Raw genomic sequence first — 102,293 nt, forward strand, 5'->3', positions numbered from 1 at the left:
TGCATCAAGTCATTGTGTGGCGTGGAGTGAACGCGTCACCGCAAGCCGGATCGCTAACCTTTCGGCACGTACCGCAGCGCCAGCGCGCCCGAGCCGAGCTCGTGCCTGCCCACCAGCTTCAGGTCGACATACTTCGACAGCCCGGCGAACAGCGTCGGCCCATGGCCCGCGATCCTGGGTTGCACGACGAACTCGTACTCATCGATCAGGCCCATCTCCGCCAGGGCGAACGGCAACGTCACACCGCCTACAAAAATTCCCTTGCCCGGCTCCTGCTTGAGCCGTTGCACGGATTCCCGCAAGTCTCCGCGCAAGAGCTCGGCATTCCAGTCGACATGGTCGAGGGTGGCAGAGACCACGTATTTCCTGGCTGCGTGGATCGTATGTACGAAAGGCATCACCCAGGGCTCCGCCCAATCGGGCACGACGCCTGTCTCCGCCGGCTCCCGCCACGCGTCTTCCATCATCTGGTAAGTCACCCGGCCGAAGAGGAGGGCATCGGCTTGTGCGAGATTGCGGGCGTGGTGCCGATGCAGTTCTTCGTCGGCCATGCCTGCACGATGATCGCAGCAGCCATCCAGCGTGATGTTGATGGAATAACGAAGGGGGCGCATTGCGTTCTCCTTGGCTCAGGCCGGGGCGACCGGATTCTCGGCTTGCCACTTGCTCCAGTAATGCATCAGCAATGCAACGCCATCGTTTCGCTTGAAGGAAGTACGGGTCACCGGAATCGATTCTTCCCAGCGCGCCTGTGCCAGTTCCTGCAGCGTGGATGCCGTCGCGTTGCAAAATCCCATGTGCCAGGCGTCGAACTGGCGGTTGGCGACAGGCGCGTTCATGAGTTCGCGGATGTCGGTGTGGCAGCGCGCCTGGTGGATTCGCTCATACACGGCGTGGACGCTATCTGGCAGTCCTTCGAAGTACTGGAAGAACTGCTCGCCATTGAAGAACAGCGCCCCGGTAACTCCGGACATCGCATTGAACCCGCGTGCGTCGAGCAGCAGCCCGTCGATTTCGGCAGGCTGAAGCGGGCGCGTGGCGGTACTGACGTACGCGATGGCGCACAACGCGTTGTTCGACTCGGTGTTCGTCATGGATCGCGATCCGCCCACGAAGGTGGGCGCCCCGGGGCGAGACTAGGCGAGCCGCCAGCCGGCCGCAACTTTGCTGGCCGTGCCGCGCCCAACAAAAAAGGGCCGCGCGCCTCACAGGGAGGCTCGCGACCCTCCGGCGAATGGCATGCTTGGAGCATGCCAACGTCGACCGATTCGGCTCGTACGGGAGATCGATGATCTGAGCTAGATGATCCTGATCTACTCTTCGTCACCGGATCGGCATGGCAAGCATAGTGGGGCTGGCGAAATTCCAGCGTGAGGAAATCGCCGAACCGGGAACACTTGGCCATAACAAATACTCACGGCGGCACATGCATCCCCGCGCAGAACACCTGATCAGCGAACTGCAACTCGCTCCGCATCCGGAAGGTGGCTACTTCCGCCGCGTGTATGCATCGGATACGAGCGTGGAAGCGGCCGGAACATCGCGGCCGGCACTGACCGCCATCCGCTTCCTGCTTGCCCGCGGGCAGGTCAGCCAATGGCACCGGATCGATGCGGACGAGTGCTGGCATTGGCAGGAGGGCGATGCGCTGGAGCTGCTGGAGTTCGACCCGGCCACCGCTGCGCTTACGACCACGCTCCTCGATCGCAGCGGGCAGGGCGCGCAGATGCATGTCGTCCCGGGCGGGCGCTGGCAGGCGGCGCGTCCGCTGGGTGAGTACGCGCTCGTGGCATGCACGGTATCGCCAGGATTCGTCTGGGAAGGGTTCGAAATGCTGGATGGGAGCAGTGAAGTGGCCGCCGTGCTTTCGCGCATGGGCAGCTACTACTTGGGATAGAGCAAGGTGAAGGTGAATCGGAGCCCCAGTCGGCGCCATTGTCCGGCGCTTGCGCGTAGTAGCGGATTCCGCCCTGATAGCTCACCAGCTGGCTGCCGATCTTGCTGACCTTGCTGTAGCCCAGGTTGATGGACACGGTCCACTGGCTTCCCTTCCAGTCATACGTCGACTCCAGGTTGGCTGCAAGTGTGCGGCCCTGGCCCAGTCCCTTCGCCAGGAGCGGCTGCAGGAATGCGACAAGGCCGCCCGCCATGGCCGGCGGCCTTGCGTCACGTCAGGGCGTCAGCGACAGCGCATTCGCCGCGGTGATCAACCCTTCGCCAGTGGCGTCAGCGCCCCAGCAGGTCTGCGCCGGTGGGCCAGAAGGCTGCGTCAACAGCGCGCAACCGGCGGGCATCGGAAGTGCGGCTGTTTCCAGGATGTCCTCGACGTCGGCCTGTAGCAGGGTCGGGTTCTTCTGCAGCATCAGCGCCGCTATGCCCGCGACATGCGGCGAGGCCATCGACGTGCCACTGAGATAGAAGTACGACGTCTTGCCGCTCTGCGTCTGGTACGGACCGACGACCCACGAGCCCGGGGCGACCACGTCCAGGTCCTGGCCGGCCAGTTCGCGGCTGGAGAAGTCCGCGATGTGGAAATCGGAAACCGACGTCGGGTCGGGCACGTTGTCGGCATTCCACCAGTTGCCGGGATTGCCGTCAGCGCCAGGCTTCCATTGCCCGTTCCAGCCCGATGCGGCCACCGAGATCACCGGTGCATAGGCGCCGGGAAATCCCATGCCGGACTCGCCCTCATTGCCGCCCGAAGCGACGATGATCACGCCCTCGTCGATCGCGAAGTCGATGGCGGCCTTCTCGAGTGCATCCAGCTCCGAGCCGCCCAGGCTCATGTTGATTACCACGGGTGCGTTGCCCAATGCGCCGCTGGCCTTGAGGTCGGCCACGTACACGATGCCGGCGGCGACCACCGACGACCACCCCGATCCGTTCTGGTTCAACACCTTTACCGGGATCACGGTCGCCAGCGGCGCCGTGCCGTTGATGGGCACCCCGTTGAGGCTGTAACCCAGGATGGTGCTGGTCACGTGCGTGCCGTGGGAGTTCTGGTCGTGTTCCCATTTGTTGGGAGGTTCGGAGATGCCGCCTTGTTCACCGCCACCGCCGTTGAAGGCCTTGGCGAACTGGGCGGCAATGCGTTCTTGCGGGAAGTACTGGCGCCACGTGTCGAGCAGGCCCGTGTCGAGCACGGCGACATAAACACCGTTGCCGTCCTGCGCAATGGTGCGGCCTTGTCCGAGGTTGGTGACGTCGACTGCGTCCTGGTCCCAGGTGCTCAAGCCGGTGACGAAACTGGTGGCACTGACCGTATCCACCGGTGCGCCCTTGCGTTCGGCATCCGGGTTTGCGGACAACACGAAATCAAGCGCGCGAATCGCCGCCAGTTGGCTTTCGGTAGTCTTGAGGGTGACCGCATCGATCTCGGTCAGCACCTTGCGCACGCTGCCGTGGGCGCCAAGCTGCGCGAGGATCGCCGGTGAAGGGGCGGTATTGAGCAGCACGTTGACGCCAATCTGGCGCGAGCCGGGGGCTGCCTGGGCCGTGATTGGAAGCAGGCATGCCAGGGTGAGAACGCTCATGACACTCTTGACCACGGTGACCTCCTCAAATGACATTGGACGATCGCGGAACTGCCTTCCCGGTAGCAGCACCGTCCAGACGGCCTCGCGGCCGGCCGCTTCCCTATGTAATCCGGCTTCCCTGATCGATGTGACGGTACCCCCGAGGCGTGGAAGATGCGCGCCCGTTCGTTCACTCTGCGTGAGCGGGACGATACGGCCGATGGCGGTCCTGCCCCTGGTTCCGCCTTCGCGGGAATGAACGGGTGGAGGTTTGATTGGCCTCCGGGTTGCGGGCACGCTGGGGCTGAACTCGCCCGGCCAGCCGTGGTCCATTTCCCGGAATCGAGTCCCCCACAAGGAGTGGAAATGCGAACTGGCCTTGCCCCCGCAATGCTCGGATTGTCGATCGCCTTCGCCGCAGTGCCGGCAGCGGCACAGGCGCCGCTACCCCCGATCCGCGACATGGACACGCTCGTCGTCAGCGGAGTGCAGCCCGGCCCCGGCATGTGGAAGATCACACGCGACGATCACACGCTCTACGTGCTCGGAACGCTGTCGCCCCTGCCCAAGCGCATGGAGTGGGAGTCGCGCGATGTCGAGAACGTGATCGCCCAGGCGCAGGAAGTGATCCAGGCGCCGAGCGTGAGCATCGATGGAAAGCTCGGCATCTTCCAGCGCCTGTTGCTCGCGCCCAAGGCGCTGAGCGCGCGCAAGAATCCCGACGGCCAGACCCTGCAACAGGTGGTGCCGGCCGACATGTACGCGCGCTGGCTGGTGCTCAAGCGCAAGTACATGGGGCGCGACGAGGGTGTGGAGCAATGGCGGCCGATGATGGCGGCGCTGGAACTTTACGATGAAGCGATGGACGACAACGACCTCAAGCAGTACGGCATGATTTCGCCGGTGGTCGAGAAGATGGCACGTCGCCACAAGGTGCCGTTGACGACCACGCGGGTCACCATCGTCATCGAGGATCCGAAGGTTGCATTGCAGGAGTTCCGCGAGTCGAAACTCGACGACGTCGATTGCTTCGGCAAGACGATGCAGCGGCTCGAGTCGGATCTGCAGATGATGCGCGAGCGCGCCAACGCCTGGGCGGTCGGTGACATCGCGACCCTGAAGGCTTTGCCTTACACCGACCAGAACGAAGCCTGCATCAAGGCGGTGTCGCAGGCGGCCGTGCTGCGCAAGCGCACCGGCGACATCGAATCGCAGGTGCGTGAGCGCTGGCTGGACGCCGCCGAGCTGGCGCTGAAAAACAACCGCGTGAGCCTGGCGGTGTTGCCGATGCGCGAGTTGCTCAAGCCCGATGGTTACGCCGCGCAGTTGCGCGCGCGCGGCTATTCCGTCGAGGAGCCCGGGGAGCCCGCTGCCGCCACAGCAGCACCGTAGGCCGTTACGCCAGCGCTTGCTCGACAGCCCCGGTGCGAACCGGGGCAGTGGGGTTCAGAGCGAAGCGCTCTGCGGCTGCGGCTTGAGCAGCAACGGCCAGCGCTTGAGCACGGCAGCGCGGATGCCGGCAACGTCCAGCCCGGCTTCGGCCAGCAGCTGTTCGCGACTGGCGTGGTGCTGGTATTCGTCCGGCAGGCCCAGGTGCAGGATCGGCATTGCGATGCCTTCGGCGGCCAGCAGTTCGGCGACGCCGGAACCGGCACCGCCGGCGACGACGTTGTCCTCGAGCGTCACGAAGCCTTCGTGGCTGCGTGCAAGCTCAAGAATCAGCGCGCGATCGAGCGGTTTGACGAAGCGCATGTTGACCACGGTCAGGCCGAGTTCCTCTGCCGCCTTCTCCGCCGCCGGCACGATCGCGCCGAAGGCGAGCAGGGCGATGCGCGAGCCTTGGCGACGCAGCTCGGCCTTGCCGATCGGCAGCGTGTCCAGGTTGGCCTGCACGGCCACGCCGGGGCCGGTGCCGCGCGGATAGCGGACCGCGGCCGGACCGTGGAAGTGGTAACCGGTGCTGAGCATCTGCCGGCACTCGTTCTCGTCCGACGGCGCCATCACCACCATGTTCGGCACGCAGCGCAGGTAGCTCAGGTCGAGGTTGCCGGCATGCGTTGCGCCGTCCGGTCCCACCACGCCGCCGCGATCGAGCGCGAACAGCACGTCCAGGTTCTGGATCGCGACGTCATGCACCAGCTGGTCGTAACCGCGTTGCAGGAACGTCGAATAGATCGCCACCACCGGCTTGGCGCCTTCGCAGGCCATGCCGGCCGCGAGCGTGACCGCGTGCTGCTCGGCGATGGCGACGTCGAAGTAACGCTGCGGGTATTCCTTGCTGAAGCGCACCAGGCCGGAGCCTTCGCGCATCGCCGGAGTGATGCCGAGCAGCTTGGGTTCGGCGGCGGCCATGTCGCAAAGCCACTCGCCGAAGACATCGGTATAGGTCGGCTTCTTTGCGCCGGGCTTGCTGACAAGGCCGGTCGACGGATCGAACGGGCCGACCGCGTGGTAACCGATCTGGTCGCCTTCGGCCAGTTCGTAGCCCTTGCCCTTGGTGGTGATGATGTGGAGCAGCTGCGGACCCTTGAGGGTCTTGAGCACCTTCAGCGCCGACATCAGCGCGGGCAGGTCGTGGCCGTCGATCGGGCCGGTGTAGTGGAAGCCCATTTCCTCGAACAGCGTGGACGGCACGAACATGCCCTTCCAGTGTTCTTCCCAGCGCTTGACGAACTTCGCCGCCGGCTTGTTCTTGTCGCCGAGCAGGCGCTTGCCGCCCTCGCGGATGGCGTTGAGCGTGCGGCTGCCGGTGAGGCGGCCAAGCATCTGGGTCAGACCGCCGACGTTCTCGGAGATCGACATCTGGTTGTCGTTGAGGATCACCAGCAGGTTCGGCTCCGGGTCCATGCCGCCGCCGTGGTTGAGCGCCTCGAAGGCCATGCCGGCCGTCATCGCGCCGTCGCCGATCACCGCCACGACCTTGCGCTCGTCGCCCATCTGCTGCAGCGCGATCGCCATGCCCAGCGCGGCCGAGATGCTGGTCGAGCTGTGGCCGACGCCGAAGGTGTCGTACTCGCTCTCCTCGCGCTTCGGGAACGGCGCCACGCCGTCCTTCTGCTTGACGGTGTGGATGATGTCGCGGCGACCGGTGAGGATCTTGTGCGGGTAGGTCTGGTGGCCGACGTCCCACACCAGGCGATCCACCGGCGTCTCGAAGAGCCAGTGCAAGGCGACGGTGAGTTCGATCACGCCCAGGCCGGCGCCGAAGTGTCCGCCGACCAGGGCGACCTGTTCGATCAGGTACGCGCGAAGCTCCTCGGCGATGGCCGGCAGCTCCTCTTCCGGGAACTGGCGCAGATCGGCGGGGACTTCGATCCGGGAAAGACGGGGATAGCGCTGCGGGTCAATCATCACGACGTTATCAGACGGCAAGTTCGCCATTGTCCCGCCCCAGTCGGGGGCGGGCAAGGCGCAGCATTCAGTTTTCGTCGTGACGGGGCCGTCAGCGGCCGCGCAGGCGGCCGAACAGGCCGCTGCCGGACTTGCCGGCTTCCAGCGGCTCCGGCTCGCGCTCGACTTCGGCGAAACCGGTGGCCAGGTTGGCATTGATGAAGTCGGCGACTTCGGCCACCGACACGCCGCTGGCATCGGCGATCTCCGGGATCAGGGCCGGGCCCTTCATCATGACCGTGGCGATGCGGAAGTGCTTGGGGTAGTCGCGCTCGGTCTGCGGCCACTTGACCATCTGGTAGCGGCGCTGCGGATCATGCTCGGGCGCCAGGGCGCCCTTGCCGGCGAGCAGGTTGCCGAACCACACCAGTCGTACCAGCGGCATCGCCGCGCCCAGGCGCGCGCTTTCGGTGTCCCAGGTGGCGGCATCGACGGAAATGAAGTCCGCCGTGGAGAGCTTGCCCTCGAACAGGGCCGACAGCGGTTTCAGCGCCGACGGGCCGTGGTAGACGCGCTGCTCCATGTCGATCAGCACGACCTCGTCGCCGCGAACGCGCATGCGACCCTTCAGGCGGTCGTTGTCGAGCCAGTCGAGCAGGGTGTCCGCGCCCGACCTGGCCGGCTGTGCGGCGGCTGCGGGAGCAGGCGCGGCGACAGGCGCTGCGGCGACGGCAGCCGGAGCGGCCTGAGGCGCCACTGCGGCGACGCTGGGGGCAGGAGCGGGTACCGGGGTCGGCGCAGCCACCGGTGCCGGCGCAGGCGCAGCCACGGGCGCCGGAGCGGCCACTGCGGCAGGCGGCGCGGCTGCGGCCGGGGCTTCGTCGAACGAAACGCCGGCCTGCATGCCGATCTCGCGCAGCAGGGCACCGACGCTGTTGGCGTCGAACGGATTGGCCAGGCGGAAGTCGGTCTGGCTGCGCTGGGAAGCGGTCAGGGCGATCACGCTCTTGCCGGCGGCATGCAGCCGCAGCCAGCTCATCGGACCGTACATGCTGTCCATGTCGACGATGACATAGTCGGCCTGGGTGTCCGGCAACATCTGCCAGCGTTCGCCGAGGCGACCGTTGGCGGCCTGGAAGGCCGCCTGCAGGGCGGACTCCGTGGCCGGATCCATGCCTGTCAGACCTAGGGTCAGGCGCATCGTCGCTTCCGTTTGAATTGCAATGGTTCGCGAGTGTTGCGGACGCCCACAAGCTCGTCAACGCGCGCTCCGCGTCGAAAGTGAGCGTTTTGTGTCAGGTGTGCATTTAGATTGTCGGAATGGGCGCGGCAAAGCGCGATACCCATCACGATCCAGGTCGGGGGGAAAGGGTCTTGGCCCCCGGCTGGAGGCCTGGAAGGGCGCAAGCCCCACGCTACAGGGATGCAGGCCGCTCAGGCCTGCAGTCGCGCGTTCTTCGGCAGCTGATTGCGCAGGAACGCCATCTGGTCGGCGAGGATGTTGCGGTTCGACAGGATCAGGTGCTCGACCCAGCTCGGCCGGTACGGCACGGCCAGCAGCGGCATGCTCGCCTGCTGCGGGGTGCGGTTGCCTTTGCGCGAGTTGCAGTGGAAGCAGGCAGCCACGACATTTTCCCAGATGTCGCGCCCGCCTTTCGATACCGGCATGACATGGTCGCGGGTCAGATGTGGCCGGCTGAAGTCGTGGCCGCAGTACATGCACAGGTAGCCATCGCGCGCGAACAGCGCGGCATTGGTCAGTGCCGGGGTCGGGTCGAGTGCATGGGCGCGGGCATGGCTGCGGGCGGCGACGATCGGATGCAGTTCGATGACGCTCTGCTCGCCGCTGATCCGGTTGATGCCGCCGTGCACCTGCAGGCAAGGATCACCGAGCGTCCAGGCAACCGCGCCGCGTACATAAAGGCAGGTCGCATCCTGCCAGCTCATCCAGTCAAGGACCCGGCCGTGCGCATCGAGTGAGAGCAGTCGCACCGAGTTGAGCCGGTCGAGTGCCGGTCGCGGAGCGAAGGAGGGAGTGTCCGGACCCAGACTGGTTCCGGTTCTGACCAAACGAAGCGGTGCTCTATCGGTCTCCATTGGGAAACCAGCTTATACGCCTTTGTTTACATTTTGTGTACCCGCAGCGAATGACTGCGGCCGTAGCGGGCCGCGGTCGAGCTTCGCCGAGCAGGTACGACCGACGTCAGGCGATGGCCACGTCGAGTTCCGGCAGGGCGGCCGAGCCGCTTTCGATCGCGGCCGCATGGGCCAGCGTGCGCGGCAGGATGCGGGCGAAATAGAAGCGGGCGGTGGCGCGCTTGTCGTCCTTGAATGCCTGCGACTGCGCCGATGCCTCGGCGGCGGCGACACTACGCGCCCACCAGTAGGCCAGCACGACATAGCCCGAGTACATCAGGTAGTCGTAGGAAGCCGCACCGATCTCGTCCGGATTGGCAGCCGCGCGCTTGCCGACCTGCATCGTGATCTGCTGCCACTGGGCCGCCTTCTCGCGCAGCGGCGCAATGAAATCGGCCAGCGCCGGATCATTGCCATGCGCATCGCAGAACGCCGCGACCTCGCCTAGGAACACCTTCAGTCCCGCGCCCTGCATCTGCATGATCTTTCGACCCAGCAGGTCGAGCGCCTGGATGCCGGTGGTGCCCTCATACAGCGTGGTGATGCGGGCATCGCGTGCGAGCTGCTCCATGCCATGTTCGGCGATGTAACCGTGGCCACCGAAGCATTGCAGTGCGTGGTAGGTGCACTCCACGCCCCACTCGGTCAGGCATGCCTTGACGATCGGCGTGATGAAGCCGACGAGGTCATCGGCCTTCTTGCGTTCGGCGTGATCGGGTGCGTGGTGGGCGATGTCGACCTGCAGCGCGGCGTCGTAACCCATCATGCGGCCGCCTTCGACCAGCGCCTTGCAGGTCAGCAGCATGCGTCGCACGTCCGGGTGGACGATGATCGGATCGGCCGGCTTGGCCGGGAATATCGGCCCGGCGGGGGCGCGCATTTGCAGGCGCTCGCGCGAATAGCGCAGCGCGTTCTGCAGGGCGCGGTCCGACAGACCCAGGCCTTGCAGGCCGACCGCGAGGCGGGCGGTATTCATCATGGTGAACATCGCTGCCAGGCCCTTGTGCGGATGGCCGATCAGGTAGCCTTGCGCGCCATCGAAATTGAGCACGCAGGTGGCCGAGGCATGGATGCCCATCTTGTGTTCAAGGCTCCCGCAGCGCACCGCGTTGGCAGCGCCGACATTGCCGTCGCGATCGACCCGGCGCTTGGGCACGACGAACAGCGAGATGCCCTTGCTGCCCGCCGGTGCATCCGGCAGGCGCGCCAGCACCAGGTGGACGATGTTGTCGGTGAAGTCGTGCTCGCCGGCGGTGATGAAGATCTTGGTGCCGGTGATGGAATAGCTGCCGTCCGCCTGCGGCTCGGCGCGCGTGCGCAACAGGCCCAGGTCGGTGCCGCAATGCGGTTCGGTCAGGCACATGGTGCCGGTCCAGCGACCTTCGACCAGCGGCTTGAGGAACGCTTCCTGCTGCCATGCCTCGCCATGGTGCAGCAGCGCCTCGGTGGCGCCGTGCGACAGCAGGGGGAAGTTGCCCCAGGCCAGGTTGGCCGCGTCGATCATTTCCTTGAGCGGCACGCCGGCGGCATGCGGCATTCCCTGGCCGCCGAACTCCGCCGGCGAGGTCAGGCCCGACCAACCGCCTTCGACAAACTGCGTGTAGGCCTGCTTGAAGCCAGGCGGCGTGGTGACCTTGCCGGTGGCCTGGTCGAGCTTGCAGCCTTCGCGATCGCCGATGCCATTGAGCGGCGCGAGCACGGTCTCGGTGAAGCGTGCTGCTTCGTCGAGAACCGCATCGAGCACATCGCGCGTGGCATCGGTGAAACCCATGCGCTGGAACTGCGCTTCTGCGCCGAGCACGTCGAACAGGACGAAGCGCATGTCGGCAAGGGGGGCGTTGTAGCTGCTCATTGGAATCTCGTCATTGAAAGCGTGGGTGATCCCGGCTACCGAGGTCCGGCATCAACGTGGGAAAAGATCAGCGCAGCACGCCCGGCAGGCCCGGCGCCGGACTCAGTGCGCTGCTGCGCTCGACTTCGAAGCTGCGCAACTTGCCCTGGTCCGGGGTCGCGTCGATATGGCCGCTGAGTTCGTAGGCGAGGCTGCGGCCCGCGGCGAGGGCATCGGCGGCGGCGAGCTTGGCCGCGGCCTGCGGGGCCAGGGTCACGGTGATCACGTCGGCCGATTCGGGGCCGATCGAAAGTCCGGGTTGCGCGCGCAGGCTGCCGGCCGCCGTGTCGGCGACCTTGAGCGCGAGGTCGACGGTGTCGAAGCGCATCGGGATGCTGCTGAAGTTCTCGATGCGAAGTTCGGCCGACCAGCTGCCGTCGGCGCGCACTGTCAGTTGCTGGATGCGTGCGGAAGGCTCGGAGACGCGGCGGACCGGGCCGCTGGAACAGCCGGCCAGCGTGAGCGCCGTCAGCAGGGACAGCAGCAGCGCCAGACCGCTCCAGCGTTTCCAGATCGCCTCGTGCCTCATGCCGCAGCTCCGCCGTGTTGGGACGGCGAGCATACTACGGCGCATGGCGACGCCAGCAGGGGTGTCAGGCGGCGGCTGGCGCCACGGCCTGCGCGATAAGGGCTAGGGCGGCAACGGCGCCCCAGACCGCCAGATAGCGAAGCACCGCGCGACGTGCGCGGGCCGCGCGCGACAGGCGCGTGGCGCTGGAGGGAATACGGATCCTGGCGAGCGCACGCTCGCTGGCATTGGTCGTAGCCATAGGGGGGACACGTTTCCGTGGTGCTGCGATGGCGAGATTGTGTACCAGCAAAGCTGAAGGAACCCCGGCCCAGCTATTCACCTGCTCAAGGTGACGGTCATCTTCCCTTGCTGAGCGGCATCCGTGCTGTCGCATAAACCGGGCTGCCGGGGCATGGACAGAATCGCGCCTGAACCTAAGGCAATGCCATCGGCATAGGGCGCGAGCAGGGGTAGGGATTTTCTGACTCAGGCGATCGCGGGCGGCTCAATTGCCACCGGCGAAGAAATTCGCCCCCTCGCCGCCGCGCAGGGGGTAGGCCCAGCCCAGCTCGATCTCGACGCCGACGAACCAGCTCAGGCGGATGCGCACCCCCACGCCGATGTCGGCATACGGCGAACCGTCGCGCAGACCTTCCCGGTCGTCGCCGCTGCCGCCTACCTCGACGAATGCGAGCAGGCGCAGCCAGTCCCACTTGACCGGGCGAAGGTACTCGAGCGAGCCGTAATAGTAATAGTTGCCCTCGAGGAAGTCGGAGTCGTAGCCGCGCATCTGCCCCGAGCCACCGAGGGAGAACTCGTTGCGGCTGCCCGTGCCGCCGGTGAGCACGCCGGCGCTGCCAAGCACATGCACGGTCTGGTGCGGCACCTCGCCGATCGCGCGTGACTGGAAGTAGCTGGCGGTGCTGCGCGTGTAGTCGTAGTCGGACGCCACGCCTTCGGCGGCCACTTCCACGCGCGCATTGAAGCGGCGCCCGGTCTCGCTGTAGACGTGGAAACGCATGTCGTCGTAATCGGCCGTCCCGACCAGCGCGAGCGCCTGGCCATCCGGCGGCGGTGCGAATTCTCCTTCGGTGTCCTGGCGCTGCCAGAACAGTGCGCCGCCGAGGATCCAGCCACTGCGCGGGCGGTTGCCGCGGAAATCGCGCGCTATACCCACTTCGAAGTGGTCGAAGGTTTCATCGAAGCTGTCGTCACTGACTTCGTTGCTGACCGGGTCGATGATCGGCGTCACCCGCTCGCGGCGTTCAAGGCGCACGCGCAACTCGTAAGGGCTGTCGAATATGTACGGCGCGCGGTAACCCAGGCGCGCGCTGGTTTCCTCCAGGCGGTCGCGTTCGTTCGGGAACTTGCCCTTCTCGACCGTCAGGTTGAGGCGGTGGTTGAGCCCCCACACGTTGCTCCAGCGCAGCTGCGCGCCATAGCTGTAGTCGTTGTCGGAGCTGGCATCGATGCGCGGCAGCACCAGCAGGTGGTACTTCTCGCGCACCGCCAGCTCCAGCACCACGCCACCGGCCACGGCATGCGTGGTTGCCTTGACCTCGCGGAACAGGCCCAGGTCGAGTACGGCCTGGCGGCCATCCTCGATCGCTGCCGGGTCAGCGACGTCACCGGGTGCAAGGTCCAGTTCGCGCAGGATGACCTTGTCGCGCGTCTTCTCGTTGCCGACGAGGCGGATTTCAACGATGCGTGGCTCGACGATGCTTGGCGAGGGCTCCTGCGCGGCCACCGAACCCGCCGTCGCACACGCGATCAACATCCAGGCGGCAAGGGAGGCTCGCATGGCGCACTTCAGTGGAGGTCCGCGCCAGACAGGGGGTCATCGCCGTCGCGCGGCGGCCGTGCGCAGCTTCGCCAGTTCGCTGAGCGCACGCAGCAACCCCATCTCGCTGGACAGGGCCAGGTCGTAGATCAACTCGCCGTCGACGCGGGCATCGCGCCGCCAGATGCGGGCGTGGCCGCCAAGGGCCAGATCGGAGGCCATCACAAGCGTCCGGTATCGCGCGCTGCGCAACGCCGACTCGTGCGCGCGCCAGTGCTCTTCGACGAAGTCGCCGCGTCCCTGCAGGATCGCCCGCGCCGGGCTGCCCGGCATCTCCTCGCCGTGGGCCAGCGCCGGCGATACCGCCAGCAGCAGGTGGGCGGTGTCCTGGGCGAGGCTGGCGCGTTCCTCGGCGGTGTAGCTCTGGTCACGGCGCAGCAGCCCGTCAGCGCGTTGCTGGCAGGCGGAGAACAGTTGCGACAAGGGCCGATCGAGGTAGGGATTGGAACCGGCGAACGGTGAAGGCCGGGGCCGGACAGCGATCGGGCCATGCAGGCCTGGGGTGGGATGGGTCATGGCGGCAGCCTCTACTTCCGCCGTCTCAGGGAACAAGACTCCAACTGGACGAACGTACGCCTTCGATTGATAGGGCCACGTCAACAGATCGTCTTCCGCCGTCGCAACCAATGAGACGGCCATCGCGTCCACTCGCGGGCGCCCAGCAGGAGAAGACGATGTCGCCGCCCACCCATGCGCTTGCCCTGAACCACGACAGCGACGAGCGTGCGATCGCGTTGCGCGAGGACGGCCCTGCCGTCATTGATAGTGGCGGGGCAGACAGTGGCCTGCTCGCGCAGGCGCTGTCGCGGCGCTATGCCGGCCGCATCACCGGCAGCTTCACGGTTCCGGGCAGCGAGGGGCGGTATGCGGACCTGCCGCCGGACCTGCCGCCGGCGCTGGCGCAGGCCTTGCGCGCACGCGGCATCGAGCGGCTCTACAGCCACCAGGCGCAGGCCTGGGAGGCGGCAGGACGAGGCGACAACGTCGCCATCGTCACGCCGACCGCATCGGGCAAATCGCTGTGCTACACGCTGCCGGTGGTGGCGGCGGCGATGACCTCGCGGGCCAAGGCGCTTTATCTGTTCCCGACCAAGGCGCTGGCGCAGGATCAGGTCGCCGAATTGCTGGAGCTGAATCGCGCCGGAGATCTGGGCGTCAAGGCGTTCACCTTCGACGGCGATACGCCGGGCGATGCGCGCCAGGCGATCCGCCTGCACGGCGACATCGTGGTGTCGAACCCGGACATGCTGCACCAGGCGATCCTGCCGCACCACACCAAGTGGGCGCAGTTCTTCGAGAACCTGCGCTACGTGGTGATCGATGAAGTGCATACCTATCGCGGCGTGTTCGGCAGCCATGTCACCAACGTGCTGCGCAGGCTCAAGCGGATCTGCGCGTTCTATGGGGCGCGGCCGCAATTCATCCTGTGCTCGGCAACAATCGGCAACCCGCAGGCGCATGCCGAAGCCTTGATCGAGGACCGCGTGCATGCCATCACCGAATCCGGCGCGCCGACCGGCGACAAGCACGTGCTGTTGTGGAACCCGCCGGTGGTCAATGCCGACCTCGGCCTGCGTGCCTCGGCGCGTTCGCAGAGCAATCGCATCGCCCGCATCGCGATCAAGTCCGGGCTCAAGACGCTGGTGTTCGCGCAATCGCGGCTGATGGTCGAGGTGCTGACCAAGTACCTCAAGGACGTGTTCGACCACGACCCGCGCAAACCACCACGCATCCGCGCCTACCGCGGTGGCTACCTGCCAAGCGAGCGGCGCGATGCCGAACGGGCGATGCGCGATGGCCGCATCGACGGAATCATCTCGACATCGGCGCTCGAACTGGGTGTCGACATCGGCAGCCTCGACGTGGTCGTCCTCAACGGTTACCCGGGCACCGTCGCCGCGACCTGGCAGCGCTTCGGCCGCGCTGGCCGCAGGCAACAGCCCAGCCTGGGAATCCTGGTCGCCAACTCGCAGCCGCTGGACCAGTACATGGTGCGGCATCCGGACTTCTTCGCCGACAGCCCGCCCGAGCATGCGCGCACCGCGCCGGACCAGCCGCTGATCCTGTTCGACCACATCCGCTGCGCGGCCTTCGAGCTGCCTTTCCACGTGCGCGAGATGTTCGGTCCGATCGAGCCGGAGGTGTATCTGGAAGCGCTCGCCGAGTCTGCCGTGGTCCATCGCGAAGGCGAGCGCTGGGAGTGGATTGCCGACAGCTACCCGGCCAACGCTGTGTCGCTGCGTTCGGTCGCCGACGGCAACTTCGTCGTGGTCGATCGCACCGACGGTCGCCAGACGATCATTGCCGAGGTCGATTACTCGGCGGCGGCACTGACGCTGTACGAGGGCGCGATCCACATGGTCCAGTCCACGCCGTACCAGGTCGAGCGGCTGGACTGGGAAGGGCGCAAGGCCTACGTGCAGCGCACCAACGTCGACTACTACACCGACTCCATCGACTACACCAAGCTCAAGGTGCTGGAGCGCTTCGATGGCTGCGCCGCGGGACAGGGCGACGCCAGCCATGGCGAAGTGCACGTGGTCAGGCGGGTGTCCGGCTACAAGAAGATCCGCTACTACACCCACGAGAACATCGGCTACGGTCCGGTCAATCTTCCCGACCAGGAACTGCACTCCACCTCGGTGTGGTGGCAGCTGCCGCAGGCGACGCTGTTGTCGTGGTTCGCCAGCCGTCAGGACGCGCTCGATGGCTTCCTCGGCGCCGCCTATGCGTTGCACATCGTTGCGACCGTGGCGGTGATGGCCGACGCGCGCGACCTGCAGAAGGCCGTCGGCAACGGCGACGGCGCCTGGTTCGCCAGCAGCGACCAGGGCGGCCGCGGCACGCTGCGTGGCGTGGAAGGCAGCATCGAGCTGGCGGACGTGCAGCAGTTCGTGCCGACGGTGTACCTGTACGACAACTTCCCCGGCGGTGTCGGCCTCAGCGAACCGCTGTGGCGACGCCAGGAAGAGCTGGTGCTGCGCGCGATGGAGCTGGTCGAGCGATGCGATTGCCGCAGTGGCTGTCCGGCCTGCGTCGGTCCGATCCTGGCCGCGAGCGAGGAAGGCGAGGGCGCCACGCCGAAGGCGCTGGCGCGGCGGGTGCTGTCGTTGTTGGTCGAAGCCCGTGAGCTGGAGCCCGGCGGCAGTGGCAACGTGGTGGCCATATGACGGTCACCCTCGACAAGCTGCGCGCGCTGCGCAGGCAGGCCGGTGAAACGACAAGCGGCAATCGTGCAGGCGAGGGCGGCATTCCGCAGGCGCTGTTTGCAGCACCCGTTGCCGGCGCGCCACGGCCTGATCCGGGCGCGCAGCTGGATGCGTTGCGACGCATGCTCGGCGTACGCCAGCGCCATTCGCCCGCTCCGTTGGCTTCCCGCGATCGCAGCATCCCCGGCATCGAGATCGAACCCGGGCTGTTCCTGGCAGAGTCCTCTCGACCCATGCAGGCACCGCCGTCGGTGCCACTGGCGTTCGCCAAACGCGAAGACTCCGTGGACACCGATGCGCTGCTGTTCTTCGACACCGAGACCACCGGGCTGGCCGGCGGCACCGGCACCCGCGCTTTCATGATCGGTGCCGCCGACTGGTGCGCCGGCACGTTGCGCATCCGCCAGTTGACCATCACCACGCTGGCAGCCGAGCCGGCGATGCTGCGCACGTTCGCGCAGTGGCTGTCACCACGGACCGTGCTGTGCAGCTACAACGGACGGTGCTACGACGCGCCGCTGCTGAAGACACGCTTCCGCCTGGCGCGCATGGGCGATCCGATCAGCCCGCTCGACCATGTCGACCTGTTGTTCCCGACCCGGCGCCGTTACCGCGGCGTGTGGGAGAACTGCCGCCTGGCCACGATCGAACGCGAGGCGCTGCGCATCGTGCGCGAAGACGACCTGCCAGGCTCGGAAGCACCGGCGGCATGGCTGTCGTTCCTGCGCGGCGGCTCATCGCACAACCTGCGCCGCGTGGCCGAGCACAACCTGCAGGACGTGGTGACGCTGGGGCGGCTGTTCGTGCACCTGGCCGAGGCAGCGTAGTGCCTTCGCTCAGGCGGTGATGAATGCCTTCGGGATCGGCCCGGTCAGCCACACGCCGTTGTCGGCCAGGTAGAACTCGTAACCCTGCTGGTGCATTTGCCTGGATTGGATCGTCAGCACGACCGGAGTGCCATGGCGCTGGCCAACCTGGGCGGCGGTGGCGATGTCTTCGGAAAGATGCACGTGGTGGCGGATGCCGGGACGCAGTCCTTCGGTGAGGATCGAGTCGAGGAAACGCGTGGCCGTGCCATGGAACAGGCGTTCGGGCGGCAGCACCGGCTCGCGCTGGATGGCGACGGTGTCGGTCGAATGCCCCTGCACCGCGCGGATGCGCCGGCCGCAGCCGGACAGGGCGAAGCGCTGCTTGTCGTTGCCTTCGACGACGGCGCGGATCACGCGCGGGTCGAGCACATGTCCGGCCTGTCGCGCGCTTGCGATCAGGTCGTCGATGTCCGCCCATCCTTCGCGATCCAGCGTCAGTCCGATCGCGCCGGGTGCATGGCGCAGTACGTAGCTGAGGTATCTGCTGGTGTCGGTGAGTCTTCTACGCATGGATGCTGCCGCCGTGCTCGTGCGCGGTTTCCCGGCCCGGCGCTGTCAGCAGCGCGAGCAAGGAGAAAACGAGAGGTCGCATACAGTCCCCCAACTGTAATGTGACAGGGGACCGAATCTAGCAGCCCTTCGAGCCGCACCGAACCACCATGTGTGCGAGAAAAAGTCGCGGTCGAAACCGGGGCCGCTATTCAGCTTGCAATGAACGCCGACAGCGTCGCCGGACCGAAATGGACGGATCTCATGGCCGGACAATGACCTGCGGACCGTTGAAGCGCTAAGGCCCAGCAACGGAGCATCGCGATGAGGTCGTATGTCCGGCTCGGCCTGGCGCACTTGCTCGCACTGGCGCTGGCAAGTTGCTCCGCGGGCGACCCCGCATCCCTGGCGCACACGCCCAAGCCCATCGTGCAGCTCGCCCCGATCCCGGGCCTGAAGGTTCGACCCCTTACCGACCGCATGTTCGAACGAACCCAGGCGCGGCGGGCCCGTGGCGAGTACTTGGCCGAAGGCATCCTTGCTTGCGCCGCCTGCCATTCCGAGCGCGACTGGCAAAAGCCGGGCGGACCCATCGTCGCCGGCCGCGCGTATGCCGGTCGGGTCTGGAAGACCGATGGCAAGACCTGGCTGGTCGCGCCGAACATCACGCCCGAGCCACATACCGGTGCAGGCCGATGGAGCGACGACATGATCGCCCGCGCGATACGCGAGGGCATCGGTCATGACGGTCGCCTGCTGCATCCGCAGATGTGGTATCGGTCGTTCCGGCTGCTTTCCGACGAGGACCTGGCATCGGTGGTCGTGTACCTGCGCTCGCTGCCCGCCGTGCGCAATACGCTGCCGCAGACGGTGCTCTCGGACGAGCAGGTAAAGCGCTTTGTCGGCGAGCCCCGGCCGATCACCGCACCAGTGCCCGAACCCCCGCACACCACACCCGAAGAGCGCGGGCGCTACCTCGCCGGACTTGCCGACTGCGGCGGCTGCCACACGCTGTGGGATGGCAAGCGCCTGCCTGGCGCCTTTGCCGGAGGCAACGAGGTCGGGCGGGATGGACGCACGGTGTTCAGCGCCAACATCACCCCCGACCCGACCGGCATGTCGTACGACGCGGCGGGCTTCATCCAGGTGATCCGCACCGGCAAGGCAGGCCTGCTCGCACCGGAAATGCCGTGGCTCTTCTATCGGCGCCTCAACGATGCCGACCTCAGCGCCCTGCATGCATTCCTCAAGACGCGTCACCCTGTCTCGCATCGCATCAGCAATCTCGGTCCGGCCACCGCCTGCGCGGTGTGTGGAGGGGAGCATCCTCTGGGAAGTGCCAACCGTCTCCTGCCAGTGCGCGGGATAGCAGTGCCCGAGCGCCTGCTGCGTGACTACGTCGGTAGCTATCGGATAGACGAGTACGACTGGACCCTGCGGATCGAGTTGCAGCACGGCAAATTGCACGTAGTCGATGGCCAGGCTCCGCCAAAGGAACTGGTGCCGTTGACGCAGTCCAGGTTTGCCATGGACGGTGGCCTTGGGCCGCTGCGATTCGAGCGCGATGGCGAAGGTCGAGTCGCGCGCGTGGTTTCGGAGGACGTTGAAGACGTCCCGCTGGAGCGCATCGCCGAGGCTGCGGCGAAGGCCGGTGGCTCGCCGTAGCGCTTGGGCGCCGCGTTCCGGTTCGCCAGACCGGAAGATTGTTGCGCCGCGGACAACACACAGGGTCCGTCGCGAGGGCTACCCAGGGTGCGGGCGGGACTCTAATCTTGCGCCAGTCTTCCGGATCGAGGACTGCGTGGAGTTCGTTGAACCTCCGTTCCCGTCGCAGGCATGCGGGACCGGGCAGGGGTCAATGGAGCGACAAATGCTTTTTGTCCGCCGTAACGAAGACGACGGGTGTCAGGTCGTCGAGGCTGCTGTAAAGGGCGTGCACTTTCCACCCGTTCGTGCACGGGACAACCTACGTCGGCGCGGTGTCTCCGCGAATTACCGATCAGCGACACGACGATACGGCGGACCAGAAGCGCCAACCCAATGCCCGTACCGGTCAAGCCCGATGGCGCGCCCCGGGGCTTGATAGCAGGAAAACATGCGTTCCCAGTTCATTGGCAAGTGGCTGCTGGCAGCCACTGCGATCTCGTTTTGCTCCACAGGCACCGCCCAGGCGCACGGACGCGAGGACTGCACCAGCGGCCGCACGCGGCTTCCGCCCATCGTCAACCTGCGCGTCGACAACGACGTGATCGGCGGCCAGGACCAGGGCTACAGCAACGGCGTGCAGCTGACGCTGGTTTCGCCCAACCTGCGCGACTACACCAACGATCCCTGCATCCCGCGGCTCGCCCAATGGGTCAACAGCTACCTGGGCGCGCTGCAGCCGGAGACGTTCGAGCAGCAGAACATGATCGCCACGTTCTCGCAGGGGATCTTCACCCCGACCGATTTCAGTCGCAGTGACCTGATCGAGGACGATCGGCCGTACGCCGCCGCGCTGCTGGTCGGCCTTGGCTACAACGCACGCGAAGGCGACACGCTGCGCACCACGCAGCTGCAGGTCGGCATTGTCGGCCCGGCCGCGCTGGGCAAGCAGGCGCAGGATGCCGTGCACCAGATCACTGGCAGCGAGAAGTTCCGCGGCTGGGACAACCAGCTCGAGAACGAGCCGGTCTTCCGCATCGTCCACGAGCGCATGCGTCGCTTCTCCTCCAGCGACGGCGCGCACGGATGGGGTTGGGACACGATCGCCCACTACGGCGGCAGCTTCGGCAATCTGGCGACCTACCTCAACACCGGCGCGGAGTTCCGCTTCGGCGTGAATCTTCCCGACGACTTCGGCAGCACGCCGCTGCGCCCGGCCGGCGAGAACACGGCCCCGACGCGCGAGCCACAGGGCCAGTACGTGCCCGGCGCGCACCTGTTCGTGACCTTCGATACGCGCTGGGTGTTGTATGACATCACGCTCGACGGCAACACTTTCCGCGACAGCCATAGCGTCGACAAGCGGCAGGCCGTGGCCAACATCGGTTACGGCGTGGCGCTGATGCGGCATCGCTGGAAGTTCGCGCTGGCGCGCTACCACGGCACGCGCGAGTTCGACGGCCAGCGCGAGACGCCGGTGTTCGGGAGCTTCACCATCAGCCGGGCATTCTGATCTCCGAGGCCAGCATCGGAGGTCAGATGGCAGCCCAGACGGCGGCACCGTGCCCGTCTGGGCTGGCTGGTCAGTAGGGGGCTGAATGGGGACTTGAAGATGGCGTAAAGCGCCATATACCTCGTTTCAGGTCGCCCGAGTTTCGCCGTCATGCTTACCGTAGGTTTTGTCCTTCCGCCCGGGTTCCAGATCATGGGCCTGGCCGCGGCGTCCGCGTTCGAACTGGCCAACGTGGTTGCCAAGGAACAGCTCTACCGCGTGCTTCTGCTGTCGGAACGCGGTGGTCCCGTGCCGAACTCCTTCGGTATCCCGGTCGAAACCCGGCCGTTGGCCCGCAACCGGGTCGATACGCTGATTGTGACTGGCCTGCTGGTGCCGGCGCCGTCCACGCCCGAGCTGCTCCGGCAGGTTCGCAGGGCCACCGAGACCGCGCGTCGCACGGCGTCGGTGTGCACGGGTGCGTTCATCCTCGGTGAAACCGGCCTGCTCGATGGCCTTCGCGTCACCACGCACTGGTTCCATGCGCGCGACCTCCAGAAGCAGTTCCCGCAGGCGCACGTCGAGGACGATCGGATCTACATCATCGACGGAAGCATCTGGACGTCGGCGGGGATGAGCGCCAGCGTCGATCTTGCCCTGGGCATGATCGAGAAGGACTTCGGCGCGGACCTGTCACGCAAGGTGGCGCAGAACCTTGTCGTCTACCACCGGCGTGCCGGAGGTCAGTCGCAGCACTCCGCGTTGCTGGAGCTCGATGCCAAGTCCGACCGGATCCAAAGCGCGCTCGCGTACGCGCGGCAGAACCTGCGCGCGCCGCTGACCGTCGATGAACTGGCCGAGGCGGCCCACTTGAGCCCGCGCCAGTTCACCCGTGCCTTTCGTGCGGAAACCGGCCAGTCGCCTGCGAAAGCGGTCGAACACCTGCGCGTCGAGGCGGCGCGCGTGATGGTCGAGCAGAGCCGGCATTCGATGGACGAAGTCGCCACCGAAACCGGCTTTGCCGACACCGAGCGCATGCGGCGCGCGTTTCTGCGTGCGTTCGGACAACCGCCCCAGGTGCTGCGCCGCAATGCCCGCATGGGCGAGGCGCTGGCGTGACAGCACGCCAGCGCTTCGGCGCGGCTTTGGGGCGCTAGAGAATCTCTACACCAGTGCGGGCTTCGACGGCAGGGAAACCCTGTCGCTCGTGGAAGTTGGTCGCGGGGGTGCGATCGATCAGGAGCGACAGCAGCTCGGGCCGGTTGTAGTGGCCGCGGGAGTCCATCAGCATCTTGCGGCGGTCGACCAGCGAGAAGTCCAGGTCGGCAATGACGACACCTTCGCCGGAGCGCAAAGGCTCGCCGATCAGCATTCCATCCGGCGCCACGATCGCCGTGAAGCATCCGCCCGAAATCGGCTCGATCGCGCATCCAGTGTCCTGCATGATCCGTGCTTGCTGATCGGCATCGAGCCACGCAGTGGCGTTGACAACGAAGCAGCCCGATTCGAGCGCATGCTGGCGGATATTGATCTCCATCCGCTGTGCGAACCCTTCGCCGAATGCCGAACCCGGGTACATCGCCGAATGGATCTGCTCACCGTCGGCCATCAGCGCATAGCGCGCCAAGGGGTTGTTGTGTTCGAAACACGCCAGCTGGCCGATGCGACCGACGCTGGTGTCGACGGCACGCAGGCCCGAGCCATCGCCCTGGCCCCAGATCATCCGTTCGAAATGCGTTGGCGTGATCTTGCGGCGACGCTGGACCAGGGTGCCATCGGCGTCGAACAACAACTGGGTGTTGTACAAGGTGCCGCCGTCGCGTTCATTGACGCCGATGGAGACCACCATGCCGGCCTTGCGCGCGGCCTGGCCGATCGCATCGGTCGCGGCCGACGGCACGGTGACGGCCTGGTCGAGCAGACGCAGGTGTTCCTTGCCGGCCAGCAGTTCGAGTGGCGTCTGCACCGCCGAGAAATAGGGGTAGTACGGCACCACGGTTTCCGGGAACGTGGCGAACTGCACGCCCAGTTCGCCCAGTTCGAGGATCTTGCGCACGACTTTGTCGACGGTCGCCTCGCGGCTGTAGAGCACCGGGCTGAACTGCACGGCGGCGGCTTTGAAGATGGTCACGATTCAAATACTCATGAAAGTACTGCGAGATGCAGTACAAACGAACAGAGTGGCGGTGTGTGGATTACGTGTTCGCAGTGGAAGCGGCGCGGTAACGCGGCGCCGGAGCGGAACTCGACAGCTGCGGCGCCAGCGCCTTGCGTGCGCTCTCCAGCGTGTTCCAGTCCCTGAGCTCGGCCAGCGCGGGAATGGTCACCAGCTCGCCCTGCGCGAGGCCGGCAAGCGCGGCATCGACCATCGCTTCCACCGACATCACGATCTCTTGCGGAAGGTTGTCGACCGGCAGTCCCGCCACGTCCCAGAAATCGGTCGCGGTGGCGCCGGGAAGCACGGCCTGGACGCGAACGCCCTTGTCGGCAAGTTCGTGCTGCAGCGACTGCGAGAACGCCAGCACGTACGCCTTGCTGCCACCGTAGACGCCGTTGAGCAGTTCCGGTGCCAGGGCAACGATGGATGCGATGTTGATGATCGTGCCGTTACCGCGGGCGACGAATGCAGGTGCGACGGCGTAGGCCAGTCGGGTCAGCACGTTCACGTTCAGCGTGATCATGCGGTCCATGTCGTCGATGCCTGACTGCAACAGCGGTGCGGTTGCGCCAATGCCGGCGTTGTTGACGAGCATCGTGATGCTGGCGTCCGTGCGCAGTACTTCCTGCACACGGGCCACGCCGTCGGCATCGGTGAGGTCGGTGGCGATGGTTTCGACCGAGCGACCTGTACGAGTGGTCAGCTCTCGCGCCAGGTCGCGAAGCTTGTCGGCCCGGCGGGCGACAAGGATCAGATCGTAGCCGTCGCGGGCGAGGCGGTCGGCGTAGACGGCACCAATGCCGGACGAGGCACCGGTGATCAAGGCGGTGCCCTTGTGAATGCGAGAGTTCATGACGTTTCCTGTGGCCCGGTTCCCGGGGTTCGGACGCAAATCTACGCCGCTTCCAGGGCGGCCTAAACGACGTAGATCCCTCGTTTTGAGCCACAGGGTCGTTGCCGTCCGTGGCGCGATCCCGGCCAAGGTGCGGGGCCAGTGTTGCGGTGCGCATGCGCGAGGCGTAGAACAGGGATGGCGAGTAGTAGAAGTTGCCTCGCGGCCGGCACAGCCGGTATCAACTCAAGGCAGTAGTCCGCGGTTCCACCCGGTCTATCCACGCCGTGGCGCTTACGGAGTAGGCGCTCTTCGACGAACCCCCAACCGTTTGCTGCGGGCATTTCGCCCCGGCCAATCGACGTTCGTGCTTGCTCCGCTCCACGCAGTGAATCCAATCGACCAATGCCCCACGTCGGCATCGCCACGTGGCTGGGAATCGCTGCGCCCGCCTGCTGGTCCGGTCTCGAACGCATTGCCACCAGAACACGTTCCCAATGGATACGAAGATGGACACCTTGCTAAGGGCAGTTCTCGATGCACATGGCGACCTCGAAAAGTGGGCCGCCCTCAGACAAATAACAGCAGAAATGACACTCGGAGGCCCGTTCTGGGCTGCCAGGGGATGGCCCGACGTCTACGCCGGCCAAACCGTCACCCTTGATCCACACCATCAGCACATCCGGTTCGCCCCATTCGCGGGAGCCGGCCGCACTTCGGTTCTGGATGTCGATCCCGAACGTATCGCCTTGACCAGCGAAGGTGAGGTCGTCGAGGAGCGCCTGAATCCACGCGGGTCGTTCCCACACCCATTCGATCCCATGACAACTCCATGGGATGCGGTCCAGGTGGCCTACTTCACCAGCGCGGCGGTCTGGAACTACCTGACCGCTCCTTTCGTGTTCGCGCGACCCGGTGTTGAAGCGAGGGAAATCGAACCATGGATCGAGGGCGAAGACAGCTGGCGGCGATTGGCCGTGACGTTCCCGGAATCGAATGCAAACCATAACGCCGAGCAGGTCTTCTACTTCGACGATGCGTTCATGCAAAGGCGCATGGACTACTCGCCGGACGTCACCGGCAGCCCTCCGGTAGCGCATTACAGCGACGATCACCGGACCTTCGACGGCTTCGTTTTCCCCACAAGCCGACGTGTCTACCTGCATGACGCGCATGGCGTCGCCGACAAGAGCTTCGCGCCCATCACGATGGACGTGAAGTCGATCTTCCTCGAAAGCGCCTAGGGCACGGAGAAGGGAATGAACGCATTCAACAAGGCGCTCGCGACGACTGCGGGCGGACTGCTGCTCGCGGCGAACTGCTTCGCACAGAGCCCGACGTCACTGGTGGTGCCCGTCGAGAATGAGCCCGCCGCCAGGCTGATCGTGGGGCAACCACTGCCGGGGCCACTCGCGACTGGCGTCGCCTATATCCCGTACCGCGTGGAGAACCTGCGCATCCTGCCGATCGGTGGACCTCACTCAAAGACCGTCTCGCCTCGGGTAGGGCACCTGCACATCACCGTCGACGACCTGCCATGGGCGTGGGCGGACTATGGCCGCAGCGACACCATCATCCTGGTCAACCTGCCTCGAGGCGAACACAAAGTTCTGATCGAGGCGGTCGATCCTGAGGGTGGGCTGCTGACCTCGCAGACCGTGAAGTTCAATTCGCCGGGAAAGCCGGCCGGACGCTGATCGCAAAGGAACCACCATGAACCGCAAGACCAGAATCTGGATCGCCTCGGCAGCGGCTGCGCTTGCCGTCATCGCAGGCGCCGCTATCGGTGCGCAGGACAAGTACGCACTCGTATCGCCGAGCGGGGTCGCATTCGCCGACTTCAAGGGCTACGAGGACTGGGCGGTGGTCTCTTCCGCCAAGACTGATGTATTGAAAGTCATCGTTGCCAATCCGATCATGATCAAGGCGTACAAGTCCGGAATTCCAGGCAACGGCCAGCCGTTCCCCGATGGCGCCAAGATCGCGAAACTGCAGTGGAAGCCGAAGAAGAGCACGGACGCCCCATTCGATGTCGACGTCCCGGAAGTCTTCACGCAGGCCTTCTTGATGGAGAAGGACAGCAAGCGGTTTCCGAAGAGCGGTGGCTGGGGGTACGCGCTGTTCAACTACAGCGCTGCCAATGACACGATGACGGTCGATCCCACGGGCGTCTCGGATTGCGGACATGCCTGCCACGTGAAAGTGGCGGACAAGAACTACATATTCCATCCTTATCAGAAGCGTTGATCACCCTCGCGATGCCAAGGTTCACGATCATTCGACGCTGAATTGACGACGGTTTAACCGGGCCGGAGGCACGTTTTCCATCCCCAGGGGTGAGAACGGCGATGTCCACGCTGCACGAAGAAGATCTGCAAGCCCTAGAGGCGATGGTTCCTGTGATCATGGAAGTGGTGCCACAGGAGGATGTCCTTACCGCATTTACCTGCTACGCGGAGCCGGTGCTCGAGCGTGCAGTAGACAGCCTGCAGGCGCAGGCGCAGGTCGAGGACATCCTTCATCGCCACGGAGTGGCGACACCGGGCCTTTGATCCGGCCCGGCTGCCTAAGGAAATCGTAACGGCTCTCTCACCGCGCCTCCGCGGGCGGGTCGCTAGCGTCGTGTCCCCGACCCGATCGAGACGCGACAATGAGCGACAGCACCACCAACCGCGGCGAGCCCGACCGCTCCCGCATCAACGTCAACCAGGACCACGAGTTGCGTTACTGGATGGCGTCGCTGGATGTCACCGAGGACGAGCTGCGCGCTGCGGTACGTGCCGTGGGCACCTCGACCAACGAGGTGCGCGAGTACCTGCGCAGCAGCTGATCTACGGCCGCTGCGCGTCCACGGTCTTCTCGGCCGGCCCGATCTCGACGGCGCCGTCCTTCCAGATCGCGTCTTCGACCGCCCAGTACCGTTCCGGATCCAGTCGCCAGCTGGCGTACATCGCGTTCATCTCGTAGCTGGCGTTGTCCCACAGATCGGCAGCGCCTGCCGGAGGTGAGCGCACCTGGACCTTGCTGGTTATCTGACCGGTGCGACTGCCGGTGATCTGGGTGTTCTGCCGCAGGATCGCCGCGGCCAGGCGCGGCTTGGCCACTTTGTCGCCGTACTTGGCATAGAGTTCTTCGCCCTCGCTCAAGGCCCGGTCTTTCTCCACCGGGCTCAGCGACATCCAGATCTTCTCGCGCAACACGAGGAAGTTCGGATAGGCGCGTTCGGCAGCAAGGTCCGCCCATGCGTAAGCCAGCGCCGGATCGCGCGCCACGCCTGCGCCATGCCAGTACATCAGGCTGATGCGGTGCTGGGAGTACTTGTCGGCGTAGTGCGCGGCCTTGGTGAAATTGCGCAGCGCGTCTTTCCAATGGCCTTTGCCTGCGGCCTCGCTTCCGTAAAGGCGGTACAGCTCGTTGGGGAAGTTGGCCACGAAGCGAACCCGCTCGTCGAGATCGCCGGCGCTTATCGCGTCGGTGGGGGCTACGGCGTCATCCAGGTATTGCGGAACCGGCGCGGCCGGTCCAGCGGCGAGTGCGGCAGCGAGTACGACTGAAGTCAGCAATTCCATGTTGCCTCCGGGTCGAGGGGTTCTTTTTCACTTCCAGGTCACTTCCACGAATTCCAAGCGTAGCTGATCAAGGTTTGCCAGGATTGGCGACTCGATAGGAAGTCCTTGCCATCGGGACGCAAGGATCGGCTGCGTGAAGGGGCCGTGCGCGGACAGCGTGACAGCGGTTTCACGGGTCCGGGCATAGAAAACCGGTAGGCCCTGCAGGAGACGCCACCGTGGCTCGACCCATCTGGAGCGGTTCGATTTCATTCGGGCTGCTCAACATTCCGGTCTCACTGATGTCCGGTGAACGCAAGACCGACCTGAGTTTCCGCATGCTCGACTCGCGCGACAAGAAGCCCATCCGCTTCGAGCGGGTGAACGCGGATACCGGCGAGGAGGTGCCCTGGAAGGACATCGTCAAGGCATACGAGTACGCCAAGGGCAGCTACGTGGTGATCGAGAAGGAGGACATCGCCGCTGCCGCTCCGGAAACGCACGAGACGGTGGAAGTCGAGACGTTCGTGGATGCCGACAGCATCAACCTGCGCTACTTCGAGAAGCCCTACGTGCTGACGCCTGGAAAGCGCGCGGAGAAGGGCTACGTGCTGTTGCGCGACACGCTGAAGAAGACCGGGAAGGTTGGCATAGCGCGGGTGGTCATCCGCACGCGCGAGTACCTGTGTGCGGTGATGCCCGAAGACAATGCACTGGTCCTGATCCTGCTGCGCTACCCGCAGGAGCTCATCGAGCCGGACGAGTACAAGCTGCCGACCGGAAAGGCCGCCGACCATCGCGTCACGCCGAAGGAAGCGGCGATGGCGGAGCAGCTGATCGAGTCGATGAGCTCGCAATGGATGCCGCAGGGTTATCAAGACGAGTTCCGTACGCGCTTGTCGGCCACCATCAAAAAGCGCATCAAGTCCGCCGGTGCCACCACGAAGTTCGAAGAGCCCGAACCGAGGGAGGACGCCGCGACCAACGTCGTGGACTTCATGTCACTGCTGCAGCAAAGCCTCAAGACGAAGAAGCGCACGCCGGCGAAGTCCGCGGCTGCGAAGAAAACCCGGCAGCCGGCCAAGAAGGCACGCAAGGCCACGAAGAAGACAGCGCGCAAGAAGGCCGCCAGCGCATGAGCCTGGTGGACTACCGTCGCAAGCGCAGCTTCGACAAGACGCGCGAACCGGAGCCAGGCAAGGCCGTGCCGAAGGGGCAGCGGCCGATCTTCGTGGTCCAGCTGCATCACGCCAGTCGTCGCCACTACGATTTCCGGCTGCAGGTGGGCGGGGCACTCAAGAGCTGGGCGGTTCCCAAGGGGCCGAGCTATGACCCGGCGGTCAAGCGCATGGCCGTCGAGGTGGAGGACCATCCCCTCGATTACGCCACGTTCGAGGGCCAGATTCCGAAGGACCAGTACGGTGGAGGGCACGTGGCGCAGTTCGACCAGGGCATCTGGTCGACCGACGGCGACCCGGAGGAGCAACTCGCCAAGGGGCACCTGCGCTTCGAACTGTTCGGCAGCAAGCTCAAGGGCGGCTGGCACCTGGTGCGATCAGGCAAGGCGGCCAGGCAGCCACAGTGGTTGCTCTTCAAGGACAAGGACGCCTTCGCCGGCACGCTGGAAGCCGATGACCTGCTGGCGGACGTGGCGGCACCGCCCCCGGCCGATGTGAAGCGTGCAGGCGCAGGCAAGGCTGCGAAGAAGAAGCTCGCTGCCGTGCCTGTGCGCAAGGGGCGGCGCAAGGAATGGGCGAAGAAGGCGCTCGCACTGGGCGAGGCGCGAAAGGCCAAGGCGCCGAGCGGACCGTTCGAACCGCAACTGGCCAAGCTGGGCGAGTCACCGCCACAGGGAGAGCAGTGGCTGCACGAACTCAAGTGGGACGGGTACCGCATCCTGGTGACGATCGAGGACGGCAACGTCCGCCTCTGGTCGCGCAACGCCCTGGAATGGACGGAAAAGGTTCCCGACATCCGCGCCGCTGTCGAAGCACTGGGGCTGAAGTCCGGTGCGCTGGACGGTGAGCTCATCGCCGGTACGGGCACGAAGGAGGATTTCAATCTCCTGCAGTCGACCCTGTCCGGCGAGGGGCAAGGCTCGCTCGTGCTGGCGCTGTTCGATTTGCTGCACGTCGATGGTGTCGATGTGAGCGGCGCGCCACTGCTGGAGCGCAAGGCGTTGCTCCAGGAACTGTTGAAGGACCCGCCGCCGCACCTGGCCTTCAGTTCCCACATCGAGGGCGATGGCGAAGCTGCCTTCCAGCTGGCGGGCGAGCGTCACTACGAAGGCATCATCTCCAAGCGCATTGACCGGCCGTACCACGGCGGGCGCAGTGACGGTTGGCGCAAGACCAAGCAACTGGCCAGCGACGAGTTCGCGGTAGTCGGTTACACCGCACCCAAGGGCGGAAGACAGGGCTTTGGCTCGCTGTTGTTAGCCAGGCCGGATGCGCGTCATGGCTGGCGCTACGTGGGTCGAGTCGGTACGGGATTCAACGACGCCTCGATGCGCGAAGTCACCAGGAAGCTGGGCAAGGCAGGCGGCAAGAAGCCCACCGCGTTCGTAGGCACCACCGATACGGACTTGCGTGCCGCAACCTGGTTCGCGCCGAAGTTCGTGGTGGAAGTGTTCTACCGCGGGATGGGCCGGCAACAGCTCCTGCGACAGCCTTCACTCAAGGCGGTTCGCTGGGACAAGGACGTCGACGATCTCGCCGATTCCGATCGCGCCGACGCGCCTCCAGAGGCCACCAGGGCGGTGGGCACGAAGAAGGCGCCGGCGAAGCGGGCCATGCCGAAGCTCTCGAGCCCGACCAAGGTCATATTCCCTGACGTCCCCGCGACGAAGCAGGATGTCTGGGACTACTACACGGCGGTACTGGACCACCTGCTGCCGGAAATCGAAGGTCGGCCGCTGTCCGTCATACGCTGCCCGGGCGGTACGGAAAAACCCTGCTTTTTCCAGAAGCACCACACCGCCGGACTGGAGCTGGTCTCATCGGTGCGCCTGAAGGAGGAGGGCGGCGCCAACGCTTACTACCTGGTCGTGGAGGATGCCGCGGCGCTGATGGAACTGGTCCAGTTCAACGCGCTTGAATTCCATCCGTGGGGCTCGCACGCCGACAACCCCGACCAGGCGGACCGGGTGGTGTTCGACCTCGATCCTGGGGCAGGTGTGTCGTTTGCGGAAGTGAAGAGGGCTGCCGTCGACATTCGCAATCACCTGGCCCATCTGGAACTGGAATCGTTCCTGCGTGTCTCGGGTGGCAAGGGCCTCCACGTTGTCGTTCCACTCAATCCCGGATGCGACTGGGACCTGACCAAGCGTTTTGCGCGCGGCTTCGCCGACGCGCTGGCGCGCACGGAACCCCTGCGCTTCCTGGCCACCGCCACGAAGAGCCTGCGCGACAAGCGCATCTTCGTGGACTACCTGCGCAATGGTCGCGGCGCCACCGCGGTGGCTTCGTACTCGCTTCGCGCACGAGCCGGTGCGCCGGTGGCAATGCCGCTGGCATGGACAGAACTTTCCAAACTGACCAAGCCAGATGCATTCAACCTGAAGAATGTGCCCGCCAAGCTCAGGCGGCGACGAAAGGATCCGTGGGAGGGCATCGAGCGGATCAAGCAGAACCTGGCGCGCTGGGCGCAGGAAGAGTGATCAGTCAGCAGGGGTCGCGTAGCTGAACGCAATCGCTCCTGCTTTCACCGACTCTTGATGGCCAGGGGCGAATCCTGCGGCCACGATCGCCGCGCAGGCGGCGCAGGGCGGGGGACCGAACATGTTCGGTTCGACGGCATTACGAATCATCTTCCTTGGCATTGCCGGCACCGCGCTTGCCATGGCCGCCCTACATCCTGTCGATGCCCGGGCGGCCACGCTCATCGTGAGCAATTGCGAAGACATCGGAGCGGGTAGCCTGCGCGATGCAGTCGCTGCGGCGGCGGATGGGGACACCATTGACCTGAGTGCATTGGAATGCAACCCGGTCTCCCTGACGTCAGGTCAGATCCATGTGCCGCAGGACAATCTCGCGTTTGTCGGACGACAGGGCATCACGATCGACGCAAACCGCACGGGGCGCGTGATCCTGCATACCGGCTCGGGCACCGTGCGCTTCGAACGGTTGCTGCTGAGCAACGGACTCCTCGTCGCCAACTTCGCAACCGGCGGCTGCCTGCATTCGGATGGCAACGTGAAACTGGTGAGTTCGGCAGTCGCCAGTTGCCAGGCGCTCGGCGAAGGCACGGATTCGATGGCGCTCGGTGGCGGCGTGTACGCCAACACGGCGCTGCTGCGGCACAGCTCGCTATCGGTCAACAAGGCCACGGCCGATACGGGACACGGTGGCGGGATCAGCACGGAGGGTCGGGTCACGATCTTCCGCTCGTCCGTCCTGAACAATGAAGCCGGCGCCGGCGGCGGCGTCTCGACCCTTGGTGGCGCCACCGTTACCTACTCGAACATCTCCGGCAACCTGGCCCGCAACAACGGAGGGATGGAGGCGGCCGGCGGCAGCGTCACGATCAACAAGTCCGCGTTCGTGGCCAACGAAGCGCAGCTTCGATGCGGCGGGCTCTGCATCGTCGGAACCGGCCGCACCAGCATCCTCGACAGCACGTTTACCCGCAACCTCGCCACCTTCCTGAGCGCCGGAGAGTTGTCGGATGACGCGACCATCAGCAACAGCACCATCGCCTACAACGTCGAGCAATCGGCAAACGAATGCACCGGCACGATTCGTGCGCGTCATCTGAAGTTGCAGAGCACAATCGCCGCCAGCAACGGCTGCGTCGCCAGCATTCAGCCCTACGACATCGGCGGACGGTCGTGGGAGGGCTATACGCTCACCGGCGCCAACAACCTGATCGGCAGATCATTGGTGAGAGTGCCCGCCGACACGATTTCCGGCGATCCGCTGCTTGAACGGACTCCCATGCCCAACGGCGGGGTGACGGACAATCTCTTGCTGATGCCAGGCAGCCCTGCGATCGATCATGGCAACAATGTCCTTGGCCGCCTGTACGACCAGCGGGGGCCGGGCTTCCCGCGGGAGAAGGGCGTGCGGGCGGATATTGGCGCGGTGGAGTTCTGAGATTGTTAGGGTCAGGTGGTGCTTTCGCGGCGCAACCATCACGCTGGGATTTCGCAATCCGCGCTAGTTTTTCCGTGTCGATCCGGAAACGAGGAGCAGGCACTTCCGCCGACCTCCTGGACGAGCCGAATCGGCCGACGCAAGCGCGTTAACGCGCCAGGCGCCGGAGGGCCGCCCGTCTCCTGAATGGAGCCCGCGGCCCTCTTCATTTGGCGCTACTGGTCTCTCACAGTGGAGACAGATTTCGCGAATGCGGACATTGCGCTTCAGGGGGCTGAACGCGTCTTTCCTTTGCTCCGCAACGACAGGCAGTAGCCGATTGTCACCAGTATTCCCAGGATGACGGCAGCAGATCCTCCTGCTACTGCGACCTGCGTCGGGGCGAACACCCAGAGCGAGGCATAGACGAGTCCACTGAGTGCCATCGACCAGCCCCCGACGCGTGCGGCCCGGCGCGCCAAGTCGTTGGGGACGAACTTCTTGGGCATCCGGTTGCCGAACCAGACAACCATCAAGCCTATGGAGCACATGACGATTCGCGTGACCGTCTCGGCTTCGATGTATCCCAGCTTGCGTGCGTAACTCGAGGCAAGCGCGAGCACCACGATGCCGACACCCCAGGCGAGGTCTGAAACCAGCTCTTTGTTCATCGTGCTTTCTCCTTCCGGGCCTTCGGTTTCTCGGTGCCAACGCCGAAGGAATGAACGAAGCCGAGCAATGCTTCCTCCAGCACCGACAGCTTCAGGTGGTAGATGACGGACTTCCCGGCCTTCTCCGCGTGGACCAGGTCGGCCTCCTTCAGCACCGCGAAGTGGGCGGACATGGTCGGCTTGGAGACGTCGAAGTGATCGCTCAGCTCTCCCGCGGTGAGTGGGCCTTTGCGCAGGAGTTGCAGCACCTGCCGTCGGGTCGGGTCGGATAGGGCTTTGAAGACCTGGCTCATATTGCGATAGTTAGCTAACTATCGAAATGTGTCAAGTTGCTTTGATGATGGGCCGACGGAAGGCGTGCTCTGTACTCGCGGTCCTGTTGTTGCTCGACGTCGATGAGCGTCGGCTTCTGCGATAACGGCCATGCGACATTCGTCTCCGCATGCAACGAGTATCCCGCGCACAGGTGGTGAGCGCGGGCGGCCGGGCTCGCAGACTGTCATGCGCCTGCTAAGGAGTTTCGTGGCGCTAGAAACGAAAAACCCCGCAAAGCGCTGAAAGCCTTGCAGGGTCTACGTTTGAATAATGGTGGCCGGGGAGGGAATCGAACCCCCGACACGGGGATTTTCAATCCGGGCGCCCGGTCATCGGCCAGATACGGAGACTTACGGTTACCCCTTGTTAAACAGCATGTTACGGCGCATCATCGTCGGTAGATTGCTGGGGATTACGGCTCCGCCTGTTACCCCGGTGTTACCCCGAGACAGGAGCGCCCATGGATGTTGTCAGGTTCAGCGAAGCTCGCGTAGCCAAGATCCGGGCAGATACGAAGTCCGGTCGGCACGAGTACCAGGATGAAGAGGTGGGTGCCCTGAGGCTTCGCGTCAGCCCGACAGCCGCCTCCTGGTATGTCCTCAAGCGGGCACCCAGTGGTGAGCTGCTTCGCATCTTGCTTGGGCGCGCTGATGAACTGTCCGTGGAGCTCGCCCGCAAGCGCGCCATCAAGACGGTTGCCTCGATCCTGGACGGCAAGAATCCCGGCGCCGAGAAACGCCAGCGGCGCGGAGAGGCAGCGCGGGAGCAACTGACCCTGGCGGATGGCCTGTCGATCTACCTCGCCGAGAAGGACAACCTTAGGCCCGCCACTCGTCTGACCTATGAGCGGGACATCCGCACCACGTTCGGTGACTACCTCGACCGCCCTTTGATGGAGCTGACGGCTGACAAGGTGAGGGACCGTCACCGGGACCGGAAGAATCGTCCTATACGGGCGCAGGCGAGGGTGGCGACGGCGCAGGCCCGCCAGAGGATCAAGGCGAGTCCGAGCCGCGCAGACGGCGCTGTACGCGCTCTGCGGGCCGTCGTGAACTTCCTGCGGGTAACGCGGGACATGGAGCTGTCAGACGTCGCCAGCAAAATCACGGCGACGCGCGGGTGGGGCAACGCACCTCGGCGTAAGCGGGCGCTCCTGGGGGAGACGCTCAGTGAGTTTGTAGTGGCCCTCCGTGCGCTGCCTGATGACCTCCCGCCGGACCTCACGGGCACCCAGCGCGACCTAACCCTGCTGCTGCTATGCACTGGATTGCGCTGGTCCAGTGCAGCCGGGCTGGAGTGGTCGGAGGTCGATTTTCGGAACAAGACCATTACGGTTCCGGCGGACCGCATGAAAGGCAAGGCCGAGCATTCGCTGCCGCTGGGGCCCGAAATGATGGGGATCCTGAAGGCACGAAAGCACCATCCCCGCTCGGAGCGCTATGTGTTTCCAGGGCTGGAGAAGGTCGTGAAAGGGAAGCCCGTGCTGGCGCCTCTTGGAAGGCTGTCCAAGCGGTTCCTGGAGAAGGTCAAGGACAGTGAGGGTGTCGTCATTACCTGGTCGCCACACGACCTCAGGCGGACCGCTCTGACGCTCTTGGAGGCCATGGACGTATCGGCCTATGCGCTCAAGCGGATTGCAGCTCACAGCCAGGAGGGTGACGTAACGGCTGGGTACCTGACGGACGACGTGAACCGCCTGCGAGGACCCATGGAGCGGCTGGAGCGCACGGCGCTATCAAGTGAGGGCTCTGTCGATAACGTGGTCGCCATGCGGCCCAAGGGGCGCTAACCATGGCCATCAACGCCAAGCGCCTCACCGCGATCATCCGCCTGTACGACGATACGCCCGAGCCTCTGAGGTCAATCTCGATTGTCAAAGACATTGAGCAACTGATCGCCAATCCTAAGAGCAAGGGCGGAGCCATTCGATCTGCAAAGGTTGCTATCGATGCCGAGCTGATCGAGGCCATGTATCCGGGCCTATCAAAGGAACAGCAAGCGCGGAGGTTAGTAGAGATGGCGCCAACTCATGGGCTGGGAGAGGGGCTGAATCCGTACCTCAGCGACACGGGCTTGGCAGCCGAAGTGCGACGTCATTCCCGCCAAGCAAAGACCCGGCGCGCAGACGGGAAGAAATAGGCCTACTACTTCCCGAGACTGAGGAACCCCGTAGTTCCACCATGAGCCCTGCCCACTACGGCAACTCATGGTGAGATATGGACGCAACTCAAAGCTCTACGCCCCCGCGCCGCCTCAGCGAACGTGAGGCATCCGAATACTTGGGGGCGGTAGCGGTTCGCACGCTCCAAGACTGGCGAATCCGTGGCGTTGGTCCGGCCTATTCCAAGCTAGGCAGGCGTGTCGTTTACGACGTTGCCGACCTTGATGCCTTCCTTGCCGCAGGTCGTGTTGAACCGAAGGCCGCTGCATGAAGGCCGGCTCGGTCCCCGCGAACGTGACTCCGATTGCCCGTGCTCCCCAGGAGTCGCGGAAGGTCGTCACCTTTGAGCGGATCGACCAAATCAAGAGAGCACCTCTCAAGCCTCTAATCGATGGCTTCTTGTACGAGGACACCCTGGGCAGCGTTGTCGGTCGCTCAGGCTGCTGCAAATCGTTCCTCGTGCAGGGAATGTGCGCCGCAATCGCCACGGGCACCCCGTGGATGGGTCGAAGCGTCCAGCAGGGAGCCGTCTTCTACTTGGGTGGCGAGGGCCGCTCAGGCATCCGAAAGCGGTTTGACGGGTGGTCAACCCATGCCGACACCCCGCTCCAGGATGCACCCCTCTACATCGCCAGTTCGCTGCCGTCACTTGCCGATGAGATGAACGTCGCAGCCGTCATATCCGAGGTGGGCGAGGTCGCGGAGCAACTGTACTTCGCCGCGGGATCCTTCGAACCCAAGCTCTTGGTCATCGACACCTTTGCCAGAGCGATGGCAGGTAGGGACGAGAACAGCGCTGCTGACGTGGGTCGCTTGATCAGTGGACTGGACTGGATCCGGGAGCGCTGGGGCTGCTGCGTGCTTGTGATCCACCACACGGGCCACGGTGAGAACACCAAGGAGCGCGGCCGAGGCTCAAGCGCCTATTACGCCGCCCTGGACAGCGAACTACTGGTCAGCAGCGACGGCGGCAGGGTCACGGTCCGAAGTACCAAAGAGAAGGACTGGCCGAAGCCTCCCGAACTACTGCTGGATCGCCACGTCGTGGACGTGCCTGTGGAGGACGCCATGGAGACGACCTTGGTCCTCAACCTTGCAGACGCAGACGACGCGCACAGCCGAGCCCGCGAGCTACGGCAGGAGATTCAGAAGCTCAGGGCCGAGGGCTGGAGCATTCGGAAGATTGCCGACCACTTGGGGGTTACCAAAGCCAAGGTCGAACACGAGCTGTCCGTACTCCAACGGCAGGCAGACGAATACCGGAGGGCTTCGGGTGGTGAGTGACGTGTCCGGGGCTGTCTGTCCTGTGGGTGTCTATAGACACCCCCCAACAGGACGACAGCAGTCCTGCAAGACGAAGGACAACAAGACAGCACAGGACAAGCAAGACAGTTGGATTGGGCGCGCTGAATTTTCTAGACCGGAACAGGAGCAATGACATGTTGGAACTACTGAAGAAGCTGTACTCAACAAGGAACGACCAGGCGAACCTCTCGGTTGAGCTGCACGACCTGGATGCTCGCTGCGAGGAGGCTAGCCGTCAGTTGATGGCTGCGCAGCAGAGCTACGGTGACCGCGTTTCCGCGAGCACCAAGCCAGCAGACCTCGATTCTCTGGATGCCGAGCTTGCGAGACTTGAGCGAGACCTCCGCCGTCTCCAAGGGCTGCGCGCATCGACGCAGAAGCGCCTCAAAGCCCTGCAGGACGCCGAGACGGCTAGGGAGGCGCAGAAGCGTTGGGATGCCTGCGAAGCGGCACTCAAGGTGCGAGAGGAGGCATTTGCACGCATGGCGCAAGCGCTCAAGGAAGCGGGCGTGTCCGTACGGGAGGCCGAAGACGCTGCGCGCCAAGCGTGGGTGGAGTTGCCGATTCGCTACGCACCACGTAACGGTCACTCGCTGGACGCGGAGTTCATCAACCTGCACGCAACCGCCGTCCGCTTGCTCGCAGTTGCCAGCGCTCGCGATGACGAAAGCGGCAATGGCCTCCTCTGGGAGATGCAGCAGCATCCGTCGCTGATGGAACAGCACGCCAGCGCTGCTGCCTATTGGCTGAGCTTCCGACCGGAGACCCGCCATGGAGACTGAAGCGCAGGCTGCCATCCCATCGGAGGCAACTGGCCCGCAAACGGAAGCGCCAGCACCCGCTCCTGCCTCGGAGGCTCCTTCGACATGGCCCGCTTGGGCGCCTCCCATGCCCGAACTGGGCCCGGATGAGCGCATAGAGCGCGATCCCCGGTCCGAAACGTTCGAGGAGCTGACTACATCGATCGACTCCCCAGCCGAGCGCCCCGGCGACTACCGGATGCCGGCACTGACTGACGAGCCGACTCCTGAGCTGCTTAGGGAAGTCCAGGCCGCCCAGTCACTGCTCTGGCACGCCAACTTCCCGCAGCAGGAGGGCAATGCGTTCCTCAAGATCCTGGTGGATGAAGCGAGGCGCGTAGGCGAGGACATGCCCGATGCCGAGTTTGAGCAACTGGCCCGGCGCACGGAGAGCACCCTCATCGGTCTGCTCGGAGAGGCTGAGTTCCGCCAGCAGCAGGCAGCGCTGACTCGCTTGCTTGATGACCTCAATGCGAAGTCTAGCGGGCAGCTTGATGAGTACCTGGACGAGTACGCGCACATCATCCTGCAGCCCCGCGTCTACCAGCGTCTGCTGGCCCACGCAGGCCGACTTGAGCACCGGAGGCGCTGATGGCTCGATTCCGTCCAGGTCAAAGCGGCAACCCCATGGGTAAGCCCAAGGGCACCCGCAACCGCAACACACGAGCGTTGGATGCCTTACTGCCCGAGGCAGAGAGGCAGGCGATTGTCAGCTCGCTGATCGAGAAGGCGAAGACGGGCGACGTCTCGGCGGCCAGTGCGCTCCTAGATCGCGTGTGGCCAAAGCTCCGTGCCAGCGCGCCTGAGGTTCGGTTCCCTTTGCCTCAGGGGACCTTGGCCGAGCAGGCCGAAGCGGTCGTGGCCGCCATCAGCCAAGGAGATATCAGCTCGGACGCGGGCGCCGAGTTTTTGCAAGCCCTCAGCGCGGTTGCTCGCTTGCGGGAAATGACCGAGCTGGAAGCGCGGCTGAGCGCTCTGGAAAACCGCTTAGGAGAGAAACGATGAAGTCCCCCCTAGAGAGCCGCGTTAGCCGCCTAGAAGCCCGTAGCCCGACCCGTCAGGCCTTCCTGATTCGGACGTTCCATACACCGGAAGAGAAGGCGGCCTTCGAGGATGAGTACGCCCGGATGGCCGAGCATGAGCGGCCCGAGCACCTGTTGCTGATTCATCGGTTCACCAAATCCGACTGAGGCGCTGAAGGTCCGACGATTCCGCTAGGATTGCACCAACTTACGACTTTCGCCCTAGAGGGAGAGTGCAATGATTCAGCCGCCAACTGGTCCAAAGACCGAAGCAACAGCAGCAATTCTGAAGGGTGCTGTGTCCGCAATACCGATCGTTGGCGGTGTGGTCGCGGAGGTCGGTAACCTCTATTTGAATCCACTCGAAAAGAGGAAGCAGGCTTGGATGGAAGACGTCTCATCTGCTCTCTCCGAGATCGAGGAGCGCTTCAATCTTCTCCCTGAACACTTGGAGCGGGATGAGAGGTTTATCTCTTTCCTCTTTCAAGCGACAGTTCTTGCATTGAAGAATCATCAGTTCAAGAAGCGAGTCGCCCTTCGAAACGCAATTGTGGCCTCAACGGGGATATCGTCTGCCGATGAGGATGTTGCTTTTCAGTTCCTGCGACTCATTGACGAACTGACTGTCACGCACTTGTCCATGTTGGGTCTGCTGCATAGGCACGCGGGGCAGTTTGCTCGCTTTGAGAAGCTTGAGCAGGTCTATGGGAAGTTGAACGAATTGATGCCGGGCGGGCTGGATCGCGCAGTCTTTAGGACGTTCCTGCATGATCTTGATTCAAGGTTTCTAGTAAGAGCCAGTGACCTGGAAGAGTTGCCCGAATACGAATCCAAGCAGCACAGCTTCGTGACTGAAGATTCATCCGTCCGCCCATTGGGTGTCACTTCCTTGGGTAGGAAGTTCTTGGAGTTCGTAGGCACTAATGACATCTAATCCCGCGCGACCGCATTTGAGGGGAGCGGTGAAAGAAGTTGTTATTGCAAGCTCGCTGTGACGGGCTTGAGGAGCCGGTTGGCGAGGTCGAGTAGTCTGGCGCCTGACTGACGGCCCGCCAAAAGGGGAAGCGGATGACTCCAGAGTCTATTCAAGTAATCCGGGAGCGTTGCCAGGTTTCCCGAGGGCACAACGACCGCATGAAGGCGCTGATGCCAAGTGGCGAAGCTCCATCTCTTCGTGCAAATTTTGCGAGATGTGCCATAGACCTGGCACTTGAGCACCACTCTGCACTAATTCGGGTGGTGGAGGCTGGAGAGTATGGAACCGGAGGAGCGCTACTGAGGCCGGTACTTGAGGCGTCAACAGCGGCCTCTTGGTTCGTCTATGTCGCTAGCTGCCGCGAGATCCAAGCGCTGCCAACGACATCCGAGGATAACCCTGTGACCGATATCCCTGGATTGGCGGAAATGATCAAGGCTCTCATCCCAGCCTTTCCGGGAATACAGAAGATGTCTGATGGTCTTAAGGCGGGCGGAACTGCCAAGTGGCTCCACAAGTACACACACGGCGGAACGCCGCAGCTAACGAGGCGAGTAAACGGTGGCTGGACGGAGCCGGAAGTCCTTATGACGCTGCTCCGGGGAGACATGTTTTCAGTCTTGGCTGCTTGTCTGGAAACCGTCATTGCCCCCAATCCACCGCTAGTGCGGTATGCATTCGGCACCCGGGATGAACTTGGGTTTGAGTTACAGATGCGGTTTGGAGCGGGCCCCATCCCGCAACAACCGCACAGTTTTCCGGACGCGCCGCTGCTCAAGGACGGATGCGGTCCGGCCTTTGCATGAGCGTGCCGAAGCCGTCTTAGGGTTGTGTGTTCGAGCTTCACTGGTATCCCCAGATGCCTGCATAGCGCTCCTGCTGATGTGAGGTTTTCCACTTGCTCTAGGGCTGTGTTGTACTGGCTTTGAGCTTTGCCTCTTCTGCTCGAATACGGTTAACCAACTCGTCTCTGACGTATTCCATCAAGGCAAGGATTGGCTTGAGGTGCAGATGCAGCGGTTTGGAGTCGACTGGTGTGAAACCAATTGGAAACTCAGCCAGCGGCGAGTCCTTCCAATACGTCAACCTCGGACGGCGTTGATCGAGGTCTGTATGGGCGTAGGCAGAGTCCCGATAGCGAGTCAGTTCGTCATGGATCGTTGTCATTCCGCTGGGAACGATTTCATCTCTCAGTAGCTTGATCTTCATGGCGGGCTTGCCCTTGGGCTGCGGATGCTCAAAGACACTGCGCGCCGGAGTGAAGGGCCGCATGTACGAAATGACAGCCATCTGGAGGAGGGCGTATCCGGCTCGAAGTGGAAGATTCTCGCTGTACTCGGCAATGCTGCTGATCGCGGAATCAATGTCCGCGTGCGCGAAACGAAGAAACACATAGTGTTCCTCTTGGGCCGAATGCATGCCACTCCCCTTAAGTTAGGTGCTGGACAATCCTGCCTAGGTGTTACCCCGTGGCGCGAACAGCAGATCGGCGACGGTGTGCAGCCCTTTCAGAAACTCATCGCGAACTGCGGGGCTGAGGTCACTCTGGCGATAGCGCTCATCGTGCACGGCCACTCCCCGAAGTGCCGTCGCGCAGATGGCCTCGCGGGAAGGGGAGGCTTCAATCAATGCCAATAGAGCCCATTGCATGGCCGTTAGCTGGCCTTCGAGGAAAGCGTCTTTCTCGTCCATCTTCTAATCCTTGAATGATCTATCGGTCACCACTTGGGTGAATTGCTTCGACTTTTGGCGGGTCAACGTTGGGAAGCCCGCAACAGTGCTTGAATCGCTTCTTGCTGCCGCATGGGCATGATTCGTTCCTGTTGGGAAGTACCCTTCCCGATTCGTCATTAAACAAGAGCCGTCTGCCGAGGATCTCCTGGATCACATGTGGGCGCCAAACTCGACCGATCTCAGAATTCTCATGGATGCGCCCGGCGTACACCCCGAGAAACTTGGTAGCCATTCCTCCTGCCATGATCTGGGATCCAGTTCGCGTGGTGTAGCCACCATTCAACCTTAGGACCACGGGCGCCCCCGACATGCCTGAGCGCGTTGTTGCGTCGATGAGGAATGCGGGTCGGCCAAGTTGAAAGTCCACATCGGGATCCGAGGCAACGTGGCCTGTCTTCCATATGGGCCAGTTTTCTCCTGCTCGAAGCCCGAGCGGAAAGCCAATTACCGATACCGGCATTGCCGGCCTTACCACCATGTCTTCCTCCGCCAATGCGAGATCGAGCGGGTACATCGCTATGTGCAATGGAAGTTCTAGCGGTATGGCAACGACGTCCACAGTTGACCCGAGTGGGTGTTCCAACCACAAAGGATCTCCCTCCCCGGAAAGGAGGGGAATTTCTAGGGGGGACCACTTGCCGAGATCGCCGGACGTGTGGAAGGCGACCACGAGGCGGTCGGGGGTCGCAGCGTTTCGGTCGAGGCACACGCCCGAATCTGGGTCGCGGCCAGATACAACGTGCCAGTTCGTAATCAGGTAGGGCTGCCCACCGAACGTGACAGTGAAGCCAGTTGCCGTCGCAAGGGGGGTCAGTCCGAAGAATGGCTCGATTCGCAACGAGCTTCCAGACAGTGGGTCAATGAGGACTTTGCGAGGCATGCTCGGTTCGCCAATGCGAGACAGTGGGGGCGATGCAACTAGTCGCCTGACGGGTCCAGTTTGATCTCGGTAACGATGCCGTTAGTGAAGCGCACGGTGGTAACCAGGTGCTCCGCGTAGTTGGTCAGGTAGCCCCAGCTCTCAGTGTTGGCTCTGGCCTCGCGGCGCTCGGGCTCCTTGCCCATGGCGTCCCGGACCTCCGCGACGGTCTGCCCGATCTTGACCTTGCCGATGGCAACTGAGTTGTCGTGGGACCTTAAGCACGCGGCGTTGTCGGTATGCCAGCCCTCGCACGGGCCGGAACGGGCGTAGTGGCCACCATAGGTGCAGGCGGAAAGTGAAAGCAGCAGCGATCCCGCGACAATTGCCGTCCTCATCTCTTCTCCAAGTGGTTTGCGTTAGAGCCCCGTCACAGGGGGTGCTTCATGAAGGCCTCAGCAAACCAGTAGCTGGCAGCTACCATCCCGGCGGTTGCGCACAGGCTCAATAGCATGGTCGCCATCCGGGCTTTGGATAGAAGCTGTTCCTTAGGGACCCATTCCGGCGCGCTGGAGGACACAAAGTCCATGAAGTATCCCCAAAGGAATAAGCCAAGAAGCCACTTCAAGGCGGTAAGTGGCCAAAGACCAGTTTTGATTTCCACGTAGCGAATCAGCGCGAGCAGGGCACACCACCCCAGCCAAGTGAACGCCAGTGGAGCCGCGTTGCGCGCAAATCGCGACGTGCCATCGACGGTCGCCTTGTATCGCTCCCACTCGACCCCCTCTGGCTTCTCCCAAGCGCTCTTCATCGCAGCCCCCCTTCTCTCGAAAGATGTTCAACAACCCAACACGTTGCGTCTAGGGGGTGCATTGGCAGCCGAAGTTACCCCCGCGTTACCCCGGTCCATAGAGCTGCCCACAGCAAAAGGGCCTGCATCTCTGCAAGCCCTTGATTTGACGCTGTATTTGAATGGTGGCCGGGGAGGGAATCGAACCCCCGACACGGGGATTTTCAATCCCCTGCTCTACCAACTGAGCTACCCGGCCATTCCGCGACGGTCAGGCCGTGCGAGGAGCGGAATGATACGGATCACGGGCGGGCATGGCAAGCCGGATGTGCGCTGAACGGGTTCGCGGCCGGCTGCAGCGCCGGCGCCGGGGCGGTGCAAGATTGGGGCGTGTTCTTCCACAGGCGGCCCGTGGCTGCAGGAGAGCGTCATGAAAGCCCTCGTCTTCGCTTGCCTGGCCGCGTTGCTCGCCAGCGGCTGCGCCAGCCAGTCGCGCATCAGCGATGCCGACAAGCTGCAGTTGTACCGCGCCCATGCAGGTGCGCCGGTTCCGAACTTCCAGTACTACGGCCGCCTCGACGGCTGGACGCCCCTGGGCGAGACGGCGCTGGCGGTGTGGACCAAGCCCAGCGAGGTCTACCTGCTCGAGCTCAAGGGCACCTGCCAGGACCTGGACTTCGCCCAGGCCATCACCGTGACCAACCAGTTCGGGCGGGTGTACCAGAACTTCGACAAGGTCATCGTGCTGGGCCAGGGGGCCAACCAGATCCCGTGCTGGATCAAGGAAATCCGTCCGGTCGATGCCAAGGCGTTGAAGCAGGCCGAAAGCGAGAAGCGCGCCGCGCAGGTCGCCGAGCGCGAGAAAGCCTGACTCAGGCCCGGTATCAGTTTTCGGGCGCGACGTAGCCGGCGGGTTTGGCCGCGTCGCCGCCGAACAGGAACTTCTCCATCTCGCCTTCGAGGAAGGCGCGGTGCTTGGGATCGAGCGGCGACAGCCGGTTCTCGTTGATCAGCATGGTCTGGTGCGCCAGCCACGCCGCCCAGGCGGGTTTGCCGATGTGGGCGAAGATGCGCTTGCCCAGCTCACCCGGCCACGGCACGTAGTCGAGGCCTTCGGTTTCGCGCTTTTCGTATTCGCAGTAGACGGTGCGGGGCATGGTTCACGGTTCCCGGGCGCTGGCTTCCAGCAGTTTGCGGATCGGTGCTGGAATGCCGATCGCGCCGAGTTCCTCGCGTGCGACCCAGCGCAGGTCGTCATTGTCGCCGATCCGGCCGCGCAGTGCGGTGCCGCGCCAGCGCAGTGGCTGCAGTTGCAGCTTGTAGTGGCTGAAGGCGTGGTCGATGGCGGGCAACTTCTGCGCGTGCGCGAACTCGCCCGTGAGGTGCTGCTGGAACCAGTCCTGCGCCAGCGTGTCGTCCTCGGCCTGCGGCAGGGTCCACAGCGATGCCCAGATGCCGCTCGGCGGTCGCCGCTGCAACAGGATGCGGCCGTCGCTGTCTTCGGCCCACAGCACATGCGCGTACTTCTGCGGCGGTGTCTTGCCGGGCTTGGGCGTTGGCAGGTCGGCGACGCGGCCTTCGCGGCGGGCGACGCAATCGTCCTGCATCGGGCACAACACGCAGGCCGGGTCGGCGCGAGTGCACAGAGTGGCGCCGAGGTCCATCTGCGCCTGGGTGTAGTCGGCCATCCGCAGTGGTGGCAATTTCGCGCGGGCGACGTGGTCCTCGGCCAGCGACCAGAGTTTCTTCTCGACCGCCGGCAGGCCGGGGTAGCCGTCGATGCCGTGGTAGCGGGTGAGCACGCGCTTGACGTTGCCGTCGAGGATCGCGCAACGCTCGCCCCACGCCTGCGAGGCGATCGCCGCGGCGGTGCTGCGGCCGATGCCGGGCAGGGCGGTGAGTGCATCCAGATCGCGTGGCAGGTCGCCATCGTGCAGTTCGACGCAGCGTTTGGCTGCGGCGTGCAGGTTGCGTGCGCGGGCGTAGTAGCCCAGGCCCGACCACAGCGCGAGCACGTCGTCGAGCGGTGCGGCGGCGAGGTCGCGCAAGGTCGGCAACGCGGCGACGAAACGCTCGAAGTAGGGCGCGGCGGTCTTGACCTGGGTCTGCTGCAGCATGATCTCCGACAGCCACACGCGGTACGGCGAGCGCGGGTGCTGCCAGGGCAGGTCATGGCGGCCGCTGACGTCGAACCAGGCAAGCAGGCGCGTGGCGAACGGGTCCATCGGCATCGTCGTGCTCACGGCGTCATCGCCTCGCCGGGCGACGGGGCGAAATCGACTTCGACGCCTTCCAGCGTACCGCCGGCAATCTCCAGCTTCGGCGTCGACAGATGCCCGGCCAAGGGTGGCAGCGGCGTTCCCTGGTCGATGCCATCGATCCACGTCAGCATTTCAGGCACGCGGAAGTGTCCGTCGAAGCGGGTGGCGTCGCGCTGCAGCTGCAGCGCGCTGGTGTCGGACAAGTCGGTGCGGCCTCGATATTCGTACTTGAAAGGAAGTGCCGACACCGATGACTCCATCGGTTCCGGCAATGCCGGCCAGGCCTTCGGCCAGTCGGCGATCATGCCGTCGAGGCGCAACGCCAACGCGTCGCCAAATGCGAAACCGCCACGCGCATGAAAGCTCGGCATGGCGTCGCGCCCGCGCAGGGCAACGCCGAGCGGTGTCATCGTCACTTCACCCGAACGCAGGCGCAGCGGGCCAGCCAGTCCGAACACGAATGGCAGTTCGGTCTCGCCGTTGCGGTAGCGCGCGACCGCGCCAAGACGGATCACGTCGACGCCCATGCCATCGTCGCCATCGCGCACGCGCCCGGACAACGTCAGCCGCATCGGCAGCGACCACGGAGGTGATTCGACGCCGACATCGCCGCTAAGGCCAAGGCCGGCGTTGGCGGCGAAGCGGGTCAGCGCTGCATCGAGGTCGAAGGGCGCGGCGAGCGTGCCGCTGATGAAACGTCCGCGCAGGTGAGCGCTCAGTGCGCGGTCGGGATATAGCGCGGGCAGGTCGATGTCGAGCGCATCGACCGACCAGCCGTCGCCGATGACGCGGCCACGCTGCAGGCGCATGCCGTCGGTGAGGGTGGGGATGCGCGTCTTCGATGGAGGACGCGTGGCCTGCCAGCGCTGCAGTGCCGCGAGGTCCAGTTGCGGCGCGTCCAGCTCGATGCGGCGGACCGTCAGGTCGTCACCGGCGGCGCGGATGGTGGCCCAGGGTAATTCGAGCTGGATGCGCTCGGCGCGCAGCAGTGGCGTGGGCGCGCCGGGCTGGCGGGCGACGACATCACGTAGCAGCAGCATCGGCGTGCCGCGCAGGCGGTACTCGCTGGCGCCGGCGGCGGTGATCTCCAGGCCGAGGGCATCGCCTGCCTGGGAGAGGATCAATCCGGCGACACGGCTGGGTTGCCCGACCCAGCGCAATGCGAGCACGAGCAGCGCGAACGCGACAACCAGCGCGATCAGGAAGACATTGCGGCGGCGCAAAAGGCGACGCGGGATGGCGGGTTCCGGCGTGGCCATGGGTGGCGTCGGCCGCGTCAGGCGCCGAGCGACCCGGGCAGCAGGGCGTCGACGAAGGCTTCGGCGTCGAACACGCGCAGGTCCTCGGGACGCTCACCGATTCCGGCGAAGCGGATCGGAATGCCGAACTCGCGTGCGAGCGCGAACACCACGCCACCCTTGGCGGTGCCGTCGAGCTTGGTCACGACCAGTCCCGTCACGCCGACCGCGGCATGGAACTGGCGCAGCTGCGAGAGGGCGTTCTGTCCGGTGGTGCCATCGATCACCATCAGGACCTCGTGCGGTGCGTTGACGTCGATCTTCTGGATCACACGCTTGATCTTGCCCAATTCGGCCATCAGGCCCTGCTGGGTGTGCAGGCGGCCGGCAGTGTCTGCGATCAGCACCTGCGTGCCGCGCGCCTTGGCCGCCTGCAGGGCATCGAAGGCGACCGACGCGGCGTCGGCGTTCTGGCCCTGGGCGACCACCGGCACGCCGTTGCGATCGCCCCAGGCTTGCAGCTGGGCGACGGCGGCGGCGCGGAAGGTGTCGCCGGCGGCCAGCATCAGCGGGCGGTTCTCGTCCTTGAAGCGCTTGGCGAGCTTGCCGATCGTGGTGGTCTTGCCGACGCCGTTGACGCCGACGGTGAGCAGCACGAAGGGCTTGGCATTGGTGTCGATCTGCAGCGGCTGCGCGACGGGTTGCAGCATCGCCAGCAGGTCAGCGCGCAACGCCGCCAGCAATGCGCGGGCATCGGCGAACTCGCGCGCCTTCATGCGCTTGCGCAGCGACTCGATCAGCTCGGTGGTCGCGCCGACGCCGACGTCGGCGGTGATCAGCGCGGTTTCGATCTCGTCGAGCAGGTCGTCGTCGAGCTTGGGATTGCGCGAGAACAGGCCGCTGAAGCTGCGCGCGAAGCTGCTGCCGCGCAGGCGCTCGCGCCAGCCGGTCTTGCCCGGCGCGGCAGGGGCGACGATGGGATGGGTAGCCAGGGCGGCTTCGGGCGGAAGCGAAGGCTGCGGTTCCGGCTCGACGGCCCGGGTCTGGACTGGCTCGACGTCCAGTGCGGCGGCGATGATCTCGGCCGGTACGGGCTCGGGTTCGCGGCGCTCGGGCTGCGGCGGCTCGACGACCGGTTCGGCCTCAGTCGCCTCGGCTTCGAGCGGCGCCGGGAATGCCGCGGCGAGTTCCTCGATGCTGTAGGCGCCCTCGCTGGCGCCCGGCTTTGCCGCTTCGGCTGGAGTCTGGGGTTTCTTGCGGCGGAAAAAACTGAGCATCGAGGGCAATGGGGGAATGCGCGAGAATGCACACATGCTAGCACCGGCCCCCTCCCGACCCCGATGAACAAACCGCCCCGACGCCTTCCCGGCACCGCCACGATGCCTGCCGCCACGGCCGCGGGGAAGGTGCGCCTGATCGGTGGACGCTGGCGCGGTACGCGGCTGACCGTGCCGGCCGTCGACGGCCTGCGGCCGACTTCGGACCGCGTCCGCGAGACCCTGTTCAACTGGTTGATGCCGATGCTGCCCGGCGCCCGCGTCCTTGATGTGTTTGCCGGCAGCGGCGCGCTGGGCATGGAGGCGCTTTCGCGCGGTGCCGCCAGTGCGGTGCTGGTCGAGCGCGACGCCGGCCTGGCCAATGCCTTGCGCGATCTGGCGGCACGCCTGCCCGGCGGGGAGGCGGCGACCGTCGTCCAGGGCGACTCGCTTTCCTGGCTGGCAGGGCAGGCGGGAGCGGGTTTCGACCTGGCGTTCCTCGATCCGCCCTTCGCCGCCGGCCTGTGGGACAAGGCACTGCCGCTGGTGGTGGCCACGCTCGGGCCCGATGCCTGGCTGTACATCGAGGCGCCGCATGACGCAGCGCCGCAATTGCCGCCGGACTGGCGCCTGCACCGGGAAGGACGGACGCGCGAGGTGCGTTTTGCCCTCTACAGGCGGATATAGGCGGACCTCGTCGCAGGGGTAGGGGCGACGGAATGCTGTGTCGCAGGCGGGCCGGGGCTGCCGGCGCCACCCGGTTTTGAGCCGCTGTTACACTTCGGCCACCTGTCGACGACCGAATGACCGTGGCCCGAAACCGAATCGCCGTATACCCCGGCACCTTCGACCCGATCACCAACGGCCATATCGACCTGGTCGACCGCGCAGCGCCGCTGTTCGAGCGGCTGATCATCGGTGTCGCCGAAAGCCCGGGCAAGAGCCCGGCGCTGCCGCTGGACCTGCGGGTCGAGCTGGCGCGCAAGGCGGTCGCCCACCACGCCAATGTCGAGGTCCGCGGCTTCGACAGCCTGCTCGCGCACTTCGTCGACCAGGTCGGCGGGGGCGTGCTGCTGCGCGGTCTGCGCGCGGTGTCGGACTTCGAGTACGAGTTCCAGCTGGCCAGCATGAACCGCCATCTGATCCCGGAAGTCGAGACGCTGTTCCTGACACCTGCCGAGCAGTACGGCTTCATTTCCTCTTCGCTGGTGCGCGAGATCTCCCGCCTGGGCGGCGATGTCTCGGGTTTCGTGCCGCCGGCGGTAGCCGCAGCGTTGCAGGCGCAATGGCAACGCAACCACCGTTGATCCGCGACGGCGTCCGCGCGGACGCGCTCAAAGCATCCAGAACCTCCACCAGTTCCACCGTTACTCAACACACCAATAGTCACCGAAGGGGACCCCGATGAAGACCACCACCCGCCTGCTGCTGCTTGCCTGCCTGTCGATGCCGCTGCTGGTTGCCTGCAACAAGGGCGAAGACAAGCCCGCCGTCGTCGAAGCGCCGCTGGTCGCGCCGACCACCAACGAAGGCGCTGCCTGGGACACCTATCTGACCGAAGTGGTCAAGCGCAACATAGAAGGCGCCACCAACGTTTACCTGTACACCCTGCCGGACCCGACCGGTGCCGACTTCGAGGGCGAGTACGCACGCCAGCTCGAGAAGGCGCAGGGCGACGTCGCCCGCGGTGGCGTCGAGGGCACGCTGCTGGCTTTCGGCTCGCAGAACTCGGCCAAGTCGGCTGACCTGGCGATCGCCTCGTTCGCCCAGGCCCAGGCAGGCACGATGAAGGGCGTGCGCGTGATGTTCATCGGCGCCAGCGCCGACAGCGAGCGCGTCAAGGCTGCCGTCGAGCCGTCGGGCGCCAAGTACGAGTTCATCGAAGCCAAGTGACGTTCCGGCGCGTGGCCGCATTAGCGGCCACGCCTTTGCCGGAACGTCATCCCCGCGAAGGCGGGGATCCAAGGACGTTGCTTTTGCCGTCAACGGCACGCATATCAAGAGCCAGCGTCCTTGGGTTCCCGCCTTCGCGGGAACGACGAGAAATCAATGGCCTGATGGAATGAGTTTCCCCCCGCCGTCGGCCTGAGTCCCCCATGTCCCTCAAGATCAACGAGCTCTGCGTCAACTGCGATGTCTGCGAACCGGCCTGTCCGAACCAGGCGATTTCGCAGGGCGAGACCATCTACGTGATCGATCCGGCGCGCTGCACCGAATGCGTCGGCCATTTCGACGAACCCCAGTGCGTGGTCGTCTGTCCCGTCGAGTGCATCGACCCCGATGCGGACCACCCGGAAACCAACGAACAGTTGCTGGCCAAGCTCGCGCGCCTGCAGCAGGAGCTGAAATGATGCGTCAAGCGTTGCGTGCGCTGGTGAGCGCCAGTGTGTTGTCCGCCGGTCTCCTGCTCACCGCGACGCTGCCGCTTCATGCAGCGCAGAAAGCCGCCAGGCCTGCCGGCCATCCGCCGGGTGTCGCGATCGCCAGTGCCCACGCGCTGGCCACCGATGCCGGCATGGAGATGATCCGCGCCGGCGGCAATGCCTTCGACGCCGCGGTCGCGGTGTCGGCCACGCTGGCCGTGGTCGAGCCGATCAGCTCGGGCATCGGCGGCGGCGGTTTCTTCCTGTTGCACGATGCGAAGAGCGGCAAGGATGTCTTCGTCGATGCACGCGAGACCGCGGTGGCCGCGGCGACGCCAGCCGCTTACCTCGACGACAAGGGCGAACTCAACCGCGACCGCGCCACCAACGGCCCGTGGTCGGCCGGAATCCCGGGCCTGCCTGCAGCGCTGGTGCATGTCTCGGGCAAGTACGGCCGCTTGCCGCTGAAGACGACGCTGGCGCCTGCGATCCGCATCGCGCGCGAAGGCTTCGAGGTGTACCCGCGACTGGAACGTGGTTATGGCAGCCGTCGCGAAGTCATGGAACGTTACCGCGGCACGCGCGAGGTGTTCCTGGCCGACGGCAGCCCGGTCAAGGCCGGCGAAATCCTCAAGCAACCCGACTTGGCGCGCACGCTGGAGTTGCTGGCCGACAAGGGGTTCGATGGCTTCTATCGCGGTGAAGTGGCCGCCAAGTTGCTGGCTGCGGTGAAGGAAGAAGGCGGGCAATGGCGCGCTGACGAACTGGCGGGCTATCGCGTCAAGGAACGCGAGCCGCTGCACTTCCAGTACCGCGACTGGACCGTCACCACCGCACCGCCGCCGTCGTCGGGTGGCGTGGCGCTGGCGGAGATGCTGCAGATGCTGTCGGGCTGGGATCTGTCCAAGCTCGACCAGGCGCACCGCACCCACCTGATCACCGAGGTCATGCGTCGCGCCTTCCGCGACCGCACGATCTACCTGGGCGATCCGGACTTCGTGAAGATGCCGCTGTCGCGACTGACCAGCGCCGACTACGCCGCCGGGCTGCGCGCGACGATCCACCCGGAGAAGGCCACGCCCAGCGATCTGCTGCCGGGCCAGCCGGCACCGCTGGAAGACGACGAAACCACGCACTTCTCGATCATCGATGCCGCCGGCAACCGCGTCTCGACCACGCAGACCGTGAACCTGCTGTATGGCTCGGGCATGGTCGCGCCGGGTACCGGCGTGCTGCTCAACAACGAGATGGACGACTTCGCCCTGCGTCCGGGCACGCCGAATGCGTTCGGTGTGATGGGCTTCGCCGCCAACGCGCCGGCAGCGGGCAAGCGCATGCTCAGCTCGATGACGCCGAGCTTCATCGAATCCAAGGACAAGCTGGCCGTGATCGGCGCGCCCGGTGGCAGCCGCATCATCACCGAAGTGCTGCTGGGCATCCTCGGCTACGACGCCGGCCTGGGCGCGCAGGAAGTTGCCGCATTGCCGCGCATCCACCACCAGTGGATGCCGGACGTGATTTCCGCCGAGAAGGGCACGCTGGACGCGCAGACGGTGACCGCGCTGGAAGCGATGGGGCACAAGGTCAATGCCGGCGAAAACACCTGGGGCAACCTGCAGACGGTGTCCTGGGACAAGCGAAGCAACGTGCTGGAAGCCGGCACGGATCCGCGCAACCCGGTGGGCAAGGGCGCCGTCGAGGGGCGCTGAGCCCATGCATCGCCAGATTGCGATATCGCGAACCTAACGCGAGGGGAGTTACCCTAGTCCCATGAAACTCTGGTCAATACTCGGCAACAGCCAGAAGCTCGATGGCGGCGCGATGTTCGGCAACGCGCCGCGCGCGATGTGGGCCAAGTGGTCCGCGCCCGACGAGCAAAACCGTATCGAACTGGCCTGCCGGGCGCTGCTCGCCAGCCCGCTTGCCGGCAAGACCGTGCTGTTCGAAACCGGCATCGGTGCGTTCTTCGAGCCGAAGCTGCGCGAGCGCTACGGCGTGGTCGAAGACCAGCACGTGCTGGTGCAGTCGCTGGCAGCGGCAGGCTTCGCCCCGGAGGATGTCGACGTGGTGGTGCTGTCGCACCTGCACTTCGATCATGCCGGCGGACTGCTCGCGCCGTGGAAGGAAGGCGAGGCGCCCAAGCTGCTGTTCCCGAACGCGACCTATGTCGTCGGTCGCGAGCATTACGAGCGCGCGCTGCATCCGCATCCGCGCGACCGCGCCAGCTTCATTCCGGAACTGCCCGGACTGCTCGAAGCTACCGGTCGCCTCGAACTGGTCGATGGCGAGTACTCGCGCACGCTCGGCAAGACGGTGCGTTTCCACTACAGCGACGGCCATACGCCGGGACTGATGCTGGCCGAGATCGTCGGCCCCGACCAGGTCGACGGCGAGACGCACGGTGGCGTGGTGTTCTGCGCCGACCTGATCCCGGGACGCCCCTGGGTGCACGTGCCGATCACGATGGGTTACGACCGCAACGCCGAGTTGCTGATCGACGAGAAGAAGGCCTTCCTCGCCGACAAGCTGCGCCGTAACGTGCATCTGTTCTTTACCCACGATCCGCAGTGCGCGCTGGCGCAGGTCACCCAGGACGACAAGGGCAAATTCGGCACGACCCACGAGGTGGCCGAACTGCAGGCGAGGGCGCTGGGCGCATGACGCGGCCCGGAGCGACGGCCTGGCTGTCGCTGGCCTGCACGCTCGCCATGGCCGCGGCGTGCTGCAGCAAGGCATGGGCGCAGCCTGCGGTTGTCGATGATTCGCTCGATCCGCCGCAAGCCGGCAAGGCGTTGCGCGACCGGGATTTCGGCGTTGGTACGCGCAGCTTCGGCCTGGATCGAAAGGTCGAGATGTACCAGTGGCGTGCCAACCGAGACGCCTACGCGCGCGTCTGGAACACGGCTGCGATCGACTCGTCGCACTTCGCGCCCGGGCACGCCAATCCGAAGAGGTTGCCGTTGGAAAACCGACGCTGGTGGTCCGACGACGCGACGCTGGAAGGCAAGCCGATCGACCTTGCGGTGCTGCAGACGCTGGGCCAATGGCGCGTGTTCCGACCCAACTTCTCGCGCTTGCCGGCGAACCTGGCGGCGTCGTTCCAACCCGAAGGCGACGGCCTGGGCAGCGCCGAGAATCCGCTCGATCCGCAGATCGGCGACATCCGCATCACCTGGCGCGAGCTGAGCCTGCCGCCGCTGGAAGGAAAGGTGGAACTTCGCGGTGAACGCTGGGTGCTGTCGCCGGAAGCGGCCGCGCAGGCATTGAGTGCGGAGCGTGCATCCACGGTCGTTGAGTTGCCGCCGGGAACGGACCAGAGGCTGTTGCCGTGGTTGCTGGGCGCGGCGGCGATGCTGCTCGGCGCTGCGCTGGTGTGGCGGCGCGTGCGACGCAGGCGCGGCTAGTACACCGTCATCCCCACCTTCGCGGGGAAGACGGGCATCGTCAGCCGTTGTGCCGCGTGCCGAAGATCTTGTCGCCGGCGTCGCCCAGGCCCGGCAGGATGTAGCCGACGTCGTTGAGGCGGTCGTCGATCGAGGCGGTATACACCTCGACATCCGGGTGGCGACTCTCGAGCACGCGCAGCCCTTCCGGCGCCGCGACCAGGAACAGTCCCTTGATGCGCTTGCAGCCCGCCGCCTTGAGCATGTCGACGGTGGCGACCAGCGTGCCGCCGGTGGCCAGCATCGGATCGAGGATCAGCGCAGTACGCTCGTCCATGCGACCGGTGAGTTTTTCGTAGTAGCCGACCGGCTCCAGCGTGCGCTCATCGCGCTGCAGGCCGACCACGCCAACCTTGGCGGCGGGAATCAGCTCGAGCACGCCCGGCAGCATGCCCAGGCCGGCGCGCAGGATCGGCACCAGGGTCACCTTCGCGCCCTTGATGCGGCGCGTCTTCACCGGCCCGGCCCAGCCCTCGACCATGACTTCCTCGGTCTCCAGGTCGGCGGTGGCCTCGTAGGTGAGCAGCGTGGCCACCTCGGAGGCGAGTTCGCGGAATTCCTTGGTGCTGATGCCGGCCAGGCGCATCAGGCCAAGCTTGTGCTGCACCAGCGGGTGGCGGACTTCGATGATTTTCATCGCGCAAGCCTAGCGCAGCCGGGCGCGCCTGGCATGCCAGGCCGGAGCCCGGGCGCCTACACGTTCCCGTCCGCATGGACGGCCGAATATCGAGGCGTCCGGCAAGGAGCGCCGAAGGAGCCCCATGAGCAATCCTGCCGTCACCTACGAACGCGAGATGGTCCCGGTGCTGTTCCGGCCCTGGGTCGGCGCGCTGCTCGACCTGGCGCAACCGGCGCCGGGTGAGCACCTGCTCGACTTGGCCTGCGGCACCGGCATCGTCGCGCGCCTGGCCGCGCCGCGGGTGGCACCGGACGGGCGAGTGGTCGGCGTCGACCTCAACCCCGACATGCTCGGCGTGGCGCAGGTCCAGGGTGCGCTGGAAGGGCTCGACATCGAATGGAAGCAGGGGCGGCTGGAAGTGCTGCCGTTCGCCGAGGCCGAATTCGACCTGGCGCTGTGCCAGCACGGCCTGCAATTCGTCCCCGATCGCGCCGCGGCACTGGGCGAGGCGCGACGCGTGCTGCGCGACGACGGCCGCCTCGCGCTGGCGGTGTGGCGAGGGCTCGATCACCACCCGTTCTGGTCGCGGTTCAACGACGTGCTGATGGAGCTGATGGGCATACCTGCGCTGGCTGCGCCCTTCGAACTTGGCGACGGCGCGGAGATCGAACACCTGCTGCGCGACGCGGGTTTCCGCGACATCTCCATCCAGGCGCGGGCCATGCCGGCGGTGTTCCCCGATCCGGCCAGCTTCGTGGCGATGGAAGTGGATGTCATCGCCGCGGCGAACCCGGCCACCCAGCACCTGGATGACCGGGCCCGCGCGGACCTGACCCGAGCGGCTGAAGTACGCATGGCCGACGCACTCCGCGATCAGATCCGCGACGGCCAGGTCGTGGTGCCCATGCATTCGCACCTGGTGCTGGCGCGAATGTAGGCGGCGTCAGAACGAGAAGCGCGCGATCAGCTGGAACACCGGGCCGGCTTTCTCGCGCTCCAGTTCGTACTCGTCGAAGTCGCGATCGACCTGGTCGGCGGCGTTGTCGAACTTGTTGAAGGCTTCGTCCTTGGAGGCATCGAGCAGGTTCGAGCCGGTCAGGCGCACCGACATGCGATCGCCGAAGCGCTTCTCGACGAACACCTCCAGGTCGCCGTCGTAGCTCGTGGTGACTTCCTCGCTGACGATGCGCGAGTAGGCATCGCCCTGGCGGCGGTAGCTGGCACCGAACGAGACGCCCCAGTCGGGGAGGTTCTGGATGAAGCCGACGTTGTAGACGTACCTGGCCTGGTTGTTGAAACGGCGCTCGCCGAACTCGTCGTCGACCGAGCTGTCCAGCCACGAGTAGTTCACGAACACGCCGGTGTCGGGCAGGCCGAGCACGGTCAGCGGCGTCGACAGGTCGAACTCGATGCCGTAGACGTAACCGTCGCCGACGTTGCGCGCGGTGTAGACGAAGCTGTCCGGATCGAACGGCGGATAGCCCGGCGTGTTCTCGTTGGCGCCGGGATTCTCGTCGAGGAACTCCTCGACCTCGTCCTCGAAGTCGCCCAGCGCGGTCGAGCTCGGTTCGCCGGTGTTGACCGTCTCGATCAGGTCCTGGATGTCGCGGTAGAACGCGTTGACGCCGAACACGCCGCGCTGGCCCAGGCGACGCTCGTAGCCCAGGTCCAGGCCCCAGGCGCGCTCGGGTTCGAGCAGCGGGTTGCCGACGAAGTCGTTGTCGCCGAACTCCTCTTCCAGCGTCAGCGGCAGGATCTGGTCGAAGTTGGGGCGACGCACGGTGCGCGCCAGCGACAGGCTGATGCGGTCGTCGGCGGTCAGGTCCCACTTCAGGTGCGCGGACGGCAGCAGGGTCGAGTAGTCGTTGGAGGCGGCGGTGTCATCGGCACGGACGTCCACGTCGGTCGTCTCGTAACGCAGGCCGGCTTCCCAGGCGAGTGCACCGGAGGCGCCCGAGAACATCAGGTACGGGTCGATGCGGGTCTCGTCGATCCGACTGGCCATGCCATCGAAGTCTTCATAGGCCGGCAGGGCGACGTCCTCGTCGTCGGATTCGACCTCGGCGATCTGCAGGCCCGTGTCGCGCTGCTTGTCGAGGTAGTCGACGCCGAACTCGACCCTGGCGTTGCCGAACCCGCGCTTGTGCGCGGCCTTGAAGCCGAGCTCGTCGTCGCGGATGTCGCTTAGCGTGCGTGTGCCTTCGCGGTCGTCGAACGACGGCGGCGTGTCCTCGTCGTCGTAGCCGGTCTCTTCTTCGGTCGACACGGTGTCGTCGTCGAAGCGGGCGTAGTCGAGGTCGAGCTCGGTGCGGCCACCGAGCATGTCGAACTCGTAGTTGGCACCGAACGACCAGTTGTCCTGCTTGATGTTCTCGAACTGGTCGTTGACCGACAGCCGGTTGCCGCGGCTGGTGCTGGTCGGGTCGTTGTACTCCAGCGAATGCTCGGTCTCGTCGCGGTCGGTGCGCACGTAGAAGCCGTCCAGCGACAGGCGGCCGCTTCCGATGTCGTGGGTGTAGGACGCGTTGGCCGAGTAGTCGGTGCCGTCGCGGGTGTCGGCCTGGTCCTCGCGGTCGACGAAATCGCCGCCCGGCTCCTCGAAGCGGTCGCTGCGCTTGACCTTCGGGTTGTAGCGTCCCTGCACATTGAAGCCGCCGAGCAGGCGGCCACCGCCGACTTCGACGCTGCTGACCGCGCCGTAGGTGTTCTTGTACTTGCCGTCGTCGAAGTGCATGACGCCGCCGCGGACGTAGTTGCCGTCGAACTCGTAGGCATCGCGCAGGACGATGTTGAGCGCGCCGGCCACGGCGTCGCCGGAGCGGTTGGCGCTGGCGCTGCGGACGATCTCGATGCGCTCGACCAGTTCGGCCGGGATGCGGTCGACGAAGAAGGAGCGGTCGTTGCCGGCACCGGGTACCTTCTTGCCGTTGATCAGGATCTGCGTATAGCCCGGATCCAGGCCGCGCAGCTGTGCACCGTCGTACTCCAGCACGTCGGAGACGAAGGCGACGCTGGGCACGCGCTTGAGCATGTCGCCCACGGTGAGCGGCTCGAAGCGCTGGAAGTATTCCAGGTCGTAGGACAGCACCGGCGCAATGGCGTCGGTGCGGTTGCGGTAGGCGATGTCGGCCTGGACGACGACGGCGTCGAGCTGCTTCGGATCCGGTGCCGGATCGCCACCGTCATCGGCGGAGGCGGCGAAGCTGGCAGGCGCCAGCACGGCAACAAGCAATGCACGCGACAGGGCGCGCGACAGGAGGTTTCGTTTCATTCGATCTGCATCCCCATGCAAGACGGCGGCAAACAAACCGCGATTTGTACGTGGCGGGGATGGCGGAAACGTGACAGCGAAACTGCACTTCGGCCAAACGAGGTATTGGTGCGAGGTGCAACGACACCGTCACAATGACCCCGTAGAAAGTCGAGGTTTGCATTCCATCTTCCGGGGGATCCGTGACATCACGCCTGACCACGTTCGCACTCGTCCTCGCGCTCACCGCGTGCGCGACCACCGCGCCGGCGCCGCCGCGCAATGGCCACGAGCCAGAACCCGATGAGAAGACCGCGGAAGTCGATCCGCTGCTGAGCCAGGCGGGCGTGCCGCACAAGGTGGTGGCCGAAGCGTTCGTCACCGCCGCCACGCCGGCCGACAACATCGACTCGCCGGCCAGCTGGCGATCGGCGGACGGCAAGCGCTGGCTGGTCGCCACCGGCAAGGCCACCGACAAGCTGGTGGTCTATGACGGCGACAGCGGCAAGTCGGTCCGCAGCGTCGGCGGCCCCGGCACTGCGCTGGGACAGATGCAGCGTCCCAATGGCATCGCCGTGATCGACAGCTATGCACTGGTGGTAGAGCGCGACAACCACCGCGTGCAGATGTTCCAGTTGCCCGACCTCAAGCCGCTGCTGGTGTTCGGCGGCGACGACCTCAAACAGCCGTACGGCCTGTGGGTGCGGGCGCAGAAGGACAGCTATGAGGTGATCGTCAGCGACAACTACATGTCGCCGCAGAACGAGGACCTGCCGCCGCCGCTGGCGCAGCTGGGCGAACGCTTCAAGCGCTACCAGCTACGGCGCGTGCCGGGTGGCTGGCAGGCGCGGCTGATGGGTGTGTTCGGCGACACCGGTGAGGCCGGGGCGATCCGCATCGCCGAATCGGTGTTCGGCGATGTCGGCAACGATCGCCTGCTCGTGGCCGAAGAGGATGTCGCCATCGGCACGCGTATCCGCGAGTACGGCCTCGATGGCCAGTACCGTGGCCGCGACATCGGTGTCGGGCTGTTCAAGGCGCAGGCCGAGGGCATGGCGCTGGCGCGCTGCGCCGATGGCAGCGGTTACTGGATTGCCACCGACCAGTTCAAGGATCGCAGCCTGTTCCATGTGTTCGATCGCGACACGCTGGAGCATGTGGGTGCGTTTGCCGGTGGCAGGACCGCCAACACCGATGGCGTGTGGCTGGACCAGAGTGCGAGCACGCGCTTCCCGCAGGGCGTGTTCTACGCGGTCGATGACGACCAGGCGGTGGCGGCGTTTGATTGGCGGGATATTGCGCGGGCGTTGTCGCTGCGGGATTGCAAAGCCCCCTCTCCCTGACCGCGTTCCCCCTCTCCCTGACCGCGTTCGCGGTCGTCCCTCTCCCACAAGGGGAGAGGGTAACGCGGATGCTTCAAGCTCTACCGTTGTTTGGGGGAGGGCAGGTAGCGTTCGAAGGATCCGCGTTGCCCTCTCCCCTCGTGGGAGAGGGACAGGCGCGCAGCGCCAGGGAGAGGGGGGGCGGCGCCAGGGAGAGGTAGTTACGCCGCCACGGCCTGCTCGGCCCGCGGCCCTTCCTTCAGCGCCTTCGCCACCATCGCCACCAGCAGATCGATTTCCTCGCTGGTGATGGTGAACGTCGGGGTGAAGCGCAGCGAATTGGCGCCGCCGTGGATCACGCCGATGCCACGCTCGCGCAGCCACTCTTCGGTCGAGCGCGTGCCATAGCACTTGAACTGCGGTGCCAGCTCGCACGAGAACAGCAGTCCGGTGCCCTGGACCTTGGTGATCATTCCACCGAGCTCGCCCTTGAGCTTCTCGAGCTTCTCCAGCGCCTCGGCGCCACGGGCGCGGATGTTCTCCTGCAGGGCAGGGGTCACCTGCTCCAGCACGGCGCAGGCGACATCGAGCGCGCGCGGGTTGCTGGTCATCGTGTTGCCGTACAGGCCCTTCTTGTAGAGTTCGGCCGCGCGCTTGCCGACGGCAAGCACCGACAGCGGGTACTGGCCGGCGTTGAGCGCCTTGGAGTAGGTCTCCATGTCCGGCGGATCCATCTGCTCGAAGCCCGGGTAGTCGATGACCGACAGCACGCCGTGCGCGCGCAGGCCGGCCTGGATCGAGTCGACCAGCAGCAGTGAGCCGTGGGCGCGGGTGAGCTCGCGCGCGGCGGCGTAGAACGCCGGCGGCACGCCGCGACCCGGGTCGCCTTCGCCCATCACCGGCTCGAGGAACATCGCCTCGATGAACCAGCCATTGGCGTCGGCGTCGGCGAAGATCTTCTTGAGCGCGTCGACGTCATACGGCTCGACGGTCAGCAGGGTGTCCTCGCCGCGGAAGCTGGCCAGGTGCTGCATGTAGGTCTTGCGCGAGGAGTCCGAGTACAGCGCCGGGCGCTCGGTGCGGCCATGGAAGCTGCCCTTGACCACGACGCGCTTGATCGCGCGGCCGGCGTGGCGACCACCCGGGTCGGTCATCAGCTTGGTGTTGACGTCGGCGATGCGCGAGGCCAGCGAGACCGACTCCGAACCGGAGTTCAGGCACAGGAACTTCTCGTACGGACAGCCACCGCGGCCGGCGCCAATGGCGGCGCGCAGCGCGCGGTCGAAGCGCAGCTGCGACAGCGACGGCGTCATGATGTTGGCCATCGCCTGCGGCTTGGCCATCGCCGCGATCACCGACTTGGGCGCGTGGCCGAAACCGAGCATGCCGTAGCCGCCGGAGTCGTGCAGCACGGCGCCCTTGAGCGTGACCACCCACGGGCCGCGCGCGGCCAGGGCGACGTACGGATTGACCGCGTCGTCCGGGTAGAAATTGATGTAGCCGGCCAGCACGGCCTGGATCTGCGCGTCCTCGTCGAGGTCGAGCAGCTCGGCGAAGTCGTCCTTCAGGCGCTGGTACTCCTGGTCGGCCGCTTCGATCGCTTCGATCAGCTCGGCGTGGCTGGCGGCGAAGCGGGTGATCGTGGCGTCGTCCAGGCCCTGGGTGCGACGAAGGCCCTTGTGGGCGCGCAAGGGGGCGAGGCGGTCGAGGACGGCCATGGTCTTTCTCCTGTCGGTACGCAATCTCCCTATTATCTGGAATAATTCGTCGGTAGACAGTGCTGATTTGTACGAATTACTGGACAATATCGTCGATACGACGAACAATTTGGGCGACATGAAGATTACCGACGCCGACCAGCAGCTGCTCTCGGTCCTGCGCGAGAACGCGCGGGCCTCCACGGCCGACATCGCCCGCCGCCTGAAGCTGTCGCGGACCACGGTCCACAGCCGCATCGAGCGCCTGGAACGGCAGGGCGTGATCGACGGCTACACCGTCCGCGTCCACGACGAGGCCGAGCGCGGCCATATCCGCGCCCACATCATGGTGACCGTGCTGCCCAAGCAGATGGCCTCGGTGGTGACGGTCCTGCACGGGATGCCGGAGGTGCGCGCGCTGCATTCGGTCAGCGGGCCGTTCGACCTGATCGCGCTGGGCGTGGTGCCGACGGTGGAGGCGATGGACGAGCTGACCGACCGGATCGGCGCGATCGACGGGGTCGAGCGGACCACCTCGGCGATCATCCTGTCGGCCAAGTTCGAGCGGTAATGACCGTCATCCCGGCGAAGGCCGGGATCCAGGCCCTCAACCCCGGCAGTACCCGGTGTCTAGCGCGCCGTCCAGCGTGACGGCGCTGGATCCCGGCTTCCGCCGGGATGACGTGGGGGGGATTGTGCGGATGGCCGGCCTGCGCACCGGAACCTCTTACAATGCCCCGTCCTGCGGCCAGTCAAGCCGCCAGCCAGCCCCCCGCCTTGAAGAAATCCGATTTCCATTACGACCTGCCGCCCGAACTGATCGCGCAGGCGCCCTTGCCCGAGCGCTCGGCCAGCCGCCTGCTGGTGGTGCCACCGACGGCCACCTTCGAGTTCCAGGACCGCATCTTCCGCGACCTGCCTGACCTGCTGGCCCCTGGCGACCTGCTGGTGTTCAACGACACCCGCGTGATCCCGGCGCGCCTGTATGGCCAGAAGACCAGCGGCGGACGCGTCGAGATCCTGATCGAGCGCCTGCTGGGCGGCCACGAAGTGCGTGCGCAATTGGGCGTGAGCAAGTCGCCCAAGGCCGGCGCGAAGATCGTGCTCGATGCCGGCGGCGAAGCCGAGGTGCTCGGCCGCGACGGCGAGTTCTATCGCCTGCGCTTCGATGTGCCCGAATCGCTCGAGCAGTGGCTGCTGCACGCCGGCCGCCTGCCGTTGCCGCCGTACATCCAGCGCGAAGCCGGCAGCGACGACGACACCCGCTACCAGACCGTGTTCGCGCGCGAGGTCGGCGCGGTTGCCGCGCCCACCGCCGGCCTGCACTTCGATGAGGCGTTGCTGCAACATCTGAGCGAGCGTGGCGTGCAGTTCGGCCATGTCACCCTGCATGTCGGCGCCGGCACGTTCCAGCCGGTGCGCGTGGATGACCTGGGCCAGCATGTGATGCACAGCGAATGGCTCAACGTCGGTGCCGCGCTGATCGAGCAGATCCAGCGCACGCGCGCCGGCGGCGGTCGCGTGATCGCGGTCGGCACGACGGTGGTGCGCGCGCTGGAAAGCGCGATGCGCAGCAACGACGCCGGCGAGCGCGAACTGCAGCCGTACGCCGGCGAAACCCGCTTGTTCATCCTGCCGGGCTACCGGATCCGTTCGGTCGACGCGCTGATCACCAACTTCCACTTGCCCGAGAGCACCCTGCTGATGCTGGTATCCGCCTTCGCCGGCAAGGCGCGCATGTTCGCCGCCTACGACCACGCGATCGCCTCGCGCTACCGCTTCTTCTCTTACGGCGACGCGATGCTGCTTTATCCGGAGCAGACCGCAACGGAGCACTCCGCATGAGCCGCATGTCGTTCGACCTGCTCGCCACCGACGGCGCTGCACGCCGCGGCCGCCTGACCTTCCCGCGTGGCACGGTGGAGACGCCGGCGTTCATGCCGGTCGGCACCTACGGTTCGGTCAAGGGCGTGATGCCCGAGCAGATCCGTGAGCTGGGCGCCGAGATCATCCTGGGCAACACCTTCCATCTGTATCTGCGCCCGGGCCTGGACGTGATCGGCGACCACGGCGGCCTGCACGGCTTCGGCCGCTGGAGCGGGCCGATCCTGACCGACTCCGGCGGCTTCCAGGTGTTCTCGCTGGCGCACAAGCGCAAGATCACCGAGCAGGGCGTGACCTTCGCCGCGCCGACCGACGGCAGCAAGGTCTTCCTTGGTCCCGAAGAGAGCATGCACATCCAGAAGGTGCTCGACTCGGACGTGGTGATGATCTTCGACGAGTGCACGCCGTACCCGGCTACCGAAGAAGTCGCGCGCAAGTCGATGGAGCTGAGCCTGCGCTGGGCCGAGCGCTCGAAGAAGGCGCACGAGGGCAACGACGCGGCGCTGTTCGGCATCGTCCAGGGCGGCGTCCACCCGGCGCTGCGCGACCGTTCGGCCGAAGGGCTCAAGGCGATCGGATTCGACGGCTACGCGATCGGCGGCCTCGCCGTCGGCGAGCCGGAGGCCGAGCGCAACCACATGCTCGAGCACACCTGCCCGCAGCTGCCGGCCGACCGCCCGCGCTACCTGATGGGGGTGGGGCGGCCGGAGGACCTGGTCGAGGGTGTCGCCCGCGGCATCGACATGTTCGATTGCGTCATGCCGACCCGCAACGCCCGCAACGGCCACTACTTCACCAGTTTCGGCACAGTCCGCGTGCGCAACGCCAAGTACGAGCGCGACCTGCGCCCGATCGAGGAAGGCTGCGACTGCTACGCCTGCCGCAACGGTTTCAGCCGCAGTTACCTGCGCCACCTGGACCGCTGCAACGAGATGCTGGCGCCGATGCTGGGCACCCTGCACAACCTGCGCTACTACCAGCGCCTGATGGCGCAGATGCGCGATGCGATCGCCCAGGGAACCTTTTCGGCCTTCCGCGAGTCTTTCTACGCCGCAAGGGCTGCCGAGCCGGTTTAGGGGCAAGGCAGAGCAAGAGCACCCCTCATCCGCCCCTTCGGGGCACCTTCTCCCACAAGGGGAGAAGGGGCAGCGCTTCACCCTCTCCCCTTGTGGGAGAGGGACGGCCGCCGCAGGCGGCCAGGGAGGGGGGGAGGGGTCGCGGGGCAGGGCCCCGCCCCGTGGCATAATCCCCCGCTATTTTTCGATCCAGGACAATCGTCATGAACCTGCTTGATCTCGTGGTATCCCCCGCCTACGCCCAGGCGGCCGCTCCGGCCGGCGGTAGCGGCTTCGGCATGTCGCTGCTGTTCCCGATCCTGCTGATCGGCGTCATGTACTTCCTGATGATCCGTCCGCAGATGAAGCGCCAGAAGGAGCATCGCGCGATGCTCGAGAAGCTGACCAAGGGCGACGAAGTCATCACCAACGGCGGCATCGCCGGCACGGTGAGCGATATCGGCGAGAACTTCATCACGGTCGAGATCGCCGACAACGTGCGCATCCGCGTGCAGAAGGGCGCCATCGCCAACGTGCTGCCGAAGGGCACCTTGAAGTCGGCGTAAGCCGTCTCCAGAAGAATTTGACATACGGCGGCCGGGGTGGCCGCCGCAGGGGCTCTAGATGCTGACTTACGCGCGCTGGAAATACTTCGTCATCCTGATTGTTCTGTTGCTCAGCGCTCTGTATGCGTTGCCGAACATCTATCCGCAGGATCCCTCCGTGCAGGTCACGGCCAGCCGCGGCGCCAAGATCGATCCGGCGCTTAGTGCACAGGTCAGCACCATGCTCAAGCAAGGCGGGGTCGCGCCCAAGTCGGTCGAACTCGACAACGGCAACCTGCTAGTGCGCCTGAGCAACCCCGACCAGCAGATCAAGGCCAACGACGTCCTGCGCGAGAAGCTCGGCAGCAACTACGTGGTTGCGCTGAACCTTGCCTCGACCGTGCCGAACTGGCTCGAGAAGATCGGCGCAAAACCCATGCTGCTGGGCCTGGATCTCCAGGGTGGCGTGCACTTCCTGATGCAGGTCGACCAGAAGGCCGCCCTCGACAAGCGCATGGACGCCACTGCCGAAGACGTGCGCGTGAGCCTGCGCGATGGTCGAGTCCTGTACGAGTCGGTCGAGCGTCGCGGCGCCAATTCAATCGTCGCCACGCTGGCCAGCCCCGCCGATGCCGAGAAGGCACGCGTCGAGATCGCCAAGAGCCAGCCGAACCTGCTGCTCGACGTGCAGGGCAACACCCTGACGGTGCAGATCTCGGAAGCCGAGATGCAGCGCATGGCGGTGGAGGCGATCGAACAGAACGTCGGCACGCTGCGCAACCGCATCAACGCGCTGGGCGTGTCGGAACCGATCATCCAGCGCCAGGGCAGCGACCGCATCGTCGTGCAGCTGCCGGGCGTGCAGGACACGGCGCAGGCCAAGCGCATCCTCGGTGCCACCGCCACGCTGGAATATCGCGGCGTGGTCGAGGGCAATCCGTATGACGCCGTCTCCACCGGCACCGTGCCGGCCGGCGCGCGCGTGTACTACCGCCGCGAGCTGGGCCCGGACGGCAAGCCGATGCCGGTGCTGCTCAACAAGCGCGTGATCGCCTCCGGTGACCAGCTGGTCGGCGCGACCTCGATGATGGACCCGCAGACCGGCACCCCGGCGGTCTCGGTGCGCCTGAACGGCGTCGGCGGCCAGCGCATGTTCGACTACACCACCGAGCACGTCGGCAAGCCGATGGCCGTGGTCTACATCGAGCGCATCCCCGAGGTGCGCATGGTCGACGGCAAGGAAGTGCGCACGACCAAGATCAACGAGGAAGTGATCTCGGTGGCCAACATCAACGGCGTGTTCGGCAAGGAGTTCCAGACCACCGGCCTGGACAGCTCCAAGGAAGCCGCCGACCTGGCCCTGCTGCTGCGTTCGGGTTCGCTGGCCGCGCCGATGGACTTCATCGAAGAGCGCATCGTCGGCCCGAGCCTGGGTCGCGAGAACATCGAGCGCGGCCTGACCGCGGTGATGTATTCGTTCGCCTTTGCGCTGGCGTTCTTCCTGTTCTACTACCGCGTGTTCGGCATCATCACCTGCCTGGCGCTGCTGCTGAACATGCTGATGCTGATCGCGGTGATGTCGCTGTTCAACGCCACCCTGACCTTGCCTGGCCTGGCCGGCATCGCGCTGACGGTGGGCATGTCGGTCGACGCCAACGTGCTGATCAACGAACGCATACGCGAGGAGCTCAGGTTGGGGCTGCCTCCGCAGACTGCCATCGCCGAAGGCTACGCGCGCGCATCGGGCACCATCGCCGACGCCAACCTCACCGCCATCCTCGCCGGTGTCGCCCTGTTCGCGTTCGGCACCGGCCCGGTCAAGGGCTTCGCCGTGTCGCTGATCGTCGGTATCGCGACTTCGATGTACACCGCGGTGGGCGTCTCGCGCGCCATTGCCACCCTGATCTACGGCGGTCGCCGCAAGATCAAGTCGATCTGGATCTGACGGGAAGATCACGAAAATGAAACCGTTCAACGTCTTCCCCTACGACAGCAACATCAACTTCATCCGCTTGCGCTGGCTGTCGCTGGGCGTCGCCCTGGCGATGCTGCTGGTCGCCGTCGGCGGCATGTTCGTCAAGGGCTTCAACTTCGCCCTCGACTTCACTGGCGGCGCCGTCACCGAGATGCGTTTCGAGAAGCCCGTCGACGTCGATGACGTCCGCGAGCGCCTCGACCGCGCCGGCTATGAAGGCGCCCAGGTGCAGTCCTTCGGCAGCGGCAACGATCTGCTGATCCGCCTGCAGCCCAAGCAGGCTGCGGCCGGTGCCGAGGACAAGGGCAACACGACCGCCAGCGACGTGCAGAACGCGCTGGCGTTCGAGGACAACCCGGGCAAGGTGCTGCGCAGCGAGGTGGTCGGTCCGCAGGTCGGCAAGGACCTGGCGATCAATGGTCTGTGGGCGCTGATCTTCGTGGTCGTCGGCTTCCTGATCTACATTTCGTTCCGCTTCGAGAAGAAGTTCGCGATCGCGGCCGTGCTGACCACGCTGCACGACGTGGTGGTGGTGACGGGCTGGTTTGCGCTCAGTGGCCACGAGTTCGACCTGACGGTGCTCGCCGGCGTGCTGTCGGTGATGGGCTTCTCGATCAACGACACGATCGTGGTGTTCGACCGCGTCCGCGAGAACTTCCGTTCGATGCGCGCTTCGCCGGAGGAGATCCTCAACAAGTCGATCAACCAGACGCTGTCGCGTACGGTGATCACGTCGTTCGTGGCATTCCTGACCGTGTTCGCGCTGTACCTCTACGGTGGCGGTTCGCTGGAAGGCATGGCCGAGTCGCAGATGATCGGCATCATCATCGGCACGCTGTCGTCGATCTTCGTGGCCTGCCCGCTGTTGACCATCGGCTTCCTGAAGGTCACCAAGCAAGACCTGATGCCGAAGGCCAAGGACGAGGCGGCACTGGCTCGCCGCCCGTAACGGCTGCTGTGGTTTGACGGAAAAGGCCGCGCATTGCGCGGCCTTTTTCTTTGCCCGTCATCCCGGCGACTGCCGTGATCCATCTTGACGTTGCTGTCAGGGCTTTCTGCCTTCGGAGCGGCGTCGTCCGCCGCGCCGGGGATTGCTCCGCCCCTCCAGACGCCATCCTGGCTTTAGTCGGGGCGCGGGACATCCATGTCCCGCTGCTCCGCAATCCCCGACCCGGCGGACGACGCTTCGGCATTTCATTGCCCGGTCTTTGCCGATCGTCGTTCCCGCGAAGGCGGGAACCCAGCGACGTTGCTCCTTCGATCGCTGCCGCCGCTCCGCAGACGATAGGCCCTGGCAACCAGGTCAAGATGGATCCCGGCGTTCGCCGGGATGACGGTGAGGGAGCTCGTGCGGTGCAGGCCTGGATCCCGGCGTTCGCCGGGATGACGGAAAGGGCACAAAAAAAGCCGCGCAATGCGCGGCTCTCCTGGCGTCAGTGCTGGCTGAATCAGTCGAACGCCGACGCATACCCCGTGTTGACGATCTTGCTCTGCAGCGCGTCGCAGATCTTCAGGTTGCCGGCGACCAGCTGGCGCGGCATCTGGCCCCGGGTGTCCATCGGCCCGGTGCTGCGGCCGCGGAAATCGACGACCTTGCCGCCTGCCTCGCGCACCAGCAGCGCGCCTGCGGCGATGTCCCACGGCTTCACGCCGGCCTCGAAGTAAGCATCGGCGCGACCGCAAGCGACGTAGGCCAGGTCGAGCGCGGCCGAACCCGTGCGGCGGATGTCCTCGGCCTCGGTCAGCAGCGTGTCGATGCACTTGAGGTGGGCGCTGGTGCGGGCGCGCTCACGCGGCGGGAAGCCGGTGATCAGCATCGCACCGTTGAGGTCCTTGCGGTCGGCGACGCGGATCTTGCGGTCGTTGAGCGTGGCGCCACTGCCGCGGCTGGTGGTGAACAGCTCGTTGCGCAGCGGATCGAAGATCACGCCGTGGACCGGCTCGCCGTTCTCGACCAGGGCGATCGACACGCAGAAATGCGGGATGCCGTGCAGGTAGTTGCTGGTGCCGTCGAGCGGATCGATGACCCACGTGAAACGGCTGTTGCCGATCGGACCGCTTTCCTCGCCCAGGATGGCGTAGTCGGGGGTCGCGCGGCGGAATTCCTTGATGATCTCTTTCTCGGCCAGGCTGTCGACTTCACTGGCATAGTCCATCCGGTCCTTCTCGACCACGTTGAGCGCATCGAGCTTGTTCATGTGCCGCAGCAGCACGTTGCCGGCGGCGCGGGCGGCCTTGACCATGAGGGTGACGGCGGGTTTCTGCATGGCAAGCGGCCTCGTAGGGGGAGGTGGGGGACGGACTGGCGGCGGCAAAGAGCGGACCGGCTCGGGGCCGGGGCGCGGAGTTTACCATTGCAGGCCGTGACTTCCGAAACGAAAACCGTGTCCGACCCTGTCCCCTCACCGTCCAACCACGTTCCCGGCCCCGCCGATCGCCTGCGCATCGTGCTCGTCGGCACCCAGCACCCCGGCAACATCGGCTCGGCGGCGCGCGCGATGAAGACGATGGGGCTGACGCGACTGGTGCTGGTGGCGCCGGAGAAGGCGCCCAGCGTCGAGTCCTACGCCCTGGCCGCCGGCGCCGACGACGTCCTGGCCGGCGCCACCACCTGCGCGACCCTGGCCGAGGCCGTGGCCGATTGCCGGCTGGTGCTGGGCTGCACGGCGCGCAGCCGGCGCGTCGCGCTGGAAGAGCTGCTGCCGCGCGATGCCGCCGCCCGCGCGGTCGGCGAGGCGGCGGCCGGCGCCGAAGTCGCGCTGGTGTTCGGTCGCGAGCGCACTGGCCTGAGCAATGACGAGCTGCAGCTGTGCCACGCCTCGGTCCATATCCCGGCCAATCCGGACTACAGCTCCCTCAACCTGGCCGCCGCCGTGCAGGTGCTCAGCTACGAGCTGCGCCTGGCCGTGCTGGCCGCGGCTGCCCCGGTCGCGGCAGACGGCGAAGGTCCGGAACGGCGCGAACCGCCGGCATCGCATGCCGAGATGGAAGGCTTTTTCGCCCAGCTAGGCGACACCCTCGACGCGATCGACTTCCACAAGGGCCGGGCCCCGGAGTCGGCCATGCGCAAGCTGCGCCGGCTGTACCTGCGGGCGGCGCTGGACTCGCGCGAGGTGCGGATCCTGCGCGGGATCCTGGCCGATGCCCAGCGCATGGCGTCCCTCGCCCGAAAAGGGGACTGACGGCCGGCCAGACCCCGGTTCCGGACCAGACGCCTGAACTGCGGTCCGGCCGTGGGTTTGCAGTATCGGCCCGCCGGCGTTTCGTATTAGGCTGGCCCCGGCACTTTGACGGGTTGTCCGTACTTGATCGCTAGCCTGAGTCGTATTGCCCTGTTGTCCGTACTCGCGCTGGCATCGGCGGCCGTGTCGTTTCCGACAATGGCCGGCAATGACTCCGGCGTGCTGGTGCTCGGGCGCATCAGTGACGACCCCAAGACCCACTACGAGCAGCTCAAGCCGCTGCTCGACTACGTGGTGCCGCGCATGGCCGACGTCGGCATCCGCGAGGGCCGCATCCTGATGGCCAAGGACACGCAGCAGATGGCCAGCTATCTGCGCCGCGGCCGGGTCGACTGGGTCACCGAAACCACGGGCACCGCGATGCTGCTGCGCCAGCGCGCCACGGCCAAGCCCCTGCTGCTGACCGAGCGTGACGGCACCAGCCACTACCACAGCCTGTTCTTCGCCCGTCGCGACAGCGGCCTGCGTTCGATCGCCGACCTGCGCGGTCACAGTGTCGCCTTCCAGCGGCCGACCTCGACCAGTGCCTACTTCGTACCGGCGATCGAACTGCTCGATCGCGGGCTGTCGCTGGAGATCCTGCTGTCGCCGGATGACCGCATCGAAAGCGGCGCGGTCGGCTACATGTTCGCCTGGTCCGAACTCAACATCTCGACCTGGGTGCACAAGGGCCTGGCCGATGTCGGCGTGATGAGCAACCTCGACTGGGGCAATCCGCGACGGATGCCGCCGGCGTTCCGCAACGACCTGGTCGTGATCGGCGAGAGCGAGGAATACCCTCGCGCCATAGAAATGGTGCGCGGCGACCTCGACCCGCGCGTCGAAGCGCGCCTGCGCGAAGTCCTCATCGACGCCGCCGGTGACCCCGAAGCCGGCGACGCCCTGCTGCGGTTCTTCGGCACCACGCGGTTCATGCCGATTGATCCCGAGTCCAAGCGCGCGCTGGACCACATCGCCAACGGCGTGACGCGGGTCCGGGCGGAGGTCGAATGAACCTTCGATTCGGCCTGCAAGCCAAGTTCATGCTGTTGATGGGCATCGCCTTGCTGGTGGTGCTGGCGCTGGTCGCGCTGCTGTTCAACCGGCAAGAGCGCATGCGCATGGAAGTCGAGGGCGTCAGCCGCCAGACCATGCGCACGATGATGGGCGAAAGCCTGCGCCGGCAGGGCGAGGGTGCCGTCTCGCAGCTGGCGGCCACGCTGACCAATCCGATGTACTACTCCGACCTGGACGCGATCGGCGTGCTCAGCCGGGCCACGCTGCGCAACCGCGACGTGCGCTACGTGATCGTCTATGACGACGCCGGCCAGGTCCTGCACGACGGCAGCGAGGCAATCGTCAATTACGGCAAGCGCATGGACGATGCGATGTCCGGCAAGGTCATCGCCTCCAGGGCGCTGCTGACGCAATGCAATGAAAAGGTGATGGACGTGTCGGCGCCGATCATGATCGGCCAGCAGCGCATCGGCGGCGTTCGCATCGGTTACGACCTTGGTGCGATGCGGCGCTACCAGGAGCAGGCCGTGGGCCAGCTGCGCGGCCGCCTCGACGCGCTCAGCCAACGCTACGTGATCTGGATCGGCCTGTTGGGCGCGGGCATGCTCGCCTTCGGCGCGCTCTCGTTGTGGCTGATCCAGCGCCTGCTGGTGCGCCCGATCCGCGAGCTGGCCGAGTCGGCGCGCGCAATCGAGGCCGGTCGCTTCGATACCGCCACGCCGATCGACAACCGCAACGACGAAGTCGGCGATCTGATGCTGGCCTTCGACCGGATGAGCCGCAGCCTGGCGCGTCACGATCGCGAGATCCGGCGCATGGCCTACACCGACGCGCTGACCGGGCTCGCCAATCGACTGGCGTTCCGCGAATCGCTCGACCAGCGCCTGCTGCAGTTGCACGGCGCCGGCTGCCAACTGGCGCTGCTGTTTGCCGACATCGACGACTTCAAGCGCGTCAACGACACCCTCGGCCACGATGCCGGCGACGACGTGCTTCTGCAGTGCGCGCGCCGCATCGAGCACACCGTGCAGCGAATCGGTGGCGACGAGGCGATGCTGGCGCGCTTCGGCGGCGACGAATTCGTCATCCTCGTCCAGGCCAACCACGACCCCAACGCCGACGTGCGCAAGATAGCCACGCACCTGGCCGAGACGCTGGTGACCGAACTGGGTGAACCGATCATGGTGCAGGACCGCCAGGTGTTCCTCGGCACCTCGATCGGCATCACCCTGTTCCCGGAAGATGCCTCCGGCGCGACCTCGCTGATGAAGAACGGCGACATCGCGATGTACCAGGCCAAGGTCGCCGGCAAGAACTGCTTCCGCTTCTACAGCCGCGCGATGGACCAGGCGGTCGAGCGTCGCGTCCACCTGGAGCACGAACTGCGCGGTGCCTGGGACCGCGGCGAACTGAGCCTTGCCTACCAGCCGGTGTTCCGCCTGGTCGACGGCGCGATGATCGGCGCCGAGGCGCTGCTGCGCTGGAAACATCCGGAGCTGGGCGTGGTTGCGCCTTCGGTGTTCATCGACGTCGCCGAACAGAGCGGCCTGATCGAAGTGCTGGGCCCGCAGGTGCTGCGCCAGGCCTGTGCTGATGCCGTGCGCTGGCAGGAATCGCGTTCGGGCGAAGAACCGCTATTCCTCGCGGTCAACGTGTCACCGCGCCAGCTGCGCAACGGCGACCTGCCGGATGTGGTGGAAGCGTCGCTGCGCGAAACCGGATTGCCGGCCGACCTGCTGCACCTGGAGCTGACCGAGACCGCGGTGATCGGCGATGAGCGCCACGCCAGCAGCCTGCTCTCGCAGCTGCGCGGCATGGGCGTGAAGGTGTGGCTGGACGACTTCGGCACCGGTTTCTCGGGGCTGAGCCATCTGCGCCGCGTGCCGGTGGACGGCGTCAAGATCGACCGCAGCTTCGTCGCCGACGTGCTGCGCGATCCCGATGACCTGGCGCTGACGACGGCCATCATCGCCATGGCGCACTCGCTGGGAATCCTGGTCGTGGCCGAGGGCGTCGAGAAGGAAGGGCAGTACGCGATCCTGCGCGAGCGCGGCTGCGATTTCGCCCAGGGCTACTGGCTGGGACATCCGGTGACGGCGGAAGAGTTCATGGCGGTCGCTTGCTGATGCGCGTTCCCCTCTCCCTGGCCGCCTAGGGCGGCCTGTCCCTCTCCCACAAGGGGAGAGGGAATCGTCCTTCTCCCCTTGTGGGAGAAGGTGCCCGAAGGGCGGAAGAGGGGGAGAGGCGCGCAGCGCCTCACATCAACATGTCTATCCAGCGCGCCGCAGCGGCCGCCAGGCTCCCGGACAGGATTCCGAACACCGCGATCGCTATCACGCCGGCAACCCAGGCGATCGCCATCAGGTAGCCGTCGCGCTCGAGCAGCGCCAGCGCGAACACCACAAACAATCCGCCGAACAGGAAGTTGGTGAACGGGATCGGCAGTGACAGCAGCAGGCCCAGCAGCACCAGCAGCAACCCGGTGAAGAAGTCGGCGAGGCGGTGATCGAGCATCCCGGTGGCGCGCGGACGTACCAGTTTCTCCAGCCGCGACAGCCACGGCGCCAGCAGGTCGCGGAAGCGCGCCATCGCGCTGCGGTGCGGACCGCGACGTGCCAGGAATCCGGGCAGCCACGGTTCGCGCATGCCGAACAATTGCTGCAGGCCGATCAGGATCACCAGCGGGCCGCTGATCGCGCCGCCCAGTCCCGGTATCGGGATGAAGGCCGGAATCGTGGATACGAACAGCAGCATGCCGAACGAGCGGTCGCCCAGGCCGTGCAGCACGTCGCTCATGCGCAACTGCTCGTTCGGGTCGCCTTCCGCGAAGCCGTCGAGCAGTGCGCGCGTACCGGCTTCGGGCCCAGCTTCGTGGCGCCGCTCGTGGCTAGCCCGCTGTGTCATCCGGAATCGGTTCCTGTTCGATGCGTTGCAGCAGCAACTTGTCGATGCGTGGGCCGTCGAGGTCGACCACTTCGATGCGCCACTGGTTCCAGTCGAAGTGCTCGCCGACGTAGGGGATGCGGCCGAAGTGGGCGATCACCATGCCTGCGGCGGTGTGGAAATCGTGCTCGTCTTCGTCAGGCAGGCGGCCGCCGCCGATCAGCTCGCGCAGGTCCTCGATGGCCAGGGACCCGTCGAGCAGGTACGAGCCGTCGGCGCGTTCCACCACCGGTGAACTGTCCTCTTCGGCTTCGCCGGAATGGACGGTGCTGGAATGGATGCGACCGACCACCGCGTCCATCAGGTCACCGACAGTGACCATGCCGCTGATGTCGCCGTACTCGTCGACCACCAGGGCCAGCGACTGCTGCTCCTCGCGGAAGATCTCCAGCAGCTTCATCGCATGCGTGGACTCGGAAACGAACAGCGGTTCGCGCAAATGCTTGAACAGATCCGGCGCCTTCTCGTCCAGGCGGTCGAGGAGCGCCTTCACCTCCAGGGTGCCGAGCACTTCGCTGTCGTTGCCGCGATAGACCGGGTAGCGCGAGAACGGTGTCTCGCGCATTGCCGCCAGGTTCTCGGCGAATTCCGCGGCGGCGTCCAGCCAGGCGATGCGCGTGCGCGGCGTCATCAGGCTCTCGGCGGTGCGGTCGCCCAGGCTCAGCACGCGGTTCATCATCTTGCGCTCGTCGGCATCGATGACGCCCTGCTCGTGGCTTTCGCTGACCAGCAGGCGGATTTCCTCTTCGCTGATGGCGCTGCGGGCGTCGTCCTTGATGCCGAGCATGCGCAGCACGAGGCGATTGATCGCACCCAGCGTGGCCACCACCGGCCGGGCCGCGCGCGAAAGGCCATACAGCGGCAACGCGATCGCGCTGGCGATGCGTTCGGGGTTGGTCAGGGCCAGGCGCTTGGGGATCAGCTCACCGAAGATCACCTGCGCGGCGGTGATCAGGCTGACCGCGGTGCCTATGCCAATGGCGCGGCTGTACTTGGCCGCGGCCGGCCACAGGTCGTGCATCCAGCCGGCGATGGCCAGGCCGATCGCCTCGCCGCCGAAGACGCCGGTCAGCACGCCGATCAGGGTGATGCCGACCTGCACGGTCGAGAGCAGGTTGTCGGGGTGCTCGGCCAGGAGCAGGGCGGTGCGGGCGCCGCGGCTGGGATGGACCGGGTCTTCGGCCATCTGCTTCAGGCGCAATTTGCGCGAGGTCATCAGCGCCATCTCCGACAGTGCGAAGAAGGCGTTGAGGATGATCAGGGCGATGACGGTCAGCAGTTCCAGCATGCGGTCCCTACCTCAGGATGGCAGGCCGGAGTGCACACGCCGTGATGGGGGAGAGGGGGGCAGGCGTGCGCGGAGGGCTGTTTTGGGTCGTCGTCCATGGGGCCGGGGGCAGGGAAAAGGGGGGCGCAAGCAGCAGGGATGGTAGCAGGGCCGCCGAATTCAACCCGTCAGGCAAGCGCGGCTGTCCCCGAACCGTCATAATTCCGCCCGCAGAACCCCACCGAGCCGCCAGTCCGGCACCTAGAAGGCACCTCCCGCATGTTCTCCCTGCAAACGATCTTCGGCCAAGGCAACCAGTTCTATACCCTGCTGGAAGAGGCCGCAGTCGCCGCCCACGACAGCACCAAGGCGCTGCACGCCATGCTCAAGGCGGCCGACCGCCAACCGGCCCTGGACGCCTTCAAGCTGGCCCGCCAGCGCGAGCGTGACGCCTCGGACAAGATCAGCCAGGAGCTGGTCAACAGCTTCATCACCCCGATCGAGCGCGAAGACATCGAGGCGCTGGGCACTGCGCTGTACAAGATCCCCAAGCAGGTCGAGAAGTTCGCCGACCGCTATTCGCTGGCGACGCGCCACCTGGAGCACATCGACTTCGCGCCGCGCGCGGCGATGCTGGAGCAGGCGTCGGGGGTCGTGGTGCAGATGGTCCACCAGCTGCGCCACCTGAAGCTGGAGCCGATGAAGGCGCTCAACGACCAGCTGCGTTCGATCGAGAACGAGGCCGACCGGCTGATGCTGGAGCTGTACCGCGACATCTATTCCGGTCGCCTGGACAACCTGCAGATGTTCCTGCTCAAGGAGTTCTTCGAGATCCTCGAGAAAGCCATCGACCGCTGCCGCGAGGCGGGCGTGGTGGCCTACGAAATCGTGCTGAAGAATTCCTGAGGGCCGGGCCGATGTTGACCCTGGTCCTGGTCGTGGTATTCGCGGCACTCGCCTTCGAATACATCAACGGCTTCCATGACACCGCCAACTCGATCGCGACCGTGGTCGCGACCAAAGTGCTGTCGCCGATGCAGGCGGTGGCGATGGCGGCGACGACCAACCTGCTCGGCGCGCTGTGGGGCACGGCGGTGGCCAAGACCATCGCGTCGGGCCTGCTCGACAACGGCGTCGTCCAGGTCACCTCGCAGCTGATCCTGTGCGCGCTGCTGGGCGCGATCGTGTGGAACCTGATCACCTGGTGGAAGGGCCTTCCGTCCTCGTCCTCGCACGCGCTGATCGGCGGACTGTGCGGCGCGGCAGTTGCGGCGGCCAGCAACAACTTCCACGCGGTGATCTGGTCGCAGCCTGCCGACCCCTGGTACAAGAGCGCCGGCGTGCTGTGGAAGGTGGTCGTGCCGATGTTCAGCTCGCCGCTGCTCGGCTTCGCCTCCGGCTTCCTGGTGATGGGCGTGCTGTTCGCGATCATCTCGGCGATGGCCAGCAGCGGCGGTTTCCTCGCGCGCATGGCGCGGCCGCGCTGGGTCAATGCGTTCTTCGGCAAGGCGCAGCTGGTCAGCGCCGCCGGCATGGGCTTTGCCCACGGCATGAACGATGCGCAGAAGACGATGGGCATCATCGCCCTGGCGCTGGTCGGCGCGCAGTCGGCCGGCACGCTCGACAACCTGCCGTCGTGGCTCGCCTTCCTGCATCCCTCGCGCGAGGCGCTGGAAAACAACGACATCGACACGTGGATCAAGTTCACCTGCGCCATCGTGATGGCCGCCGGTACCGCCGCGGGCGGCTGGCGCATCATCAAGACGCTGGGTCACAAGCTGGTGAAGCTGCACCCGATCAATGGCTTCGCTGCCGAGACCAGCGCCGCCGCGGTGATCATGGCGGCGTCGTCGCTGGGCATCCCGGTGTCGACCACGCACAACATCTCGTCTGCGATCATGGGCGTGGGCACGGCCAAGCGCTTCAACGCGATCAAGTGGACCGTGGTGGAGAAGATGATCTGGGCGTGGATCCTGACGATCCCGGCCGCAGGTGGTATCGCCTACATGTTCTTCGAGTTGTTCCGGGCGATGGGCTGGGCGTAAGCCAGCCCCACGAGGTAGTCACCGTTCGTCCTGAGCGTAGGCCGCAGGCCGAAGTCGAAGGATCCCGCGCGCTGTACCCCGTCCATCCTTCGACTTCGGCGCTTTGCGCCTACGCTCAGGACGAACGGTGACAGGGTTTTTCAGAACAGATCCCCACCCGCCGACAGCGACCGCTCCATGCGGTCGCCCAGTCCGCCGATCTCCAGCACCAGGCGGTCGATCTCGGCCGCATCGAGGCCTTCGTACGGACGGTTCTCGCACAGCTGCAGATGCGGCACGCCGTCGAGATCGCCGATGGCGAGATAGCCGACGCGGCTTTGCCAGTTGAAGATCAGTGCGCGCCTGGCATCCAGGCCGGTGATCGGCGAGACCGCAGTGCTGACCCGCAGGTAGGGACGGCCGTCGTCGTCGTCCAGTTCGGACAGGAAGATCGCCTGGTGACGCGTTCCCTGCTCGAGAGACAGCTCGATGCAGATCAGATCGGCGCCATGTTCGGTGGTGTTGAAATCGGCCGCTTTGAGATGGCGACGGATGGATTCGAAGTTGCGCACGTGGCGGCTCCTTCCGGGGGATGATCGGTATGCTACCGCGATGAGCAAGCCCACTGCCGCAAAGGACGCCGCCGCAACGCGCATCCTGGCCGCGATCCGTGCGATCCCGGCGGGCGAAGTCGCAGGCTATGGCGAGGTCGCACGTCGCGCCGGCTTGCCGGGCAGGGCGCGCCTGGTGGCGCGGATCCTCGGGCAGAACGAAGACCCGGGCCTGCCGTGGCACCGCGTGCTGCGCTCCGACGGCCGCATCGCCTTCCCCGAAGGGTCCAAGGGCTTTCGTGAGCAGGGCCAGCGGCTGCGCGCCGAGGGCGTGCGGGTCGAGGCCGGGCGCGTGCGCGGCCAGCGCGCGGCCGCCACGCTCGACGAGCAGGTGTGGGGCATGCCCATGGCGGCCCCCGGGTCATTGAAGCCGCGACGCGCGCGGACAACCCCTGCAAAGCAGTCGGCCGCGCCCGGCAAGGCACCCGCACGCGCCAAGCGCCCGGGCTGAGGCTGCAGGCTCAGCGAATCATTCCTCCGGCCCGATCGTGCCGGTCAGCGGCTACCATGTAGCGCAGCCTCAGGAGTCGCAATGTTTTCCAACCTTCCCCCCGTCACCAAGGCCCTGCTGATCGCCAACGGGCTGGTGTTCCTGTTGCAATGGGCGCTCGGCGACATCGCGCTCGCGCAGTTCATGCTGTGGCCGCCCGGTGGCGGCGAGCTGGACGGCGTCGGCTTCATGCCATGGCAGTTGCTCACCTACGGCTTCATGCATGGCAACTTCGCCCACCTGCTGTTCAACATGCTGGCGCTGGCGATGTTCGGCGCGCCGCTGGAACACGTGTGGGGCGATCGCCGTTACCTGACCTACTACCTGGTGTGCGTGGCCGGTGCGGCGCTGTGCCAGATCGGCGTGGGCATGTGGACCATGTCGCAGGGTGGCGAAGCCTATCCGACCGTGGGCGCGTCCGGCGGCATCTTCGGCCTGTTGCTCGCCTACGGCCTGTTGTTCCCGAACCAGCGGGTGATGCTGTTGATCCCGCCGATTCCGATGAAGGCGCGCACGCTGGTGCTGGTCTATGGCGCGATCGAGTTGCTGCTCGGCGTGACCAATGCGATGCCGGGCGTTGCGCATTTCGCGCACCTGGGCGGCATGTTGTTCGGCTGGTTGCTGATCCGCTACTGGCGCGGGCAGCCTCCCTTCGGCAAGAAGAAGGGCCCGCCAAAAATGCGGGTAGTGCGCTAACCCGTCACCGTCGTCCCGGCGAACGCCGGGAACAGTGTCACCGTCGTCCCGGCGAACGCCGGGACCCAGGCCCGCAAGTCAACAGCCCAGTCACGTCATCCCGGCGCAAGCCGGGATCCATCGTGACGTTGCCGTTGCTCCTTACGGGAACAGCTTGATCTGTTGATCCGCCGCCAGCTGCATGCCACTGCCGGCCTTGCACCCGAACGCCTCACCAAAGGCGGCCTGGTTGAGCAGTGGCCCATTCGCACGCCAGCGCCCCGGTGCATGCACGCTGGTGGCCGCGCGCTGTCTCGCCGCCTCGGTGGTCATGTGCTGCGGCCACAACGCGGCCCAGCCCTTGTAGAAATCCTGGCTCGCCGGTTTCGCGGCAGCCGGTTCGGATGCACGCCAGGCCGCCAACGCCAGTTCGACACCGGCGATGTCGGCAATGTCTTCGCCCGCGGTCTGCATGCCATTGACCCGCGTGCCGCCCAGTTCCGGATACTCGAAGCCGCCGTACTGCACGGCCACGCGCTTGCTCAACGCATCCCACGCCGAGGTTTCCGCCGGCGTCCACCAGTCGCGCAGTTCCTGTTTGGCATCGACGAAGCGGCCGCGGTTGTCGAAGCCGTGGCTGAGTTCGTGTCCGACCAGCGCGCCATACGATCCGTACAGCCAGGCCGCCGACTTGCCGGTGTCGAACACCGGCGGCTGCAGCATCGCCGCGGTCACGATCAGGCGGTTCTGGGTGATGTCGTAGGCCAGCGAAGGTTCCTGCGGCAACACATCCCAGCGACGATCGGCATTGCCCCGACCAATCCGCTTCATCTCTTCGCGATGGCGCCAGGTCGATGCGATCAGCATGTTGCTGCCGAAGCTGCCGCGTCCCATCGGCTGCACGGTGTAGTCGAGGTCGCGATTGGGCGTGCCGACTTCGATCTTCAGCGCGTCAAGCTTGGCCTTGGCTTCGGCCTTGGCGGCCGCGCTGAAACGCGTGTCGCGATCGAGTGCCTGGCCGAGGGCATCGCGCACTTTCGCCGCGATCTCTTCGGCGCGCTTGTCGGTGGCGGCGGGCAGGTAGCGCGCGGCGTACTCGTGTCCGACCATCGGGCCGGCGGCAAGCGTGATCGCATCGAGCACCGCCTGCGGCCGTGACGGTGGCGCGGCCAGGCCCTGCAGCACCTGGCCGCGGAACTCGAAGCTGGCATCGCGGAATTGCTTGGCCAGGTACGGTGCCATCGCATCGCCGATGCGCCAGCGCAGGTACGCCTTCCACTGCGCCGGCTTGAGGCTGCCAACCAGGTTGTCGAGCTGCGCGAACAGCGCCGGGTTGGCCATCGACACGGTGTCGTCGTTGACGCCCTGTACCTTGAGGAACTGGTCCAGCTGCAGGCGCTTGTACTTCTTGCCCAACGTGTTGGTCGCCACCGGTCCGAAGTTGCCGCGCGGGTCACGCAGGTCGAGGAGCGGCCTGGATGCGGAGGCGATCCGTGTTTCCAGATCGATCACACCCTGCGCGTCGGCCGCCAGCTGTGCCTGCGGCGTGCCGGTCAGGGCCAGGATCTTCTGCACGTAGTTGCTGTAACGCCCCATCAGCGCACGCGTGTCGGCATCGGTGCGGGTGTAGTAGGCCGGATCGGGCAGGCCGAGCCCGCCCTGGGCGAAGTAACCGATGTGGCGATTGAAGTCGTTGAGATCGATGTCGGCGCCGAAGTTGAACAGCACCGGGATGCCGACCTGATGCAATGCCGCGATCGCCGGCGGGATGTCCTTGGCACTCTTGATCGCATCGATGCGACCGATCAGCGGCGCGATCGGCTGGGCTCCGTCGCGTTCGACCGCGGCCTCGTCCAGGCCGCTGGCCCAGAAGTCGCCGAGCAGTCGCTGCACGTTGCCCTGCGGCGCCTTGGACGCGGCATCGAGCAGGTCCAGCTGCTGCTGGCGCGAGCGTGCGCCCAGTTGCTCCAGCGCAGAGACCGAGCCGACGTTGGGCAGCAACGTGTTGCCCTTGAGCCAGTCGGCGTTGGCGTTGGCGTAGAAGTCGCTGCACGCGCTTGCCGCGGCGGCGGCCTTGGGTTTGGCAGCGCGCTTCTTCTGCGCATCGGCGGGCGGCGAGGCGAGTCCGGCGATCAGGCTCAGGGCCAGGGCACAGGCAAGCGGGCGTAGGTTCATGGCGGAATCCGTTCGGGGGAGACGGGGTGGCCCGGAGTCTAGCAGCGGCCATGTGATGCCCATCTGGGCATCACGAACGCTGCCTGGGGGGCTTCGGACCGGGCCGGGCGGACACTGGCGGCAGCCGCGGATCGTGCGACCATCCGTCGCAACTTGGTCCCCGCAGGTAAACGCGCATGGTCACCAGTCCCGATGATGACGACCTCGACCGGCCGCCGGAATCGTCCCTCGTGTCACGACTGTTTGCCGTTGCTGGCACGCTGCTGCGCAAGGGCGCTGTGCTCGTGGCGCTGCTGGTGCTCGTGGCCGTCTGCGTGCGCGCGTGCCAGTCGACGCAGGGGCCGTCGCTGCAACCGTGGCACACGATCATTCCCGAGGAGCCTGGCGCCAGCGAGATTGCCGCCGGCAACTGGCAAGGCTACGTAGCCGCCGAGCAGCGCATGTACGCGCAACTGCGTCGCAAGCTAGACAGCGCCATGAAGCCAGGCGACCGCACGCTGCTCAATCGCTATTACGTCGCCAGCCTGACCTCACCCGAGGCATTCGGCCGCGACTGGAACCGCTCGTACGTGCTCGAGCCCGAGGCCCCGGCGAAAGGTGTTGTCGTGCTGGTGCACGGCCTCACGGACTCGCCGTACAGCATGCGCAGCGTGGCCGAGCTGTATCGACGGCACGGCTTCATTGCCATCGCGCCGCGAATGCCGGGACATGGCACCGTGCCGGCTGGACTGACGAAGGCCGGACGCAAGGAGTGGCATGCGACGGTGGAAATGGCGATGGCCGAAGCCCGGCACCGTGCTGGCGGGCGCCTGCCGGTTCACCTGGTCGGCTACTCCAACGGCGCGGCGCTGGCGATGCATTACGTGCTGGCGCGGATCGAACGCGGCGACAAGCGCGACGTCGACCGCATCGTGCTGATGTCGCCGATGATCGAGGTGAACCGCTTTGCCCGCTTCGCCGGCATCGCCGGCTGGCCGGCGTTGTTCAGTCGCTACGCCAAGTCTGCCTGGCTGGACGTGCTGCCGGAGTTCAACGCATTCAAGTACAACTCCTTCCCGGTGCGCGCGGCGCGCGAGTCGTACCTGGTCACCGACGAGCTGCGCGTGGTGATGGAGGAAGTGACCGCGCAAAGGCGCCTGGACCAGGTGCCACCGATCCTGGCGTTCCAGTCGGTGGTCGACGACACGGTCGGTGCACATGCCGTCATGACGCAGCTGTTCGATCGGCTTGCGGCCAATGGCAGCGAGCTGGTGCTGTTCGACGTCAACCGCAGCCGTGTGATCGCGCCGGTCCTGCGTACTGCGCCGACCGACTGGGTGGGCGATGTGCTGCAGGATCCGGCGCGGCGCTACACGCTCACGGTGGTGGGGGCGGCCTCGTCCGAGGATGCAGCGGTGGTGGCGCGCACGCGCGACGTGGGGGCGGGCGTAGTTCAGCAGCAACCAGTCGGGATGCGCTATCCGCCCGATGTGTATTCGTTGTCGCACATTGGTTTGCCGTTCGCGCAGGACGATGCGCTTTACGGCAACGTGCCGTCCGGAAAGCCGATCGTGCAGCTTGGAGCGTTGGCGGTGCGTGGCGAGCGCAATGTGCTGGTGGTTTCGCAGGAGAGCCTCAGTCGGCTCAGCTACAACCCGTTCCATGCGTACATGCTGGCGCGCATCGCGGAGAAGATTCCGGCGAAGTAGGCAACGTCAACAGCTTCCGCCACTAAAGCGGCGGGTCACTTTTTCTTTGCTGGGCCAAAGGAGAAGTAACCAAAAAGAAAAGGCCGAAGGCCGGTCCAAAGCCAACGTCCCTGGATCCCCGCCTTCGCGGGGATGACGGTGAGGTATGCCCGTCATTCCCGCGAAGGCGGGAACCCAGTGTCGTTGCTTCTGCTTCTTCGCTTACCGAAGACCGTGCAGCCAATCGCCAGAGCGTTGGCCGCAGGGGTGGGGAGTGCACCGCAGCGGGACATGGATGTCCCGCGTCCCGCATCAGACAGGATGTCTGACTAAGGGACGGGGCACTCCCCGCCCCTGCGGACGACGCCGCTCCGAAGGCGGAAGCCGCTCCGACGTAGAAGCTCGCGGCCAACCGCAACGTCAAGATGGATCCCGGCGTGCGCCGGGATGACGTGACCGCGGGCGGGCCAAACATTACCGATTGTTCATGCTCCGGAAAGATCGTGGAGAAGCGGCCGCGCGCAATCTGTACCTGCGATGGGGAGTGACCCCACCGACAAGAGAGATTCCCCCACGTACCTCGTCAACGTACCCAGTCCCGGAGTCACACCGCCATGAACATCCGCAAGCCCCTGATCGCCCTCGCCCTGACCGCACTCGCCGGATCCGCACTCGCCGCCACCCCGGCCACCACCCCGATGGCCCCGGCCAAGAGCAGCGTCAGCAAGCACAAGCACGCCAAGGCCGACAGCAAGACCGACAAGAAGGCCCCGAAGGCCAGCGACGGCAAGGAGAGCTGATCCGCAGCTAAAACCCCTCCACTGAACCATTGCACTGAACCACCGCACTAATTCCACGATCCCCCCGGAGCCCGTGTGCAAGCGGGCGGATACCCCGTCGAGGTGCTTCGGCGGGGTATCCTTTTTCGCGTTGCCGGAGCCGAGCCGAATGCGAGTCCTGCTGGTCGAAGACGATCCCCACACCGCCGCCTTCATCGCCAAGGGGCTGCGCGAGGACGGACACGCCATCGACCACGCCAACGACGGACGCCAGGGATTGTTCCTGGCCACCACCGAGAAGTACGACGCGATCGTCCTCGATCGCATGCTGCCGCTGGTCGACGGCCTGGTGCTGCTGCAGACACTGCGCGGCGCCGGCAATCCCACCCCACTGCTTCTGCTCACCGCACTGGGTGAAGTCGAGCATCGCGTCGAAGGCCTGCGCGCCGGCGCCGACGACTACCTGGTCAAACCGTTTGCCTATTCCGAACTGAGCGCACGCCTGGACAGCATCGTCCGCCGCGGTCGCGACGGACAGGAGCGCGAACCCACCCGCCTGCGCGTGGCCGACCTGGAACTGGACCTGCTCGGACGCGGCGCACAGCGCGGCGGCAAGCACATCGAACTGCAGCCGCGCGAATTCCGCCTGCTCGAATACCTGATGCGCCAGGCCGGGCGCGTCGTCACCCGCACGATGCTGCTCGAAGCGGTGTGGGACTACCATTTCGATCCGCAGACCAACGTCATCGACGTGCACATCAGCCGGCTGCGGCAGAAGATCGACCACGGCTTCGATTCGCCGTTGCTGCATACGGTGCGTGGTGCCGGCTACCGGCTAGGCGAGTGACGCGAATGACGATGCCGTGGCCGCGATCCAAGAGCGCGCAGCTGGCGCTGGCGGTCATGGCTTCGTTCCTGGTTGCATTCGTTCTGCTCGGCGCAGGCGTGTATCTGGCCGTGTCGACACTGCTGCTGCAGGATGCACGCGAACTGGCGCGCACCGATGCCTCCGGCCTGGCCGAGATCCATCGCGACAGCGGGCGTGCCGCACTCATCGCCGAACTGCGTAATCGGCTCGTATCGCCAGAGGATCCCGATGCGGTCTACGAGCTGGTCGATCGCGATGGACTCACGGTAGTCGCGACTTCGGGCCTGCAGGCGCATGCGGCGCCCCGAGCTCGCTGGATCACCTTCGAAGCCGCCGATGTCGGCGACGCCGATGGGCCACGCCGGGTCATCGCGTATCTGCAGCCGCTTGATGACGGCAGCACGCTGCTGGTCGGACTACGCCTGCATTCGCAGGACCGTTTTCTCGAACTGATGCTGCGTGCCGCTTTGGCGGCATTGCTGGTCGCGGCGACCCTGGGCGCACTGGTCGGCTGGCTGACCTCGCGCTGGGTGTCCGGGCGCCTGCGCAGCCTGGATGCGACCGCCGAGCGGGTCGGTGGCGGCGAACTCGCGCTGCGCGTGCCGCTCGATGGCAGCGATGACGCGTTCGATCGGCTGGCGCGACGCTTCAACGGCATGCTCGACCGCATCGAGGATCTGCTCAGCGGCGTGCGCCATGCCACCGATCACATCGCCCACGATCTGCGCACGCCGCTGACACGGTTGCGCAATGGCCTGGAGGACTTGCGCCGGCAGCCCGGCGACCTCGGGCGCGATGCGGCGCTGGACGCGGCGGTGGCCGAAACCGACCAGCTGCTGCGCACCTTCGCCTCGTTGCTGTGGCTGGCCCGCATCGAGGCACAGGCACCGGCGCAGGACGAACCGCAGCTGGAACTGGCGGCCCTGGTGGCCGACGCGGTCGAGCTCTATACGCCCAGCGCCGGCGAGCGTGGCATCCGCCTGCAGGCGGACCTGCAGCCGGTGCAGGTGCGCGGCGATCGCGACCAGTTGTTCCAGCTGCTGGTCAACCTGCTCGACAACGCACTCAAGTACGCACCTGCCGACAGCGCGGTCGATGTCCGCCTGCACGCGACGCCGCAGGGCGCGCTGCTGCAGATCGACGACCAGGGTCCCGGCATTCCCGCGGCGGAACGCGAACGCGTGTTCGATCGCTTCCAGCGCCTGGAGAGCCACCGCGGTTCGCCCGGCAGCGGCCTCGGCCTGAGTCTCGTGCGGGCGATCGTGCATCGTCACGGCGGTCGGGTCCTTCTGCTCGATCAGACACCCGGGCTGCGCGTGCAGGTGCTGCTGCCGCCCATTCACACTGGCTCGGCCTAGCAGCGACGGTCTGCGCGCGTGACCCCTCTGGCCGCCACGCTAGAGTGGCTGCGTTGAATCCAGTGAACTGCCTGGAATTTCGCCAACACGCCTGCGGCGTGGGCGAAGACGCGTGCCCGCTTTGCGATCCCCCAGCAAAGGACTGCCGTCGTGCCCGATCGTGCAGACATTCGATGGTTCAAGACGCGCTTCGCGACGCGCATCGGGCGCGCGATCGCGGACACGCCTTTCAGCCTCGATTTCATGGTGGCGCTGGCCTGCCAGGAGACCGGCGAGATCTGGCCGCTGCTGCGTCGCCAGGGCCTGGGCGAAGCCGAAGTGCTGCGACTGTGTGTCGGCGACACCATCGACGGGCGTCCCGATGGTCGCGGCCGCCGCGCCTTTCCGCGCGACAAGGCGCAGCTGCTGTCGGTCGGAGGCGGCGCGGCGATGCTCGCCATAGCCCGGCAGGCGCTGGTCGAGATGGCCGTGCACGTTCCCGCCTATCGCGGCGCGGCGCGGCAACCGCAGAAGTTCTGCCGCGGCTTCGGCCTGTTCCAGCGCGACCTGCAATTCTTCCGCGTCGATGCGCCGTACTTCCTCGAGCAGCGCTATGCCAGGTTCGACCAGACGCTTGCACATGCGTTGGGCGAGCTGCATTCGAAGCAACAAAGGATCGGCTTCGGCGGTCGTGGCACGCTGAGCATCCTCGAACAGGTTGCCGTGGCGATCGCCTACAACACCGGCAACTTCGATCCGCGGCGCGGTCTGCGCCAGGGATTCCGTCCCGAAGGCGGAAAGTTCTATGGCGAAGCGGTGCTCGACTTCCTGCGACTGTCCGAGACGGTCGCCGTCGCCGGCGAGGAGCCATTGATCGAACCGCCGCGGCGCGGCGAGGCGATCGTGCCGCCGCCCAGTCCGGTCGAGGCGACGGGTCCGGCGATGCGCGTCGATACGCGGGTGTCGACGCTGTTCCTGCGCAGCCAGCCGCGCAAGTCCAGGCCGTTGCGCGCCAACGTGATCGGCGAGCTGCCTGATGGCCAGCGCGTGCGCGCCATCACCGGCCGGCCGACCAACGGCTTCATGGCGGTGGAGACCAGCTTGTCGGGCGCGCTGCTGCGCGGCTTCGCATCGACGCAGTTCCTGCGCCCCGACAGCGGCACCGACGGGGCACCGGTCGCGACCACCGAGGCGGTTGCTGCGCTGCCAAAAGCCGTCATGCCGCGCCGTCGTGGCCTGGTCACGCGACGCGCCGATCCCGCCGGTGCGCACTCGCTCAACGAAGACGGACAACCGGGGCGACATGGCACCGACGTCGATACGCTGCGGCTGGAACTGGCGGCCATCATCGACTGGCTCGGCGTCGACAAGGACGCGCACCGGCGCTACCGTCCGCGCGACGGCCTGACGTTCTGCAACATCTATTGCCACGACTACTGCCACCTGGCCGGCGTCTACCTGCCGCGCGTGTGGTGGTCGACGCCGGCCTTGCTGGCGCTGCAGCGCGGCGAGGACGTGGCTTCGCTGATCGGCGACACCCTGCGCGAAATGCGCGCCAACGACCTGTTCCGCTGGCTGCGCGATTTCGGGCCGATGTTCGGCTGGCGCCGCACCGGTACGCTGACCAAGCTGCAGCTTGCCGCCAACCAGGGCGCCGTGGCGCTGATCGTCGCGCGGCGCCGCGACGACGGCCGCTCCGGCCACATCGTCATGGTCGTGCCCGAACGAGACGACCACGTCGCAAAGCGCGATGCCGCCGGCGAGGTGACCTCGCCCCTGCAAAGCCAGGCCGGCGTGGTCAATTTCCGCTACGGCACCGCGCAACCGGGGTGGTGGAACCGCGAAACGTTCGCCGAGAACGCGTTCTGGATCCACCCCTGAGCGCGGACGATCAGACGCCATGGCCGCCCAGTACAGCGAACTCGAACTGCGCATCCAGTGGCTGGATCGAGGTGTCTACTTCGTCGGCGGCAAGTACATCGACACCGAACAGGACCGCGAGAACGACATCCTCGATCCGGTGCGCGTGGCAATCGACCTGCCGAAGCTGCGCGATCTCGCCCTGGATCCCGACGCCTACGGTGCCGCGCTGTCGCAGATGCTGTTCGGCAATCCCGGCGACCCGATCCACGAGGCGTTCCTGCGCGCGCGGGTGGCCTCGGCTGCGCGCGACGGCCTGCGCATCCGCCTGCACGTGCAGGCCAGCGCGCCGGAGCTGCATGCGCTGCACTGGGAACTGATCCACGAGCCCGGCACCGGCAAGCCGCTGCTGGCGAGTCCGACGATCTGGTTCTCGCGCTTCCTCAGCACCGGCGACCTGCGCCTGCATCCGTTGCAGGATCCCGACAGCGTGCAGGTGCTGGTGGTGGTCGCCAATCCCAGCGACCTGTCGACGAAGTGGAACCAGCCGGCGCTCGATGCCGACCATGAATTCGAAGCGGCCTCGCAAGCGATCCGCTCCCAGCTGGTGCCCGGTGTCCGCCGCATCGCCATCCGCCGGCTGGAGAAGCACGCCACCGTCTACAACCTCGTCAGCGACATGCGCGAGAGCTATTCCGATGTCGTCTACCTGGCCTGCCACGGCACGTTGACCGCCGACGGCGAACCGCGCCTGCTGCTGGAAGACGAAGACGGCCTGGGCGAGATGGTCAAGGGCGAGCAGCTGGTCGAGCGCATCGCCGCCGCGAACGAGCGGCCGCGGCTGGTGATCCTGGCCTCGTGCCAGAGCGCGGGCAGCAAGAACGGCGAGGGACTGGGCGCGCTGGCGCCGAGGCTGGCACAGGCCGGCGTGCCGAACGTGCTGGCGATGCGCGGCGATGTCACCCTGGCCTCGGTTGCCCGCTTCATGCCGCGGCTGTTCCGCGAGCTGGTCGATGACGGCCAGATCGACCGCGCCGTCGCCGCCGCGCGCGCCGATATCGGCGACCAGCGCGACTGGTGGATGCCGGCGCTTTACACGCATTCGCGCAGCGGCGCACTGTGGCCTGCGCGCAACGTCGACGCCGAATCCTTCGACCGTTGGGATGCGGTAGTGGGCGATCTCCAGGACGGCCGCTGCGTGCCGGTGCTCGGGCCGGGACTGGTCGAGAGCGTGTTCGGGTCGACCCGCGCCATGGCGCGCGAGTGGGCCGAGCGCTACGAGTTCCCGCTGGCGCCGCGCAATCGCGACGACCTGGCCCAGGTGGCGCAGTACCTGGCGTACCAGCAGAGCCGTGCCTACGTGCTGCGTCAGTTGCGTGGCTACCTCACGCGTTACCTGCGCCGCGAGTTTCCCGACCGCCTTCCGCCGGACCTCAAGCAGGGACCGGTGCGCGAGGGCCTGGTCGACGAACTGATCTCGCACATCGGTGCCGCCGAGCGCGTCGGCAATCCCAGCGAAGTGCACAAGCTGCTGGCGAAGCTGCCCGTGGCCATCTACGTCAACGCCAACCGCGACAACATGCTGCACGACGCGCTGGTCGAGGCCGGACGCAAGCCACACGTGCAGCTATGCACCTGGCGCAGCCTCGGCGACCGCACGCTGCCGCAGGGCCCGGTGCCGGAGCCGAAGTACAAGCCCAGTGCCGCCGAGCCGCTGATCTTCCACGTCTTCGGCAACTTCCAGTACCCCGAAAGCCTGGTGATGACCGAGGACGACTACTTCGACTTCCTTACCGCGGTGACGCGCAACGAGGCGCGCAACCTCAGTATTCCGCTGGAAGTCAGTCGCGCATTGGCCAGTTCCGGCCTGATGCTGCTCGGCTTCCAGATGGATGCCTGGGACTTCCGCGTGCTGTTCAGCAGCATCGTGCGCCAGCCCGGCATCGACCTGTCGCGCATGCGCACGCGCGTGGCGATCCAGATGAGCCCGGACGAGGCGCAGTCGGCCGATCCGTCCAAGACCTACCAGTACCTGCGTAACTACTTCCGCGAGAACGCGCGCATCAACCTGTTCTGGGGCTCGCCGGAGGAATTCATGGTCAAGCTGATCGAACGCTTCGAGGACGAGACCGACTAGGCCATGACGATCGACGCGCCCCTGCCACCAGGACCGGACGCCAACGTGCGCGGCGAGAATCCGTACGTCGGACCGGTGCCGCTGTCGGACGGGCAGAAGCTGTACGGACGCGAGCGCGAGACCGACGAACTGGTCGACCTGATCGTCAGCAAGCGCGTGGTCCTGCTGTTGTCGCCGTCGGGCGCGGGCAAGACCTCGCTGATCCAGGCCGCACTGGCGCCGGCGCTGCGCGAGCTCTACGAGCTGCAACCGTTGCCGATCATCCGTTTGGGCTACTTCTGCCCTGACTGGGGAACGGCCGCCGTCACCAACCGTTACCGCCTGGCGATGCTGCGCGCACTGGAGCGGCGCCTGCCGCAGGCCGAGCAGCTGACGGACCAGGCCTTGGCCGAGTATTCGCTGGCGCGTTATTTCCAGCAGCGCCTCGGGCCGACGCCACCGGGCGAGGTGTCGCGTTACTGGCTGCTGATCATCGATCAGTTCGAGGAACTGCTCACGGTCAATCCGCTCGACGAGGAGGACAAGCGCGCATTCCTCGACGAACTCGGCGCGCTGCTGGCCGGGCTGGATGCCGACGACGGCACGCAGGTGCCGATCTGGGCGCTGTTCGCGATGCGCGAGGACCGCGTCGCCGAGCTCGAGCCCTACCTGGACCTCATTCCGACTTCGCTGGCGTTCCGCTATCGAATGGACGCGCTGGCACTGGATGCCGCCCGCGAGGCGATCGCCGAACCCGCCGGCGACCGCATGTCGGCCGATGCCGCGCAGCAGCTGGTGCGGGACCTGTGCACGGTGGTGGTTCGCGATGCCGAGGGCGTCGAGACACCGCGCCAGGGACGTTTCGTCGAGCCGGTGCAGTTGCAGGTGGTCTGCCGCGATTTGTGGGAGCGCATCGTCGTCGGCGAGAAGCGCAGCATCCAGGCCGACGACGTCGCCACCTGCGAGGCCAGCGAGGTCGATCTCGCACTGCGCTCCTACTTCGACCGCGAAGTGGACGCGGCGGCCGCGGGCGCCGGCGTCTCCGAACGCAGGCTGCGCGAATGGATCAGCACGCAGCTGGTCACCGCCGGCGGCGTGCGCACCCAGGCGTTGCGCGATGCGACTGCGCTGGGCGATATCGACGCGGCCATTGGACGCCTGATCGACGCCCACCTGCTGCGCTCGGACGTGCGCAACGACCGCGAATGGGTGGAGCTATCGCACGATCGCCTGCTGGCGCCGATCCACGCGGCCAACGAAGCGTGGGAGCGCACGCACCTCACGCCGTTCCAGATGCGCGCCAAGCGCTGGCAGATGGCCGACGCGCACAACGACCGCAACTGGCTGATCACCGGTCGCGAGCTGGAGGAGGCGCGCGAGTTCGCCCGCCAGCATCCGGACTACCTCAACAGCAACGAAGAGCAGTTCCTGCAGGCATGCGAACAGGAACACAAACGCGCCACCCGTGAGCGGCGTCGCTACCTCGCCCTTGGCGGCACCGCCGTACTGGCGGTGGTGGCGCTGCTTGGCTACTGGTTCTTCGACCTGAAGAAGGAACAGCAGGAACTGGAGGCAAGCGAAAAGCGCTCGGAGATCTCGCGCGAAGTGCGCAGCACCGGCGACTACCCGCCGGTGCAGGCGCTGGACATGCTGGTCGGCCTGCGCGAGCGCGCCGATGCCTTGCCCGAAGGGCAGTCGTTGTCGCAGCGGATCGGTCGCGCCATGCGCGAACGCCTCGGCGGCATGCCGGCGGCGGTGGTTCGCGGGCTCAATCCACACGGACACGTGGTGTGGTCGCTGGTGTTCACCGGCGACGGCCGGCAACTGCTGGCGGGGTCCTGGGACGGTCGCATTTCGTTGCAGGAACCGCAGACGACGGGCCCGGCCTACATGACGCCCGACCAGGGCGCCGAGACGTACCAGGTGGTGATGTACGAGCCAACGAAACTGGTGGCATCCACCTACATCGACGGTCGCGTCGTGCTCTGGCGCCTGCAGGGTGGCGGATTGCAACGCATCGGCCTGCTCGATCCGACGCCAGGACGACAGCGAAGGCAGATGACCACGGTGGCCTTCAGTGCCGATGGGCGCATGCTGGCGGTTGCGGGCTGGGACAAGATGGTGGAGTTGTGGGATGTCTCCAATCCGGCCGCGCCGCGCGCGCTGACGGCGTTCGGCGAATCGGCCGCGCCGATCCAGAAGATCCTGTTCCTGCCACCACCGGCCGGTGGCGGCGACGAGCGCCTGGCGTCGACCGACCTGGAAGGCAACGTGCGCATCTGGACCATTGCGCCGGGACAGAGCGGACGACCGGCGCTGTGGCGCAGGTTCAGCATCCGCGACCACCTGGCCCGCGAAGTCGGCATCTTCAGTGCCGCTGCCGATCCGTCGGGGCGCTACTTCGTCGCCGGCGACTCGGAAGGATTCCTGCACGTCTGGGACCTGGCCGCGGCAAACGCAGCGACCAGCGGCACGCGCCTGACGGTCGCCTTCCACGGCCGTGGCCAGCTGGATGCGCAGGTTCGCGGCATCGCGTTCGCGCCGGGCTCGCTCGATTTCGTCAGCGTCGGCCTCGATGGCTATGTGATCCGCTGGCGCTTGCCGGCCAATGCCACCGGGCCAGACGACATCGACAGTCGCACCGTCGCCAAGCGCTACGGCGAAGTCGGCGAGCGTCTGTACAGCACCACCTACCAGCCCGGCAGCGATGACGTGATCGCCGTCGGTGGCACGCGTTCGATCTGGCTGGTCGACCTCAAGCGCGGCAACGGCTCGGTACTGGCGAAGCCGTTGCCGTTCACCGGAATAGAACCTGCGGCATGGCGGGCACTGTCGCTGGATCGCAACTCATCCGTGCTCGCAGCGGCTGGCCCGGACGACCGCATCCACTTCTGGAAGAAGTTCGGCAACGGCTTGCAGCAACAACCGCAATGGAGTCTGTCCACCGGCCGCCGTGCTGCTTTCGTGCTCGAACCCGGTGGCACGCACCTGATCAGCGCCGACTGCGACGGCAAGGTGCTGCGCTGGGCATTGCGCGAAGGCGCGGCTGCGCAACGCGCGGTGCTGTCGGGCGGCGATGGCGAAGGACACGGCGATGCCAAGTGCGTGCCGGCGACACCGGCTGTCAGCAACGACGGACAGTTCCTGGCTACCAGCGTCGGCGCCAAGCTGAGCCTGTGGCGTCGTGGCAGCGATGACAGCTGGCGGATGCAATCCACCCAGCTGCTCACGCGCCCGGTGGTGGATCCGTCGCTGGGCAAGAACGAGGATCCCATCGCCAGCCTCGCGTTCGGGCCCGGTTCCGACCGTCTCGCGGTCGGTTCGGAAGCCGGACTGATCCGGCTGTGGCTGAAGGCGCGCGACAACCCCACCTTCAGCACCGACCGGCGCTGGGTCGACGCCGGCAAGAACGTGCTGGCGCTGGCGTTCCGACCCGATGGCAACGTGGTGGTATCCGGCGGTGAAGACGGCTGGCTGGCGCAATGGAACGTGCCGGAGCTGACCCGCATCAAGAATCCCGTGCCGCACCACGAGCGCGCCGTCACCGCGCTGGCGTACTCCGCGCCGGCGCGCGGTGCCGACGCCGTGCTGGTGTCGGCCGACCGCGACGGCAACGTCGTGGAATGGTCGAAGGGATCAATCACCGGCTCCACGATCGACATCGCGCCGCGCTCGGGCAAGCCAGTCAATGCCATCGCCCTGGGCGCGGACGGAACGTTCCTGGTGACGGCCGGCGAGGAACTGCTGGCATGGGACTACTCGCCGGCGAACGTCGAAGCCACCGCGCGTGCATTGACGGGCCGCCCGGCCAGGGCCGTGGCCACCGCCAAGGCGCGCGGCAAGTGAGCCTGCGAGGACCTGCATGAACGCCGTGATCGATCGCGACGACGTACCCGTATTGAACGGCATCAATGGCGCCACCGGTTCCTACCTGTCGGCGTTGAGCCTGGACCAGATCGCGAGGATCGCGCGGGGCGAACCGGTGGAGGCGATCGTTAGCGGCGAGCTGCGCGTCCGCCACGAGGCGACCGATCTCACCTTCGGTGCACCGCTCGGCATCGATCCGCAGGATCTGGCGCAGGTGGGGTGGGGCGTGGTGTTCGCCCACGATGTCGCCGCGGACGTGGTGCTGGCGCTCAAGCCGCTGCTGGATCTGCGCCGCGCGCAAAGCGGCGACCTCTTCAAGACGTTCGCCGATGCCAGCGCCTACCGCCCCGGCGAGAAGGCACGCGCCTGGCTCGGACGCAATGGTGCCGAACTCGGCCAGGCGCAGGTCAAACGCGTGCCGTACTACCTGTTGATCGTCGGCGGCCCCGAATCGATTCCGTTCCGCTTCCAGTACGAGCTTGGCGTGAACTACGCGGTGGGTCGCATCGCCTTCGACAGCGCGCAGGAGTACGGGCATTACGCGCAAAACGTGATCGCCGCCGAGCAACGCCGTCCGGCCATGCGCCGCGCCTGCTTCTTCGCCGTGCGCAACGACGATGACCGCGCCACCCAGATGAGCTGCGACCTGCTGATGACGCCACTGGCGGCATCGCTGCAGGCCGGTCCGGCGACAACGCGCGCGTGGCAGGTGCAGACACTGATGGCGGCCGAGGCGACCAAGGCCGCGCTTGCCAGTCAGCTCAACGGCGACGATGCGCCGGCACTGCTGGTCACCGCCAGCCATGGCATGGGATTTCCCAAGGACGATCCGCTGCAGCTGCGGCACCAGGGCGCGCTGCTGTGCCAGGACTGGCCCGGGCCGCGCGCGCACCGCGGCGCGATTCCGGGCGAGCATTATTTCTCGGCGGACGATGTCGCCGACGGTGCATCGACGTCACCGGCGATCGCGTTCCATTTCGCCTGCTACGGCGCCGGCACGCCGCAACTCGACGACTACGCCCATGCCGACGGCGTGCGCGCCGAGATCGCTGCCGCGCCGTTCCTGGCGAGCCTGCCGCGTCGCCTGCTCGGGCGCGAACAGGGCGGCACGCTGGCCGTGGTCGGGCACGTCGAGCGCGCCTGGACCTACTCGTTCACCTGGCCCGGTCTTGGCGCGCAGACGCACACCTTCGAGAGCTGCCTGGGCGAGTTGATGAAGGGCGCGCGCGTCGGCGCGGCGATGGACGCGTTCTCGATGAAGCACGCCGACCTGGCCGTCAGCCTCAATGGCGAGCTGGAAGACCTCAAGTTCGGCGCCCGCCCCGACGACCGCAGCCTGGCCGGGCTGTGGACTGCCAACAACGACGCGCGCAGCTATGTCGTGATCGGCGACCCGGCCGTCCAGATCCCCTGATCCCAACTGATGCCCTGCACGGAGTTGCCGCCATGACCATCGAAACCGTCCCCGGGACCACCATTCCCTATTACCTGGTCACCTTCGACGCCAAGGGCCGCGAGCGCGACGACGACTCCGACGGACGCATGAGCGAGCGCGTGCTGCAGGCGCTGCGCGACGAACAACCCAGCGATGTCTTCGTCTTCATCCACGGCTGGAAGGGCGACATCCCGGCCGCGCGCAAGCAATACGGCGCGTGGATGGGCGCGATGATGGCGCTCGACGCCGACCTGCAACGGGCCAGGCAGCAGCGGCCGGGCTTCAAGCCGCTGCTGGTGGGGCTGCACTGGCCGAGCCTGCCGTTCGGCGAGGAGTCGTTCGAGCCGGGAACCTCGTTCGCTCCCGGCGCGGCCGATGGCCTGGAAGCGGAGATCGAGCGCTGCGCCGGGCAGATCGCCGACACACCGGCCGCGCGCGCGGCACTGCGCACGATCTTCGAAGCCGCGCAGATGCAGTTCGCCCCGGCGACGCTGCCCGACGACGTGCGCGAAGCCTACGCTGCGCTCGATCGCGAATCGGGCATGGGTGCCGAAGGTGTCGGCGGCGATCCCGGCGGCGACCGTGAACGGTTCGACGCCGAAGCCGCGTACGCCGATGCCCTCGACGATGCCGCCAGCTTCGGCGGTGGTGGCGTGCGCAACGCCTTGCTCTCGCCGCTGGTGCAACTGTCGTTCTGGAAGATGAAGGACCGCGCCCGGGAGTTCGGCGAGCGCGGAGGCTTCGCCTTCCTGACCGCGTTGATGCGCGCCAGCGAAGGGCGCGACGTCCGCGTGCATCTGATGGGGCACAGCTTTGGCTGCATCGCCGCTTCGGCCAGCGTCGCCGGTCCAGCAGGCAGCCGGCTACCGCGGCCGGTGCATTCGATGGTGCTGGTGCAGGGGGCGCTGTCGTTGTGGTCGTACTGCGATGCCATCCCGTCGGCACCCGGAAAGCCGGGTTATTTCCGCAAACTGGTCTCCGGGAACGCGGTGGCGGGACCGATCGTCACCACCCAGTCCAGCCGCGACATGGCCGTAGGCAGCCTGTATCCGGCCGCGGCCGGCGTCGCCCGGCAGGTGGCGTTCGCACCCGGTGAGCTGCCCAGGTACGGCGGCGTGGGCACGTTCGGCCTGCGCGGCGGTGGCCTCGATATCGCCGACCTCACCGTACAGGGCAAGGACGCCGCCTACGGCTTCCAGCCCCGGCGCATCTACAACGTCGAATGCAGCACGGTGATCCGCGAAGGCAGTCCGCCCTCGGGCGCGCACAGCGACATCGCCCGGCCCGAAGTCGCTCACCTGGTCTGGGCGGCCGCCCAGTAGGGCAAACAGGACGTCCATGGTCCGGCCAGCAGTCCGGGCCGGAATCCCCGCGCGCGCCGGATCCTGCCCGGTGCCAGCCTCGCGGCGCCGCTGCCGCTATCATTCAGGGCTGGGTGCTCGGAACCAAGGCGGAAAGCGCGTCATGCTGCTGATGATCGACAACTACGACAGCTTCACCTACAACCTCGTGCAGTACCTGCAGACGCTCGGGGCTGAAGTGAAGGTGGTCCGCAACGACGAGCTCAGCGTCGCCCAGATCGAGGCGCTGCAGCCGGAGCGGATCGTGGTGTCGCCGGGGCCGTGCACGCCCAACGAGGCCGGCGTGTCGGTGGACGTGATCCGCCAGCTCGGCCCGCGCATCCCCGTCTTCGGCGTCTGCCTGGGCCACCAGAGCCTCGGCCAGGCCTATGGCGGCGACGTCATCCGCGCCAAGCGCATCATGCACGGCAAGACCTCGCGCATCCGCCACGAGGGCAAGGGCGTGTTCGCCGGCCTTCCTGATGGTTACGAGGCCACCCGCTACCACTCGCTGGTGGTGTCGCGCGAGACGCTGCCCGAGTGCCTGGAGATCACCGCCTGGAGCGAGACCGCGGACGACGCCACCGGCGCGGTGGAGTTCGACGAGATCATGGGTCTGCGCCATCGCGAGTTCCCGGTCGAAGGCGTGCAGTTCCACCCCGAATCGATCCTGACCGAGCACGGCCACGCGCTGCTCAAGCATTTCCTGGACCGTTGACGGCCGGGCAACCGGTCTTTCGTCCACCACTTCCCGTCGCATCCGAGCACCTGGCAGCCCCCCATGCCCATCACCCCGCAAGAAGCCCTGCAGCGCACCATCGAGCATCGCGAGATCTTCCACGACGAGATGGTCGAGCTGATGCGCATGATCATGCGCGGCGAAGTGTCGCCGACCATGACCGCGGCGATCCTCACCGGCCTGCGGGTGAAGAAGGAGACGGTGGGCGAGATCGCCGGGGCCGCCACCGTGCTGCGCGAGTTCGCGCGGCCGGTCGAGGTCGCCGACCGCACCGGGCTGGTCGACATCGTCGGCACCGGCGGCGATGGCGCGCACACCTTCAACATCTCCACCGCCAGCATGTTCGTCGTCGCCGCGGCCGGGGCCAAGGTGGCCAAGCACGGCAACCGCAGCGTCTCGTCCAAGTCCGGCAGCGCCGACGTGCTCGAGGCGCTGGGCGCGGCGATCGAGCTGCAGCCCGAGCAGGTCGCCCGGTGCATCGACCGCTGCGGCATCGGCTTCATGTTCGCCCCGGTCCACCACCCGGCGATGAAGGTGGTGGCGCCGGTGCGCCGTGAAATGGCCGTACGCACGATCTTCAACATCCTCGGCCCGCTGACCAATCCGGCCGGCGCGCCGAGCATCCTGATGGGCGTGTTCCATCCCGACTTGGTCGGCATCCAGGTGCGCGTGCTGCAGGAACTCGGTGCCCGCCGCGCCCTGGTTGTGTGGGGCCGCGACGGCATGGACGAACTCTCGCTCGGCGCCGGCAGCCTGGTCGGCGAACTGCGCGACGGCGTGGTGCGCGAATACGAAGTGCATCCGGAGGACTTCGGCATTGCCATGGCCGCCAGCCGCAACCTGCGCGTGAATGACGCCAACGAGTCGCGCGCGCTGCTGTTGCAGGCGCTGCGCAATGAAAGCGGCCTGCCGCGCGAGATCGTCGCGCTCAACGCCGGCGCGGCGATCTACGCCGCCGGCGTCGCCGACAGCATTGCCGAGGGCATCGATCGCGCACGCGCGGCGCTGGCCTCCGGTGCGGCGCACGCCAAGCTGGAGGAATTCGTCGCCGCGACGCGCGAGCTGGCCGAACAGTCCCAGCCTGCAGTGGGGGCGTGAGATGGACGACGCCTTCGCCCGCCTGCCGCAACCGCCGTACTACGCGGTGATCTTCTCGTCCCGTCGCAATGGCGACGACGATGCCGGTTACGCGCAGGCGGCGCAGCGCATGGTCGAGCTGGCCGCGCAGCAGCCGGGCTACCTCGGCGTGGAGTCCACGCGTGGTGGCGATGGCTTCGGCATCACCGTGTCGTACTGGGAAAGCGAGGCCGCGATCGTTGCCTGGCGCCAGCAGGCCGAACATGCGGCGACCCGCGCCTACGGGCGCCAGCACTGGTACGAGCATTACGAACTGCGCGTGGCGAAAGTCGAGCGCGCCTACGGCAAGGCGATGGCGAAAGAACGGGTGGACAGCAGCGAGTAACAGTCCAGGTCGCGTCCATCCCGCTTTCCCTTTCCGCACATTTCACTGGTCCACAGCCCATGAGCGACATCCTCAACACCATCCTCGCCCGCAAGGCGGAGGAGATCCAGCAACGCAGCCGGGTGCGAACGCTCGCGGAGATGCGCGACCGCGCCCTGCAGCAGCCGCCGACGCGCGGCTTCGTCGAGGCGATCCGCAAGCGCCACCTTGCCGGCGAGTCGGCGGTGATCGCCGAGGTGAAGAAGGCCAGCCCGTCGAAGGGGCTGATCCGCAAGGACTTCCATCCTGCCGACATCGCCCGCAGTTACGAAGCAGGCGGCGCCGCATGCCTGTCGGTGCTGACCGACGTCGATTTCTTCCAGGGCAGCAACCTGTTCCTGGGCGAAGCACGCGGTGCCTGCTCGCTGCCGGTGCTGCGCAAGGACTTCACGATCGACCCGTACCAGGTCTACGAAGCCCGCGCGATCGGCGCCGACTGCATCCTGCTGATCGTCGCCGCCCTCGAGGACGGTCCGCTGGTGGAGATGGCCAACCTGGCGATGGAGCTGGGCATGGACGTGCTGGTCGAGGTGCACGACATCGACGAGCTCGAGCGCGCGCTGCAGACCGATTGCGAGCTGATCGGCGTGAACAATCGCAACCTGCGCACGTTCGAGGTCTCGCTCGACACCACGCTGGCGCTGCGCACCGCCGTGCCGCCCGACCGCACCCTGGTGACCGAAAGCGGCATCGCGACCCGCACTGACGTGGCGATGTTGCGCGAGGCCGGCGTGCAGACGTTCCTGATCGGCGAGTCGTTCATGCGCGAAACCGACCCGGGCGCCGCGCTCCACAGGCTGTTCGCGGCATGAGCACGGAGACGGATCCCGGGCGTCCGTACTCGCCGCTGGTCGTGTTCGACTTCGACCACACGCTGTACGACGGCGATTCCGGCAGCCACCTGGTGCTGTGGCTGATCCAGCGTCACTGGGCGCGGATCACCGCGGCGCTGATGCTGTCACCGCTGCTCCTGCCGATGATCGCGTGGCTGCCGACCCGGCGGCGGGCGATCTCGGTCTACCTGTGGATCGGCACCGTCGGCACGCACCGCCGGGGCGACATGGACCATCTGATCGACGAGTACGTGCGCATCCACATGCGGCAGATCCGCGCGCGGCTGCTGCCGGTGGCGCTCAAGGTGCTGCAGCGCCACCGCGATGCCGGCGACCGCGTGATCATCGCCACCGGCGCCTCGCCGGAACTGGCGCGCGCGATCCTCGATTTCGTCGCGCACGAGGACCTGCCGGTGATCGGCAGCATCAGCGGTCCGTTCCTGGGCGGCATGATCACGGTCGAACACTGCCATCACCGCAACAAGATGCGGATGATCTGGGACGCCGGTTACGACCAGATCGCGGTGGCCTATTCCGACAGCAGCGCCGACCTGCCGTTGCTGCAGGCGGCGCGCAAGCCGGTGGTGGTCAACCCCAAGCACAGCCGGGTGGCGATGTTCCGCCGCGTGCTGCCGCCGGGGACGCCGATCCTCAACTGGGGCTGCAAGCAGCGCGGCGGCGACCGGGTTTCGTGATCGCTCGCCAGACGGGCTAGACGCGCTCGGGCGCGTCCATGTCCTGGAAGAACTCCAGCAGCGTGCGCTCGGCGAAGTCGCGGAACTCGCCGGCGTCGTAGAAGCGTCCGAAGCAGAAGCTGCAGCTTTCGAACCAGATGTGCGGCTGCTGCGGGTCGACCATGCGCACCAGTTGGCTGTCGACGCAGTTCGGGCACTTGATGCGGTCGACGTGGTTGTACTGCGCGCCCACCGCGGCATCGCCGGTGTCCACGACCTCGGCCTGGGCCTTGAGCAGGCGCTCCTCGCCCATGAAGAACCACAGCCCGCTGCAATGGGTGCAGCGCTGCGAGCGCGAAGAAAGAAGGTCGATGGTTTCCATCGGCGAACTGCACTTCGGGCACTGCATCGGCGGTCCTTGCTGAAATAGTTGAAAAATGGAACTGGCGGAGGCGGGAGTTTAGTCGCCGAGCGCCTTGATGAAGCGCAGCGAGCCGTCAGCGTAGCCGCAATGGCGATAGAAGGCGTGGGCTTCGGCGCGGCGGGCGTTGCTGGTGACTTCGATGCGGCGCACGCCGAGGCGGCGGGAGATCAGTTCGACTTCGCGCAACAGGCGCCGGCCGATGCCCTGGCCCTGGCAGCCGGCCTGCACCACCAGTCCGGTGATGCGCGCCAGTTCGTCGCCGTGGACGACCGAGTAGAGGGTGTACAGCGACACCAGGCCGCAGGTTTCGCCGTCGATTTCGGCCAGCAGCAGGTGCTGGCGCGGGTCATGGCGGACGACCGCGATGCGTTCGGCGGCCTCGTCACGCTTGCACGGGTAGCCCAGCTCGCCCAGCAGCCTCGCGACGTCGCTGGCGTCGCCGAGTTCCGCGGCCCGCACCCGGATCGAGGTGTCGGCGGAACCGGCGACGCGTCCCACTAGCGGGTGCCGAAGAGGACGACAGTCTTGCCGCGGGCGTGGAGCTTCTCGTCAGCCTGCAGCTTCTTGAGCACGCGGCCCGCCATCTCGCGCGAGCAACCCACCAGGCGCGACAGCTCCTGGCGCGAGACGCGGATCTGGGTGCCCTGCGGATGGCTCATCGCCTCCGGTTCCTTGGCAAGGTCGTGCAGGGCACGGACGATGCGGTCGGTCACGTCGAGGAAGGCCAGGCGACCGGCCTTCCTGCTGGTGTCGAGCAGGCGCCGCGAGATCTGCGCGCCGATGGCGTAGAGCAGCTTCGGGGCGTCCAGCGACAGGCGCGTCAGGAACAGGTCGTAGAGGCGCTCGTGGCCGATTTCGGCCAGCTCGCAGGTGCTGCGCGTGCGCAGGATCACCTCGCGCTGGTCGCTGGCGATGAACAAGCCCAGCTCACCGACGAACTCGCCGGGGCCGAAGTAGCCCAGCACCAGTTCGCGACCGTCCTCTTCCTCGGTGATGATGCTGACCGAGCCTGAGACGATGTAATAGAGCGTGCTGGCCGGGTCACCGGGCCGGAACACGTCGGTGCGCGACGGGTAACGACGACGGTGGCAATGAGCAAGGAATCGCTCAATGGTCGCGCCGTCCGGCAGCAGTGGGCTGTTGGTTCGGCGCAGGGCAGGCGAGGGAACAACCGGATTGGCGGACATGGGCGTGAAGGTTTTGTGATGCGTCGAGCTTAGGCCGAACTAACGCTTTGGGCAAATATCCGCCGTAGAGCGTCACCCGGCGGAGGCCGAACCTGTGACGGCAGTGCCGGTTCAGGTTCGGCGGGGCTCGGTGGACCCGTCGGTACACGCGCGTTCCCCCGTAACGACAATTGCCTCATAATCTCGCCCCTCACCGCCGTACCGGGACCCCCCACCGTGGTCAAGCCGTTGCCTCGCCTGAGGTTGCAGGGTTTCAACAACCTCACCAAGGCTCTCTCGTTCAATATCTACGATGTCTGCTTCGCGGCATCCGAGGACGAGCGCCGTCGCTACATCGAGTACATCGACGAGGCCTACAACGCCGACCGGTTGACCCAGATCCTGACGGATGTGGCGGAGATCATTGGCGCCAACATCCTCAACATCGCGCGCCAGGATTACGATCCGCAGGGCGCGTCGGTGACCATCCTCATTTCCGAGGAGCCGGTGATCGACAAGAAGGATGCGGGCAAGGAGATCATTTCCGACGCCGTCGTCGCGCACATGGACAAGTCGCACATCACCGTGCACACCTATCCGGAGACGCATCCGGACAACGGCATCGCGACCTTCCGCGCCGACATCGACGTGGCCACCTGCGGCGTGATTTCGCCGCTGAAGGCGTTGAACTACCTGATCGAGAGCCTCGAGTCCGACATCGTCATCATGGACTACCGGGTGCGCGGCTTCACGCGCGACATCAAGGGCCGCAAGCACTACATCGACCACAAGATCAATTCGATCCAGGATTACCTGGCCAAGAACATCAAGTCGCGCTACGAGATGCTCGACGTGAATGTCTACCAGGAAAACATCTTCCACACGAAGATGCACCTGAAGGAGTTCGACCTCGACAACTATCTGTTCGAGGAGAAGGCCAAGAACCTGTCGTTCAAGGAGCGCATGAAGATCGAAGCGCGCCTCAAGCGCGAGATCGAAGAGCTCTACCACGGCCGCAACCTGGCCGACTGAGGTCAGCGGTTGCGCATGAAAAAGGCCGGCATTGCCGGCCTTTTACTTTTTCCGGGGCGCAGCTGCGTGCGTGCGGCCGGCTTGCGTCTGCGGAGCGGCGTCGTCCGCCGGGCCGGGGATTGCTCCGCCCCTTAGTCAGACATCCTGTCTGATGC

General features: G+C 66.2%; 99 protein-coding genes, 1 tRNA gene and 1 pseudogene. 63 read left to right on the forward strand and 38 right to left on the reverse strand.

Annotation, left to right across the window (positions count from 1 at the left end; all coding sequences use genetic code 11):
• Positions 1-53 precede the first annotated feature (53 nt).
• The gene (locus tag AC3A3Q_RS12060) at positions 54-614 is read right to left on the reverse strand and encodes a dihydrofolate reductase family protein (protein ID WP_487586479.1); all 561 of its coding nucleotides are present in this window, start codon (positions 612-614) and stop codon (positions 54-56) included.
• A 15-nt stretch (positions 615-629) separates the two neighbouring features.
• On the reverse strand, positions 630-1,094 hold the full coding sequence (locus tag AC3A3Q_RS12065; RefSeq protein ID WP_487586480.1) for a BLUF domain-containing protein: 465 nt from the start codon (positions 1,092-1,094) through the stop codon (positions 630-632).
• 332 nt (positions 1,095-1,426) lie between these two features.
• Between AC3A3Q_RS12065 and AC3A3Q_RS12070 the strand changes: the two genes are divergently transcribed.
• On the forward strand, positions 1,427-1,897 hold the full coding sequence (locus AC3A3Q_RS12070) for a cupin domain-containing protein (protein ID WP_487586481.1): 471 nt from the start codon (positions 1,427-1,429) through the stop codon (positions 1,895-1,897).
• Between the two features lie 274 nt (positions 1,898-2,171).
• Here the strand turns inward: AC3A3Q_RS12070 and AC3A3Q_RS12075 are convergent, their stop codons facing one another.
• A complete protein-coding gene (locus AC3A3Q_RS12075) occupies positions 2,172-3,533 on the reverse strand; it encodes a S8 family peptidase (RefSeq protein WP_487586482.1) in 1,362 nt (453 codons plus the stop codon).
• A gap of 348 nt (positions 3,534-3,881) precedes the next feature.
• On the opposite strand from AC3A3Q_RS12075, the gene AC3A3Q_RS12080 reads away from it, so the two are divergent.
• Positions 3,882-4,907 (forward strand): TraB/GumN family protein, encoded by a 1,026-nt coding sequence (locus AC3A3Q_RS12080; RefSeq protein WP_487586483.1) that lies wholly within the window; start codon positions 3,882-3,884, stop codon positions 4,905-4,907.
• 54 nt (positions 4,908-4,961) lie between these two features.
• On the opposite strand, the gene dxs is transcribed toward AC3A3Q_RS12080, so the two are convergent.
• The 8 genes from dxs to AC3A3Q_RS12120 form a co-directional block, all read right to left on the reverse strand.
• A complete protein-coding gene (gene dxs, locus AC3A3Q_RS12085; RefSeq protein ID WP_487586484.1) occupies positions 4,962-6,866 on the reverse strand; it encodes a 1-deoxy-D-xylulose-5-phosphate synthase in 1,905 nt (634 codons plus the stop codon).
• Between the two features lie 91 nt (positions 6,867-6,957).
• Positions 6,958-8,046: a hypothetical protein gene (locus tag AC3A3Q_RS12090; protein WP_487586485.1), complete on the reverse strand. Its 1,089-nt coding sequence runs from the start codon at positions 8,044-8,046 to the stop codon at positions 6,958-6,960.
• 233 nt (positions 8,047-8,279) lie between these two features.
• A complete protein-coding gene (locus AC3A3Q_RS12095) occupies positions 8,280-8,942 on the reverse strand; it encodes an HNH endonuclease (protein WP_487586486.1) in 663 nt (220 codons plus the stop codon).
• Positions 8,943-9,048: 106 nt separating this feature from the next.
• Positions 9,049-10,833 (reverse strand): acyl-CoA dehydrogenase C-terminal domain-containing protein, encoded by a 1,785-nt coding sequence (locus AC3A3Q_RS12100; protein WP_487586487.1) that lies wholly within the window; start codon positions 10,831-10,833, stop codon positions 9,049-9,051.
• 67 nt (positions 10,834-10,900) lie between these two features.
• Entirely contained in the window at positions 10,901-11,401 is a 501-nt protein-coding gene (locus AC3A3Q_RS12105) for an LEA type 2 family protein (RefSeq protein WP_487586488.1), read from the reverse strand.
• Positions 11,402-11,465: 64 nt separating this feature from the next.
• The gene (locus AC3A3Q_RS12110; protein ID WP_487586489.1) at positions 11,466-11,642 is read right to left on the reverse strand and encodes a hypothetical protein; all 177 of its coding nucleotides are present in this window, start codon (positions 11,640-11,642) and stop codon (positions 11,466-11,468) included.
• A gap of 246 nt (positions 11,643-11,888) precedes the next feature.
• Positions 11,889-13,184: a BamA/TamA family outer membrane protein gene (locus AC3A3Q_RS12115; protein ID WP_487586490.1), complete on the reverse strand. Its 1,296-nt coding sequence runs from the start codon at positions 13,182-13,184 to the stop codon at positions 11,889-11,891.
• A gap of 36 nt (positions 13,185-13,220) precedes the next feature.
• Positions 13,221-13,739: a hypothetical protein gene (locus AC3A3Q_RS12120; RefSeq protein ID WP_487586491.1), complete on the reverse strand. Its 519-nt coding sequence runs from the start codon at positions 13,737-13,739 to the stop codon at positions 13,221-13,223.
• Positions 13,740-13,897: 158 nt separating this feature from the next.
• Between AC3A3Q_RS12120 and AC3A3Q_RS12125 the strand changes: the two genes are divergently transcribed.
• The gene (locus AC3A3Q_RS12125; RefSeq protein ID WP_487586492.1) at positions 13,898-16,393 is read left to right on the forward strand and encodes a DEAD/DEAH box helicase; all 2,496 of its coding nucleotides are present in this window, start codon (positions 13,898-13,900) and stop codon (positions 16,391-16,393) included.
• Positions 16,390-17,259, forward strand: a complete 870-nt coding sequence (locus AC3A3Q_RS12130; RefSeq protein ID WP_487586493.1) for a ribonuclease H-like domain-containing protein — start codon at positions 16,390-16,392, stop codon at positions 17,257-17,259. Before AC3A3Q_RS12125 ends, AC3A3Q_RS12130 begins: the two co-directional genes overlap by 4 nt.
• A gap of 9 nt (positions 17,260-17,268) precedes the next feature.
• Here AC3A3Q_RS12130 and AC3A3Q_RS12135 read toward each other — a convergent pair whose 3' ends face one another.
• Positions 17,269-17,811, reverse strand: a complete 543-nt coding sequence (locus tag AC3A3Q_RS12135; RefSeq protein ID WP_487586494.1) for an RNA 2'-phosphotransferase — start codon at positions 17,809-17,811, stop codon at positions 17,269-17,271.
• A gap of 303 nt (positions 17,812-18,114) precedes the next feature.
• Here AC3A3Q_RS12135 and AC3A3Q_RS12140 point away from each other — a divergent pair, with 303 nt between their 5' ends.
• From AC3A3Q_RS12140 to AC3A3Q_RS12150, 3 genes are all read left to right on the forward strand, one after another.
• Complete coding sequence (locus AC3A3Q_RS12140) at positions 18,115-19,455, forward strand: c-type cytochrome (RefSeq protein ID WP_487586495.1); 1,341 nt, start codon at positions 18,115-18,117, stop codon at positions 19,453-19,455.
• Between the two features lie 430 nt (positions 19,456-19,885).
• Positions 19,886-20,947, forward strand: coding sequence for a lipid A deacylase LpxR family protein (locus AC3A3Q_RS12145; protein ID WP_487586496.1), 1,062 nt, complete (start codon positions 19,886-19,888; stop codon positions 20,945-20,947).
• Between the two features lie 150 nt (positions 20,948-21,097).
• A complete protein-coding gene (locus AC3A3Q_RS12150; protein WP_487586497.1) occupies positions 21,098-22,045 on the forward strand; it encodes a GlxA family transcriptional regulator in 948 nt (315 codons plus the stop codon).
• 34 nt (positions 22,046-22,079) lie between these two features.
• On the opposite strand, the gene AC3A3Q_RS12155 is transcribed toward AC3A3Q_RS12150, so the two are convergent.
• Positions 22,080-23,057 (reverse strand): carbon-nitrogen hydrolase family protein, encoded by a 978-nt coding sequence (locus AC3A3Q_RS12155; RefSeq protein WP_487586498.1) that lies wholly within the window; start codon positions 23,055-23,057, stop codon positions 22,080-22,082.
• A 64-nt stretch (positions 23,058-23,121) separates the two neighbouring features.
• On the reverse strand, positions 23,122-23,937 hold the full coding sequence (locus AC3A3Q_RS12160; RefSeq protein ID WP_487586499.1) for an SDR family NAD(P)-dependent oxidoreductase: 816 nt from the start codon (positions 23,935-23,937) through the stop codon (positions 23,122-23,124).
• A gap of 476 nt (positions 23,938-24,413) precedes the next feature.
• On the opposite strand from AC3A3Q_RS12160, the gene AC3A3Q_RS12165 reads away from it, so the two are divergent.
• The 5 genes from AC3A3Q_RS12165 to AC3A3Q_RS12185 all read left to right on the forward strand — a co-directional run bounded on the left by AC3A3Q_RS12165 (position 24,414) and on the right by AC3A3Q_RS12185 (position 26,746).
• Positions 24,414-25,160 carry a hypothetical protein gene (locus tag AC3A3Q_RS12165; RefSeq protein WP_487586500.1) on the forward strand — a complete coding sequence of 249 codons (747 nt, stop codon included), beginning with the start codon at positions 24,414-24,416 and terminating at the stop codon, positions 25,158-25,160.
• 15 nt (positions 25,161-25,175) lie between these two features.
• Entirely contained in the window at positions 25,176-25,613 is a 438-nt protein-coding gene (locus AC3A3Q_RS12170; RefSeq protein WP_487586501.1) for a DUF6130 family protein, read from the forward strand.
• A 16-nt stretch (positions 25,614-25,629) separates the two neighbouring features.
• Positions 25,630-26,163: a cytochrome P460 family protein gene (locus AC3A3Q_RS12175; protein ID WP_487586502.1), complete on the forward strand. Its 534-nt coding sequence runs from the start codon at positions 25,630-25,632 to the stop codon at positions 26,161-26,163.
• A gap of 101 nt (positions 26,164-26,264) precedes the next feature.
• Positions 26,265-26,468 carry a hypothetical protein gene (locus AC3A3Q_RS12180; protein WP_487586503.1) on the forward strand — a complete coding sequence of 68 codons (204 nt, stop codon included), beginning with the start codon at positions 26,265-26,267 and terminating at the stop codon, positions 26,466-26,468.
• Between the two features lie 98 nt (positions 26,469-26,566).
• Entirely contained in the window at positions 26,567-26,746 is a 180-nt protein-coding gene (locus tag AC3A3Q_RS12185; protein WP_487586504.1) for a DUF3606 domain-containing protein, read from the forward strand.
• Between the two features lies 1 nt (position 26,747).
• On the opposite strand, the gene AC3A3Q_RS12190 is transcribed toward AC3A3Q_RS12185, so the two are convergent.
• On the reverse strand, positions 26,748-27,485 hold the full coding sequence (locus AC3A3Q_RS12190) for an SEL1-like repeat protein (RefSeq protein ID WP_487586505.1): 738 nt from the start codon (positions 27,483-27,485) through the stop codon (positions 26,748-26,750).
• Positions 27,486-27,703: 218 nt separating this feature from the next.
• Between AC3A3Q_RS12190 and ku the strand changes: the two genes are divergently transcribed.
• The 3 genes from ku (at position 27,704) to AC3A3Q_RS12205 (ending at position 32,557) form a co-directional block, all read left to right on the forward strand.
• Positions 27,704-28,603 carry a non-homologous end joining protein Ku gene (gene ku, locus AC3A3Q_RS12195; RefSeq protein WP_487586506.1) on the forward strand — a complete coding sequence of 300 codons (900 nt, stop codon included), beginning with the start codon at positions 27,704-27,706 and terminating at the stop codon, positions 28,601-28,603.
• Positions 28,600-31,122, forward strand: a complete 2,523-nt coding sequence (ligD, locus tag AC3A3Q_RS12200) for a DNA ligase D (protein ID WP_487586507.1) — start codon at positions 28,600-28,602, stop codon at positions 31,120-31,122. The genes ku and ligD overlap by 4 nt, the downstream gene beginning before the upstream one ends.
• A gap of 121 nt (positions 31,123-31,243) precedes the next feature.
• Positions 31,244-32,557 carry a choice-of-anchor Q domain-containing protein gene (locus AC3A3Q_RS12205; RefSeq protein WP_487586508.1) on the forward strand — a complete coding sequence of 438 codons (1,314 nt, stop codon included), beginning with the start codon at positions 31,244-31,246 and terminating at the stop codon, positions 32,555-32,557.
• Positions 32,558-32,823: 266 nt separating this feature from the next.
• Here AC3A3Q_RS12205 and AC3A3Q_RS12210 read toward each other — a convergent pair whose 3' ends face one another.
• Together AC3A3Q_RS12210 and AC3A3Q_RS12215 are read right to left on the reverse strand one after the other, a co-directional pair.
• Positions 32,824-33,207: an SdpI family protein gene (locus AC3A3Q_RS12210; RefSeq protein ID WP_487586509.1), complete on the reverse strand. Its 384-nt coding sequence runs from the start codon at positions 33,205-33,207 to the stop codon at positions 32,824-32,826.
• Complete coding sequence (locus AC3A3Q_RS12215) at positions 33,204-33,500, reverse strand: autorepressor SdpR family transcription factor (protein WP_487586510.1); 297 nt, start codon at positions 33,498-33,500, stop codon at positions 33,204-33,206. Before AC3A3Q_RS12215 ends, AC3A3Q_RS12210 begins: the two co-directional genes overlap by 4 nt.
• A gap of 482 nt (positions 33,501-33,982) precedes the next feature.
• On the opposite strand from AC3A3Q_RS12215, the gene AC3A3Q_RS12220 reads away from it, so the two are divergent.
• From AC3A3Q_RS12220 to AC3A3Q_RS12265, 10 genes are all read left to right on the forward strand, one after another.
• Positions 33,983-35,311 (forward strand): tyrosine-type recombinase/integrase, encoded by a 1,329-nt coding sequence (locus tag AC3A3Q_RS12220; protein WP_487586511.1) that lies wholly within the window; start codon positions 33,983-33,985, stop codon positions 35,309-35,311.
• Between the two features lie 2 nt (positions 35,312-35,313).
• Positions 35,314-35,661, forward strand: coding sequence for a hypothetical protein (locus AC3A3Q_RS12225; protein WP_487586512.1), 348 nt, complete (start codon positions 35,314-35,316; stop codon positions 35,659-35,661).
• 77 nt (positions 35,662-35,738) lie between these two features.
• Positions 35,739-35,954 carry a helix-turn-helix domain-containing protein gene (locus AC3A3Q_RS12230; RefSeq protein WP_487586513.1) on the forward strand — a complete coding sequence of 72 codons (216 nt, stop codon included), beginning with the start codon at positions 35,739-35,741 and terminating at the stop codon, positions 35,952-35,954.
• A complete protein-coding gene (locus tag AC3A3Q_RS12235; RefSeq protein WP_487586514.1) occupies positions 35,951-36,967 on the forward strand; it encodes an AAA family ATPase in 1,017 nt (338 codons plus the stop codon). The genes AC3A3Q_RS12230 and AC3A3Q_RS12235 overlap by 4 nt, the downstream gene beginning before the upstream one ends.
• A gap of 155 nt (positions 36,968-37,122) precedes the next feature.
• Entirely contained in the window at positions 37,123-37,770 is a 648-nt protein-coding gene (locus AC3A3Q_RS12240) for a hypothetical protein (RefSeq protein ID WP_487586515.1), read from the forward strand.
• 106 nt (positions 37,771-37,876) lie between these two features.
• Positions 37,877-38,380: a hypothetical protein gene (locus AC3A3Q_RS12245; RefSeq protein WP_487586516.1), complete on the forward strand. Its 504-nt coding sequence runs from the start codon at positions 37,877-37,879 to the stop codon at positions 38,378-38,380.
• Positions 38,380-38,793 (forward strand): DUF5681 domain-containing protein, encoded by a 414-nt coding sequence (locus tag AC3A3Q_RS12250; RefSeq protein WP_487586517.1) that lies wholly within the window; start codon positions 38,380-38,382, stop codon positions 38,791-38,793. Before AC3A3Q_RS12245 ends, AC3A3Q_RS12250 begins: the two co-directional genes overlap by 1 nt.
• Positions 38,790-38,978 (forward strand): hypothetical protein, encoded by a 189-nt coding sequence (locus tag AC3A3Q_RS12255; protein WP_487586518.1) that lies wholly within the window; start codon positions 38,790-38,792, stop codon positions 38,976-38,978. The genes AC3A3Q_RS12250 and AC3A3Q_RS12255 overlap by 4 nt, the downstream gene beginning before the upstream one ends.
• A gap of 70 nt (positions 38,979-39,048) precedes the next feature.
• The gene (locus AC3A3Q_RS12260; RefSeq protein WP_487586519.1) at positions 39,049-39,744 is read left to right on the forward strand and encodes a hypothetical protein; all 696 of its coding nucleotides are present in this window, start codon (positions 39,049-39,051) and stop codon (positions 39,742-39,744) included.
• 200 nt (positions 39,745-39,944) lie between these two features.
• Complete coding sequence (locus AC3A3Q_RS12265) at positions 39,945-40,592, forward strand: DUF6988 family protein (RefSeq protein ID WP_487586520.1); 648 nt, start codon at positions 39,945-39,947, stop codon at positions 40,590-40,592.
• A 97-nt stretch (positions 40,593-40,689) separates the two neighbouring features.
• Here the strand turns inward: AC3A3Q_RS12265 and AC3A3Q_RS12270 are convergent, their stop codons facing one another.
• The 6 genes from AC3A3Q_RS12270 to AC3A3Q_RS12295 all read right to left on the reverse strand — a co-directional run bounded on the left by AC3A3Q_RS12270 (position 40,690) and on the right by AC3A3Q_RS12295 (position 43,428).
• Positions 40,690-41,205, reverse strand: coding sequence for a hypothetical protein (locus tag AC3A3Q_RS12270; protein WP_487586521.1), 516 nt, complete (start codon positions 41,203-41,205; stop codon positions 40,690-40,692).
• A 36-nt stretch (positions 41,206-41,241) separates the two neighbouring features.
• A complete protein-coding gene (locus AC3A3Q_RS12275; RefSeq protein WP_487586522.1) occupies positions 41,242-41,478 on the reverse strand; it encodes a hypothetical protein in 237 nt (78 codons plus the stop codon).
• A 19-nt stretch (positions 41,479-41,497) separates the two neighbouring features.
• Complete coding sequence (locus AC3A3Q_RS12280; protein ID WP_487586523.1) at positions 41,498-42,400, reverse strand: trypsin-like peptidase domain-containing protein; 903 nt, start codon at positions 42,398-42,400, stop codon at positions 41,498-41,500.
• A gap of 38 nt (positions 42,401-42,438) precedes the next feature.
• The gene (locus AC3A3Q_RS12285; protein ID WP_487586524.1) at positions 42,439-42,777 is read right to left on the reverse strand and encodes a hypothetical protein; all 339 of its coding nucleotides are present in this window, start codon (positions 42,775-42,777) and stop codon (positions 42,439-42,441) included.
• Positions 42,778-42,809: 32 nt separating this feature from the next.
• Complete coding sequence (locus AC3A3Q_RS12290) at positions 42,810-43,190, reverse strand: hypothetical protein (protein WP_487586525.1); 381 nt, start codon at positions 43,188-43,190, stop codon at positions 42,810-42,812.
• Positions 43,191-43,352: 162 nt separating this feature from the next.
• A tRNA-Phe gene (locus AC3A3Q_RS12295) sits at positions 43,353-43,428 on the reverse strand.
• A gap of 171 nt (positions 43,429-43,599) precedes the next feature.
• Here AC3A3Q_RS12295 and AC3A3Q_RS12300 point away from each other — a divergent pair.
• Positions 43,600-44,040, forward strand: coding sequence for a DUF6491 family protein (locus AC3A3Q_RS12300; protein ID WP_487586526.1), 441 nt, complete (start codon positions 43,600-43,602; stop codon positions 44,038-44,040).
• Between the two features lie 13 nt (positions 44,041-44,053).
• Here AC3A3Q_RS12300 and AC3A3Q_RS12305 read toward each other — a convergent pair whose 3' ends face one another.
• The 4 genes from AC3A3Q_RS12305 to ftsY are packed head-to-tail and all read right to left on the reverse strand — an operon-like array spanning position 44,054 to position 47,945.
• Complete coding sequence (locus tag AC3A3Q_RS12305; RefSeq protein ID WP_487586527.1) at positions 44,054-44,326, reverse strand: oxidative damage protection protein; 273 nt, start codon at positions 44,324-44,326, stop codon at positions 44,054-44,056.
• A gap of 3 nt (positions 44,327-44,329) precedes the next feature.
• Complete coding sequence (gene mutY, locus AC3A3Q_RS12310; RefSeq protein WP_487586572.1) at positions 44,330-45,400, reverse strand: A/G-specific adenine glycosylase; 1,071 nt, start codon at positions 45,398-45,400, stop codon at positions 44,330-44,332.
• A gap of 8 nt (positions 45,401-45,408) precedes the next feature.
• The gene (locus tag AC3A3Q_RS12315) at positions 45,409-46,689 is read right to left on the reverse strand and encodes an AsmA family protein (RefSeq protein ID WP_487586528.1); all 1,281 of its coding nucleotides are present in this window, start codon (positions 46,687-46,689) and stop codon (positions 45,409-45,411) included.
• A 17-nt stretch (positions 46,690-46,706) separates the two neighbouring features.
• Positions 46,707-47,945: a signal recognition particle-docking protein FtsY gene (ftsY, locus tag AC3A3Q_RS12320; protein ID WP_487586529.1), complete on the reverse strand. Its 1,239-nt coding sequence runs from the start codon at positions 47,943-47,945 to the stop codon at positions 46,707-46,709.
• Between the two features lie 63 nt (positions 47,946-48,008).
• Between ftsY and rsmD the strand changes: the two genes are divergently transcribed.
• The 7 genes from rsmD (at position 48,009) to AC3A3Q_RS12355 (ending at position 53,691) form a co-directional block, all read left to right on the forward strand.
• Entirely contained in the window at positions 48,009-48,611 is a 603-nt protein-coding gene (gene rsmD, locus AC3A3Q_RS12325; protein WP_487586530.1) for a 16S rRNA (guanine(966)-N(2))-methyltransferase RsmD, read from the forward strand.
• 116 nt (positions 48,612-48,727) lie between these two features.
• Complete coding sequence (gene coaD, locus AC3A3Q_RS12330) at positions 48,728-49,231, forward strand: pantetheine-phosphate adenylyltransferase (RefSeq protein WP_158733222.1); 504 nt, start codon at positions 48,728-48,730, stop codon at positions 49,229-49,231.
• A 97-nt stretch (positions 49,232-49,328) separates the two neighbouring features.
• On the forward strand, positions 49,329-49,817 hold the full coding sequence (locus tag AC3A3Q_RS12335; RefSeq protein ID WP_487586531.1) for a hypothetical protein: 489 nt from the start codon (positions 49,329-49,331) through the stop codon (positions 49,815-49,817).
• Positions 49,818-50,020: 203 nt separating this feature from the next.
• The gene (locus AC3A3Q_RS12340) at positions 50,021-50,275 is read left to right on the forward strand and encodes a YfhL family 4Fe-4S dicluster ferredoxin (RefSeq protein WP_200604469.1); all 255 of its coding nucleotides are present in this window, start codon (positions 50,021-50,023) and stop codon (positions 50,273-50,275) included.
• Positions 50,275-51,996: a gamma-glutamyltransferase gene (gene ggt, locus AC3A3Q_RS12345; RefSeq protein WP_487586532.1), complete on the forward strand. Its 1,722-nt coding sequence runs from the start codon at positions 50,275-50,277 to the stop codon at positions 51,994-51,996. The genes AC3A3Q_RS12340 and ggt overlap by 1 nt, the downstream gene beginning before the upstream one ends.
• 61 nt (positions 51,997-52,057) lie before the next feature.
• On the forward strand, positions 52,058-52,948 hold the full coding sequence (locus AC3A3Q_RS12350) for an MBL fold metallo-hydrolase (RefSeq protein WP_487586533.1): 891 nt from the start codon (positions 52,058-52,060) through the stop codon (positions 52,946-52,948).
• Complete coding sequence (locus AC3A3Q_RS12355; protein ID WP_487586534.1) at positions 52,945-53,691, forward strand: TMEM43 family protein; 747 nt, start codon at positions 52,945-52,947, stop codon at positions 53,689-53,691. The genes AC3A3Q_RS12350 and AC3A3Q_RS12355 overlap by 4 nt, the downstream gene beginning before the upstream one ends.
• A gap of 40 nt (positions 53,692-53,731) precedes the next feature.
• Here AC3A3Q_RS12355 and upp read toward each other — a convergent pair whose 3' ends face one another.
• Positions 53,732-54,367, reverse strand: a complete 636-nt coding sequence (gene upp, locus AC3A3Q_RS12360) for a uracil phosphoribosyltransferase (protein ID WP_200604473.1) — start codon at positions 54,365-54,367, stop codon at positions 53,732-53,734.
• 124 nt (positions 54,368-54,491) lie between these two features.
• Here upp and AC3A3Q_RS12365 point away from each other — a divergent pair, with 124 nt between their 5' ends.
• Entirely contained in the window at positions 54,492-55,286 is a 795-nt protein-coding gene (locus AC3A3Q_RS12365; RefSeq protein WP_487586535.1) for a class I SAM-dependent methyltransferase, read from the forward strand.
• Positions 55,287-55,292: 6 nt separating this feature from the next.
• Here AC3A3Q_RS12365 and AC3A3Q_RS12370 read toward each other — a convergent pair whose 3' ends face one another.
• A complete protein-coding gene (locus tag AC3A3Q_RS12370) occupies positions 55,293-57,620 on the reverse strand; it encodes a TonB-dependent receptor plug domain-containing protein (protein WP_487586536.1) in 2,328 nt (775 codons plus the stop codon).
• Between the two features lie 182 nt (positions 57,621-57,802).
• Here AC3A3Q_RS12370 and AC3A3Q_RS12375 point away from each other — a divergent pair, with 182 nt between their 5' ends.
• Entirely contained in the window at positions 57,803-58,942 is a 1,140-nt protein-coding gene (locus AC3A3Q_RS12375; RefSeq protein ID WP_487586537.1) for a phytase, read from the forward strand.
• 200 nt (positions 58,943-59,142) lie between these two features.
• Here AC3A3Q_RS12375 and AC3A3Q_RS12380 read toward each other — a convergent pair whose 3' ends face one another.
• Entirely contained in the window at positions 59,143-60,639 is a 1,497-nt protein-coding gene (locus tag AC3A3Q_RS12380) for an aminotransferase class III-fold pyridoxal phosphate-dependent enzyme (RefSeq protein WP_487586538.1), read from the reverse strand.
• Positions 60,640-60,757: 118 nt separating this feature from the next.
• Between AC3A3Q_RS12380 and AC3A3Q_RS12385 the strand changes: the two genes are divergently transcribed.
• The 6 genes from AC3A3Q_RS12385 (at position 60,758) to secF (ending at position 67,026) form a co-directional block, all read left to right on the forward strand.
• Positions 60,758-61,189, forward strand: a complete 432-nt coding sequence (locus AC3A3Q_RS12385) for an Lrp/AsnC family transcriptional regulator (protein WP_200606279.1) — start codon at positions 60,758-60,760, stop codon at positions 61,187-61,189.
• 206 nt (positions 61,190-61,395) lie between these two features.
• On the forward strand, positions 61,396-62,463 hold the full coding sequence (gene queA / locus AC3A3Q_RS12390) for a tRNA preQ1(34) S-adenosylmethionine ribosyltransferase-isomerase QueA (RefSeq protein ID WP_487586539.1): 1,068 nt from the start codon (positions 61,396-61,398) through the stop codon (positions 62,461-62,463).
• On the forward strand, positions 62,460-63,578 hold the full coding sequence (gene tgt, locus AC3A3Q_RS12395) for a tRNA guanosine(34) transglycosylase Tgt (RefSeq protein WP_487586540.1): 1,119 nt from the start codon (positions 62,460-62,462) through the stop codon (positions 63,576-63,578). Before queA ends, tgt begins: the two co-directional genes overlap by 4 nt.
• Before the next feature lie 203 nt (positions 63,579-63,781).
• Complete coding sequence (yajC, locus tag AC3A3Q_RS12400; RefSeq protein WP_487586541.1) at positions 63,782-64,123, forward strand: preprotein translocase subunit YajC; 342 nt, start codon at positions 63,782-63,784, stop codon at positions 64,121-64,123.
• A gap of 58 nt (positions 64,124-64,181) precedes the next feature.
• Positions 64,182-66,047 (forward strand): protein translocase subunit SecD, encoded by a 1,866-nt coding sequence (secD, locus tag AC3A3Q_RS12405; RefSeq protein ID WP_487586542.1) that lies wholly within the window; start codon positions 64,182-64,184, stop codon positions 66,045-66,047.
• A 16-nt stretch (positions 66,048-66,063) separates the two neighbouring features.
• Positions 66,064-67,026 carry a protein translocase subunit SecF gene (gene secF, locus AC3A3Q_RS12410; RefSeq protein ID WP_487586543.1) on the forward strand — a complete coding sequence of 321 codons (963 nt, stop codon included), beginning with the start codon at positions 66,064-66,066 and terminating at the stop codon, positions 67,024-67,026.
• 499 nt (positions 67,027-67,525) lie between these two features.
• On the opposite strand, the gene AC3A3Q_RS12415 is transcribed toward secF, so the two are convergent.
• Positions 67,526-68,344 (reverse strand): inositol monophosphatase family protein, encoded by an 819-nt coding sequence (locus tag AC3A3Q_RS12415; RefSeq protein WP_200604482.1) that lies wholly within the window; start codon positions 68,342-68,344, stop codon positions 67,526-67,528.
• A 117-nt stretch (positions 68,345-68,461) separates the two neighbouring features.
• Between AC3A3Q_RS12415 and AC3A3Q_RS12420 the strand changes: the two genes are divergently transcribed.
• The 3 genes from AC3A3Q_RS12420 (at position 68,462) to AC3A3Q_RS12430 (ending at position 72,441) form a co-directional block, all read left to right on the forward strand.
• A complete protein-coding gene (locus AC3A3Q_RS12420) occupies positions 68,462-69,259 on the forward strand; it encodes an RNA methyltransferase (protein ID WP_487586544.1) in 798 nt (265 codons plus the stop codon).
• Positions 69,260-69,457: 198 nt separating this feature from the next.
• A complete protein-coding gene (locus AC3A3Q_RS12425; protein ID WP_200606281.1) occupies positions 69,458-70,312 on the forward strand; it encodes a phosphate/phosphite/phosphonate ABC transporter substrate-binding protein in 855 nt (284 codons plus the stop codon).
• Positions 70,309-72,441, forward strand: coding sequence for a putative bifunctional diguanylate cyclase/phosphodiesterase (locus AC3A3Q_RS12430; RefSeq protein ID WP_487586545.1), 2,133 nt, complete (start codon positions 70,309-70,311; stop codon positions 72,439-72,441). The genes AC3A3Q_RS12425 and AC3A3Q_RS12430 overlap by 4 nt, the downstream gene beginning before the upstream one ends.
• Before the next feature lie 130 nt (positions 72,442-72,571).
• Here AC3A3Q_RS12430 and AC3A3Q_RS12435 read toward each other — a convergent pair whose 3' ends face one another.
• Positions 72,572-73,219 (reverse strand): exopolysaccharide biosynthesis protein, encoded by a 648-nt coding sequence (locus tag AC3A3Q_RS12435; protein WP_487586546.1) that lies wholly within the window; start codon positions 73,217-73,219, stop codon positions 72,572-72,574.
• Positions 73,203-74,546 (reverse strand): hemolysin family protein, encoded by a 1,344-nt coding sequence (locus AC3A3Q_RS12440; RefSeq protein ID WP_487586547.1) that lies wholly within the window; start codon positions 74,544-74,546, stop codon positions 73,203-73,205. Before AC3A3Q_RS12440 ends, AC3A3Q_RS12435 begins: the two co-directional genes overlap by 17 nt.
• Positions 74,547-74,804: 258 nt before the next feature.
• Here AC3A3Q_RS12440 and AC3A3Q_RS12445 point away from each other — a divergent pair, with 258 nt between their 5' ends.
• Together AC3A3Q_RS12445 and AC3A3Q_RS12450 are read left to right on the forward strand one after the other, a co-directional pair.
• Entirely contained in the window at positions 74,805-75,431 is a 627-nt protein-coding gene (locus AC3A3Q_RS12445) for a DUF47 domain-containing protein (protein WP_487586548.1), read from the forward strand.
• Between the two features lie 11 nt (positions 75,432-75,442).
• On the forward strand, positions 75,443-76,570 hold the full coding sequence (locus AC3A3Q_RS12450) for an anion permease (RefSeq protein ID WP_487586549.1): 1,128 nt from the start codon (positions 75,443-75,445) through the stop codon (positions 76,568-76,570).
• Positions 76,571-76,710: 140 nt separating this feature from the next.
• On the opposite strand, the gene AC3A3Q_RS12455 is transcribed toward AC3A3Q_RS12450, so the two are convergent.
• Entirely contained in the window at positions 76,711-77,121 is a 411-nt protein-coding gene (locus AC3A3Q_RS12455) for a hypothetical protein (RefSeq protein WP_200604489.1), read from the reverse strand.
• Positions 77,122-77,161: 40 nt separating this feature from the next.
• Here AC3A3Q_RS12455 and AC3A3Q_RS12460 point away from each other — a divergent pair.
• Positions 77,162-77,500 (forward strand): annotated as a pseudogene (locus AC3A3Q_RS12460) (MGMT family protein); the annotation flags it as partial.
• A gap of 192 nt (positions 77,501-77,692) precedes the next feature.
• Complete coding sequence (locus AC3A3Q_RS12465) at positions 77,693-78,346, forward strand: rhomboid family intramembrane serine protease (protein ID WP_487586550.1); 654 nt, start codon at positions 77,693-77,695, stop codon at positions 78,344-78,346.
• A gap of 141 nt (positions 78,347-78,487) precedes the next feature.
• Here AC3A3Q_RS12465 and AC3A3Q_RS12470 read toward each other — a convergent pair whose 3' ends face one another.
• Positions 78,488-80,500, reverse strand: coding sequence for a M13 family metallopeptidase (locus AC3A3Q_RS12470; protein WP_487586551.1), 2,013 nt, complete (start codon positions 80,498-80,500; stop codon positions 78,488-78,490).
• Between the two features lie 176 nt (positions 80,501-80,676).
• Between AC3A3Q_RS12470 and AC3A3Q_RS12475 the strand changes: the two genes are divergently transcribed.
• The 14 genes from AC3A3Q_RS12475 (at position 80,677) to AC3A3Q_RS12540 (ending at position 99,537) form a co-directional block, all read left to right on the forward strand.
• Positions 80,677-82,188: an alpha/beta hydrolase gene (locus AC3A3Q_RS12475; protein WP_487586552.1), complete on the forward strand. Its 1,512-nt coding sequence runs from the start codon at positions 80,677-80,679 to the stop codon at positions 82,186-82,188.
• Positions 82,189-82,781: 593 nt separating this feature from the next.
• Entirely contained in the window at positions 82,782-82,967 is a 186-nt protein-coding gene (locus tag AC3A3Q_RS12480) for a hypothetical protein (RefSeq protein WP_487586553.1), read from the forward strand.
• A gap of 148 nt (positions 82,968-83,115) precedes the next feature.
• Complete coding sequence (locus AC3A3Q_RS12485; RefSeq protein ID WP_487586554.1) at positions 83,116-83,793, forward strand: winged helix-turn-helix domain-containing protein; 678 nt, start codon at positions 83,116-83,118, stop codon at positions 83,791-83,793.
• Between the two features lie 5 nt (positions 83,794-83,798).
• Positions 83,799-85,172 carry a sensor histidine kinase gene (locus tag AC3A3Q_RS12490; RefSeq protein WP_487586555.1) on the forward strand — a complete coding sequence of 458 codons (1,374 nt, stop codon included), beginning with the start codon at positions 83,799-83,801 and terminating at the stop codon, positions 85,170-85,172.
• A gap of 150 nt (positions 85,173-85,322) precedes the next feature.
• Entirely contained in the window at positions 85,323-87,032 is a 1,710-nt protein-coding gene (locus AC3A3Q_RS12495) for a hypothetical protein (protein WP_487586556.1), read from the forward strand.
• A gap of 19 nt (positions 87,033-87,051) precedes the next feature.
• Positions 87,052-89,148, forward strand: coding sequence for a CHAT domain-containing protein (locus AC3A3Q_RS12500; RefSeq protein ID WP_487586557.1), 2,097 nt, complete (start codon positions 87,052-87,054; stop codon positions 89,146-89,148).
• Positions 89,149-89,151: 3 nt separating this feature from the next.
• Positions 89,152-92,973 (forward strand): nSTAND1 domain-containing NTPase, encoded by a 3,822-nt coding sequence (locus AC3A3Q_RS12505; RefSeq protein WP_487586558.1) that lies wholly within the window; start codon positions 89,152-89,154, stop codon positions 92,971-92,973.
• A gap of 16 nt (positions 92,974-92,989) precedes the next feature.
• Positions 92,990-94,408, forward strand: a complete 1,419-nt coding sequence (locus AC3A3Q_RS12510; RefSeq protein ID WP_487586559.1) for a hypothetical protein — start codon at positions 92,990-92,992, stop codon at positions 94,406-94,408.
• Positions 94,409-94,440: 32 nt separating this feature from the next.
• Positions 94,441-95,751 carry a hypothetical protein gene (locus AC3A3Q_RS12515; protein WP_487586560.1) on the forward strand — a complete coding sequence of 437 codons (1,311 nt, stop codon included), beginning with the start codon at positions 94,441-94,443 and terminating at the stop codon, positions 95,749-95,751.
• Positions 95,752-95,893: 142 nt separating this feature from the next.
• Positions 95,894-96,487 (forward strand): anthranilate synthase component II, encoded by a 594-nt coding sequence (locus AC3A3Q_RS12520; protein WP_487586561.1) that lies wholly within the window; start codon positions 95,894-95,896, stop codon positions 96,485-96,487.
• 63 nt (positions 96,488-96,550) lie between these two features.
• A complete protein-coding gene (gene trpD / locus AC3A3Q_RS12525; protein ID WP_487586562.1) occupies positions 96,551-97,606 on the forward strand; it encodes an anthranilate phosphoribosyltransferase in 1,056 nt (351 codons plus the stop codon).
• 1 nt (position 97,607) lies between these two features.
• Positions 97,608-97,970 (forward strand): antibiotic biosynthesis monooxygenase family protein, encoded by a 363-nt coding sequence (locus AC3A3Q_RS12530; RefSeq protein WP_487586563.1) that lies wholly within the window; start codon positions 97,608-97,610, stop codon positions 97,968-97,970.
• Between the two features lie 59 nt (positions 97,971-98,029).
• Positions 98,030-98,821: an indole-3-glycerol phosphate synthase TrpC gene (trpC, locus tag AC3A3Q_RS12535; protein WP_487586564.1), complete on the forward strand. Its 792-nt coding sequence runs from the start codon at positions 98,030-98,032 to the stop codon at positions 98,819-98,821.
• Positions 98,818-99,537 (forward strand): haloacid dehalogenase-like hydrolase, encoded by a 720-nt coding sequence (locus AC3A3Q_RS12540; RefSeq protein ID WP_487586565.1) that lies wholly within the window; start codon positions 98,818-98,820, stop codon positions 99,535-99,537. The genes trpC and AC3A3Q_RS12540 overlap by 4 nt, the downstream gene beginning before the upstream one ends.
• A 16-nt stretch (positions 99,538-99,553) precedes the next feature.
• On the opposite strand, the gene AC3A3Q_RS12545 is transcribed toward AC3A3Q_RS12540, so the two are convergent.
• Genes AC3A3Q_RS12545 through crp form a run of 3 tightly spaced genes read right to left on the reverse strand, consistent with a single transcriptional unit; the run spans position 99,554 to position 101,127 of the window.
• On the reverse strand, positions 99,554-99,925 hold the full coding sequence (locus AC3A3Q_RS12545; protein ID WP_487586566.1) for a TFIIB-type zinc ribbon-containing protein: 372 nt from the start codon (positions 99,923-99,925) through the stop codon (positions 99,554-99,556).
• A gap of 51 nt (positions 99,926-99,976) precedes the next feature.
• On the reverse strand, positions 99,977-100,438 hold the full coding sequence (locus tag AC3A3Q_RS12550) for a GNAT family N-acetyltransferase (RefSeq protein WP_487586567.1): 462 nt from the start codon (positions 100,436-100,438) through the stop codon (positions 99,977-99,979).
• On the reverse strand, positions 100,438-101,127 hold the full coding sequence (gene crp / locus AC3A3Q_RS12555; RefSeq protein ID WP_441816861.1) for a cAMP-activated global transcriptional regulator CRP: 690 nt from the start codon (positions 101,125-101,127) through the stop codon (positions 100,438-100,440). The genes AC3A3Q_RS12550 and crp overlap by 1 nt, the downstream gene beginning before the upstream one ends.
• 216 nt (positions 101,128-101,343) lie before the next feature.
• On the opposite strand from crp, the gene speD reads away from it, so the two are divergent.
• Entirely contained in the window at positions 101,344-102,138 is a 795-nt protein-coding gene (speD, locus tag AC3A3Q_RS12560) for an adenosylmethionine decarboxylase (RefSeq protein ID WP_200606931.1), read from the forward strand.
• The last annotated feature ends 155 nt before the right edge of the window (positions 102,139-102,293 follow it).

It is taken from the genome of Lysobacter sp. Soil_C_59 (assembly GCF_057656415.1).

Excerpts from the sequence above, each read along its gene's own strand:
- AC3A3Q_RS12060 (WP_487586479.1), bottom strand. The coding sequence starts at position 614 with ATGCGCCCCCTTCGTTATTCCATCAACATCACGCTGGATGGCTGCTGC.
- AC3A3Q_RS12065 (WP_487586480.1), bottom strand. The coding sequence starts at position 1,094 with ATGACGAACACCGAGTCGAACAACGCGTTGTGCGCCATCGCGTACGTC.
- AC3A3Q_RS12070 (WP_487586481.1), top strand. The coding sequence starts at position 1,427 with ATGCATCCCCGCGCAGAACACCTGATCAGCGAACTGCAACTCGCTCCG.
- AC3A3Q_RS12075 (WP_487586482.1), bottom strand. The coding sequence starts at position 3,533 with ATGAGCGTTCTCACCCTGGCATGCCTGCTTCCAATCACGGCCCAGGCA.
- AC3A3Q_RS12080 (WP_487586483.1), top strand. The coding sequence starts at position 3,882 with ATGCGAACTGGCCTTGCCCCCGCAATGCTCGGATTGTCGATCGCCTTC.
- dxs (WP_487586484.1), bottom strand. The coding sequence starts at position 6,866 with ATGATTGACCCGCAGCGCTATCCCCGTCTTTCCCGGATCGAAGTCCCC.
- AC3A3Q_RS12090 (WP_487586485.1), bottom strand. The coding sequence starts at position 8,046 with ATGCGCCTGACCCTAGGTCTGACAGGCATGGATCCGGCCACGGAGTCC.
- AC3A3Q_RS12095 (WP_487586486.1), bottom strand. The coding sequence starts at position 8,942 with ATGGAGACCGATAGAGCACCGCTTCGTTTGGTCAGAACCGGAACCAGT.
- AC3A3Q_RS12100 (WP_487586487.1), bottom strand. The coding sequence starts at position 10,833 with ATGAGCAGCTACAACGCCCCCCTTGCCGACATGCGCTTCGTCCTGTTC.
- AC3A3Q_RS12105 (WP_487586488.1), bottom strand. The coding sequence starts at position 11,401 with ATGAGGCACGAGGCGATCTGGAAACGCTGGAGCGGTCTGGCGCTGCTG.
- AC3A3Q_RS12110 (WP_487586489.1), bottom strand. The coding sequence starts at position 11,642 with ATGGCTACGACCAATGCCAGCGAGCGTGCGCTCGCCAGGATCCGTATT.
- AC3A3Q_RS12115 (WP_487586490.1), bottom strand. The coding sequence starts at position 13,184 with ATGCGAGCCTCCCTTGCCGCCTGGATGTTGATCGCGTGTGCGACGGCG.
- AC3A3Q_RS12120 (WP_487586491.1), bottom strand. The coding sequence starts at position 13,739 with ATGACCCATCCCACCCCAGGCCTGCATGGCCCGATCGCTGTCCGGCCC.
- AC3A3Q_RS12125 (WP_487586492.1), top strand. The coding sequence starts at position 13,898 with ATGTCGCCGCCCACCCATGCGCTTGCCCTGAACCACGACAGCGACGAG.
- AC3A3Q_RS12130 (WP_487586493.1), top strand. The coding sequence starts at position 16,390 with ATGACGGTCACCCTCGACAAGCTGCGCGCGCTGCGCAGGCAGGCCGGT.
- AC3A3Q_RS12135 (WP_487586494.1), bottom strand. The coding sequence starts at position 17,811 with ATGCGTAGAAGACTCACCGACACCAGCAGATACCTCAGCTACGTACTG.
- AC3A3Q_RS12140 (WP_487586495.1), top strand. The coding sequence starts at position 18,115 with ATGAGGTCGTATGTCCGGCTCGGCCTGGCGCACTTGCTCGCACTGGCG.
- AC3A3Q_RS12145 (WP_487586496.1), top strand. The coding sequence starts at position 19,886 with ATGCGTTCCCAGTTCATTGGCAAGTGGCTGCTGGCAGCCACTGCGATC.
- AC3A3Q_RS12150 (WP_487586497.1), top strand. The coding sequence starts at position 21,098 with ATGCTTACCGTAGGTTTTGTCCTTCCGCCCGGGTTCCAGATCATGGGC.
- AC3A3Q_RS12160 (WP_487586499.1), bottom strand. The coding sequence starts at position 23,937 with ATGAACTCTCGCATTCACAAGGGCACCGCCTTGATCACCGGTGCCTCG.
- AC3A3Q_RS12165 (WP_487586500.1), top strand. The coding sequence starts at position 24,414 with ATGGATACGAAGATGGACACCTTGCTAAGGGCAGTTCTCGATGCACAT.
- AC3A3Q_RS12170 (WP_487586501.1), top strand. The coding sequence starts at position 25,176 with ATGAACGCATTCAACAAGGCGCTCGCGACGACTGCGGGCGGACTGCTG.
- AC3A3Q_RS12175 (WP_487586502.1), top strand. The coding sequence starts at position 25,630 with ATGAACCGCAAGACCAGAATCTGGATCGCCTCGGCAGCGGCTGCGCTT.
- AC3A3Q_RS12180 (WP_487586503.1), top strand. The coding sequence starts at position 26,265 with ATGTCCACGCTGCACGAAGAAGATCTGCAAGCCCTAGAGGCGATGGTT.
- AC3A3Q_RS12185 (WP_487586504.1), top strand. The coding sequence starts at position 26,567 with ATGAGCGACAGCACCACCAACCGCGGCGAGCCCGACCGCTCCCGCATC.
- AC3A3Q_RS12190 (WP_487586505.1), bottom strand. The coding sequence starts at position 27,485 with ATGGAATTGCTGACTTCAGTCGTACTCGCTGCCGCACTCGCCGCTGGA.
- ligD (WP_487586507.1), top strand. The coding sequence starts at position 28,600 with ATGAGCCTGGTGGACTACCGTCGCAAGCGCAGCTTCGACAAGACGCGC.
- AC3A3Q_RS12205 (WP_487586508.1), top strand. The coding sequence starts at position 31,244 with ATGTTCGGTTCGACGGCATTACGAATCATCTTCCTTGGCATTGCCGGC.
- AC3A3Q_RS12210 (WP_487586509.1), bottom strand. The coding sequence starts at position 33,207 with ATGAACAAAGAGCTGGTTTCAGACCTCGCCTGGGGTGTCGGCATCGTG.
- AC3A3Q_RS12215 (WP_487586510.1), bottom strand. The coding sequence starts at position 33,500 with ATGAGCCAGGTCTTCAAAGCCCTATCCGACCCGACCCGACGGCAGGTG.
- AC3A3Q_RS12220 (WP_487586511.1), top strand. The coding sequence starts at position 33,983 with ATGGATGTTGTCAGGTTCAGCGAAGCTCGCGTAGCCAAGATCCGGGCA.
- AC3A3Q_RS12225 (WP_487586512.1), top strand. The coding sequence starts at position 35,314 with ATGGCCATCAACGCCAAGCGCCTCACCGCGATCATCCGCCTGTACGAC.
- AC3A3Q_RS12230 (WP_487586513.1), top strand. The coding sequence starts at position 35,739 with ATGGACGCAACTCAAAGCTCTACGCCCCCGCGCCGCCTCAGCGAACGT.
- AC3A3Q_RS12235 (WP_487586514.1), top strand. The coding sequence starts at position 35,951 with ATGAAGGCCGGCTCGGTCCCCGCGAACGTGACTCCGATTGCCCGTGCT.
- AC3A3Q_RS12240 (WP_487586515.1), top strand. The coding sequence starts at position 37,123 with ATGTTGGAACTACTGAAGAAGCTGTACTCAACAAGGAACGACCAGGCG.
- AC3A3Q_RS12245 (WP_487586516.1), top strand. The coding sequence starts at position 37,877 with ATGCCCGAACTGGGCCCGGATGAGCGCATAGAGCGCGATCCCCGGTCC.
- AC3A3Q_RS12250 (WP_487586517.1), top strand. The coding sequence starts at position 38,380 with ATGGCTCGATTCCGTCCAGGTCAAAGCGGCAACCCCATGGGTAAGCCC.
- AC3A3Q_RS12255 (WP_487586518.1), top strand. The coding sequence starts at position 38,790 with ATGAAGTCCCCCCTAGAGAGCCGCGTTAGCCGCCTAGAAGCCCGTAGC.
- AC3A3Q_RS12260 (WP_487586519.1), top strand. The coding sequence starts at position 39,049 with ATGATTCAGCCGCCAACTGGTCCAAAGACCGAAGCAACAGCAGCAATT.
- AC3A3Q_RS12265 (WP_487586520.1), top strand. The coding sequence starts at position 39,945 with ATGAAGGCGCTGATGCCAAGTGGCGAAGCTCCATCTCTTCGTGCAAAT.
- AC3A3Q_RS12270 (WP_487586521.1), bottom strand. The coding sequence starts at position 41,205 with ATGCATTCGGCCCAAGAGGAACACTATGTGTTTCTTCGTTTCGCGCAC.
- AC3A3Q_RS12275 (WP_487586522.1), bottom strand. The coding sequence starts at position 41,478 with ATGGACGAGAAAGACGCTTTCCTCGAAGGCCAGCTAACGGCCATGCAA.
- AC3A3Q_RS12280 (WP_487586523.1), bottom strand. The coding sequence starts at position 42,400 with ATGCCTCGCAAAGTCCTCATTGACCCACTGTCTGGAAGCTCGTTGCGA.
- AC3A3Q_RS12285 (WP_487586524.1), bottom strand. The coding sequence starts at position 42,777 with ATGAGGACGGCAATTGTCGCGGGATCGCTGCTGCTTTCACTTTCCGCC.
- AC3A3Q_RS12290 (WP_487586525.1), bottom strand. The coding sequence starts at position 43,190 with ATGAAGAGCGCTTGGGAGAAGCCAGAGGGGGTCGAGTGGGAGCGATAC.
- AC3A3Q_RS12300 (WP_487586526.1), top strand. The coding sequence starts at position 43,600 with ATGAAAGCCCTCGTCTTCGCTTGCCTGGCCGCGTTGCTCGCCAGCGGC.
- AC3A3Q_RS12305 (WP_487586527.1), bottom strand. The coding sequence starts at position 44,326 with ATGCCCCGCACCGTCTACTGCGAATACGAAAAGCGCGAAACCGAAGGC.
- mutY (WP_487586572.1), bottom strand. The coding sequence starts at position 45,400 with ATGCCGATGGACCCGTTCGCCACGCGCCTGCTTGCCTGGTTCGACGTC.
- AC3A3Q_RS12315 (WP_487586528.1), bottom strand. The coding sequence starts at position 46,689 with ATGGCCACGCCGGAACCCGCCATCCCGCGTCGCCTTTTGCGCCGCCGC.
- ftsY (WP_487586529.1), bottom strand. The coding sequence starts at position 47,945 with ATGCTCAGTTTTTTCCGCCGCAAGAAACCCCAGACTCCAGCCGAAGCG.
- rsmD (WP_487586530.1), top strand. The coding sequence starts at position 48,009 with ATGAACAAACCGCCCCGACGCCTTCCCGGCACCGCCACGATGCCTGCC.
- coaD (WP_158733222.1), top strand. The coding sequence starts at position 48,728 with ATGACCGTGGCCCGAAACCGAATCGCCGTATACCCCGGCACCTTCGAC.
- AC3A3Q_RS12335 (WP_487586531.1), top strand. The coding sequence starts at position 49,329 with ATGAAGACCACCACCCGCCTGCTGCTGCTTGCCTGCCTGTCGATGCCG.
- AC3A3Q_RS12340 (WP_200604469.1), top strand. The coding sequence starts at position 50,021 with ATGTCCCTCAAGATCAACGAGCTCTGCGTCAACTGCGATGTCTGCGAA.
- ggt (WP_487586532.1), top strand. The coding sequence starts at position 50,275 with ATGCGTCAAGCGTTGCGTGCGCTGGTGAGCGCCAGTGTGTTGTCCGCC.
- AC3A3Q_RS12350 (WP_487586533.1), top strand. The coding sequence starts at position 52,058 with ATGAAACTCTGGTCAATACTCGGCAACAGCCAGAAGCTCGATGGCGGC.
- AC3A3Q_RS12355 (WP_487586534.1), top strand. The coding sequence starts at position 52,945 with ATGACGCGGCCCGGAGCGACGGCCTGGCTGTCGCTGGCCTGCACGCTC.
- upp (WP_200604473.1), bottom strand. The coding sequence starts at position 54,367 with ATGAAAATCATCGAAGTCCGCCACCCGCTGGTGCAGCACAAGCTTGGC.
- AC3A3Q_RS12365 (WP_487586535.1), top strand. The coding sequence starts at position 54,492 with ATGAGCAATCCTGCCGTCACCTACGAACGCGAGATGGTCCCGGTGCTG.
- AC3A3Q_RS12370 (WP_487586536.1), bottom strand. The coding sequence starts at position 57,620 with ATGAAACGAAACCTCCTGTCGCGCGCCCTGTCGCGTGCATTGCTTGTT.
- AC3A3Q_RS12380 (WP_487586538.1), bottom strand. The coding sequence starts at position 60,639 with ATGGCCGTCCTCGACCGCCTCGCCCCCTTGCGCGCCCACAAGGGCCTT.
- AC3A3Q_RS12385 (WP_200606279.1), top strand. The coding sequence starts at position 60,758 with ATGAAGATTACCGACGCCGACCAGCAGCTGCTCTCGGTCCTGCGCGAG.
- tgt (WP_487586540.1), top strand. The coding sequence starts at position 62,460 with ATGAGCCGCATGTCGTTCGACCTGCTCGCCACCGACGGCGCTGCACGC.
- yajC (WP_487586541.1), top strand. The coding sequence starts at position 63,782 with ATGAACCTGCTTGATCTCGTGGTATCCCCCGCCTACGCCCAGGCGGCC.
- secD (WP_487586542.1), top strand. The coding sequence starts at position 64,182 with ATGCTGACTTACGCGCGCTGGAAATACTTCGTCATCCTGATTGTTCTG.
- secF (WP_487586543.1), top strand. The coding sequence starts at position 66,064 with ATGAAACCGTTCAACGTCTTCCCCTACGACAGCAACATCAACTTCATC.
- AC3A3Q_RS12415 (WP_200604482.1), bottom strand. The coding sequence starts at position 68,344 with ATGCAGAAACCCGCCGTCACCCTCATGGTCAAGGCCGCCCGCGCCGCC.
- AC3A3Q_RS12425 (WP_200606281.1), top strand. The coding sequence starts at position 69,458 with ATGGCCGGCAATGACTCCGGCGTGCTGGTGCTCGGGCGCATCAGTGAC.
- AC3A3Q_RS12430 (WP_487586545.1), top strand. The coding sequence starts at position 70,309 with ATGAACCTTCGATTCGGCCTGCAAGCCAAGTTCATGCTGTTGATGGGC.
- AC3A3Q_RS12435 (WP_487586546.1), bottom strand. The coding sequence starts at position 73,219 with ATGACACAGCGGGCTAGCCACGAGCGGCGCCACGAAGCTGGGCCCGAA.
- AC3A3Q_RS12440 (WP_487586547.1), bottom strand. The coding sequence starts at position 74,546 with ATGCTGGAACTGCTGACCGTCATCGCCCTGATCATCCTCAACGCCTTC.
- AC3A3Q_RS12445 (WP_487586548.1), top strand. The coding sequence starts at position 74,805 with ATGTTCTCCCTGCAAACGATCTTCGGCCAAGGCAACCAGTTCTATACC.
- AC3A3Q_RS12450 (WP_487586549.1), top strand. The coding sequence starts at position 75,443 with ATGTTGACCCTGGTCCTGGTCGTGGTATTCGCGGCACTCGCCTTCGAA.
- AC3A3Q_RS12465 (WP_487586550.1), top strand. The coding sequence starts at position 77,693 with ATGTTTTCCAACCTTCCCCCCGTCACCAAGGCCCTGCTGATCGCCAAC.
- AC3A3Q_RS12470 (WP_487586551.1), bottom strand. The coding sequence starts at position 80,500 with ATGAACCTACGCCCGCTTGCCTGTGCCCTGGCCCTGAGCCTGATCGCC.
- AC3A3Q_RS12475 (WP_487586552.1), top strand. The coding sequence starts at position 80,677 with ATGGTCACCAGTCCCGATGATGACGACCTCGACCGGCCGCCGGAATCG.
- AC3A3Q_RS12480 (WP_487586553.1), top strand. The coding sequence starts at position 82,782 with ATGAACATCCGCAAGCCCCTGATCGCCCTCGCCCTGACCGCACTCGCC.
- AC3A3Q_RS12485 (WP_487586554.1), top strand. The coding sequence starts at position 83,116 with ATGCGAGTCCTGCTGGTCGAAGACGATCCCCACACCGCCGCCTTCATC.
- AC3A3Q_RS12490 (WP_487586555.1), top strand. The coding sequence starts at position 83,799 with ATGACGATGCCGTGGCCGCGATCCAAGAGCGCGCAGCTGGCGCTGGCG.
- AC3A3Q_RS12500 (WP_487586557.1), top strand. The coding sequence starts at position 87,052 with ATGGCCGCCCAGTACAGCGAACTCGAACTGCGCATCCAGTGGCTGGAT.
- AC3A3Q_RS12505 (WP_487586558.1), top strand. The coding sequence starts at position 89,152 with ATGACGATCGACGCGCCCCTGCCACCAGGACCGGACGCCAACGTGCGC.
- AC3A3Q_RS12510 (WP_487586559.1), top strand. The coding sequence starts at position 92,990 with ATGAACGCCGTGATCGATCGCGACGACGTACCCGTATTGAACGGCATC.
- AC3A3Q_RS12515 (WP_487586560.1), top strand. The coding sequence starts at position 94,441 with ATGACCATCGAAACCGTCCCCGGGACCACCATTCCCTATTACCTGGTC.
- AC3A3Q_RS12520 (WP_487586561.1), top strand. The coding sequence starts at position 95,894 with ATGCTGCTGATGATCGACAACTACGACAGCTTCACCTACAACCTCGTG.
- trpD (WP_487586562.1), top strand. The coding sequence starts at position 96,551 with ATGCCCATCACCCCGCAAGAAGCCCTGCAGCGCACCATCGAGCATCGC.
- AC3A3Q_RS12530 (WP_487586563.1), top strand. The coding sequence starts at position 97,608 with ATGGACGACGCCTTCGCCCGCCTGCCGCAACCGCCGTACTACGCGGTG.
- trpC (WP_487586564.1), top strand. The coding sequence starts at position 98,030 with ATGAGCGACATCCTCAACACCATCCTCGCCCGCAAGGCGGAGGAGATC.
- AC3A3Q_RS12540 (WP_487586565.1), top strand. The coding sequence starts at position 98,818 with ATGAGCACGGAGACGGATCCCGGGCGTCCGTACTCGCCGCTGGTCGTG.
- AC3A3Q_RS12545 (WP_487586566.1), bottom strand. The coding sequence starts at position 99,925 with ATGCAGTGCCCGAAGTGCAGTTCGCCGATGGAAACCATCGACCTTCTT.
- crp (WP_441816861.1), bottom strand. The coding sequence starts at position 101,127 with ATGTCCGCCAATCCGGTTGTTCCCTCGCCTGCCCTGCGCCGAACCAAC.